101 protein-coding genes and 1 tRNA gene (1 of these 102 cut by a window edge) are annotated in these 113,989 nt (G+C 72.3%); 58 read left to right on the top strand and 44 right to left on the bottom strand.

Going from position 1 to position 113,989, the window contains the following annotated elements:
- Window positions 1-378, top strand: the final stretch of a protein-coding gene (locus AB3M83_RS06625; protein ID WP_412946218.1) for a pseudouridine synthase. It extends 564 nt beyond the left edge of the window; only the last 378 of its 942 coding nucleotides appear in the window; its start codon lies beyond the left edge, outside the window; it ends in the stop codon at window positions 376-378.
- 39 nt (window positions 379-417) lie between these two features.
- Here the strand turns inward: AB3M83_RS06625 and AB3M83_RS06620 are convergent, their stop codons facing one another.
- The 4 genes from AB3M83_RS06620 to AB3M83_RS06605 are packed head-to-tail and all read right to left on the bottom strand — an operon-like array spanning window position 418 to window position 5,613.
- Window positions 418-2,223 carry an ABC-F family ATP-binding cassette domain-containing protein gene (locus AB3M83_RS06620; RefSeq protein WP_412946216.1) on the bottom strand — a complete coding sequence of 602 codons (1,806 nt, stop codon included), beginning with the start codon at window positions 2,221-2,223 and terminating at the stop codon, window positions 418-420.
- Window positions 2,224-2,265: 42 nt separating this feature from the next.
- Window positions 2,266-3,573 (bottom strand): GNAT family N-acetyltransferase, encoded by a 1,308-nt coding sequence (locus AB3M83_RS06615; RefSeq protein WP_412946214.1) that lies wholly within the window; start codon window positions 3,571-3,573, stop codon window positions 2,266-2,268.
- A 43-nt stretch (window positions 3,574-3,616) separates the two neighbouring features.
- Window positions 3,617-4,540: a 4-(cytidine 5'-diphospho)-2-C-methyl-D-erythritol kinase gene (locus tag AB3M83_RS06610; protein WP_412946212.1), complete on the bottom strand. Its 924-nt coding sequence runs from the start codon at window positions 4,538-4,540 to the stop codon at window positions 3,617-3,619.
- A complete protein-coding gene (locus AB3M83_RS06605) occupies window positions 4,537-5,613 on the bottom strand; it encodes an aldo/keto reductase (RefSeq protein WP_412946209.1) in 1,077 nt (358 codons plus the stop codon). The genes AB3M83_RS06610 and AB3M83_RS06605 overlap by 4 nt, the downstream gene beginning before the upstream one ends.
- Window positions 5,614-5,706: 93 nt before the next feature.
- Here AB3M83_RS06605 and AB3M83_RS06600 point away from each other — a divergent pair, with 93 nt between their 5' ends.
- Window positions 5,707-7,272: a stealth family protein gene (locus AB3M83_RS06600; protein ID WP_412946207.1), complete on the top strand. Its 1,566-nt coding sequence runs from the start codon at window positions 5,707-5,709 to the stop codon at window positions 7,270-7,272.
- Here AB3M83_RS06600 and AB3M83_RS06595 read toward each other — a convergent pair.
- Window positions 7,232-8,140 (bottom strand): phosphodiesterase, encoded by a 909-nt coding sequence (locus AB3M83_RS06595; protein ID WP_412946205.1) that lies wholly within the window; start codon window positions 8,138-8,140, stop codon window positions 7,232-7,234. The two genes, AB3M83_RS06600 and AB3M83_RS06595, sit on opposite strands and share 41 nt — an antisense overlap.
- Window positions 8,141-8,304: 164 nt before the next feature.
- A complete protein-coding gene (gene rsmA / locus AB3M83_RS06590) occupies window positions 8,305-9,144 on the bottom strand; it encodes a 16S rRNA (adenine(1518)-N(6)/adenine(1519)-N(6))-dimethyltransferase RsmA (protein ID WP_412946203.1) in 840 nt (279 codons plus the stop codon).
- A 125-nt stretch (window positions 9,145-9,269) separates the two neighbouring features.
- On the opposite strand from rsmA, the gene AB3M83_RS06585 reads away from it, so the two are divergent.
- Entirely contained in the window at window positions 9,270-9,554 is a 285-nt protein-coding gene (locus AB3M83_RS06585) for a putative quinol monooxygenase (RefSeq protein ID WP_412946200.1), read from the top strand.
- A 25-nt stretch (window positions 9,555-9,579) separates the two neighbouring features.
- Here the strand turns inward: AB3M83_RS06585 and hemL are convergent, their stop codons facing one another.
- The 8 genes from hemL to hemE are packed head-to-tail and all read right to left on the bottom strand — an operon-like array spanning window position 9,580 to window position 17,893.
- Window positions 9,580-10,884 carry a glutamate-1-semialdehyde 2,1-aminomutase gene (gene hemL / locus AB3M83_RS06580; protein ID WP_412946198.1) on the bottom strand — a complete coding sequence of 435 codons (1,305 nt, stop codon included), beginning with the start codon at window positions 10,882-10,884 and terminating at the stop codon, window positions 9,580-9,582.
- Window positions 10,881-11,876 carry a porphobilinogen synthase gene (gene hemB / locus AB3M83_RS06575; RefSeq protein WP_412946195.1) on the bottom strand — a complete coding sequence of 332 codons (996 nt, stop codon included), beginning with the start codon at window positions 11,874-11,876 and terminating at the stop codon, window positions 10,881-10,883. Before hemB ends, hemL begins: the two co-directional genes overlap by 4 nt.
- Window positions 11,873-12,649 (bottom strand): uroporphyrinogen-III synthase, encoded by a 777-nt coding sequence (locus tag AB3M83_RS06570; RefSeq protein ID WP_412946193.1) that lies wholly within the window; start codon window positions 12,647-12,649, stop codon window positions 11,873-11,875. Before AB3M83_RS06570 ends, hemB begins: the two co-directional genes overlap by 4 nt.
- A complete protein-coding gene (hemC, locus tag AB3M83_RS06565; RefSeq protein WP_412946190.1) occupies window positions 12,646-13,563 on the bottom strand; it encodes a hydroxymethylbilane synthase in 918 nt (305 codons plus the stop codon). Before hemC ends, AB3M83_RS06570 begins: the two co-directional genes overlap by 4 nt.
- Window positions 13,560-14,792, bottom strand: coding sequence for a ferrochelatase (locus AB3M83_RS06560; RefSeq protein ID WP_412946188.1), 1,233 nt, complete (start codon window positions 14,790-14,792; stop codon window positions 13,560-13,562). The genes hemC and AB3M83_RS06560 overlap by 4 nt, the downstream gene beginning before the upstream one ends.
- On the bottom strand, window positions 14,789-15,475 hold the full coding sequence (gene hemQ / locus AB3M83_RS06555) for a hydrogen peroxide-dependent heme synthase (RefSeq protein ID WP_412946185.1): 687 nt from the start codon (window positions 15,473-15,475) through the stop codon (window positions 14,789-14,791). Before hemQ ends, AB3M83_RS06560 begins: the two co-directional genes overlap by 4 nt.
- Entirely contained in the window at window positions 15,465-16,829 is a 1,365-nt protein-coding gene (locus AB3M83_RS06550) for a protoporphyrinogen/coproporphyrinogen oxidase (RefSeq protein ID WP_412946182.1), read from the bottom strand. Before AB3M83_RS06550 ends, hemQ begins: the two co-directional genes overlap by 11 nt.
- Window positions 16,826-17,893: a uroporphyrinogen decarboxylase gene (gene hemE, locus AB3M83_RS06545; protein WP_412947826.1), complete on the bottom strand. Its 1,068-nt coding sequence runs from the start codon at window positions 17,891-17,893 to the stop codon at window positions 16,826-16,828. Before hemE ends, AB3M83_RS06550 begins: the two co-directional genes overlap by 4 nt.
- A 113-nt stretch (window positions 17,894-18,006) precedes the next feature.
- Here hemE and AB3M83_RS06540 point away from each other — a divergent pair, with 113 nt between their 5' ends.
- Window positions 18,007-19,281 carry a glutamyl-tRNA reductase gene (locus AB3M83_RS06540; RefSeq protein WP_412946179.1) on the top strand — a complete coding sequence of 425 codons (1,275 nt, stop codon included), beginning with the start codon at window positions 18,007-18,009 and terminating at the stop codon, window positions 19,279-19,281.
- Window positions 19,278-20,342 carry a LacI family DNA-binding transcriptional regulator gene (locus AB3M83_RS06535; protein ID WP_412946177.1) on the top strand — a complete coding sequence of 355 codons (1,065 nt, stop codon included), beginning with the start codon at window positions 19,278-19,280 and terminating at the stop codon, window positions 20,340-20,342. Before AB3M83_RS06540 ends, AB3M83_RS06535 begins: the two co-directional genes overlap by 4 nt.
- Here AB3M83_RS06535 and AB3M83_RS06530 read toward each other — a convergent pair.
- Genes AB3M83_RS06530 through AB3M83_RS06520 form a run of 3 tightly spaced genes read right to left on the bottom strand, consistent with a single transcriptional unit; the run spans window position 20,282 to window position 23,830 of the window.
- Window positions 20,282-21,205: a TatD family hydrolase gene (locus AB3M83_RS06530; protein WP_412946174.1), complete on the bottom strand. Its 924-nt coding sequence runs from the start codon at window positions 21,203-21,205 to the stop codon at window positions 20,282-20,284. The genes AB3M83_RS06535 and AB3M83_RS06530 overlap by 61 nt on opposite strands.
- Window positions 21,202-22,770 carry a methionine--tRNA ligase gene (gene metG / locus AB3M83_RS06525; RefSeq protein ID WP_412946171.1) on the bottom strand — a complete coding sequence of 523 codons (1,569 nt, stop codon included), beginning with the start codon at window positions 22,768-22,770 and terminating at the stop codon, window positions 21,202-21,204. The genes AB3M83_RS06530 and metG overlap by 4 nt, the downstream gene beginning before the upstream one ends.
- A gap of 46 nt (window positions 22,771-22,816) precedes the next feature.
- Window positions 22,817-23,830: a LacI family DNA-binding transcriptional regulator gene (locus AB3M83_RS06520; RefSeq protein ID WP_412946167.1), complete on the bottom strand. Its 1,014-nt coding sequence runs from the start codon at window positions 23,828-23,830 to the stop codon at window positions 22,817-22,819.
- 173 nt (window positions 23,831-24,003) lie between these two features.
- Here AB3M83_RS06520 and AB3M83_RS06515 point away from each other — a divergent pair, with 173 nt between their 5' ends.
- The 4 genes from AB3M83_RS06515 to AB3M83_RS06500 all read left to right on the top strand — a co-directional run bounded on the left by AB3M83_RS06515 (window position 24,004) and on the right by AB3M83_RS06500 (window position 30,022).
- Window positions 24,004-26,025, top strand: a complete 2,022-nt coding sequence (locus AB3M83_RS06515) for a beta-galactosidase (protein ID WP_412946164.1) — start codon at window positions 24,004-24,006, stop codon at window positions 26,023-26,025.
- Between the two features lie 140 nt (window positions 26,026-26,165).
- Window positions 26,166-27,413, top strand: a complete 1,248-nt coding sequence (locus AB3M83_RS06510; RefSeq protein WP_412946161.1) for a sugar ABC transporter substrate-binding protein — start codon at window positions 26,166-26,168, stop codon at window positions 27,411-27,413.
- Between the two features lie 66 nt (window positions 27,414-27,479).
- Window positions 27,480-29,087, top strand: coding sequence for an ABC transporter permease subunit (locus tag AB3M83_RS06505; RefSeq protein WP_412946158.1), 1,608 nt, complete (start codon window positions 27,480-27,482; stop codon window positions 29,085-29,087).
- Window positions 29,087-30,022, top strand: a complete 936-nt coding sequence (locus AB3M83_RS06500; protein ID WP_412946155.1) for a sugar ABC transporter permease — start codon at window positions 29,087-29,089, stop codon at window positions 30,020-30,022. Before AB3M83_RS06505 ends, AB3M83_RS06500 begins: the two co-directional genes overlap by 1 nt.
- A 37-nt stretch (window positions 30,023-30,059) precedes the next feature.
- Here the strand turns inward: AB3M83_RS06500 and rsmI are convergent, their stop codons facing one another.
- Complete coding sequence (gene rsmI, locus AB3M83_RS06495; RefSeq protein ID WP_412946152.1) at window positions 30,060-30,878, bottom strand: 16S rRNA (cytidine(1402)-2'-O)-methyltransferase; 819 nt, start codon at window positions 30,876-30,878, stop codon at window positions 30,060-30,062.
- A gap of 39 nt (window positions 30,879-30,917) precedes the next feature.
- Here rsmI and AB3M83_RS06490 point away from each other — a divergent pair, with 39 nt between their 5' ends.
- The 12 genes from AB3M83_RS06490 (at window position 30,918) to hrpA (ending at window position 53,419) form a co-directional block, all read left to right on the top strand.
- The gene (locus AB3M83_RS06490) at window positions 30,918-32,516 is read left to right on the top strand and encodes a dolichyl-phosphate-mannose--protein mannosyltransferase (protein ID WP_412946149.1); all 1,599 of its coding nucleotides are present in this window, start codon (window positions 30,918-30,920) and stop codon (window positions 32,514-32,516) included.
- Between the two features lie 172 nt (window positions 32,517-32,688).
- Window positions 32,689-33,855 carry an FHA domain-containing protein gene (locus AB3M83_RS06485; protein WP_412946146.1) on the top strand — a complete coding sequence of 389 codons (1,167 nt, stop codon included), beginning with the start codon at window positions 32,689-32,691 and terminating at the stop codon, window positions 33,853-33,855.
- Window positions 33,856-33,967: 112 nt separating this feature from the next.
- Entirely contained in the window at window positions 33,968-35,110 is a 1,143-nt protein-coding gene (locus tag AB3M83_RS06480; RefSeq protein WP_412946142.1) for a serine/threonine-protein kinase, read from the top strand.
- Between the two features lies 1 nt (window position 35,111).
- Window positions 35,112-41,105 (top strand): Ig-like domain-containing protein, encoded by a 5,994-nt coding sequence (locus AB3M83_RS06475; RefSeq protein WP_412946140.1) that lies wholly within the window; start codon window positions 35,112-35,114, stop codon window positions 41,103-41,105.
- Window positions 41,106-41,160: 55 nt separating this feature from the next.
- Window positions 41,161-42,171 carry an AAA family ATPase gene (locus tag AB3M83_RS06470; protein ID WP_412946138.1) on the top strand — a complete coding sequence of 337 codons (1,011 nt, stop codon included), beginning with the start codon at window positions 41,161-41,163 and terminating at the stop codon, window positions 42,169-42,171.
- Window positions 42,168-43,520 carry a DUF58 domain-containing protein gene (locus AB3M83_RS06465; protein ID WP_412946136.1) on the top strand — a complete coding sequence of 451 codons (1,353 nt, stop codon included), beginning with the start codon at window positions 42,168-42,170 and terminating at the stop codon, window positions 43,518-43,520. The genes AB3M83_RS06470 and AB3M83_RS06465 overlap by 4 nt, the downstream gene beginning before the upstream one ends.
- Window positions 43,517-46,009, top strand: coding sequence for a transglutaminase domain-containing protein (locus tag AB3M83_RS06460; protein WP_412946134.1), 2,493 nt, complete (start codon window positions 43,517-43,519; stop codon window positions 46,007-46,009). The genes AB3M83_RS06465 and AB3M83_RS06460 overlap by 4 nt, the downstream gene beginning before the upstream one ends.
- 96 nt (window positions 46,010-46,105) lie before the next feature.
- Window positions 46,106-47,290, top strand: coding sequence for an FHA domain-containing protein (locus tag AB3M83_RS06455; protein WP_412946131.1), 1,185 nt, complete (start codon window positions 46,106-46,108; stop codon window positions 47,288-47,290).
- Window positions 47,290-48,147, top strand: coding sequence for a PP2C family protein-serine/threonine phosphatase (locus AB3M83_RS06450; protein WP_412946128.1), 858 nt, complete (start codon window positions 47,290-47,292; stop codon window positions 48,145-48,147). Before AB3M83_RS06455 ends, AB3M83_RS06450 begins: the two co-directional genes overlap by 1 nt.
- Entirely contained in the window at window positions 48,140-48,751 is a 612-nt protein-coding gene (locus tag AB3M83_RS06445) for a hypothetical protein (RefSeq protein WP_412946125.1), read from the top strand. Before AB3M83_RS06450 ends, AB3M83_RS06445 begins: the two co-directional genes overlap by 8 nt.
- On the top strand, window positions 48,748-49,500 hold the full coding sequence (locus AB3M83_RS06440; protein WP_412946123.1) for an FHA domain-containing protein: 753 nt from the start codon (window positions 48,748-48,750) through the stop codon (window positions 49,498-49,500). Before AB3M83_RS06445 ends, AB3M83_RS06440 begins: the two co-directional genes overlap by 4 nt.
- A 37-nt stretch (window positions 49,501-49,537) precedes the next feature.
- Window positions 49,538-53,419 (top strand): ATP-dependent RNA helicase HrpA, encoded by a 3,882-nt coding sequence (gene hrpA / locus AB3M83_RS06435; protein WP_412946120.1) that lies wholly within the window; start codon window positions 49,538-49,540, stop codon window positions 53,417-53,419.
- 36 nt (window positions 53,420-53,455) lie between these two features.
- Here the strand turns inward: hrpA and AB3M83_RS06430 are convergent, their stop codons facing one another.
- The 6 genes from AB3M83_RS06430 to AB3M83_RS06405 all read right to left on the bottom strand — a co-directional run bounded on the left by AB3M83_RS06430 (window position 53,456) and on the right by AB3M83_RS06405 (window position 59,543).
- Window positions 53,456-53,587, bottom strand: a complete 132-nt coding sequence (locus tag AB3M83_RS06430; protein ID WP_412946116.1) for a hypothetical protein — start codon at window positions 53,585-53,587, stop codon at window positions 53,456-53,458.
- 1 nt (window position 53,588) lies between these two features.
- On the bottom strand, window positions 53,589-54,821 hold the full coding sequence (mmsB, locus tag AB3M83_RS06425; protein ID WP_412946114.1) for a multiple monosaccharide ABC transporter permease: 1,233 nt from the start codon (window positions 54,819-54,821) through the stop codon (window positions 53,589-53,591).
- A gap of 17 nt (window positions 54,822-54,838) precedes the next feature.
- On the bottom strand, window positions 54,839-56,368 hold the full coding sequence (gene mmsA, locus AB3M83_RS06420) for a multiple monosaccharide ABC transporter ATP-binding protein (RefSeq protein ID WP_412946111.1): 1,530 nt from the start codon (window positions 56,366-56,368) through the stop codon (window positions 54,839-54,841).
- 100 nt (window positions 56,369-56,468) lie between these two features.
- Window positions 56,469-57,590 carry a multiple monosaccharide ABC transporter substrate-binding protein gene (gene chvE, locus AB3M83_RS06415; RefSeq protein ID WP_412946109.1) on the bottom strand — a complete coding sequence of 374 codons (1,122 nt, stop codon included), beginning with the start codon at window positions 57,588-57,590 and terminating at the stop codon, window positions 56,469-56,471.
- Between the two features lie 78 nt (window positions 57,591-57,668).
- Complete coding sequence (locus AB3M83_RS06410; protein ID WP_412946106.1) at window positions 57,669-58,388, bottom strand: class II aldolase/adducin family protein; 720 nt, start codon at window positions 58,386-58,388, stop codon at window positions 57,669-57,671.
- Window positions 58,389-58,535: 147 nt separating this feature from the next.
- Window positions 58,536-59,543 carry a LacI family DNA-binding transcriptional regulator gene (locus tag AB3M83_RS06405; protein ID WP_412946104.1) on the bottom strand — a complete coding sequence of 336 codons (1,008 nt, stop codon included), beginning with the start codon at window positions 59,541-59,543 and terminating at the stop codon, window positions 58,536-58,538.
- Window positions 59,544-59,660: 117 nt separating this feature from the next.
- On the opposite strand from AB3M83_RS06405, the gene AB3M83_RS06400 reads away from it, so the two are divergent.
- From AB3M83_RS06400 to AB3M83_RS06390, 3 genes are read left to right on the top strand one after another with little or no spacing between them, the layout of a single operon-like run.
- A complete protein-coding gene (locus AB3M83_RS06400; RefSeq protein ID WP_412946102.1) occupies window positions 59,661-60,170 on the top strand; it encodes a hypothetical protein in 510 nt (169 codons plus the stop codon).
- A 19-nt stretch (window positions 60,171-60,189) separates the two neighbouring features.
- Window positions 60,190-61,149, top strand: a complete 960-nt coding sequence (locus AB3M83_RS06395; protein ID WP_412946099.1) for a quinone oxidoreductase family protein — start codon at window positions 60,190-60,192, stop codon at window positions 61,147-61,149.
- 4 nt (window positions 61,150-61,153) lie between these two features.
- On the top strand, window positions 61,154-61,432 hold the full coding sequence (locus AB3M83_RS06390; protein ID WP_412946097.1) for a hypothetical protein: 279 nt from the start codon (window positions 61,154-61,156) through the stop codon (window positions 61,430-61,432).
- Between the two features lie 6 nt (window positions 61,433-61,438).
- Here AB3M83_RS06390 and AB3M83_RS06385 read toward each other — a convergent pair whose 3' ends face one another.
- The gene (locus tag AB3M83_RS06385) at window positions 61,439-62,785 is read right to left on the bottom strand and encodes a M20/M25/M40 family metallo-hydrolase (RefSeq protein ID WP_412946094.1); all 1,347 of its coding nucleotides are present in this window, start codon (window positions 62,783-62,785) and stop codon (window positions 61,439-61,441) included.
- A 38-nt stretch (window positions 62,786-62,823) separates the two neighbouring features.
- Between AB3M83_RS06385 and AB3M83_RS06380 the strand changes: the two genes are divergently transcribed.
- The 9 genes from AB3M83_RS06380 (at window position 62,824) to AB3M83_RS06340 (ending at window position 72,332) form a co-directional block, all read left to right on the top strand.
- A complete protein-coding gene (locus tag AB3M83_RS06380) occupies window positions 62,824-63,807 on the top strand; it encodes a Gfo/Idh/MocA family protein (protein WP_412946091.1) in 984 nt (327 codons plus the stop codon).
- Between the two features lies 1 nt (window position 63,808).
- Window positions 63,809-64,678, top strand: a complete 870-nt coding sequence (locus tag AB3M83_RS06375) for an NYN domain-containing protein (protein ID WP_412946088.1) — start codon at window positions 63,809-63,811, stop codon at window positions 64,676-64,678.
- Between the two features lie 40 nt (window positions 64,679-64,718).
- The gene (locus AB3M83_RS06370) at window positions 64,719-65,900 is read left to right on the top strand and encodes an ROK family transcriptional regulator (protein ID WP_412946085.1); all 1,182 of its coding nucleotides are present in this window, start codon (window positions 64,719-64,721) and stop codon (window positions 65,898-65,900) included.
- Window positions 65,897-66,946, top strand: a complete 1,050-nt coding sequence (locus tag AB3M83_RS06365) for a substrate-binding domain-containing protein (RefSeq protein ID WP_412946082.1) — start codon at window positions 65,897-65,899, stop codon at window positions 66,944-66,946. Before AB3M83_RS06370 ends, AB3M83_RS06365 begins: the two co-directional genes overlap by 4 nt.
- A gap of 9 nt (window positions 66,947-66,955) precedes the next feature.
- Window positions 66,956-67,795: an ATP-binding cassette domain-containing protein gene (locus AB3M83_RS06360; RefSeq protein ID WP_412946080.1), complete on the top strand. Its 840-nt coding sequence runs from the start codon at window positions 66,956-66,958 to the stop codon at window positions 67,793-67,795.
- Window positions 67,792-68,979 carry a sugar ABC transporter permease gene (locus AB3M83_RS06355; RefSeq protein WP_412946078.1) on the top strand — a complete coding sequence of 396 codons (1,188 nt, stop codon included), beginning with the start codon at window positions 67,792-67,794 and terminating at the stop codon, window positions 68,977-68,979. The genes AB3M83_RS06360 and AB3M83_RS06355 overlap by 4 nt, the downstream gene beginning before the upstream one ends.
- 118 nt (window positions 68,980-69,097) lie before the next feature.
- A complete protein-coding gene (locus tag AB3M83_RS06350) occupies window positions 69,098-70,186 on the top strand; it encodes a sugar ABC transporter substrate-binding protein (RefSeq protein ID WP_412946077.1) in 1,089 nt (362 codons plus the stop codon).
- Between the two features lie 92 nt (window positions 70,187-70,278).
- A complete protein-coding gene (locus tag AB3M83_RS06345) occupies window positions 70,279-71,067 on the top strand; it encodes an ATP-binding cassette domain-containing protein (RefSeq protein WP_412946075.1) in 789 nt (262 codons plus the stop codon).
- A complete protein-coding gene (locus tag AB3M83_RS06340; RefSeq protein WP_412946073.1) occupies window positions 71,064-72,332 on the top strand; it encodes a sugar ABC transporter permease in 1,269 nt (422 codons plus the stop codon). Before AB3M83_RS06345 ends, AB3M83_RS06340 begins: the two co-directional genes overlap by 4 nt.
- Before the next feature lie 99 nt (window positions 72,333-72,431).
- On the opposite strand, the gene AB3M83_RS06335 is transcribed toward AB3M83_RS06340, so the two are convergent.
- On the bottom strand, window positions 72,432-72,812 hold the full coding sequence (locus AB3M83_RS06335; RefSeq protein ID WP_412946071.1) for a DoxX family protein: 381 nt from the start codon (window positions 72,810-72,812) through the stop codon (window positions 72,432-72,434).
- Between the two features lie 51 nt (window positions 72,813-72,863).
- Here AB3M83_RS06335 and AB3M83_RS06330 point away from each other — a divergent pair, with 51 nt between their 5' ends.
- A complete protein-coding gene (locus AB3M83_RS06330; protein WP_412946069.1) occupies window positions 72,864-73,994 on the top strand; it encodes a class I SAM-dependent methyltransferase in 1,131 nt (376 codons plus the stop codon).
- 165 nt (window positions 73,995-74,159) lie between these two features.
- On the opposite strand, the gene AB3M83_RS06325 is transcribed toward AB3M83_RS06330, so the two are convergent.
- From AB3M83_RS06325 to AB3M83_RS06315, 3 genes are read right to left on the bottom strand one after another with little or no spacing between them, the layout of a single operon-like run.
- Entirely contained in the window at window positions 74,160-74,618 is a 459-nt protein-coding gene (locus AB3M83_RS06325) for a DUF3817 domain-containing protein (RefSeq protein ID WP_412946066.1), read from the bottom strand.
- A 34-nt stretch (window positions 74,619-74,652) separates the two neighbouring features.
- The gene (locus tag AB3M83_RS06320) at window positions 74,653-75,054 is read right to left on the bottom strand and encodes a DoxX family protein (RefSeq protein ID WP_412946063.1); all 402 of its coding nucleotides are present in this window, start codon (window positions 75,052-75,054) and stop codon (window positions 74,653-74,655) included.
- Window positions 75,051-75,476 carry a MarR family winged helix-turn-helix transcriptional regulator gene (locus AB3M83_RS06315; RefSeq protein WP_412946062.1) on the bottom strand — a complete coding sequence of 142 codons (426 nt, stop codon included), beginning with the start codon at window positions 75,474-75,476 and terminating at the stop codon, window positions 75,051-75,053. The genes AB3M83_RS06320 and AB3M83_RS06315 overlap by 4 nt, the downstream gene beginning before the upstream one ends.
- Window positions 75,477-75,562: 86 nt before the next feature.
- Between AB3M83_RS06315 and AB3M83_RS06310 the strand changes: the two genes are divergently transcribed.
- The 5 genes from AB3M83_RS06310 to AB3M83_RS06290 all read left to right on the top strand — a co-directional run bounded on the left by AB3M83_RS06310 (window position 75,563) and on the right by AB3M83_RS06290 (window position 78,713).
- Window positions 75,563-75,838, top strand: coding sequence for a hypothetical protein (locus AB3M83_RS06310; protein ID WP_412946059.1), 276 nt, complete (start codon window positions 75,563-75,565; stop codon window positions 75,836-75,838).
- A 25-nt stretch (window positions 75,839-75,863) separates the two neighbouring features.
- Window positions 75,864-76,901, top strand: a complete 1,038-nt coding sequence (locus AB3M83_RS06305; protein WP_412946057.1) for an alcohol dehydrogenase catalytic domain-containing protein — start codon at window positions 75,864-75,866, stop codon at window positions 76,899-76,901.
- Window positions 76,902-76,987: 86 nt separating this feature from the next.
- A complete protein-coding gene (locus AB3M83_RS06300; RefSeq protein ID WP_412946054.1) occupies window positions 76,988-77,359 on the top strand; it encodes a VOC family protein in 372 nt (123 codons plus the stop codon).
- A 79-nt stretch (window positions 77,360-77,438) separates the two neighbouring features.
- Window positions 77,439-77,837 (top strand): DUF4260 family protein, encoded by a 399-nt coding sequence (locus AB3M83_RS06295; RefSeq protein WP_412946051.1) that lies wholly within the window; start codon window positions 77,439-77,441, stop codon window positions 77,835-77,837.
- Between the two features lie 114 nt (window positions 77,838-77,951).
- Window positions 77,952-78,713 carry an SDR family NAD(P)-dependent oxidoreductase gene (locus AB3M83_RS06290; protein ID WP_412946050.1) on the top strand — a complete coding sequence of 254 codons (762 nt, stop codon included), beginning with the start codon at window positions 77,952-77,954 and terminating at the stop codon, window positions 78,711-78,713.
- 13 nt (window positions 78,714-78,726) lie between these two features.
- Here AB3M83_RS06290 and nrdF read toward each other — a convergent pair whose 3' ends face one another.
- The 4 genes from nrdF to nrdH are packed head-to-tail and all read right to left on the bottom strand — an operon-like array spanning window position 78,727 to window position 82,548.
- Window positions 78,727-79,704, bottom strand: coding sequence for a class 1b ribonucleoside-diphosphate reductase subunit beta (gene nrdF / locus AB3M83_RS06285; RefSeq protein ID WP_412946048.1), 978 nt, complete (start codon window positions 79,702-79,704; stop codon window positions 78,727-78,729).
- A gap of 31 nt (window positions 79,705-79,735) precedes the next feature.
- Entirely contained in the window at window positions 79,736-81,868 is a 2,133-nt protein-coding gene (nrdE, locus tag AB3M83_RS06280) for a class 1b ribonucleoside-diphosphate reductase subunit alpha (RefSeq protein ID WP_412946046.1), read from the bottom strand.
- A gap of 5 nt (window positions 81,869-81,873) precedes the next feature.
- The gene (gene nrdI / locus AB3M83_RS06275) at window positions 81,874-82,311 is read right to left on the bottom strand and encodes a class Ib ribonucleoside-diphosphate reductase assembly flavoprotein NrdI (RefSeq protein WP_412946045.1); all 438 of its coding nucleotides are present in this window, start codon (window positions 82,309-82,311) and stop codon (window positions 81,874-81,876) included.
- A gap of 3 nt (window positions 82,312-82,314) precedes the next feature.
- Window positions 82,315-82,548, bottom strand: a complete 234-nt coding sequence (gene nrdH, locus AB3M83_RS06270) for a glutaredoxin-like protein NrdH (protein ID WP_283714487.1) — start codon at window positions 82,546-82,548, stop codon at window positions 82,315-82,317.
- Window positions 82,549-82,945: 397 nt separating this feature from the next.
- On the opposite strand from nrdH, the gene AB3M83_RS06265 reads away from it, so the two are divergent.
- Entirely contained in the window at window positions 82,946-84,151 is a 1,206-nt protein-coding gene (locus tag AB3M83_RS06265; protein WP_412946044.1) for an MFS transporter, read from the top strand.
- A gap of 3 nt (window positions 84,152-84,154) precedes the next feature.
- Here AB3M83_RS06265 and AB3M83_RS06260 read toward each other — a convergent pair whose 3' ends face one another.
- Complete coding sequence (locus AB3M83_RS06260) at window positions 84,155-84,559, bottom strand: pilus assembly protein CpaE (RefSeq protein ID WP_412946042.1); 405 nt, start codon at window positions 84,557-84,559, stop codon at window positions 84,155-84,157.
- A 64-nt stretch (window positions 84,560-84,623) separates the two neighbouring features.
- Here AB3M83_RS06260 and AB3M83_RS06255 point away from each other — a divergent pair, with 64 nt between their 5' ends.
- From AB3M83_RS06255 to AB3M83_RS06230, 6 genes are all read left to right on the top strand, one after another.
- Window positions 84,624-85,379 carry an alpha/beta fold hydrolase gene (locus AB3M83_RS06255; RefSeq protein ID WP_412946039.1) on the top strand — a complete coding sequence of 252 codons (756 nt, stop codon included), beginning with the start codon at window positions 84,624-84,626 and terminating at the stop codon, window positions 85,377-85,379.
- 12 nt (window positions 85,380-85,391) lie between these two features.
- Window positions 85,392-86,549 carry an acyl-CoA dehydrogenase family protein gene (locus AB3M83_RS06250; protein ID WP_412946036.1) on the top strand — a complete coding sequence of 386 codons (1,158 nt, stop codon included), beginning with the start codon at window positions 85,392-85,394 and terminating at the stop codon, window positions 86,547-86,549.
- Between the two features lie 68 nt (window positions 86,550-86,617).
- Complete coding sequence (locus AB3M83_RS06245) at window positions 86,618-87,889, top strand: DUF445 domain-containing protein (protein WP_412946034.1); 1,272 nt, start codon at window positions 86,618-86,620, stop codon at window positions 87,887-87,889.
- 14 nt (window positions 87,890-87,903) lie between these two features.
- Window positions 87,904-88,245: a gamma-glutamylcyclotransferase family protein gene (locus AB3M83_RS06240; protein ID WP_412946031.1), complete on the top strand. Its 342-nt coding sequence runs from the start codon at window positions 87,904-87,906 to the stop codon at window positions 88,243-88,245.
- Window positions 88,242-89,126: an arginase family protein gene (locus AB3M83_RS06235; RefSeq protein WP_412946029.1), complete on the top strand. Its 885-nt coding sequence runs from the start codon at window positions 88,242-88,244 to the stop codon at window positions 89,124-89,126. The genes AB3M83_RS06240 and AB3M83_RS06235 overlap by 4 nt, the downstream gene beginning before the upstream one ends.
- Window positions 89,123-89,602: a SixA phosphatase family protein gene (locus tag AB3M83_RS06230; protein ID WP_412946028.1), complete on the top strand. Its 480-nt coding sequence runs from the start codon at window positions 89,123-89,125 to the stop codon at window positions 89,600-89,602. Before AB3M83_RS06235 ends, AB3M83_RS06230 begins: the two co-directional genes overlap by 4 nt.
- Here the strand turns inward: AB3M83_RS06230 and hutI are convergent.
- Genes hutI through hutH form a run of 3 tightly spaced genes read right to left on the bottom strand, consistent with a single transcriptional unit; the run spans window position 89,595 to window position 93,987 of the window.
- Window positions 89,595-90,758: an imidazolonepropionase gene (gene hutI / locus AB3M83_RS06225; protein ID WP_412946027.1), complete on the bottom strand. Its 1,164-nt coding sequence runs from the start codon at window positions 90,756-90,758 to the stop codon at window positions 89,595-89,597. The genes AB3M83_RS06230 and hutI overlap by 8 nt on opposite strands.
- The gene (hutU, locus tag AB3M83_RS06220) at window positions 90,755-92,413 is read right to left on the bottom strand and encodes a urocanate hydratase (RefSeq protein WP_412946025.1); all 1,659 of its coding nucleotides are present in this window, start codon (window positions 92,411-92,413) and stop codon (window positions 90,755-90,757) included. Before hutU ends, hutI begins: the two co-directional genes overlap by 4 nt.
- A gap of 29 nt (window positions 92,414-92,442) precedes the next feature.
- Window positions 92,443-93,987: a histidine ammonia-lyase gene (hutH, locus tag AB3M83_RS06215; protein WP_412946024.1), complete on the bottom strand. Its 1,545-nt coding sequence runs from the start codon at window positions 93,985-93,987 to the stop codon at window positions 92,443-92,445.
- 34 nt (window positions 93,988-94,021) lie between these two features.
- Between hutH and AB3M83_RS06210 the strand changes: the two genes are divergently transcribed.
- Window positions 94,022-94,825 (top strand): IclR family transcriptional regulator, encoded by an 804-nt coding sequence (locus AB3M83_RS06210; RefSeq protein WP_412946022.1) that lies wholly within the window; start codon window positions 94,022-94,024, stop codon window positions 94,823-94,825.
- 8 nt (window positions 94,826-94,833) lie between these two features.
- On the opposite strand, the gene AB3M83_RS06205 is transcribed toward AB3M83_RS06210, so the two are convergent.
- Window positions 94,834-95,841, bottom strand: coding sequence for a LacI family DNA-binding transcriptional regulator (locus AB3M83_RS06205; RefSeq protein ID WP_412946021.1), 1,008 nt, complete (start codon window positions 95,839-95,841; stop codon window positions 94,834-94,836).
- Between the two features lie 135 nt (window positions 95,842-95,976).
- Between AB3M83_RS06205 and AB3M83_RS06200 the strand changes: the two genes are divergently transcribed.
- From AB3M83_RS06200 to AB3M83_RS06170, 7 genes are all read left to right on the top strand, one after another.
- Window positions 95,977-97,236, top strand: coding sequence for a sugar ABC transporter substrate-binding protein (locus AB3M83_RS06200; protein WP_412946019.1), 1,260 nt, complete (start codon window positions 95,977-95,979; stop codon window positions 97,234-97,236).
- A 1-nt stretch (window position 97,237) separates the two neighbouring features.
- Window positions 97,238-98,371, top strand: coding sequence for a carbohydrate ABC transporter permease (locus AB3M83_RS06195; protein ID WP_412946018.1), 1,134 nt, complete (start codon window positions 97,238-97,240; stop codon window positions 98,369-98,371).
- Complete coding sequence (locus AB3M83_RS06190; protein WP_412946016.1) at window positions 98,368-99,276, top strand: carbohydrate ABC transporter permease; 909 nt, start codon at window positions 98,368-98,370, stop codon at window positions 99,274-99,276. The genes AB3M83_RS06195 and AB3M83_RS06190 overlap by 4 nt, the downstream gene beginning before the upstream one ends.
- Window positions 99,273-101,162, top strand: a complete 1,890-nt coding sequence (locus AB3M83_RS06185) for a glycogen debranching N-terminal domain-containing protein (protein ID WP_412946014.1) — start codon at window positions 99,273-99,275, stop codon at window positions 101,160-101,162. The genes AB3M83_RS06190 and AB3M83_RS06185 overlap by 4 nt, the downstream gene beginning before the upstream one ends.
- Window positions 101,163-101,271: 109 nt before the next feature.
- Window positions 101,272-103,059 (top strand): Na+/H+ antiporter NhaA, encoded by a 1,788-nt coding sequence (gene nhaA / locus AB3M83_RS06180; RefSeq protein WP_412946012.1) that lies wholly within the window; start codon window positions 101,272-101,274, stop codon window positions 103,057-103,059.
- Window positions 103,047-104,666, top strand: coding sequence for an FAD-dependent oxidoreductase (locus AB3M83_RS06175; RefSeq protein WP_412946010.1), 1,620 nt, complete (start codon window positions 103,047-103,049; stop codon window positions 104,664-104,666). The genes nhaA and AB3M83_RS06175 overlap by 13 nt, the downstream gene beginning before the upstream one ends.
- A 10-nt stretch (window positions 104,667-104,676) precedes the next feature.
- Window positions 104,677-105,021, top strand: coding sequence for a UBP-type zinc finger domain-containing protein (locus tag AB3M83_RS06170; RefSeq protein WP_412946009.1), 345 nt, complete (start codon window positions 104,677-104,679; stop codon window positions 105,019-105,021).
- 18 nt (window positions 105,022-105,039) lie between these two features.
- Here AB3M83_RS06170 and AB3M83_RS06165 read toward each other — a convergent pair whose 3' ends face one another.
- Together AB3M83_RS06165 and AB3M83_RS06160 are read right to left on the bottom strand one after the other, a co-directional pair.
- The gene (locus AB3M83_RS06165) at window positions 105,040-105,516 is read right to left on the bottom strand and encodes a YbaK/EbsC family protein (protein ID WP_412946008.1); all 477 of its coding nucleotides are present in this window, start codon (window positions 105,514-105,516) and stop codon (window positions 105,040-105,042) included.
- A complete protein-coding gene (locus tag AB3M83_RS06160) occupies window positions 105,516-106,319 on the bottom strand; it encodes a methyltransferase domain-containing protein (RefSeq protein WP_412946007.1) in 804 nt (267 codons plus the stop codon). The genes AB3M83_RS06165 and AB3M83_RS06160 overlap by 1 nt, the downstream gene beginning before the upstream one ends.
- 109 nt (window positions 106,320-106,428) lie before the next feature.
- Between AB3M83_RS06160 and AB3M83_RS06155 the strand changes: the two genes are divergently transcribed.
- Entirely contained in the window at window positions 106,429-107,502 is a 1,074-nt protein-coding gene (locus tag AB3M83_RS06155; protein WP_412946006.1) for a Glu/Leu/Phe/Val dehydrogenase family protein, read from the top strand.
- Here the strand turns inward: AB3M83_RS06155 and AB3M83_RS06150 are convergent.
- Window positions 107,499-108,149: a TetR/AcrR family transcriptional regulator gene (locus AB3M83_RS06150; RefSeq protein ID WP_412946004.1), complete on the bottom strand. Its 651-nt coding sequence runs from the start codon at window positions 108,147-108,149 to the stop codon at window positions 107,499-107,501. The genes AB3M83_RS06155 and AB3M83_RS06150 overlap by 4 nt on opposite strands.
- 46 nt (window positions 108,150-108,195) lie before the next feature.
- Here AB3M83_RS06150 and AB3M83_RS06145 point away from each other — a divergent pair, with 46 nt between their 5' ends.
- Genes AB3M83_RS06145 through AB3M83_RS06135 form a run of 3 tightly spaced genes read left to right on the top strand, consistent with a single transcriptional unit; the run spans window position 108,196 to window position 111,262 of the window.
- Entirely contained in the window at window positions 108,196-108,870 is a 675-nt protein-coding gene (locus tag AB3M83_RS06145; protein ID WP_412946002.1) for a class II aldolase/adducin family protein, read from the top strand.
- A complete protein-coding gene (locus tag AB3M83_RS06140; protein WP_412946001.1) occupies window positions 108,867-109,703 on the top strand; it encodes an aminoglycoside phosphotransferase family protein in 837 nt (278 codons plus the stop codon). The genes AB3M83_RS06145 and AB3M83_RS06140 overlap by 4 nt, the downstream gene beginning before the upstream one ends.
- On the top strand, window positions 109,700-111,262 hold the full coding sequence (locus tag AB3M83_RS06135) for a glycerol-3-phosphate dehydrogenase/oxidase (protein WP_412946000.1): 1,563 nt from the start codon (window positions 109,700-109,702) through the stop codon (window positions 111,260-111,262). Before AB3M83_RS06140 ends, AB3M83_RS06135 begins: the two co-directional genes overlap by 4 nt.
- 154 nt (window positions 111,263-111,416) lie before the next feature.
- Here AB3M83_RS06135 and AB3M83_RS06130 read toward each other — a convergent pair whose 3' ends face one another.
- From AB3M83_RS06130 to AB3M83_RS06120, 3 genes are all read right to left on the bottom strand, one after another.
- A complete protein-coding gene (locus AB3M83_RS06130) occupies window positions 111,417-112,853 on the bottom strand; it encodes an HNH endonuclease signature motif containing protein (RefSeq protein ID WP_412945998.1) in 1,437 nt (478 codons plus the stop codon).
- A gap of 357 nt (window positions 112,854-113,210) precedes the next feature.
- A tRNA-Ala gene (locus AB3M83_RS06125) sits at window positions 113,211-113,283 on the bottom strand.
- A 53-nt stretch (window positions 113,284-113,336) separates the two neighbouring features.
- A complete protein-coding gene (locus AB3M83_RS06120; protein WP_412945997.1) occupies window positions 113,337-113,948 on the bottom strand; it encodes a hypothetical protein in 612 nt (203 codons plus the stop codon).
- Window positions 113,949-113,989: the final 41 nt, after the last annotated feature.

Genomic DNA, 113,989 nt, shown 5'->3' with positions numbered 1-113,989 from the left:
GCCGTCGTGCGGAGCCACCTCACCTCCACCCGGGGCAGCCTGCGGGCCGTCGAGGACCGGGAGCGGGAGCCGAACTCCGAAACGGTGGTCGAGCTGCTCGGGACCGGTCCGAGCGCCGGCGCCCACGCGGGCCTGCCGGTCGTGCACACGCTCCTGCGGCCGCGGACCGGTCGGATGCACCAGCTGCGGGCGCACCTCGCCTCGATCGGTCTCGGCATCCTGAACGACCGCTTCTACCCCGTGCTCGAGGACGAGTCGCCCGACGATCCGGCGCGGCCCCTCCAGCTGCTGGCCCGGGAGCTCCGGTTCACGGATCCGGTGTCGGGCGCGCCGCGCTGCTTCCGGACGACGCTCACGCTGCAGGAACGGCCGGGCTGAGGAAGACGCCGGGCGGAGGGGACGCGCCGGGCGGCCGCGTCAGGCGAGCCGCTCCCCCAGCTCGAACCACTGCTCCTCGGCGTCCGCCACCTCCGTCTGCATGGCACCGATCTTCTGCATCCGCTCGCCGAGGCCGACGTAGTCGGACTGGTCGTGGTCGGCGAGCGCGGCGCGGGCGGCGTCGATCTGCTTCGTGAGCTTCTCGATCCGCCGCTCGAGGGCGGTCAGCTCCTTCTCCGCCGCCCGACGCTCGGCGCCCGACAGCTCCGACGACGCGGCGGCGGGCGCGGCAGCCGACCCCGCCGCACCGGCGGCGCCGGTCGCCTCCGGCTGGGCCGCCCGCAGCCGCAGGTACTCGTCGACGCCGCCGGGGAGGTGACGGAGGGACCCGCCCATCACGGCGTACTGCTGATCGGTGACGCGCTCCATGAAGTAGCGGTCGTGCGACACGACGATGAGGGTGCCCGCCCAGGCGTCGAGGAGATCCTCGATCGCGGCGAGCATGTCGGTGTCGAGGTCGTTGGTGGGCTCGTCGAGGATCAGGACGTTCGGCTGGTCCAGCAGGATCAGCAGGAGCTGCAGCCGGCGCTTCTGGCCGCCGGAGAGGTGCTTCACGGGCGTCGAGAGCTGCGCGGACGAGAACCCCATGCGCTCGAGCAGCTGCCCGGGCGTGAGCTCCTGCGCCTTCGAGCCGGCGCCGAACGTGTACGTCGTGCGCAGCTGCGACACCACGACGCGCACCGGATCCTCGAGGTGCGGGTCGAGCTCGTCCATGCGCTGGCTGAGGGTGGCGACCTTCACGGTCTTGCCCTGCTTGACGCGTCCGCTCGTGGGCTGGACGGCGCCGGAGACGAGCCCGAGGAGCGTCGACTTGCCGGCGCCGTTGACGCCGAGGATGCCGGTGCGCTCGCCGGGCGCGATCCGCCACTCCACGCCGCGCAGGATCTCGCGGCCGTCGTAGGCCACCCCGGCGTCGAGCAGGTCGACGACGTCCTTGCCGAGGCGAGCGACCGCGAGCGACTGGAGCGACACCCGGTCGCGGATCTCGGGGACGTCGGCGATCAGGTCGTTGGCGGCGTCGATGCGGAACTTCGGCTTGCTCGTGCGCGCGGGAGCGCCGCGGCGGAGCCAGGCGAGCTCCTTGCGGGCCAGGTTCTGCCGGCGCGCCTCGATGGAGGCCGCCTGCCGGTCGCGCTCGACGCGCTGCAGGATGTACGCCGCGTAGCCGCCCTCGAACGGGTCGACGATGCGGTCGTGGACCTCCCACGTGGCGGTGCACACCTCGTCGAGGAACCACCGGTCGTGCGTGACCACCATCAGCGCGCCCGAGGTGGCCGACCAGCGGCGCTTCAGGTGCGCGGCGAGCCACGCGATGCCCTCCACGTCGAGGTGGTTGGTGGGCTCGTCGAGCGCGAGCACGTCCCAGTCCCCGACGAGCAGCTTCGCCAGCGCGACGCGGCGGCGCTGGCCGCCCGAGAGCGATCCGATCGCGGCATCCCAGTCGAGATCGCCGAGGAGCCCCGCCAGGACGTCGCGGACGCGCGCGTCTCCGGCCCACTCGTGCTCGGGGCCGTCGCCGACGACCGCGCGGCCGACCGTGAGGTCGTCGTCGAGCACGTCGCTCTGCTCGAGGACGCCGATCGTGACGCCGCCGCGGACGGTGACCCGGCCGGAGTCCGGCTCGCGCCGGCCGGCGAGCATCGCCATGAGGCTCGACTTGCCGTCGCCGTTGCGGCCGACGATGCCGATGCGGTCGCCTTCGTCGACGCCGAGCGAGACGCCCTCGAAGACGACCTTGGTCGGGTATTCCAGGTGCAGGGCCTCAGCCCCGAGAAGATGTGCCATCGCTCCCAGGCTACGCGGCGGCGCCCGTGCGTTCGCCCGGCGTCAGTACCAGAAGCTCAGCCGCGGGGTCGCCGTCGAGGCGAACAGCCGGGTGAGGCGGGCCGGGTCGTCGGTCTCGAGCCGGCCGGCGCGCGCGAGCGTCGCCGGGGACACCCCGCCCACGAGGATCGCCGACAGCTCGGCGATGCCGAGGCGGACGACCGGCAGCCCGACCGGCGGTTCGTCCACGGCGTCCACGCCGGGCTCGCCGCCCGCCGAGAGCACGAACACGCCGTCCGCGATGCCGAGCGCGTCGGCGACCTCGAAGACGATCGTGTCGTCGACGTCGTACCGCCGCGACGACAGCGCGGCGGGGACGTCGAGCACACGGACGTACTGGTGGTCCCGGACCGTGATCGTGGCGGCACGCTGATCGGCGATCATCCACCACAGCGGCTCGTCCACCGACAGCTCGCTCGCCGTCAGGGTGCCGATGAGATCCATCGACAGGAGGAACCGCCACAGCCCCGCGTAGGCGGCATCCGTCGCGGCGAGCAGATAGACGACGGTCGCCGACGAGGCGGCGTAGTCGTCGTCGTTCTCGGCGACGCGGTAGAGGGCGAGGCCGTCGACCTCCCCGTCCGGCGAGCGATACTGCACGACGCGCAGCTCCTCCGCCTTCTCGGCATCGGCGCGGGTCCGGAACATGCGCTCCCAGTGCCCGCCCGGCATGTCGATCTCGCCGGGGACCTCGCGGCGGACGCGCTCGTGCAGGGCCGGGGCGGCCGCGCACCCCGCCTCGCGGGTGAGGAAGTCGATGCGGCCCGGCGCCTCGGGCCCGATCCAGCGCGCGCGGCGGACGTCGATCTCCCAGGTCGCGGCGGCCGCGGCGGGCGCGAAGCCGAACCGGCCGTAGATGCCGGCCTCGCTCGCCGTCAGGACCGCCACCGGGAAGCCCAGCGATGCCGCCGTCCGCAGCTCGCCCGTCATGAGCCGGCGGAGCACTCCGCGACGCCGGTGGGTCGGCGCGACGGTGACGGAGCTGATCGCGCACGCGGGGACGACTCCGCCGGGGAGGGTGAGCTCGGCGCCCCACGACGCGAACGTCGCCACCGGCACGTCGGGGACCGGCGCACCCGGATCCGTGACGGCGATCTTCCGGCGGTAGGCGGTGTGATCGAAGAACGCCTGCCGCTGCGTGTCGTTGCGCTCCCCGTCCAGGAAGCCCCGGGAGACCGCGTCCAGCCAGCGGTCGGTGCTCTCACGGTCGCCGTCCTCGACGCGGGTGACGGCGAGGCCCTGCGCCTCGACCGCCTGGCGGAGTGCATCGTCCAGAGGCGCCGTGCGGAAGGTTTCGGTCAGATCGCTCATCCCCCCAGGCTAGAGCGGACCCCCGACGGCGCGTCAACCGCGCTCAGACGAGGTGCGCCCCCGCCACGGGACCCGAGACGGAGCGCGCGTCGTGGCCGGCGGCCAGGAGGCGGCCCGCCAGCTCCCGGCCGTGTGCCGCACCGGCCGTCAGGAACGCCACGGTGGGTCCCGAGCCCGAGACGAGGCCGCCGAGCGCGCCCTCCCGCCTGCCGAGGTCGAGCAGATCGGCGAGTCCCGGTCGCAGCGTCTGCGCCGCCAGCTGCAGGTCGTTGCGGATCGCGGCCCCCAGCTCGTCGGGGTCGCCCGAGCGCAGGGCCCGGAGCACCGCAGGCTCGACGGCCGGAACCGCGCGGACCGGTGAGATGTCCGCCTGCGCGCGCAGCCGGTCGAGCTCGCCGTAGACGGCCGGCGTCGAGAGGCCGTCGCCGCTGCCGACGATTACCCAGTCGAACCGCCCGCGGGTGAGCGCCGGTGCGAGCTCATCGCCGCGCCCGGTTCCCACGGCGGTCCCGCCGTGGAGCGCGAACGGCACGTCCGCGCCGAGTCCGGCGGCCAGCTCGTGCAGCCGGGTCGCGCCGAGGTTCGCCCGGATGAGCTCGTCGACGGCGACGAGCGCGGCCGCGGCATCCGCCGAGCCTCCGCCCATCCCGCCCGCGACGGGAACGCCCTTGTGGATCTCGAGACGGATGCCGCCCGTCCAGCCCGCCTCGTCCGCCACGAGCCGCGCCGCGCGCATGGCGAGGTTCCGCTCGTCGAGCGGCACTCCCGACACGTCGACATCGCCGCTGACGCTGATCGAGAACTCGTCGGCGTGGGCGGCCCAGACGTCCTCGAACAGCGACACGGCCTGATAGACCGAGGCGACGTCGTGGTAGCCGTCGTCACCGGCGGCGCCGACCTCGAAGTAGAGGTTCAGCTTGCCGGGGGCGCGCACGTGGACGCGCCGGCTGTGCGGGTCGACGCTCACGCGCTCGCCGACTCCGCCCAGAGGTCGACGTCGATCCCGCCGGCGAGCGCGTCGATCCGGGCCAGCTCGTCGGCATCGAGGGGCGCACTGCCGAGGGCCGCGAGGTTCTGGTCCAGCTGCGCCGTGCTCGACGCGCCGATGAGGGCGGAGCTCACGACCTCGTCGCGCAGCACCCACTGGATCGCGAGCTGCGCCAGCGACTGCCCGCGCGCGGCGGCGATGTCGTTCAGTCCGCGGAGCGTCTGCAGCGCCGTGTCGCTGAGACGGCCGCCCGGCAGCGACGAGCGCTGCTGCGACCGGTCGGCCGTGCCGTCGCCCAGGTACTTGTCGGTGAGCAGGCCCTGCGCGAGCGGCGTGAACGCGATCGCGCCCATCCCGGCGGAGCGCAGGGTGTCGGTGAGGCCGTCCTCGACCCAGCGGTTGAGGATCGAGTACGCCGGCTGATGGATGATCAGCGGGGTGCCCAGCTCCCGGGCGACGGCGACGGCCTGCTCGGTGCGCTCCGCGCTGTAGGAGGACACGCCGACGTACAGGGCCTTGCCCTGGCGCACCAGCGTGTCGAGCGCGCCGACCGTCTCCTCGATGGGGGTGAGCGTGTCCGCGCGGTGGGAGTAGAAGATGTCGACGTAGTCGAGCCCCATCCGCTGCAGCGACTGCTCGGCGCTCGCGATCAGGTACTTGCGCGATCCCTGGTTGCCGTACGGCCCCGGCCACATGTCGTAGCCCGCCTTCGACGAGACGATGATCTCGTCGCGGTAGGGGCGGAAGTCCTCCCGCATCATGCGGCCGAAGTTCGTCTCCGCCGACCCGAACGGCGGGCCGTAGTTGTTCGCGAGGTCGAAGTGCGTGATCCCCCGGTCGAAAGCGTGTCGCAGCACGGTACGCTGAGAGTCGAACGGGATGTTGTCGCCGAAGTTCCACCACAGCCCCAGCGAGATCGCGGGGAGGAACAGGCCGCTCGCACCGACCTGGCGGAACGAGCCGCCGTCGTAACGATCGGATGCCGCCTGGTACGGACGGTGGGTGTCGCCGTTGCGGGACACAGGGAAACGCTCGGCGTAGTGGGTGGTCATCCCCCCAGGCTAGCGAGCGCGGCGACCGAAACGTCTCCGAAACGAACCCGGCCTATGCTGGCCCACCCGAACGACCCACCCATAAGGAGAGATATGGCGCGACTGACCGCACTGCCGTCCGACGGCGGATCGTGGACGAGACTCCTCGAACGCGACGACATCGCCTTGCACGGCGGCGTGCTGCATCTGCGCCATGACGACATCACGCCCGAGCAGGCGCGCATCGACGACCTGCTCCTGATCGCCGATGTGCTCGACGCCGCCGGCATCCGGCACCTCCTCATCCGCTCCGCGGGCGCCCCCGGCCTCGTCGTGGATCTCGCCGACCGTGACGCCGCGCTCGCGGCGCTCGCCGCGCGGTGCGCGCGCGAGCCGCTGTACGCCAAGCCGAAGGGCGGCACGACCGTGCCCCTCGCGGAGTACCGCACGAGCTCGGACCGCCCGTCGACGCTGCGGGTGTTCCGGCCGCGGCTGGCCGGTGCGCTGCGCTACGGCGCGGGCACGGCCGTCCGGGTGGAGTTCTGGCGCTTCGGCGAGGAGCTCGTCGAGGCGCCGAACGCCAACGATCTGACGCGTCGACTCATCCCCACCGAGGACGTCGACCGTGTCACCGTGGACCGGCACGGCCGCACCTGGCAGACGCTGCGCGGCATGTTCGACCCGCACCCGGGCGAGATCACGTTCGACATCGACATGGTGTTCTCGTGGGTCGACGGCTCGTCGAGCGACTTCCAGCGTCAGCGCGCGGCTCAGCTCTCTGAGTACGTCGTCGGCGAAGGCGACGACGGCCCGGCCCGCTACCGGCACGTCGACGAGCTGCGCTATGCGCTCCGGAGCGTCAACATGTACGCCCCGTGGGTGCGGCGCATCTTCATCGCCACCGACTCCCCCGCCCCGGCGTGGCTCCTCGACCACCCCAAGGTGACCATCGTCCGGAGCGAGGAGTTCTTCGCCGACACGTCGGTGCTGCCGACCCACAACTCCCACGCGGTCGAGGCGCAGCTGCACCGCATCGACGGCCTGGCCGAGCACTTCCTGTACTCGAACGACGACATGTTCTTCGGCCGTCCCGTCTCGCCCGAGCTGTTCTTCTCCCCCGCCGGGATCTCGTCGTTCGTCGAATGCGACGTCCGCATCGGCACCGGACCGAACCGCGTGGCGCGCAGCGGCCACGACAACGCGCTGCGCCGCAACCGCGACCTCCTCGAGGAGCGCTTCGGCCGGGTGATCGTGCGCGATCTGGAGCATTCCGCCGCGCCGCTGCGCCGCAGCGTCATGTTCGAGCTCGAGGAGCAGTTCCCCGACGAGATCGCCCGGACGGCGGCATCCCGCTTCCGCTCGGCGACCGACGTCTCGGTCACGAACTGCCTGTACCACTACTACGCGATGTTCACCGGGCGCGCGATTGCGTCGACGGCGCCCGAGGTGCGGTACTTCCAGACGACGCAGGCGGCCTCGCTGCGGCGGATGGACCGGCTGTCGGAGCGTCGCGACGTCGACATGTTCTGCCTCAACGACGGCGGCGATGCCGAGGTGCCCGAGCCGGTGCGGGTGCAGGCCGTCACCGCGCTCCTCGAGCGGCTGTTCCCGGTGCGGGCCCCCTGGGAGGATCCCGCGGTCAGCGCAGTGCCGACACGGGCCGTCGAACGGCACGCGTGACGGCGACCCCCGCCCGCTCCAGCCGGCGCTGAGCCTCGTCGGGGTCGATGTACTCGAGCGTCTTCGCCGGCGTGATCGGGACGACCGAGTGGACGACCGTGTCGTCGTAGACGTGCACGAGGTTGTAGGCCTGCGCGGCATCCTGCGGCCGCGTGCCGCCGACGGGCACCGTCAGATCCTGCGCGTAGCAGGTCGATGACGCGACCGACACCGGGATGCCGGCGAACGTCGCGAACGTCGAGTAGTGCAGGTGCCCGGCGATGATGGCGCGGACATCGGTGCCGCGGAGGACGTCGGCGAGGCGGCGCTGGTCGCGCAGCTCGACGCTCGCCGCGAGCGGCAGGACACTCGGAACCGGCGGGTGGTGCATCGCCAGGATCGTTCCGAGCGGCGCGGGCGTGGCGAGGACGTCGCGCAGCCAGGCGAGCTGGGCATCGCCGATCTCGCCGTGGTGGCGACCCGGCACGCTCGAATCGAGCGTCACGACGCGCAGACCGTCGAGCTCGTCGACGCGGTCGTATGGGGCGCTCGGGTCGGCGGGCGCCTCATCGAGGAGCCGCGCGCGGAACGCGGGCCGATCGTCGTGATTGCCCATCACCCACAGCAGCCTCGCGCCGAGGCGGTCGGCGAACGGCTCGACGAGCTCCCGGAGCATGTCGTAGGCGGCCGCTTCGCCGAGGTCGACGAGGTCGCCGGTGAAGACGACGGCGTCGGGGGCGATCCCGCTCGCCTCGATCCCCGCGAGAGCCGTGGCGAGCAGGGCCGCGCCGTCGACACGGTTGAACAGCTGCGGGCCGGGGGCGCGCAGGTGCGTATCGCTGAGGTGGAGCAGGACCCGTTCGGCGGCGGGGTGTTCCGCGCGGCGCATGAGGACTTCTTCCGTCGTTCCGAGCACATCAGGTCGCGCCCGTCTGACCAGAATGTTACCGGCATGTTTCGGGACGGGGCGGTGAACGACGCGCGAACATCCGCCGAACCGTTCGGAGACGGATGCCGCATGCCCTCCTCCGCATGCGGTCGGCGCGCAGCGGCTCAGGCCGACGCGATGCGGACGAAATCCTCGATCGTCAGGTCTTCGCCACGGGCCGTGGGCGCGACGCCGGCCCGTTCGAGGACGGCGCTCGCCTCGGCCGACGACCCGCCGAGGACGCTCGAGAGCGCCTGACGCAGCATCTTGCGGCGCTGCTGGAACGCGGCGTCAACGATGGCGAACGTGCGGCGGCGTTCGTCCTCGGACCCGCGGGGCTCGGCATCCCGCTCGAACCCGACCAGCACGCTGTCGACGTTCGGAACGGGCCAGAACACCTGTCGCGAGACCGTCCCGGCGAGCCGCCACCGGCCGTACCAGGCGGCTTTCACGCTCGGAGCGCCGTAGGTCTTCGATCCGGGCGGTGCGGCGAGCCGCTCTCCCACCTCGGCCTGGACCATGACCACGCCGCGCTCGAGGCTCGGGAAGGTCTCCATGAAGTGCAGCAGCACCGGGACGCTGACGTTGTAGGGCAGGTTCGCGACGAGGACGTTCGGGTCGCCGGGGAGTTCGGTGACGCGGAGCGCGTCGTTGTCGACGACCGTGAGCGCGCCCTCGGGGACGCCGTGCGCGGCCGCGGTCGCCGGAAGGCGCTCCGCGAGCCGGTGGTCGATCTCGACGGCCGTGACCGGCGCCCCCGTCTCGAGGATCGCGAGGGTGAGCGAGCCGAGGCCGGGCCCCACCTCGACGACGCGGTCGGATGCCGTGACCTTCGCGGCCGTCACGATCTTGCGCACGGTGTTCGCGTCGACGACGAAGTTCTGGCCCAGCTTCTTGGTCGGGGTGACGTCGAGGTCGGCGGCGAGCGCGCGGATCTCGGCGGCGCCGAGCAGGGAGACAAGCATGAGGACCAGCCTAGTTGGGCGGGGTCGGGGCCACCGTCGGCGATGGCGGGCTCGCGCACCGGACGCGGCCGACCGGACGCGGCCGCGCGCCGCCCGCGGCGCCGCTGCGGCCGTAGGGTTGGCGAGTGAGCGAGATCCACCTGACCGGGCACCTGGTGTGCCGCACCTCGGACGAGGTCGCGACCGTCGCGGCGCACCTGCCCGAACACACGCGCCGCACGCGCGCCGAGGCCGGATGCCTGCACTTCGAGGTCGGTTCGACGGCCGACCCGCTGGTGTGGTCCGTCCAGGAGCGGTTCGCGGACGAGGAGTCGTTCCGGGCGCATCAGGAACGGGTCGCGGACAGCGAGTGGGGCCGGCGCACCGCGGGCATCGAGCGCCGCTACTCGGTGGCCGGCCTCACGCGCTGACGCGCTGCCGCCGGAGGAGCGGGCCTCACCCGGCCGCGGCCCGCGCCGCCGCCGGCAGGGCTGCGGCGATCCGGTCCAGGGCCGCGTCGTCGTGGGCCGCGGTCAGGAACCACGCCTCGAACGCGGACGGCGGAAGGTTGACGCCCGCCGCCAGCATCGCGTGGAAGAACCGCCCGTAGGCGGCGGCATCCTGCGTCGTCGCCGTCGCGTAGTCCGGGACTCCCCCGGCGACGCTCTCGCCGAAGAAGATGCTGAACAGGGTTCCCGCCCACTGCACGACGTGCGGGACGCCGGCCTCGGTGAGCGCAGCGGATGCCGCATCGGCGACGGCGTGCGCCGCCGCATCCAGCCGGGCGTACACCGCGTCGTCGGCGTGCGTCAGGGTCGCGAGGCCCGCCGCGACGGCCACCGGGTTCCCGGACAGCGTCCCCGCCTGGTAGACCGGACCGGTCGGGGCCAGCAGGTCCATGATCGATGCGCGACCGGCGACCGCGGCCACCGGCAGCCCGCCGCCGATGACCTTGCCGAACGTCACGAGGTCCGGGACCACGTCCTCCCCCGCGGCCGCCAGCACGCCGGCGTAGCCGGACCACGACGACCGGAACCCGGTCAGCACCTCGTCGCTGATGAGCAGCGCGCCCTCGCGGTGCGCCACCTCGGCGAGGAACGCGGTGAACCCGGGTGCCGGCGGCACGACGCCCATGTTGGCGCCGGCGGCCTCGGTGATGATCGCGGCGATCCGGCCCGGGTGCGCGGCGAACACCTCCTCGACGGCGGCGGTGTCGTTGTAGCCGATGACGAGCGTCTGCGCCGCCACGGGCGCGGGGACGCCGGCCGAACCGGGCAGCGCCAGGGTCGCGAGCCCCGACCCCGCCTGCGCGAGCAGTCCGTCGGAGTGGCCGTGGTAGTGCCCGGCGAACTTGATGAGCAGATCACGCCCGGTCGCGGCCCGCGCGAGGCGGATCGCCGTCATCGTCGCCTCGGTTCCCGTCGACACCAGCCGGATCTTCTCCGCCGCGGGGACGCGCCGGCGGATCTCCTCCGCGAGCTCGGTCTCGGCGGACGTCGGCGCACCGAACGACAGGCCGCGACGCGCAGCCGCCACGACGGCGTCGACGACGGCCGGGTGGGAGTGCCCGAGCAGCGCCGGACCCCAGCTCGCGACGAGGTCCACGTAGTCGCGGCCGTCGGCATCCGTCACGTACGCGCCCTGTGCCGACACCATGAACCGCGGCGTGCCCCCGACCGAGCCGTAGGCGCGGACGGGCGAGTCCACCCCGCCGGGGATGACCTCCTGGGCGCGGGCGAACAGGTCTGCGTTGCGGCTCATGCGAGCTCCTTCCCGTCGCGCAGCCACTGCGCGACCTCGACGGCCCAGTAGGTGAGGATGACGTCGGCGCCGGCGCGACGGATGCCGAGCAGGCTCTCGCCGATCGCGCGGTCCCGGTCGATCAGGCCGGCCGCCGCGGCGTGCTCGATCATCGCGTACTCGCCCGACACCTGGTAGGCCCAGACGGGGACGGCGGACCGGTCGGCGACGCGGTTGAGGACGTCGAGGTACGGCATGGCGGGCTTCACCATGACGACGTCGGCGCCTTCGTCGACGTCGAGGAGCGCCTCCTCGATGCCCTCGCGACTGTTGGCGGGATCCATCTGGTAGGAACGGCGATCCCCCTGCAGCGTCGACTCGACGGCGTCGCGGAACGGGCCGTAGAACGCGGACGCGTACTTCGCCGAGTAGGCGAGGATCGCGACGTGCGCGAAGCCCTCGGCGTCGAGCGCCGTCCGCACCGCCTCGACCTGGCCGTCCATCATCCCCGACAGGCCCAGCAGGTCCGCGCCGGCACGCGCCTGCGCGAGGCCCATCGCGGCGTAGCGCGGCAGCGTCGCGTCGTTGTCGACGGAGCCGTCCGCGGCCAGCACGCCGCAGTGGCCGTGATCGGTGAACTCGTCGAGGCACAGGTCGGCCTGGATCGTGAGACGCCCGGCCGCGGCGGACGCCGCCACCGCGATCGCGCGGTTCAGGATGCCGTCCGGATCGGTCGCGCCACTGCCGACGGCATCGCGCACGGCCGGGATGCCGAAGAGCATGATGCCGCCGATGCCGGCCCGCGCCGCCTCGTCGACGACGTCCGCCAGCGTCTCGATCGGGTGCTGCGACACTCCGGGCATGCTCGCGATCGGCTGCGACTCGGTGATGCCCTCCTTCACGAACACGGGGAGGACGAGCTGGGAGGGCGCGAGGTGGTGCTCGGCGGACAGGCGGCGCAGCGCCAGCGTGCCGCGCAGCCGGCGGAGGCGACGAGTGGGGAACGCGGTCATGAGGATCCTTCCGGGGAACGGGCGTCGATCTCGGCGATCAGCGCATCGATGCTCTGGGTGCGTGCCGTGTGGCCGACGGTGAAGCCCAGGCCTTCGCCGTCGCGCGTGGTGCCCGGGCCGATGGAGGCCACGAGCGTCCGTGCCGGCAGCGGCCCGACCTGGCGGCGCAGCTCGCGCCCGACGCTCAGCGACGTCAGCAGAACGACGTCGATGGCCCCCGAGCGCAGGTCGGCGACGATCTGCGGGTCGAGGTCGACGCCCACCGTGCGGTAGCCGATGCAGACGTCGACGGCGAAGCCGCGCACCTCGAGCTCGTCGCTCACAACGGCCTGGGCGAGGTCGCTGCGGACGACCAGCGAGCGCCCGGTGGTGCGCGGGTCGCGTCCCGTGCACCACTGCGTGATCATCGCGGTCGCCGAGGCCGCGCCGGACGGGACGAACTCGACCTCCCAGCCGGCGTCGGCGACCGCGCGAGCGGTGGCGCGTCCGACGGCGGCGATCCGCGTCGTGGCGGGCACGTCGACGCCGTGGGTGCGCAGCTGCTCGATGCTCGCCGCGCTGGTGACGAACAGCCACGCGTACTCCCCGGCCGCGAGCGCGGCGAACGAGCGGTCGCGCGCGACGATGTCACGGGGCGGCGCCGAGCCGATGAGGGGCGCGACCACGGGTTCCGCTCCGCGCGCCCGCAGGTCGGCGCGGACGCGCTCGCCCCACGCGCCGCTCCGCGGCACGAGCACGCGCGCGCCGCGGAGGGCGCCGGCGGCCACCGTCATCGGGAGTATCCGGCGAGGTCGGAGAGATCGGCCGCTCCGCCGGCGAGCAGCTCCGCGACGACGTCGGACGACGCGGCCGCGATGTCGATGTCGCCGGTGAGCCGGCGTTCGGCGGTGACCGAGCGGCGCCCGTCCTCGGAGTACACGGCGGCCACGAGGTCGACGGCGTCCCCGCTCGGGACGGCGTCGATCGCGACGGGCGCCGCGCAGCCCGCCTCGAGCCGGTGCAGGATCGCGCGCTCGAGGGTCGCCGCGAGCGCCGTCTCGGCGTCCTCGATGAGCGCGACCACCTCGGCGACGGCGGCGTCGCCCTCGCGGATCTCGACGGCCAGCGCACCCTGCGCGGCAGAGGTCGGCCACGGCAGCACGTCCGTGATGGCGGACTCCCGGCCGATGCGGCGCAGTCCCGCCTCGGCGAGCACGATCGCGTCGAACTCGCCCGAGGCGACCCGCCCGAGCCGACTGTCGACGTTGCCGCGGATCCCGCCGACGATCAGGTCGGGACGCCGCTGCAGCAGCTGCGCCACCCGACGCGGCGATCCGGTGCCGACCCGCGCGCCCTCGGGGAGAGTCTCGAGGGTGAGGCCGTCCCGCGCGCAGAGGACGTCGTGCTGCGATGCGCGCACGGGCACGGCGCCCACGACGATGCCGGGGAACCGCGCCGTCGGCAGGTCCTTCATCGAGTGCACGAGCAGATCGCACTCGTCGCGGAGGAGCGCGTCGCGGAGCGCGGTGGCGAAGACGCCCGTGCCGCCCATCTGGGCGAGCGGACCGCTCGTGACGTCGCCCTCGCTCGTGATGCGGACGAGTTCGACCTCGCGGCCGGATGCCGCCGCGAGCGCGTCCGCGACGTGCTGCGACTGGGTCGTGGCGAGCAGGCTCGCACGCGTGCCGAGCCGGAGCGCGGCGCTCACGGTGCCACCCCCGCGAGGGCCGGCTGGAAGCCGAGCCGCTTGTTCTCGCAGCATCCCGGACGGCAGACGTCGTACCAGGGACCGAGGTCGGTGACGGCGGGGCGCTCGGCGACGGGCGTCCCGTTCAGTCGCTCCTCGACGAGGTCGACCAGGCCGCCGACGTAGGCCGGGTGCGTCCCGGGCGTGGCGGTGCGGATGCCGACGAGTCCGAGCTCCGCCGCTGTCTCGAGCGCCTCGGTGTCGAGGTCCCACATGACCTCCATGTGGTCGCTGACGAAGCCGAGCGGCACGATGAGGACGGCCTTCCGGCCGCGGACGGGGAGGTCCTGCATGGCGTCGTTGATGTCGGGCTCGAGCCACGGCACGGACGGCGGACCGGACCGGCTCTGGAACACGAGCTGCCACGAGCTCGGGATACCGAGCTGCGTCATGATCTCCGCGGCGACGGCGGTGTGCTGGGCGACGTAGGCGCCGCCGGCACCCAGCCCGCGCTCGGGCGGGCCCGAGCGGTCGGCGTCGGAGTTCGGGATCGAGTGCGTCGAGAACAGGATCTCGACGTCGTTCTCGAGGTCGGTGATGCCTCTGCCGGCGAGCTCGGCGACCGCCCCGCGGAGGCTCTCCACGAACGGGGCGACGAAGCCCGGGTGGTCGAAGAACTGGCGCACCTTGTCGATCTGCACCGCCCGCTGCAGCCCGGTCGCCTCGACGGCGTCCGCGAGGTCCTCGCGGTACTGCCGGCACGACGAGTACGAGCTGTACGCACTCGTCGCGATCGCGAGCAGCCGCGTGCGGCCGTCCGCGTGCGCGGCCTCGACGGCATCCGTCACGTACGGCATCCAGTTGCGGTTGCCCCAGTAGACGGGCAGGTCGAGGCCCCGCGCCGAGAGCTCGGCGTCGAGCGCCGCCTTCAGCTCTCGGTTGTGCTCGTTGATGGGCGAGACCCCGCCGAAGTGCCGGTAGTGGTGCGCGACCTCCTCGAGGCGCTCGTCGGGGATGCCGCGACCCGCGGTCACGTTCCGCAGGAACGGGATGACGTCGTCCTGGCCCTCGGGCCCGCCGAAGCCGAGCAGGAGGATGCCGTCGTAGGGCGTCGGCGTCGAGACGTGCGGCTCGCCGGCGCAGGTGGCATCCGTCGCGTTGGGGACGGCGCAGCCGGCCGCGGTCACGGTTCCGGACGCGCGCGGCGGCTTCGGCCGGAAGCCGTCGGCGCCGATGTTCTGCGCGCTCACGAGAGCACCTCCGCGAGCTCGGCGAGCTCGATGCGGCGCCCAGTGTAGAACGGGACCTCTTCGCGCACGTGACGGCGCGCGTCGGTCGCTCGCAGGTCGCGCATCATGTCGACGAGACTCGTCAGCTCGTCGCTCTCGAGCGGCAGCAGCCACTCGTAGTCGCTCAGCCCGAACGTCGACACGGTGTTCGCGATGACGTCGCGGAACGCGGCGCCCTTCCGGCCGTGCTCGGCGAGCATGCGCGAGCGCTCCTCCTCGGGGAGCAGGTACCACTCGTAGCTGCGCACGAACGGGTACAGGCACAGCCAGTCGCGGGCGTGCTCGCCGCGCAGGTAGCCCGGGACGTGCCGCTTGTTGAACTCCGCGTCGCGGTGCACGCCCATGGCGCTCCACACGCTCGTGAAGGCGGCCAGCGCGCTCGTGCGCCGCAGCGCGCGGAGCGCCTTCTGCAGCGCCGCCGCGTCCTCGCCGTGGAGCCACACCATGAGGTCCGCCTCGGCGCGCATGCCGGTCACGTCGTAGAGCCCGCGCAGCGTGACGCCCGCATCGGCGAGCGAGTCGACGACCGACCCGAGCTCGGTGAGGTCGCCGGCGGTCGGTCCGGCCGTGCGGGGCCGGGGCCCGGCGAGGATCGCGAACAGGGTGTAGCCGAGGCCGGGGGCTGACGTGTCGTCAGCGGACATGGCGTGCTCCTTCGTGGGGGGTGGGGTGTGCGATGAGATCTGCGGCGAGCGCCCGCGCGTGCGGGATCACCGAGGCGAGCCCGGTTCCGGCGGCGACGGCGCCGGCGAGACGGATGCCGCGATCGGCGGCCGCCCGGGTGAGCGCGATGCGGGTGGCGGGCGGGCAGACCGCATCCGGCCACGTCACGGCGGTGAGCGACCGGACGGCCCCCGGGGACACGGCGACGCCGGTGAGGGTGCGGACGGCGCGGGCGACCGCCGCGGGCGTGTCGAGCCCGCCGGCGACGCCGTCCCGCGCGGACAGCCGGACGACCGACGTGCCGGCGGGCAGCGCCGCCGCGGCCCACTCCCACTTCGCATCGACGTGGGTGAGCGCCTTCGCGGGGGTGTCGACGTCGGGCGCGACGATGACGCCCGAGCCGACCGGTGCCGCGGCGAGGCGGGGCGCGGTGATCTCGGCGACGGTGAGTCGCACCGGGGCGGCGGGCGCGACGTCGACGCCGAGGAGGCGGGCGGCGGCGGCCGGCCCCGTCGCGACGACGACGTTCCGCGTGGGCAGCGTCTCGCCGTCGACCACGACGAGCGTGCCGCCGGCGGTGGAGCGGATCTCGCGCACGGCCGTGCCGGTGCGGATCACCGCGCCGGCACGGAGCGCCACGGCCTGCAGCTCCGCGGCGAGGCGCCAGAGGCCCCCCTCGATGCCGCGCACGGCTGAGCCGGCGCGGGTGGCCGGGGCGAGGGCGTCGACCGCCGCGGTCAGCGAGCCGCGCTCCGCGAACTCGGCCCACAGCGCCGGGTGCAGCGCGGACAGCCGCACGGACGCCGCATCCTGCGAGTACACGCTGCGGCACAGCGGCTCGACCAGCCGGGTGGTCACGGCGGCGCCATAGCGCAGGGTCGCGAGGTCGGCGAGGGACGGCTCCGCGCCGGCGACCGCGGCCAGGGACCGCTCCTGCGCGGCCCGGCGGGTACCGGCACGCCCGAGGATGCGGGCGACGTCGGGAGCGGCCGGGTCGGCGGGCAGCCCGATGAGCGCGCGGCGCGGCAGCGGCGCGCGCCGCGTGCGACCCAGCGCGCCGCGGTACGCGAGATGCGCTCCCGCGGGCTTCGGCGGGGCGAACTGCACCGGCAGGCGGGCGTCGGCGACGAGGTCGACGACCCCCGAGGTGCGGGTCGCGAACGACTCGGCCCCGAGGTCGACGTCCACGCCCGCGACGGTGCCGCGCCGCAGCATCCCGCCCGTCTCGTCGCCCGTTTCGCAGACGACGACGTCGAGGCCCGCGCGAGCCGCCTCCCACGCGATGGTGAGCCCGGCGACGCCGCCGCCGATCACCACGAGGTCGTGCGTGGTCACCGCGCCCGCCAGTCGTGGACGGTCCGCACGACCGCGGAGATCGCGTCGGGGTCGGCGTCCATCGGCACGCCGTGGCCCAGGTTGAAGACGTGCGCGCGTGCGGCGCGGCCGGCCGTGAGGATCTCGTGCACGGCGGCGGTCCGCACCGGCTCGGGCGCGTAGAGCATCGCGGGGTCCAGGTTGCCCTGGAGCGTCAGGTCGCGACCGATGCGGGCACGGGCGACGTCGAGGGGCACGCGATAGTCGACGCCCAGCGCGTCGATGTCGGCGCTCGCCATGTCCGCGAGGATCTCGCCGGTGCCGACGCCGAAGTGCACGAGCGGCAGGCGGTCGACGCCCTCGGGCAGCGGCAGCGAGCGGGCGTGCGCGAGGGCGGCGACGGATGCCGGCAGCACCGACGACCGGTAGTCGGCCGGGCTCAGCCCCCCGGCCCACGAGTCGAACAGCTGCCCGGCGCTCGCGCCCGCCTCGATCTGCAGGGCGAGGAAGCGCCCCGTCACCTCGGCGAGCCACGAGGTGAGGTCGCGCCACGCGGGCGCGTCCTCGTGGATGAGCCGGCGTGCCGCCATGTGGTCCTTGGACGGCCCGCCTTCGACGAGGTACGCGGCCAGCGTGAAGGGGGCGCCGGCGAATCCGATAAGCGGGATCGGCTCGCCGCGCTCGTCGGAGAGGTCGGCGAGCATCGCCGTCGTGCGGCCGACGGCGTCGGCCACGGCGCCGCCGCGCTCGACGACGAGCGCCGGGTCGATGGCGACGGTCGCGGCGATGTCCGCCGCCGTCCGGAGCGGCTTCGAGAACACCGGACCGCGGCCCGGCGCGATCTCGACATCGATGCCGACGAGCGCGAGCGGCACGATGATGTCGCTGAAGAAGATGGCCGCGTCGACGCCGTGGCGGCGGACCGGCTGCATCGTGATCTCGCTCGCCAGCGCGGGGTCGAGGCAGGCTTCGAGCATCGTTCCCCGCGAGCGCAGCGCGCGGTATTCCGGCAGCGACCGACCGGCCTGACGCATGAACCAGACCGGCGTGATCTCGGGGCGATCCCCGAGCAGTGCACGGACCAGACGCGACTGCGCGGTGCCGGAGGCGATGAGGGGGTGGCTGGGGCCGGGAATGATGAACTCCTCGAATCGGTTAATCGATATACTAGACCGGATCCGAGGGGGTTCTCCGCACTGTGCTCGTCTGCCTGACCGCTCATCAGCGCTCCACGCCGTTCGACTCGCTCGAGCGTCTCTCGACCGTCGGCGACGACCTCGCGACCCAGCTCTCCGACGTCCACGACTCCGTCCGAGGCGCCGTCGTCCTCGCGACCTGCAATCGCTTCGAGGCGTACTTCGACATCGCCGAGGACGCCGAGCTGGCATCGCCCATCCCGGCGATGGATGCGGCGATGGAGGCCATCGCCGATGCCGCGCAGATGCCGTACCGGTCGCTTCGCGACAACGTCGACTTCGCGCACGGCAACCAGGTCGCCCACCACCTCTTCTCGGTCGCCTCCGGTCTCGATTCGGTCGCCGTCGGCGAGGACGAGATCGCCGGCCAGGTGCGCCGCGCGCTCGAGTCCGCCCGTGAGCACGGCGTGACCACCGCGCCGCTCGAGCACCTGTTCCAGCGGGCCACCGAGACCAGCCGCACCGTGAAGAACACGACGCGGCTCGGCGAATCCGGCCGGTCGCTCGTCCGGCTCGCCGTCGACCTCGTGTCGCCGCGCATCGACGACTGGGCCCGCGCCCACGTGCTGCTGGTCGGCACCGGCCGCTACGCCGCCGCCGCACTCGCCGCCCTGCGCGCCGTCGGCGCGGAGGACATCCGCGTCCACTCCCGGTCGGGCCGGCAGCGCTTCGCGAACCGCGAGGGCCTCGTGCACGTCACGACGGAGGACTACGCCGCCGAGGCGGCGCGGGCGGACATCGTGGTGACCTGCACCGCGACCGCCGACACCTTCGCCCTCCGTGCCGCCGAGCACGCCGCCGCACGCGGGGACGGCACCCGCCCGCAGGTCATCATCGACCTGGGTCTGCCCCGCAACGTCGATCCCGACGTCGCCCTCCTGCCGGGCGTCGACCTGCTCGACCTCGAGACCATCCGCCTGCACGCGCCCGTGGACGAGGCGGTCACGGTCGGCCAGGCCCGCGAGATCGTCGCGACGGCCGCCCAGCGGCACGCCGCCGCCCGTCGCGTCCACGAGGTGGCCCCGTCGGTCGTCGACCTGCGGTCGTTCATCACCGGCGTCCTGGACGACGAGCTCACCCGCGCCCGGCGTCGAGGCGATTCCCCCGAGGTCGAGACCGCCCTCCGCCACTTCTCCGGCGTCGTCATGCACCACCTGATCGCGCGCGGCCACACGCTCGCCTCCTCGGGCTCGGGCACCGCGTGGGCCGACGCGATCCGCCTCGTCGTGCCCGAGCCGACCGGCACCGCCGCGGACGACGAGGGCGAACGGGCATGAGCCCGAGCGTCACGCTGAAGGACATCGCGCGCGCCACCGGCGTGTCGACGGCGGCCATCAGCCAGGCGCTCAACGACCGCGGCAGCCTGCGTCCCGAGACCCGCGCCCGCATCAAGGCGGTCGCCGCCGAGCTCGGGTACGTTCCCAACCGGCACGCCGCCGCGCTGCGCAGCGGCCGGACGATGACGGTCGGCTTCGTGATGGCCGACGACGAGCTGCCCCGCCGGGAGGAGCTCGAGCGCGCCCGGAAGCTGTCCTCGCTCGTCCACGCGTCCGCCGAGCACGGGTTCACCGTCACCGTGCTCACGGCGTCGAACCCCGACCTCCTCGCGGGGACCCACCTCGATGCGCTGTACGTGCCCGACGCCCGCAAGAGCCAGCCGATCCTCCGCGCGGCCATGGCCCGCGGCATCCCGATCGTCGCCGACGATCAGTTCGTCGACGGGACGCAGGGCCTCAGCATCCGCACCGGGTACGACGTCGCCGTGCGGGCGGGGCTCGACGCCCTCGTGGCGGCGGGCGCGCGGCGCATCCTGTTCCTCACCGAGGACGGGTCCCACCCGCGCGACGAGATCGGCCGCACCGCGTTCGAGGTGTGGCGCGCCGTGCACGGCCGGGGCGCCCTGATCCGGAGCGTCGATCCGACGCGTCGCAATCTCCCCCGCGTGCTCAGTGACGCCCTCGCGCAGGGCGCGGACGCCGTCTTCGCGGGAGCCGAGGACGGGCCCGACGTGTACCTGCAGCTCGAGGAGATGAAGCTCGTCATCCCGCGCGACGTCCAGCTCGTCGCGCTGTGCTCGAGTGACTGCGCGATGAACCGCCGTCTCGGGGTGACGCACGTGTGCGTGCGGCCGGACCTCGCGGCGGCCGCGATGTTCGCGACGCTGCCCGCCGCGCTCCTCGACGACGGCCCGCGCGTCGTCGACCTGCCGTGGGAGCTGGTCCCCGGAGCGACGACCCGTCCGGTGCTCGCCCCGGCGGCGCCCGCGAAGAACGCCATTCAGCCTGCGACGGCCGCCGCGGGGTCGGCCGAGTCCGGCCCCTCCTCGAACGCGCCGTAGACCTCGAGCGTGTTCTGCGCCAGCTGCGCGCACAGCTCGTCGACCTCCACGCCCAGCTCGGCGGCCATGAACCGCACCGTCACCGGGACGAGATAGGGCGCATTCGGCCGGCCGCGGTGCGGCGTCGGCGTGAGGAACGGCGCATCCGTCTCGACGAGGATGCGGTCGCGCGGCGTCACGGCCAGCGCCTCGCGCAGGTTCTGCGCGTTCTTGAACGTCACATTGCCCGCGAAGCTCAGCCAGTAGCCGCGCTCGGCGCTGTAGCGGGCCATGTCGGCGTCGCCCGAGAAGCAGTGGAAGACGGTCCGCTCCGGCGCGCCGACGCGCTCGAGCGTCTCGAGGACCGCGGTGTGCGCCTCGCGGTCGTGGATCTGCATTGCGATGCCGTGCCTCTTCGCGATCGCGATGTGCGCCTCGAAGCTCTCGAACTGCGCGGCCAGGCCGTCCTCGCCGGTCCGGAAGAAGTCGAGACCGGTCTCGCCAACCGCCCGCACCCGCGGCTGCGCCGCCAGCTCGTCGATGACGGCGATCGCCTCGCCGAGACGGCCGGCCGCGGCGTACGCGGGCGCCTCGTTCGGGTGGATGGCGACGGCGGCGAGAACCCGGGGCGAGGACGCCGCCGCCCACGCGGACCAGCGCGAGGACTCGATGTCACCGCCGGCCTGCACGACGCCGAGGACGCCGACGGATGCCGCGAGCTCCAGCTGCTCCTCGAGCGAGCGCGGCTCGTCGCCGTCCTCGATCTCGAGGTGCGCGTGGTTGTCGTAGACCGGAATGGTGAGCGCGTCGGGCGGTGCGGGCCATCGGACGTCGCGGGCGGACTGCTCGCGCTGGCGGGTGTAGGCGCTGGGGTCGGTCGTCATGCGGACTGCTCGACGCGGGGGAACAGCGGAGCGAGAGAGCTCACCTGCGTCCCGGCGGGGAGCTGACCCCACGTGCCCGCCTCGCGGAGGGGCTGCTGGTCGAGCGCACCGGGCGCGCCGAGCGCCGTCCAGAGCTTCTGCGTCGAGGTCGGCATGACCGGCGAGAGCAGCACCGCGAGGGCGCGCAGACCCTCGGCGGCCGTGTAGAGGACGGTCGAGAGCCGATCGCGGGTGGCCTCGTCCTTCGCGAGCACCCAGGGCTCGTTCTCCGTGATGTAGCCGTTGAGCTCGTCGACGATGGTCCAGATCGCGTCGATCGCCTCGTCGGGCCGGAAGGCCGTCATCGCCGCGTCGGCGGCGGCCGCGGCATCCGCCACCGTCCGCTGCACGTGCAGGTCGATCTCGGCGGCCTCCCCCGCCGGCGGCACGACCCCCTGGAAGTAGCGCTCGATCATCGCGATCGTGCGCGAGGCGAGGTTGCCGAAGCCGTTGGCGAGCTCCGCCTGGTACCGGGCGGAGAGGTCCTCCCACGAGAACGAGCCGTCCTGGCCGAACGAGATCGCCGACAGGAAGTAGAACCGGTAGGCATCCGCGCCGAAGACGTCGGTGATCTCGGTCGGCGCGATGCCGGTGAGCTTCGACTTCGACATCTTCTCGCCGCCGACCAGCAGCCAGCCGTGCGCGAAGATGCCGCGGGGCACCTCGAGCCCGGCGGCCATCAGCATCGCCGGCCAGATGACGGCGTGGAAGCGCAGGATGTCCTTGCCGACCACGTGGTACGCCGGCCAGCGGCGGTCGAACTGCTCCGGGTCGGTGCCGTAGCCGACCGCCGTCGCGTAGTTGAGCAGGGCGTCGACCCAGACGTAGATGACGTGGGTGTCGTCCCACGGCACCCGGATGCCCCAGTCGAACGCCGACCGGGAGATCGACAGGTCCTTCAGACCGCTCTTCACGAACGAGACGACCTCGTTGCGCGCCGAATCCGGCCGGACGAAGTCGGGCTGGGTCTTGTAGAGCTCGAGCAGCCGGTCCTGGAACTCGCTGAGCTTGAAGAAGTAGTTCTTCTCCTGCAGCAGCTCCAGCGGCTTCGAGTGGATGGCGCAGACCTTGAGGCCTTCGAACGGGCCGGCGCCGTCGACGATCTCCGCCTCGGGCTTGAACTCCTCGCACCCGACGCAGTACAGCGCCTCGTACTCGCCGGCGTAGATGTAGCCGCTGTCGTAGAGCGCCTGCACGAACTTCTGCACGCGCTCCTCGTGACGCGGCTGCGTGGTCCGGATGAAGTCGTCGTTGGCGACCTCGAGGGTCTCCAGCAGCGGGAACCAGGACTCCTCCACGAGCTTGTCGACCCATTCCTGCGGCGTCACGCCGTTGGCGCTCGCGGCGCGGAGCATCTTCTGGCCGTGCTCGTCGGTGCCGGTCAGCATCCAGGTGTCGTCACCGGCCTGCCGGTGCCAGCGCGCGAGGGTGTCCACCGCCACCGTCGTGTACCCGTGCCCGATGTGGGGCAGATCGCTCGGGTAGTAGATGGGGGTGGTGATGTAGAAGGAGCCGCCGGAAGTCACCCTGGAATCCTACGTGGGACGGCGGCTCCCCCGCGGCCTGTGACGGTCAGGCGCTCGCGCGCGGGACGAGCGTCGTCGGCAGCACGACGGATTCGCCCGGCCCGCCCGCGATGACGTCGAGGAGCACCTCCACCATGCGGTGGGAGATCTCGGACCAGGGCTGGCGCATGGTCGTGAGAGGCGGGTCGGTCGTGGCGGCGAGGCCGGAGTCGTCGAAGCCGGCGACCGCGACGTCCTCGGGGACCCGCCTGCCGGCCCGGCGGAGCGTCGCGATGGCGCCGACCGCCATGACATCGGATGCGGCGAACACGGCATCGATGTCGGGAGCGCGGTCGAGCAGTCGCGCCATCGCCGCGGCCCCCGCGTCGCTCGAGTACACGTCCTGCTCGACGAGGTCCGCGTCGAAGAGGTCGCCCATCTCCTCGCGGAAGCCGACGAGCCGGTACCGGCCGCCGGGGGTGTCGTCGGGTCCGGTGATGACGGCGATCCGCCGATAGCCGCCGGCGAGGAGATGACGCGTCATGGCGCGGGCGGACTCCTCCTCATCGACGGAGACGGTGGGCACGTGGGCGCGGTCGCCCAACGGCACACCGGTGCAGACGGTGGGCACCCCGGCCGAGGTGAGCGACGCGAGCAGCGGGTTGGACTCGTGGGACGAGATCAGCAGGACACCGTCGACGTGCCCGGCACGGACGTAGCGCTCGATGTTGGCGTACTGCGACGGATGCTCGGCGATCAGCAGCACGAGCGTCATGTCGCGGGCCGCCAGGGCCTCGGTCGCGCCGCGCAGCAGCAGCGCGAACGTCGGGTCCGCGAACAGCAGGTGCTGCGGCTCGGTGAGCAGGAAGGCGACGGAGTTCGCGCGCCCGGTCGCGAGTGCGCGCGCCGCGTGGCTGACGGTGTAGCCCGTCGTGCGGATGGCGTCCTCGACGGCGGCGCGGGCGTCGCCGGAGACCCATTTGCCGCCGTTGATGACGCGGGAGACGGTGCCATGCGAAACACCGGCCACCTCCGCGACGTCGCGGATGGTGGGCCGCCTGCGCTCGGGAGGGAGAACCACTCGCCGACTCTATACCGCTGCTCCCCACCCTGGGACCGGTCACAGTTCGATAACGACCTGCGGATTCCCGGATCCGCTCGTCGTAGACTTCCGGGCACCGACTGTTACCGGTCCCAGCCACCCGATCCCGCTGGCGATCCGCGCAGTGAGATCAATGAGGATGGCACGCCGACATGACGACCGCTGAGTGGCCGCGACTGGAGGGCATCGCCTACGGCGGTGACTACAACCCGGAGCAGTGGCCGCGCGAGGTCTGGGACGAGGACGTGCGCCTCATGCGCGAGGCCGGGGTCAACCTCGTGAGCATCGGCATCTTCTCGTGGGGCCTCCTCGAGGTCCGCGAGGGCGTCTTCGACTTCGGCTGGCTCGACGACGTCATCGACCTCCTGCACCGCAACGGCATCGCCGTCGACCTCGGCACGCCGACCGCGTCGCCGCCCGCCTGGTTCTTCGCGCAGTACCCGGATGCCCGCGCCGTCACGAGAGACGGTGTGGCCCTCGGCTTCGGCGCGCGGGGCATGGTGTCGCACTCCGCACCCGAGTACCGTGCCGCGATCGCGCGGATCGCCGGCGCCCTGGCGGAGCGCTACGGCGACCACCCCGCCGTCGTGCTGTGGCACATCCACAACGAGTACGGCGTCCCCGTCGGCGAGGACTACTCCTCCCATTCCGTCCGCGCATGGCGCGGCTGGCTGCAGGAGCGCTACGGCACGGTCGCCGCGCTCAACGTCGCATGGGGCACCGCGTTCTGGGGCCAGCACTACGAGGAGTGGGAGCACGTCGGCGCCCCCGCCGCCGCGCCGTCGACGATCAACCCCGCGCAGAAGCTCGACTTCGCGCGGTTCACCGACGCGCAGCTGCGCGCGTGCTTCCGCATCGAGAAGGACGCCATCCGCGCACACGCCGCGCAGCCGATCACCACGAACTTCATGGCGAACCAGCACCACGGCGTGGATCTGTGGGCCTGGGCGGACGAGGTCGACATCGTCTCGGACGACCACTACCTGTGGGCCGCCGACGCGGAGGGCGAGATCGGCCTCGCCATCGCCGCCGACCTGTCGCGGTCCGTCGGCGCCGGCAAGCCGTGGATCCTCATGGAGCACTCGACCTCGGCCGTGAACTGGCAGCCCCGCAACGTCGCGAAGCGGCCCGGCGAGATGGCCCGCAACTCGCTGTCGCATCTCGGCCGCGGCGCGGACGGCATCCTCTTCTTCCAGTGGCGGGCCGGGCGCTCGGGCGCCGAGAAGTTCCACTCCGCGATGCTCCCCCACGCCGGCCCCGACTCCCGGGTCTTCCGCGAGGTCGTCGACCTGGGCGCCAAGCTCGGCCGTCTCGGCGAGGTCCGCGGCTCCCGGGTGACGGCCGACGTGGCCGTGCTGTGGGACTTCGAGTCGTTCTGGGCGCAGGACCTCGAATGGCGCCCGTCCGAGGACGTGTCGCACGACGAGCGGATCCGTGCGTTCTACGAGCGGCTCTGGCGCGATGACATCACCGTCGACTTCGCCCTCCCCAGCCACGACCTGATCGGGTACCGCCTGGTCGTCGCCCCGGCGCAGTACCTCCTGACGGCGCGGGATGCCGCCCTGCTCACCGACTACGTCCGCGGCGGCGGCACGCTCGTGGTGTCGTTCTTCTCCGCCGTCGTCGATGAGAACGACGCCGTCCACCCGGGGGGCTTCGCCGCTCCCCTGGCCGAGGCTCTCGGTCTGCGGGTCGAGGAGCATCTGCCGCTGCGCCAGGGCGACGCCGCGGCGATCGCCCTGGGCGGGGAGCGGTACGGCGCCGACGTCTGGCAGGAGGACCTCGTCCTCACGACGGCCGAGGCCCGTGCCCGCTACGTCGGCGGTCCCGCGGACGGGCAGCCCGCCGTCACCCGCAACGCGCTGGGCGACGGCACTGCCTGGTACGTGAGCACGCGGCCGGATGCCGAGGGGCTCCGCGCCATCATGACGGAGGTGTACGCGGATGCCGGCATCACGCCCGCCGGCACGCCCGCCGGGGTCGAGACGATCCTCCGCTCCGGGGACGACGCCGATTACCTCGTCGCCATCAACCACGGAGCCGCCGAGGCTTCGCTCGAAACGTCCGGGGTCGATCTGCTGACGCAGCGCGACATCCGGGGCAAGCTGGTGCTGGCAGGGGGCGACGTCGCCGTCGTCCGTAGGCCGCATGCAGCGAAAGAAGCCGGTCGATGACCGGCCGTTCCTCGACGGGTGACCGTCGACAGCACTGAGAGAAACCGCCGAGACCGCCCGGTCTCGGCTCACACCCCGGTCGTAAGGGCGCGACCTCCTTCGAGGCCCCGCAGGATCGACCACTTCCGGAAGGAACATCCATGCGCAAGATGGGCATCGGCGTCGCTGCACTGGCGGCCGGATCCCTGCTGCTGGCGGGTTGCAGCAGCAGCACCTCCCCCACAGCTCCCGCAGAGTCCGAGGAGCCGATCGACGCCAGCGGAGTCACGCTGACGATCTGGACCGACGCGAACCGTGAACCCGCCATCGAGGCGGCGGCGGCGACGTTCGAGGAGGAGACCGGCGCGACGGTCGAGCTCGTCCAGAAGAACTTCGAGGACATCCGCAACGACTTCATCAACCAGGTCCCGACCGGCGAAGGCCCCGACATCACGGTCGGCGCGCACGACTTCCTCGGCGCGTTCGTCGCCGCGGGTGTCGTCGACACCGTCGACCTCGGCGAGTCGGCGGAGCAGCTCGAGCAGGTCGCGGTCGACGCCTTCAGCTACGACGGCCAGGTCTACGGCTTCCCGTACGCCCTCGAGTCGATCGCGCTGGTCCAGAACACCGACCTCGTCGGCGAGGACGTGCCGGCGACGTGGGACGACATGGTCGCCCAGGCCGAGGAGGGCGGCGCCGAGCGCGCGCTCGTGATCAACACCGCCGGCCAGACCGGTGACGCCTACACGATGTACGGCTTCCAGACCTCCTTCGGCGCCCCGGTGTTCGTGCAGGACGAGTCCGGCTCGTACACGACCGAGGTCGGCATGGGCGGCGAGGCGGGCACCGCGTTCGCGACGTGGCTCGGCGAGAAGGGCGAGGAGGGCACGGGCGACGTCTCGACCACGATCGACTACGACACCAACAACGAGCTGTTCGCCGCCGGAGAGGCCGCGTTCACGATCCAGGGGCCGTGGGCGGTCGAGGCGCTGACCGCGCAGGGCGCGAACATCAAGGTCAGCCCGATCCCCTCCGCGGGTGGCGAGACCGCCGCCCCGTTCGTCGGCGTGCAGGGCTTCTACGTGAGCTCGCAGAGCGAGAACGCGCTCATCGCGCAGGAGTTCCTCGTGAACTACCTCGCCACCGACGAGGCGCAGAAGGCGCTCTACGAGGCCGACCCGCGTCTGCCCGCGTGGAAGACGCTCGCCGAGGACCCCGCCATCGCCGAGGACCCGATCGTCGCCGGCTTCCTGGCCTCGGCCGCCAACGGCGTGCCGCAGCCGTCCATCCCCGAGATGGGAGCCGTCTGGGACCTCTGGAACGCCGCTCAGGTGCAGGTCATCAAGGGCGCCGACCCCGAGGAGACCTGGACCAAGATGGTCGCCGACATCGAGGCTGCGATCGGCTGATCCCCTTCCGGGCGCGGGGCGCTCCGCCCCGCGCCCGGAAACCACTTTCCTCGAGAGGGAGATGACATGACGGCTCCGCAGAGCACACTCGACGCGGACACCACCGCACCACCGCCCGAGGCGCACGGCCGCCGCTGGTCGGGACGGGGCTGGGGCTTCCTCGTGAAGCTCGCCCTGATGGCCGTGATCAACGCGGTGGGCCTCATGGGCATCATCGCGGCGTTCCAGGCCGAGTCCTGGATCGTGTTCGGCGTCGCCGTCGCGCTCCTGGTCGCCGCCGACGTCGTCTACTTCACCAAGCGGGCGCTGCCGCTCAAGTACCTGCTGCCGGGGCTGTCGTTCCTGCTCATCTTCCAGATCTTCATCTTCCTGTACACCGGCTACATCGCCTTCACGAACTACGGCTCCGGCCACGTCGGGTCGCAGGAGCAGGCCGTCGAAGCCGCCCTCGCGCAGGGTGAGCGCCGCGTCGAGGGCGCCCCGACGCTGCCGCTGGCCGTCGTCGAGCGCGGCGGCGAGCTGGGCTTCGCGGTCGTTCTCGACGGCGAGATCCGAGCCGGAACCGCCGACGAGCCGCTGGCCCCGGTCGGCGCCGCACCGGCATCCGGCGCTCCCACCGAGGTGCCGGGGTGGACCATCGTCCCGCGCAACACGATCATCGGCGACGCCGACACGCAGGCCGCCGTCGTGGATCTGCGCGTCCCCGTCTCGGACGACCCGAACGACGGCTCCATCCGCACGCGAGACGGCTCGAGCGGCGCGGTGTACCTCTCCACGATGACGTGGGATGCCGACGCGCAGACCATCTCCGACAGTGCGACAGGCCTCGTCTACACCGCCACCGAGCGCGGCGAGTTCGTCGCCGAGGACGGGACGACCCTCCCGGCCGGCTGGACCGTGCACGTCGGCTTCGACAACTTCGTCAAGCTGTTCACCAACCCCTCGCTCGTCGAGCCGCTCGCCCTCGTCACCGGATGGACGTTCGTCTGGGCGATCCTGTCCGTGGCGATCCCCTTCGCCCTGGGCCTGCTGATCGCGCTCGTCTACAACGACCCGCGCGTGCGGGGACGCAAGGTGCTGCGGACGCTGTTCATCCTCCCGTACGCGTTCCCCGCCTTCATGTCCGCGCTGCTGTTCCGCGGCATGTTCAACGCCGAGTTCGGCGTCATCAACGAGTTCTTCTTCGGCGGCACGAACATCGACTGGCTCGGTGATCCGTGGCTCGCACGCGGCGCGGTGCTGTTCGTGAACGTCTGGCTCACCTATCCGTACTACTTCCTCGTCTGCACCGGCGCCCTTCAGGCGCTGCCGCAGGACGCGCTGGAAGCGGCATCCATCGACGGCGCGGGGCGGTTCCGTCAGCTCCGCGCGATCATCCTGCCGCTCGTGCTCGTCTCGACGGCCCCGCTGCTGATCTCGTCGTTCGCGTTCAGCTTCAACAACTTCACCGTCATCTACATGTTCAACAACGGCGGACCGTCGATCCCCGGCGCCCCGTACGCGCTCGGCAACACCGACATCCTCATCTCCGCCATCTACGACATCTCCGGTGTCTCGGGCGGAGCCGCCGACTACGGCCTCGCCAGTGCGCTGTCGATCCTCGTCTTCATCGTGGTCGGAGTCATCTCCGCCCTCGCGTTCCGCCAGACCAAGAAGCTGGAGGAGTACCAGTGATGTCCGCTCCCGCCCCCACCACCGCCGCCGTCACGACCGCCGGCGCCCGCTCCGGCACGCGCGCCGCGTCGACGCCCCGCCGACCCGGGCAGCGCCGTCGCTGGCTGACCGAGGTCGGCTGGAAGTACCTGCTCGCCGTCGTCATCCTCTTCTACGCCATGTTCCCGCTGGTCTACGTCGTGTCCGCGGCCCTGAACCCGAACGGCAACCTCGCCGCGGCGAACTCGCTGTTCTCGGTGTTCAGCCTCGACAACGTCGCCGCCCTCGCGGGGACCAGCTACTGGGCCTGGTACGCCAACACCCTCATCGTCGGCGGCGCGTCGGCCATCGGCGCCGTCCTCATGGGCGCTGCGGCCGCGTACGCCTTCTCGCGCTTCCGCTTCGCGGGCCGCCGCCCGGGACTGACGGCGCTGCTCATCGTGCAGATGTTCCCGCAAGCCCTCGCCTTCGTCGCGATCTTCCTCATGCTGCTGACCCTCGGCGAGGTGTTCCCCGTCCTCGGGCTCAACTCGAAGATCGCGCTCATCTGCGTGTACCTCGGCGGCGCGCTCGGCGTGAACACGTTCCTCATGTACGGGTTCTTCAACACGATCCCCATGGAGATCGACGAGTCGGCGAAGATCGACGGCGCGACGCACGCCCAGATCTTCTGGCGGCTGATCATGCCGCTCGTGACCCCGATCCTCGCGGTCGTTGCGCTGCTCGCGTTCATCGCCGCCTTCGGCGACTACATCATCGCGAAGATCGTGCTCGTCTCGGAGGACAACTGGACGCTCGCGGTCGGGATGTTCCAGTGGGTCTCGAACCAGCTCTCCAGCAACTGGGGCCTGTTCGCGGCCGGCGCGATCCTCGCCTCAGTGCCGGTGCTCGTCCTCTTCCTGTCGCTGCAGCGCTACATCGTGGGCGGCCTGACCGCGGGCTCCGTCAAGGGCTGACCGGGGCAACCGAACTCGCCGTGGCCGTCCGCTCCGCTCAGGAACGGGCGGCCACGGCGCTTCGGTAGAGATCGCGCGAGGGCAGTCCCGTCTCGCGGGACACCTCCGCCGCGGCATCCTTCAGACGGATGCCGGAGGCCACCATGCTCAGGATCTGGGCCACCGCGTCGGCCTCCGAGACGGTGCGGACGGGTGCGCCCGCGACGACCACGACGATCTCGCCGCGGACCCCGTCCTGCGCCCACGCCGCGAGCTCGCCGAGCGGCGCGCGGACGACCTCCTCGTGCAGCTTCGTGAGCTCCCGGCAGACGGCGGCGCGGCGGTCCGCGCCGAACGCCTCCGCCATGGCGGCGAGCGTCTCGGCCAGGCGCGACGGCGCCTCGAAGAAGACCATGGTGCGCGGCTCCGACGCGAGCGCGCCGAAGACGGTGCGCCGCTCCCCCGCCTTCCGCGGCGCGAAGCCCTCGAACGTGAACCGGTCGGTCGGCAGGCCCGCGAGGGCGAGCGCCGTGATCACCGCGCTCGGGCCGGGCAGGACCGTGACGTCGACCCCCCGGGCGACGGCCTCGGCGACCACCGCGTAGCCGGGGTCGCTGACGGTCGGCATGCCGGCATCGCTGAGCAGCAGGACGTCCTCGTCCGCGGCCAGGGCGACGAGCTCGGCCGCACGCTGCTTCTCGTTGTGGTCGTGCAGCGCGATCAGCCGCGGCCGATTCGCGATGCGGAGCGCCTGCAGCAGACGCTGCGTCGTGCGGGTGTCCTCGGCCGCGACGATGGTCGCGGTGCCGAGGGCGGACGTCAGCCGGGAGGTCGCGTCGCCCAGGTTGCCGATGGGGGTCGCGGCGAGGATGAGCACCGCCTCAGCTTAGGCGGCGCCCGTCATAGGCTGGTCGCCGTGACCTCGACCGCCGACCCCCTGCTGCCGTCGCGGCCGGAGTCCCGCGCCTCCCGGTACGACGGCTGGCGTGGTCGCGTCTCGGCCGATCCGGCGCTTCGCCGCCGCCTGGCCTGGCTCGCGCCGCTGGCCGTGACGCTGCTGGGCGCGATCCTGCGGTTCTGGAACCTCGGGCATCCGCATTCGCTCGTCTTCGACGAGACGTACTACGTGAAGGATGCCTGGAGCCAGTGGTCCCTCGGCTACGCCGCCGCCTGGCCCGAGGACGCCGACGCGCGGTTCGCGGGCGGCGAGACGGACATCTTCACGACCGATCCGAGCTTCGCGGTGCACCCCCCGCTCGGCAAGTATCTGATCGGCGCCGGGATGGCGCTGTTCGGCGCGGACTCCTCCTTCGGCTGGCGGGTCGCCGTGGCCGTCGCCGGGACGCTGTCGGTGCTCCTCGTGTACGCCATCGCCCGGGAGATCTCCCGCTCGATCCCGTTCGCGACCGTCGCGGGGTTCCTGATGGCGATCGACGGACTCGCGATCGTCATGAGCCGCGTCGCGATCCTCGACATGATGCTGACCGCCCTCGTGCTGCTCGCGTTCTGGTTCGTCCTGCGCGACCGACGGACCCACCTGGACCGGCTGAGCGCCGCGATGGCGGCGCGGCGGCGGCCCGACGAGTGGGTCGCATGGGGCCCGGTGCTCTGGAACCGGCCATGGCTGCTCGCGGCCGGAGCCGCCGCCGGCGCCGCGTGCGCCGTCAAGTGGTCGGGCGCATGGATGCTCGCGGCCCTCGGCCTGTACGCCGTCGTGACCGACGCCCTCGCCCGGCGCCGGCTGGGGGTCTACTACTGGCCGCTCGACGGGGTGCGCCAGGGCGCGGTGGCGTTCCTGCTGATGATCCCGGTGAGCCTCGCCGTCTATCTGGCCTCGTGGGCAGGGTGGCTCGCCACCGACGGCGGCTACGGGCGCCACGCGGCGGACGCGTCCCCGGCATCCGGGATCCTCTCGGGGGTCCCGACGGGCCTGCAGAACCTCTGGACGTACCACGGGACGATCTACGCCGCGACCGCCGAGATCACCACGGCGCACACCTACTCCAGTCCGGCATGGCAGTGGCCGCTGCTGCTGCGCCCGACCTCGATGTACGCCGGGAACACCCCGGACGGCGTCGACGGCTGCGCGAGCGCGCGGGGGTGCCTCGAGATCCTGTACAGCATGCCCAACCCGCTGATCTGGTGGGGCGGGATCATCGCGGCGGTCTGGCTGCTGGTGCGGTTCGTCCTCGTCCGCGACGGGCGCCTCGCGATCGTGCTGGTCGGGATCGGCGCGGCCTATGCGCCGTGGCTGCTGTACCCGGAGCGCACGATCTTCCAGTTCTACACGGTCCTCATGCTGCCGTTCCTGATCCTCGCGCTGACGCTCGCCCTGCAGCAGATCGCCGGCGCCGCCCATGCCGAGCAGCTGCGCCGGAATGCGGGACAGCGCACCGTCCTCGTAATCCTCGCGGTCGTGACGCTCGTGTCCACCTTCTGGTACCCGCTGTGGTCGGCCACCCGTGTGCCGTACGAGTTCTACTGGATGCACGTCTGGCTCCCCGGCTGGGTGTGACCGCAGCGCGATGACGGCGGACATCCGCGCAGCGGAGGGCCGATCCGGGCGGAGCGCCCTCCGATCGGCGGATCTCGTCCGCTGCGCGGTCTCCGGGACGATCGCGGCGGCTGTCGCGGCGGCGCGGGAGCGTCGTCCCGGCGCCACCGCGGGAGCGACCTAGGCTGTCAGGGTGTTCCGATATCCGGCCTCCAGCGACCTGACGCGAGCGGGATACGTGATCGCGGGTGATCGCTTCGCCATCCTCGTGGCCGCCGACGTCCACGACGGTCTCATCGCCCGGCTGTGGGATGCCGCCGCCGCCGAGACGTCCGTCCTCGAGGACGTGCTGAGCGTCGTCGTCGCCGTCGGCGTCGACGCGCTCCCGGACTTCGCCGTCGCCGAGTTCGCGGGGACCTCACCCGAGACGCTGCGCGTGGCCGCGCGCGGAGCCGCGACCATCACGACGTCCGCCGGCCGGACGATCGAGGGCCGGGATGTCCGCACCTGGACCGAGACGACGATCTCCGACGCCGACGGCATCCGGCTGTCGTTCGACGGCGAGCAGGCCGCCGCGCAGTTCCTTCCGCTGGGCCTCGGCGTGATCCGTGCCGACGAGGTGTCGTGGGGGCGGCCGCCCCGCACCCCGCGTGCGGATGCCGGCGACTCCGAGAGCGCCGCCCGCACCGGCGGCGCCAAGCCGCGGCTCCGCGCGGCCGCACGGCGCGCGGCCGCGACGAGCGACGATGCTCCCGTGACCGGAGCCGGCCGCGACAACGCACCCGCGGCATCCGCCCGCCCCGCCGCACCCCGCGCGGCCGCCCCCTCGCTCGACGACATGGACGTCCTCCAGACGCTGTCCATCGACCGGAGCCTGTTCGCGAGGCCCCTGGACGAGGAGTTCGAGCTGCCCGCGTTCCTCACCGACGACGACGCGCCGGCCGCGGACCGATCCGCCGACGACGACGCCCCGGAGGACCGCACCCTGCTCGGCGGCCGGCGGGCCGCGCCCGCTCCCGCCGCCGCGATCGGTTACGTGCTGCGCGTCGATCCCGGGCGCGACCTCCCCCTCGACCGCCCGGTCGTGCTCGGTCGCGGTCCGCGACCGGCCCGGCATCCCGGGGCGCGCATCGAGACGGTGCCGTCGCCCGCGAAGGAGATCTCGGGGTCGCACCTGGAGGTCGCGCTCGACGGAGACCACCTCCTCGCCCGGGATCTCGACTCCACCAACGGAACGATCGTCCGGCCGCAGGGCAGCGAGCCGAGGCTGCTCCGCAGCGGTGCGACGCTCCGCGTCCCCCTCGGCACCGTCTTCGATCTCGGCGATGGTGTCACTGCCGTCTTCCAGGTCGGCGAGTGAGGATCAGGGATCGGATTTCCGGCGCCGCAGCGCATATGTTAGAAAACCTTCACGGAAACTCGGTGCGGTCGCGCGGGGCGACCGCAACCGTGACGGCGGGGTGAGGAGAGGCGTGTCCCACAGGCTGCCGTCGACCCCACCCGGGCTGTCCGGGTTCACCTACGTCCGTCCCCTCGGCGCGGGCGGCTTCGCCGACGTCTTCCTCTTCGAGCAGAACCTCCCCCGCCGCCCCGTCGCGGTGAAGGTCCTCCTCGAGGACATCGTCGACGACAACCTGCTCCGCATGTTCAACGCGGAGGCCGACGTCATGGCGCGGCTGAGCGCGCACCCCTCCATCCTCACGATCTACGAGGCGTCGATCTCTGCCGACGGCCGCCCCTACCTGGTCATGGAGTACTGCCCGACCTCCCTCACGAGCCGCTACCGCCGCGAGGTCATCCCGGTCGCCGAGGTCCTGCAGCTCGGCGTGAAGATCGGATCGGCACTCGAGACCGCACACCGCGCCGGCCTCCTCCATCGCGACATCAAGCCGTCCAACATCCTCATCACGACGTTCGGCTCCCCCGTGCTCTCGGACTTCGGCATCGCCGCCGCCGTCGAGGGACGTCCCGGCACGGAGGAGGTCTTCGCGATGTCCGTGCCGTGGAGCGCACCCGAGATCGTCGACGAGCGGATCTCCGGCTCCGTCGCCGCGGAGGTCTGGAGCCTCGGCGCCACCATCTACTCCCTGCTCGCGGGGCGGAGTCCCTTCGAGAAGCAGGGCAAGGGGCAGAACAGCCGCGATCAGCTCAAGAGCCGCATCCGTCGGGCCGTGTACACGCCGGTCGGTCGCGACGACGTGCCGCCCGAGCTCGACGCGGTGCTCGCCCGCTCGCTGAGCCGCGACCCGGCCGCCCGGCACGAGTCCGCCGCCGCCCTCGCGCACGAGCTGCAGCTCGTCCAGCACCAGCTCGGCATCCCCCACACCCCCCTCGAGGTCGCGGTGGACGAGTGGGCGACGGCCGGCGCTGCGGTCGACTTCACCGACGACGGCCCGCGCGGTCCGGTGCGACCCGCCGTCCCCTACGAGTCGCGCCGACCGGCACGGGCACGCGCGGCATCCGTCCGCCGCCCCGACGAGGGGACGATCCTCGCCGGCTCGGAGCCGCGCTCGGGATTGAGCCTCGGCGCGAGGATCGGGCTCGCGGTCGGCGGCGGCGTGCTGCTCGGGGGCGCCGCGGTGAGCGCCTTCCTCCTGCTGGGCGGGGCCGGCTGAGATGGCCCAGTCCCGCGACGAGCGCCGCCGCGTCCGCCCCTCGACCTGGATCGGGGCCGGCGCCGTCACGGCCGTGGTCGGCGTGGTCGCCACGCTGGCGGTCGTCTGGCCCGGGTACGACGCGCAGCAGACGCCCGTCGACGACGCGACCGTATGGGCGCTGCAGAACGGCACCGGGAGCGGGTACGCACGGGTCAACCTCGAGCTCGGCGAGGTCGACACCGTCAAGCAGGTCGAGAACGGGACGCAGCTCGCGCAGACCGCCGACCGTCTCTTCGTCTACAGCGACGGCGGCGCGCAGTTCTCCGACGTCGATCTCGCGACGCCCGCCGACCTGACCGCGGATGCCGAGGACGTCTTCTCCTCCACTCCGCCCGGCACGGTCGACATCGTCCCCGCCGGGGACCACGTCGTGTATCGGACCGAAAGCGGCGGCGTCTTCGGCGCGACCCTCTCAAGCGGCGGGGCCGCCGTGCCCATCGACCCGTACGCCGGGGTCGAGGTCGACGAGGGCGAGGAAGCGCCCCGGTTCGTCGCGTCCGCGGTCACGGTCGACGCGGACGGCACCGCCTACGCCTACTCGTCCGCCGAAGGCATCGTTCTCCGCGCCGACGCGGCGACCGGCCGGATTCTGGACCAGGACCCGGCCCGCATCTCGCCCACCGATGCGCAGCTGACCGCGGTCGACGGCCGCTGGGTGCTCTACGACGTCGACACCGGCGACATCGCCGTCACGGGCCGCGAGGAGATCGCCGCGACGACGCCGGCGGCCACCGCGCTCGTGCAGCGCGCGGCGACCGCGGGCGACGACGTCATCATCGCCGACCCCACCGGCATCACCCGCGTGCCGCTCGACGGCGGCGAGCCGGAGCGCGTGCTCGACCGCGCCGGCCTCGGCATCCCCGCCGCCCCTACCCCGCTCGGCGACGCCGTCCACGCGGCCTGGCTCGGCGACGGCACCGGTGGCGGGGCCCTGTGGTCCAGTGATGCGGCGGGAACCCTGGTCGACCTCGACTACGCCGGCGCCGACATCGGCGACGCCGTCGACCCGGCGTTCGTCGGCAACGGATCGCGGCTCGCGGTGAACGACCGGAGTTCGGGCTGGGTCTGGACCGTCCCGGACGGCGAGCTCGTCCCGTCGTCGCAGCAGTGGCAGCTCGAGCAGACCACCGAGGTGGAGCAGGAGAACGACCTCACCTCCGACCGGGTCCTCGACCCGAAGCCGCCTGTCGCCGTCGATGACGCCTTCGGGGTGCGTGCCGGCTCGGTGGCGCTCCTCCCGGTCCTGCTCAACGACCACGACCCCAACGAGGACGTCCTGAGCATCGACGTCACCTCCTTCGACGGCGTCGACCCCGACGTCGGTTCGGCGTCGCTCACCGGAGCGGAGCAGCAGGTGGCCGTCGCCGTCTCCCCCGACGCGACCGGAACGACCCGCTTCACCTATCGGGTCACCGACGGCACCGCGCGCGCGGGCCTGCTGTCGGACGAGGCGACCGTGACCCTTCGCGTCGTCCCCGCTGAGGAGAACTCCGCCCCCGAGTGGTGCGGCGTCGACGACTGCCTCGCCTCGTGGCCCACGCTGAGCGTCGTGCCCGGCGGGACGGTGTCGGCGGAGCTGCTGGAGGGGTGGGTCGATCCGGACGGCGACCCGATCTACCTCGCCGGCACGAGCGACGCACCCGCCGTCGGCACGGTGACCACGTCGCCCGAGGGCGAGCTGACCTACCAGCATCCGGACCCGAACGCGACCGAGGCGACCAGCGTCACCGTGGGCGTGGTCGTGTCGGATGCCGCCGGCGCGACGACGACCCAGCCGCTCACGATCGAGGTCACGCCCGCCCCCGAGCTGGCGGCGGAGTCGTTCGCGGTCACCGGGGTCGTCGGCGAGCCGCTGGACGTGTCGGTCGCGCCGTACGTCACCGGCGCGTCGGGGACGGTGAGCCTCAGCTCGCTCGTGACGCTCGACACCGCGCGGTCCACCGCGACGCCGAACCCCTCAGCGCTGAGCATGAAGTTCGAGGCGACCGAGCCCGGCTCCTACGTCGTGCAGTACGGCGTCCGCGACGACGTCGGCGAGGTCACCGCGACGGTCCGGGTGACCATGCGGGCGGCCGATGAGTCGGTCATCTCGACGCCGCCGCTGACCGCGTTCGTCCGCCCGAACGAGGACGCGACGATCGACGTGGCCGCGGCCGCAGCGAATCCCGCCGGTCTCGTCCTGCTGCTCGACGACATCCGGCCCGAGGGCGACCCGCGGGCCGCACTCAGCGTCGACCTCGTCGGCCAGAGCCTCCTCCGTGTCAGCGGCTCGACGGACGACGGCAAGCCGGGGCGCCTCGGCGTCGTCCGCTACCGGCTCAGCGACGGCAGCGGCGCCGGCGGCTCGGCGGCCGAGGGCGAGGTGACCGTCATCCTGCTGCCCGCCGGCAGCGCCGAGCCGCCCATCGCGGTCGATGATCTCGTCACCGTGAGGGCGGGCGCCCAGATCGACATCCCCGTCCTGGACAACGACCACGCCCCGGCGGGGGCGCTCATCACCATCGATCCGTCGTCGATCGTCGACGAGACCGGCGGCGGGCTCGCGTTCTCCTCCGGCCGGGTCCTGCGCTACCTGGCCCCGGAGCGGGCGGGCACCTACGCCCTGACGTACACGATCTACCGCCTGGGATTCCCCGAGGTCGTCGACACGGCCCGCGTCACGATCACCGTCACCGGCGACGAGGAGAACCGCGCGCCGCTTCCCCGACCGCTCGTCGGACGCGTCGTCGCCGGCCAGTCGGTGACCATCCCCCTCGACCGCTACGCCGCCGACCCCGACGGCGACGACGTGGCCCTCGACCTGCTCCCGCGCCAGCCCGAAGCCGGTTCGGCCGCCATCTCCGCCGACGGGCAGTCGATCGTGTACACGAGCCCCGAGGGGTTCAGCGGCCAGGTGCGCTTCTCGTACCAGGTCCGCGACGATCGCGGCGAGACCGGCATCGCCGACGTCCGCGTCGGCGTCATCGGCGCGCAGAGCGACCCGAGTCCGGTGACGTTCAGCGACTACGTCCAGGTGCAGGCCGGTCCCGAGAGCACCGTCGTGGTCAGACCGGCCGACAACGACATCGATCCGTTCGGCAGCGATCTCGAGCTCACCGACGTCGTCCCGAACGCCCCGGCCGGGAGCGCGGAGTACGACGCGCTCGAGGAGCGCGTCGGCTCGGTGGACGCCGGTGTCGTCACCCTGCAGGCGGGCACTGCGCTCGGAACCTTCTCGTACAGCTACACCGTGACCAACGCCACCGGCGACAGCGCGATCGGCCTCCTGGTGGTGAAGGTGGTGCGGGACCCGATCCCGGACTACCCCACGATCCGCGACACCGTCCTGACCCTCGAGACGCGCGAGGACTTCCCCACCGGGATCGATGTGCTGAGCGGCATGGTGTCGTGGAACGCAGGCGATCCGTCCCGGCTCGAGCTCCGGCTGTGGGGCGATCCCGAGGGGGTCCGCTCCGACGGCTGGAGCATCGCGGGCGCGCTGCCCGAGTCGTCGCTGCTCATCCCGTTCGAGGTGACGGGCGAGGCGTTCGACGGCACCGAGGTGAGCTCCTACGGCTTCCTGCGGGTGCCCGGCACCGCCGACGTGCGACTGACGCTGCGCGCCGGCCTCGACCCGCTGCAGGTGCGCGAGGACGAATCCGTCGATTTCGACGTGGCGGATGCCGTCGTCCTCCCCGACGGACAGACGCTCGTCCTCAACGCCGACGACGTCACGACCGGCAAGGCGCGCGAGAACGCGACCTGCCGGGTCGTGTCGGGCACGACGATCCGCTACTCCGCCGGGCGCGGCGCGCCGTGGACCGACTCGTGCGTCGTCCCCGCCCGGCTCGCGGCGCAGGACGAGGACACCTACCTGACGCTCGCCGTCGCCGTCGAGGCCGAGACGCCGCAGCCGTCGCTGCGGAGCGCCTCGCTCGGCGTCCGACCCGGCGAGACGGCGACCTACGACCTCGCGCAGACCGTCCAGTGGGCGGGAACCGCGGACTGGGACGCGCTCGAGTACGCCGTCTCGTATCGCGGCGACCAGTTCGAGGTCACGGCATCCGGCGGCACCGTCACGGTCGCCGCTGCCGACGACGCACGTCCGGGCCGGGAGGAGTCGGCCGCGATCACGCTGCCCAGTCACCCGGACGCAGCGGCGTCCAGCCTCGTCCTCACCGTCGGCCCGGCGCCGTCCACGCTGCCGCGCGGCGGGTCGGCGGTGTCGTCGTGCTCGCAGGCCGACGGCAACTCGTCCTGCACGATCGAGGTCATCGGCTCCGCCGGCGAAGTCAACCCGCTGCCGGGCACGCCGCTCCGGGTCGTCGGCGCCTCGGGCGCGGGCAACTGCCGGGGTGTCACGTTCGCTCCGGCGGGCGCCACGGCCGTGCGGGCGAGCTGGTCATCGGATGCCGAGGGCGCCGCCAAGTGCACGGGCTCCTTCACGGTGGAGGACGCTCAGGGCCGGCAGTCCAGTGGCGACCGCAACGGCTCGGTCATCCTCGACCTGCGCGGGCTTCCGGCCGATCCCACGCGGGTCGAGTGGACCGCCTTCGGCGATGATTCGGTGACCCTCCGCGTGACGTCCGCGGCCGGCTCGTACCCGGCGGTCGAGGGCTACCGCATCTCGTCGGGCGGTCGCGAGGTCGCGACCTGCCCCGCGTCGGGAGCGTGCTCGCCCATCTCGGCACCGGTCGGCGAGAAGCGCGTCTACGAGGCGCGGGCCGTCAGCTCCGTCGGAGCGTCCCGCGGCACGGTCCGCACCGAGGCATGGGCGTACCGCGCTCCGGCACGTCCGGGCGGCTCGACGTTCGATCCGGTCCCCGCGGGCAACGGCGGCGGGGTTGCGACCATCGTCGTCACGGGGCTCGACGCGACGACCGGCAGCGTCCGCCTCGAGGGCGGCGCGGGCGGCAGCGCGACGCAGTCGGTCAGCGGCGGCACGGCCACCTTCACCGGCTACCAGGTCGGGTCGAACAGCCCCACCTCGCTCACGGCGACCCCGCTCACGCAGTTCGATCTCCCTCCCATCGCCGGCGGCTCGACGGAGGGCGGCTCGCTCGAGCTGCGTGCCCACGGCATCGGTGCCCCGTCGGTCGATCTCGCGCTGACGCAGAACGAAGACGGGACCACGATCACCGCCCGCGCGACCGTCTCGCCGAACGGGCAGGGCGACGCGATCCTGGTCGGTTTCTCCGTGGGCGGTGCGGTGTGCACTCCCGGTGATCAGCGCACCTCGGCGTCCGGCGGCACCGTGGAGCGGCGGTTCGGGAACGATGTCCTGCCGCTGTGGCAGGAGGCCACGATCCGCGCTTGCGCCGTCACGGTCGACGACGAGGAGGAGTTCGGGGACGGTGCGCCGGTCTCGAAGCAGATCACGCCGGTGCGCCGCATCGGCGGTCCGGACGGAAACGCCACGTACGCCGTCGGCACCACACCCGATCGGGCCGAGCGGGGCGGCCGGGTGACTCTCACCTGGGATTCCCTCGCACCGCCCGACCTGTCGAGCTCAGAGCGCGGCTTCGATGTGCGGTACGCCAACGGCGGTGACTACGGCCGCAGCTTCGACCGGTTCTTCTCGCTCGGCGACCACCCCGGGACGATCACGGCGGCGTCCTGCAGCGTCATCTTCGGATGCGGCACCGACACCGCGATCGTGGTCGAGCCGGCGGATGCCGGAGCCCAGTATCTCGCTCGGGTGTCCTTCCCGAACCAGTGTCGCGAGGACGGCAGCGCGGACGGCAGCGTCGAGGTCTTCGCCGAACCGGGCGACTTCGGTTCCCAGGCGACATTCGCCGATTCGGCCGACACCCGAACGCACACCTTCACGGTGACGTTCACGAACCGACTCGCGTCCCTGAGTGGTGGCTCCCTCACCCACTCGCTCACGTGCGAACTCCCGCCACCGCCCGAGCCCGAGCCCGAGCCGGAGCCGGTCGACCCGACCACCGCCACCGACGCTCCCGCCGGCTGACGCCCGCCGACGACCCCACGACCGGCGCACCCGCCGGCCCTCCGAGAGGAACACGATGACCATCACCCAGGAGCAGAGCACCTGGTTCCACGAGACCTTCACCAAGCTCGTCGACAACGTCGAGCAGGTGGTCCTCGGCAAGCGGCACGTCATCGAGCTCGCGTTCACCGCGATGGTGTCCGAAGGCCACCTGCTGCTCGAGGACTTCCCCGGAACCGGCAAGACCTCGCTCGCGCGGGCGATGGGCGAGACGGTGCAGGGCACCAGCTCCCGCATCCAGTTCACGCCCGACCTGCTCCCGGGCGACGTGACCGGCATCACCGTGTACGACCAGCGCCGCGGCGAGTTCGAGTTCCACCAGGGACCCATCTTCGCGAACGTCGTGCTCGCGGACGAGATCAACCGCGCATCCCCCAAGACGCAGTCCGCGCTCCTCGAGGTGATGGAGGAAGGGCATGTCACCGTCGACGGCGTCACCCGCCCCGTCGGCATCCCGTTCCTCGTGGTCGCGACGCAGAACCCCGTCGAGCAGGCGGGAACCTACCGGCTGCCCGAAGCACAGCTCGACCGCTTCCTGATGAAGACGAGCCTCGGCTATCCCGACCACGCCGCCACCCTGCGGATCCTCGAGGGCTCCGCCACCAGCCGTCACACCGTCGACCCCGTCATCACGCCCCAGGGCGTCGTGAGCCTGGCCGACATCGCCCGCGCCGCCTACCTGAACCCGCTCGTGCTGGACTACATCGCGCGCATCGTCGAGGCGACGCGCCTCGCGCGGGAGGTGCGCCTGGGCGTCAGCGTCCGCGGTGCGCTCGCCCTCACCAAGGCGTCCCGCACCTGGGCACTCGCGCACGGACGCACCTACGTCACTCCCGACGACGTGAAAGCGCTCGCGGGCCCCGTCCTCGCGCACCGTCTGATCCTCGACCCCGAGGCGGAATTCGACGGCGTCACCGCCGAGGCCGTGGTCGGCCAGGTGCTGCTCGACGTCGTCCCGCCGAGCCAGAAGGACAGCCTCCGCAAGGATCAGCCCCGCAGAGAGCAGCCCGAGAGAGAACCTGCGTGACCTTCTCCACCGAATCGCGCCTCACGCGGACGGCAGCGTCCAGCGGGATGGCGCGCACCCGCTACGGCGGCACCGCGCGGTCGACGACCGTCCTCGCGGTGCGCGGCGTGCAATCGTGGCGGCGCGTGCGCGACGCCACGGCGAGCGCGCTGCGGTGGACGGGAGAGACCGTCACCCCCGCGGGCTGGATCGCCCTCGCCGTCGCCGTGCTGGGCCTGGGGATCGGGCTCCCACTCGGCTGGCTGGAGTTCGCCGTCGCGGGCGGCGCCGCCGTGGTGCTCCTGCTCCTCTCGGTGCCGTTCCTGTTCAGCGCCCGGGCCTACGAGGTACGGCTCCAGCTCGAGCACGACCGCGTCGTGGCGGGGACGCCGGTGGAGGGTGAGCTCGTCGTCACGAACATCGGCCATGCGGCGGCCCTGCCCGGCCGCGTCGACGTCCCGGTCGGCGACGGTCTCGTCGACGTCCACGTCCCGCTCCTCCGGCCTCAGCACGACTTCACGGAGCGGGTCGTCATCCCCACACAGCGCCGCGGAGTCGTCACCGTGGGACCGGCGAGCACCGTCCGCGGCGATCCGCTCGGCATCCTCACCCGCGAAGCGACCTGGGAGGACACCCACACCCTCTTCGTCCACCCGGTGACGACGGCGCTTCGCAGCACGGCGACGGGGTTCATCCGCGACCTCGAGGGCAGCGCGTCGCGCACGATCGTCGACGCCGACTTCTCGTTCCACGCTCTGCGCCCCTACGTGCCCGGCGACTCGCCGCGGCAGATCCACTGGAAGTCGACCGCCAAGACCGGTGACCTGATGGTGCGGCAGTACGAGGAGACCCGCCGTTCCCGCATGGTCGTCGCCCTCGCTCTGGCCGAGGGCGAGTACCGGGACGACGACGAGTTCGAGCTCGCCGTCAGCGCCGCCGCATCCGTCGGCGTGCGGGGCATCCGCGACGGTCGCGACGTCGACGTGATCGTCGGCGGCGAAGTGCCCGAGTTCGCGCGCCGGGTGGTCCGCACCGTCCGCGAGCTCACCACCGTCTCGACGCGCACCCTCCTCGACGACCTGTCCGGCGTCGAGGTCACCGAGCGGGTCAGTCCGCTCCGCGATGTCGCCTCCGTCGCGTCCGAGACGCACCCGGACGTCTCCATCGCCTTCCTCGTGTGCGGCTCGACGCTGACGCCCGCCCAGCTGCAGTCCGCCGCGCTCGCCTTCGGCTCGGGCGTCGCGGTCGCCGCGCTGGTCTGCGCACCGGATGCCGAGCCCGGGATCAGGCGGCTCGGGTCCATGACCGTCATCTCGATCGGCCTCCTCGACGACCTCCGCCAGCTCCTCGCGAAGGGGGCGCAGTCGTGAGCGACGTCAACCGGCGCGGCCTCCGCGCCGCCCGGAACGCACGGGAGCGGAATGCCCGCGTGCGGTTCCTCGGCACGCAGGCGCTGCTGCTCGACGCGCTCTTCCTGGTCGGGGCGGTCGCGACGTGGCCCGTCTATCGCAGCCCCCTGTTCGCCGTCGCCGTGCTCGCGGGCCTCGTCGCCGCGCACGTCGTCGCGGCGCTCGGCCTGCGCGGGCGCTGGTCGGGCTGGTGGGTCGCCCTCGCCGCCCTCGGCGCGTACGTCGTGCTGGGCCTGCCGGTGGCCGCCCCCGGAAGTCTCGGCTCGCCGACGACCGCCGTCCGCGCCCTCCTCGGGATCCTCACCGCCCCCGTGACCGGCTGGAAGGACATCCTGACCCTCGAGCTGCCGCTCGGCAGCTACCAGACGACGCTCGCCCCCGTCCTGTTCCTGTTCATCGCGATCCCCACCGTCGCGCTGTCCTGCGCCTGGCGGTCGGCGAGATGGTGGATGCTGTCGGTCCCGGCCGGCATGCTCCTCACCGTGTTCGGGGTCGTCTTCGGTGCCCGCTCCCTCGCCGCGCCGTTGCCGCTCGGCCCCGTCACCGTGCAGCCCGAAGCCCTCGTGGGCGCGGCCGCCCTCGTGACCGGGCTCGGCGCGATCGTCTGGCGCACCCGCCACGAGCGGCATCGCGCCCTCGAGACCGCTGTCGCCGCGAGCGGCGTGCGGACCACGGGCCGCGCCAATCGGGGGCTCGCCGGCCGCACCGCGATGGCTCTCGGCATGCTCGTCATCGCGGTCGTCGCCGCCGCCGGATGGGCGCCGTGGGCGCTCGCCGGCCAGCCCCGCGATGTCGCCCGCAGCGCCATCGACCCCGTGCTCGAGGTCGCGACGACGCTCAGCCCCCTGTCGCAGTACCGCGCGGCCTTCACCGACGACGACGCCTACTCCGACGTCCTGTTCCGCGTCGACGCTCCCGCCGGCGTCGAGCGGATCCGCCTGGCCACGCTGCCGTTCTACGACGGCCGCACGGCGCGCGCCGTCGATCCGGACACGGGCCTCGGCGACCCGGCGACGGCGTTCACGCGCGTGCCGTCGCAGATCGACACCGGGACGGACGGCACCGCGCGCGTCACGGTGACGATCGAGGACCTGCGCGGCATCTGGGTCCCCACCACCGGGCGCCTCTCCTCGCTGGCCTTCAGCGGCGCGCGGGCTGCCGACCTCGCGGACGGCTTCTTCCACAATGCGGCGACCGGGAGCGCCGTCCAGCTCGCCGAGCCGGGCTTCGCATCCGGCGACGCGTACACCCTGAGCGCCGTCGTCGATCCGGCGGCACCGGATGCGGCATCCCTCACCCCCGCGCGCAGCGGCCCCGCTCTACCGGAGGCCGTCGTCCCCGACAGCCTCCGCCAATGGGTCGAGGCGCAGGAGGCACCGGACGGCGGCGCGGGCCTCGCGCTCCTGATCGATCGGCTGCGTGCCCGCGGCTTCCTCAGTCACGCCCTCACGATCGATGAGGGTGCGCCGCCGGCGTGGCTCTCGGACCTCGGCGGCGACGACTTCCAGCCCAGCCGTGCCGGGCACTCGACGGACCGCATCGACGAGCTGTTCGGTGATCTGCTGGACCGCCAGCGCGAGTTCGGCGGCACCGACGACGCGGCCCTCGTCGCCGGCGTCGGGGATGAGGAGCAGTTCGCGGTCGCGGGCATGCTGGTCGCGGACCAGCTGGGCTTCGATGCCCGCGTGGTCGTCGGCACCCGGCTGGCGTCCGCGGAGGAGCTCCCCGCGTGCGAGGACGGTGTCTGTCGGAACGCGGAGCTCGCGGCGTGGATCGAGGTGCAGGGCGCCCGTGGCACCTGGGTGCCCCTGGACGTGACACCGCAGCACGAGGCGTTCCCCTCCCCCGACCTCGAGCAGCGGCAGGACCCGCAGAACCCGACGGAGGTCCGGAACGAGAACGCCGAACAGGTGCTGCCCGCCGACGCCGACCCGTCCGACGGCACCAAACGCGGCGACGACGTCACCGACGAGGGCGCGGACCTCGGCGCGCTGTGGGCAGCCCTGCGGATCGCCGGGATCTCGCTGCTCGGCCTGGCGATCGTGCTCGGTCCGCTGCTGCTGATCATCGCCGCGAAGGCGTTCCGGCGGAGATCGCGGCGCCGGAACGACGATCCGATCGAACGGTTCACCGGCGGGTGGCAGGAGTACGTCGACGCGGCCGTCGACCACGGCTACCCGGTCCCCCGGTCGCACACGCGTCAGGAGCTCGCCTCGCTCTACGCCGGCGAGGATGCCGGCAACGGCGCGCGACTGGCGACGTGGGCGGACCGCTCGGTCTTCGACGTCTCGCCGCCGACGGCCGGTGAGGACGCCGAGTTCTGGCGCATCGTCGATGCCGAGCGGACCCGGTTCGCGAGCGAGAAGGGCTTCTGGGCACGGATCCGCGCACGGGTCTCGTTGCGCTCGCTGGTGCGCGGCGAGCGCAGCCGCGGAAGGCGGCGCGGGTAGGGTGTCCGGGATGAAACCGTCCGAGCTCGGACAAGGCAGCACGCAGGTCGAGGAGGAATGGTGGTCGCATTGACAGGGTCGATCGGAGCTCTGGGGATGCTGAGCATCCTCCGGCCGGACGACGGTGCGCTGACGGGCGCCGCGACGATCGTCCAGCTGCTCGTCTTCGCCGCGGTCTACGTCTGGTTCGCGGTGGCGCTCACCGCCGTCTTCCGGAAGGTCGGGCAGCCGACGTGGAAGGCGTGGGTACCCGTCATCAACATGTGGACGCTCTTCGAGCTCGCCGGGATGAAGGGCTGGTGGGCCGTCGTCCAGGCCGCCGTCGGCGTCGCGGTCGCGATCATCGCGGCGATCATCGTCGCGGTGTCGGTGGCCGCCGCCTTCGAGGCCGCCTTCAGCGGCAGCGCCGGAGCCGGCGGCGCGATCATCGGCGCGACGATCGTCCCGCTCCTCCTGTGGCTCGCCTACGGTGTCTTCATCGTCATCCTGCAGGTGCGGATGCTGCGGCGGCTCAACCAGGGCTTCGGCCTCGGCGTCGGCTACACGGTCCTGGGAGTGCTCCTCCTTCCGCTGTGGGCCAGCCTCGTGGGCTGGGGCGCCGCGCAGTGGCGAGGACTCCCGCCGTCGGGCCTGCCGCCGACGCCCTTCGCCGCAGCGCCGCCGACCGCCGCGTCCGCGGCCGCGCCCGCGCCGGCTCCCGCTCCGGCCGGCCCGTCCGCGCCGATGACCGCCTTCGCCCCACCCGCTCCCGCCGGGGCACCTGCCGCGTCCGCGGCCGCCTCGCCCGCCGGGGCGCCGACCGCAGCGCCGGTGAACGGGAACCCGTGGATGCCGCCCGCGCCGGCCCCGGCTCCGGCTCGGGTCCCGGCACCCGTTCCCGTTCCCACGCCAGCCCCCTACACCGACACCGACACCGACGACGAGCTCGATGAGCACACGGTGCTGGCGGCGCACCGCCGCACCGGCGCCTCGGTCCGGCTTCCCGGCGGCGTCTCGGTCAACCTGCTCGGCGATGTCGCCGTCCTCGGCCGGAACCCGGTGGCGCCGCCCGAGGCCCCGGCGGCCCAGCGCATCCCCATCGACGACGCGACCCGCACGGTGTCGAAGACCCATGCGCTGCTGCGGCGCAAAGGCGCCCAGTGGACGATCGCCGACCTCTCGTCGACCAACGGCGTGTTCGTCGGTGCCGCGGACGCCGAGGTGGAGGTGACGGCGCCGGCCGCGGTGTCGGGCCGGTTCCTGCTCGGCGATGCAGAGCTCCACCTCGTCTCGGAGCGCTGATGGACGCTCGATCGGAGGCCATGCCCGCACGCCTCGACGTGATGAGCGGCGCTCGCACCGACCCCGGTCTGCGGCGCAAAGTCAACGAGGACTCCTTCCTCGCGAGCTACCCGGTGTTCCTCGTCGCCGACGGCATGGGCGGTCACGAAGCGGGCGACCGCGCGTCGGCCGCCGTCATCGACGTCTTCCGCGGGTTCGTGGGCCGGAGCGATGTGACGCCGGAGGAGATCGCCCAGGCCGTCTACCGCGCCCACAGCGCGGTCGCGGCGATCGCGGCCGGGACGACGCGCGGAGCCGGCTCGACCCTCACCGGCCTCGTGGCGGTCCGGCAGGACGGCGAGCAGCGCTGGCTCGTGCTGAACGTCGGAGACTCGCGGGTGTACCGGCTGCTGGCGGAGCGCCTCGAACAGCTCACGATCGATCATTCGGTGGCGCAGGAGATGGTGGATGCCGGCCGCCTGTCCCGCGACCAGATGTCGCAGTTCGAGGGGCGCAACGTCATCACCCGCGCCATGGGCGGCGAGCGCAGCCCCGCCGACTACTGGCTGCTGCCGGTCGTGACCGGCGAGCGGCTGCTCGTCTGCTCGGACGGACTCAACGGAGAGATCACCGACGAGGCGATCCGCGCCGGCCTGCTGGTCGGCGGCTCCCCCACCCACACGGCCGGATCGCTCGTGACGCAGGCGATCGCCCACGGCGGTCGCGACAACGTGACGGTCATCGTCGTGGACGTGGTCGCCGGCGGCATCCATCCCCGCCTCGAGGACACCACGGGCGGTCTCATGACCAGCGGGACGGCGACCGGCACCGTCGAAGTGGCGACGGTGCCCTCCACCCGGCGGCGTCGACATGGCTGAGCGCCCGGCGGAGCTCCCCGACGACGACGACGAGCGCACCGTCCTCGCCGCGACCCGCCGCGCGCAGCGCGCGGCGCTGATCGACAGCGTCCCCGGGTTCGGCGATGCGGCGCCGGACGGGGATGCCGACGAGCGCACGGTGCTCGCTGCGCGACGCGTCGACGGCAGACCCGAGCCGGAGCCCGATCCCGAACCCGACGCCGACCCCGACGACCGCACGGCGCTCTCGGCCCGCGGCATCCCGCCGGCCGATCTGCCCGAGGCGGACGCCGAGGCCACGCTCATCGCCGACCGCGACGTACCCGAGCACGTCGTCGCGCGGCCTCGGGCCGCCGGCGCGGGGATCGCGCACGGCCGTGCCGACACGCCGCGCAGCGCCGCCGTCCCGGGTGCGCGCCCCGAGCGGGCGGTCTACCGTCCTCGCGCGGATGCCGCGCCGCCGGTCACCCGGACGGCGATCGTCCCGCCGGTCGCCGCGGAGGCGGCCGACGCGCCCCGCCGACGTCGTGGCCGGACCGGTCTCCTCGTGGCGGTGCTGGCGGGGACAGGGGCGATCGCGGGTGGCGCGATCGCCGGGATCGTGATCCTGACCGGAGGGGGATGACCGTGACAGAGGACATCGAACAGACAGCGGAGCCGGTGCCCGCGGAACTCGCGATCGAGTTCTGCGGCGAGTGGTTCCACCCGCGGCCCGGCGAGGCGTTCTCGATCGGCCGCGACGCCGACCTCGTCATCGACACCAACCCGTACCTGCACCGGCGTCTGCTGGAGATCGAGTCCGCGCACGACATGTGGTGGCTCGCGAACACCGGCCGCTCCATCTCGGTGGCCCTCGCCACCGCCGACGGCGCCTACCAGGCGATGCTGGGTCCCGGGGCCCGGGTTCCGCTGGTCTTCCCCGAGCTCCTCGTCATGTTCACCGCCGGGTCGTACACGTACGAGTTCACCGTCCGGAACACCGCGCCGCGCTTCACCGGACGTCCCGCCGACCCGGGCGACGACGAGGCGAGCGCCGGGACGACGATCGGAGCCGTCCCCCTGACCGCCAGCCAGCGGCAGCTGCTCATCGCGCTGTGCGAGCCGATCCTGCGCGGCGGGATGATGGGCTCCAGCCAGATCCCCACCTCCGCGGCGGCGGCCGCGCGATTGGGATGGCCGCTCACGACGTTCAACCGCAAGCTCGACAACGTGTGCGACAAGTTCGACCGCGAGGGCGTGCAGGGCCTGCGCGGGGGCGCCGGGAAGCTCGCGACGAACCGCCGGGCCCGTCTCGTCGAGCACGCGATCCTCTCGCGCCTGGTCACCGCCGCGGACCTGCCGCTCCTCGACGCGCCCGCCAACGCCGAGCGCTGACGCCAGGGGGCGTGTCGCCGGGATAGCATCGAAGGCTGTGTCCTCTCCTGCCCCCGTGATCTCCTATCCGCCGGAGCTGCCCGTCAGCGCCGCGCGCGACGAGATCGCGCGCGCGCTCGCGGAGAACCAGGTGCTGATCGTCGCCGGCGCGACGGGGTCGGGCAAGACGACCCAGCTCCCCAAGATCTGCCTCGAGCTCGGCCGCACCCGGATCGCGCACACGCAGCCCCGACGCATCGCGGCGCGGTCCATCGCCGAGCGCCTCGCGCACGAGGTGCAGGTCCCCCTCGGCGGCGCCATCGGGTACAAGGTTCGCTTCACCGACGAGGTCACCGCGGACACGCAGGTGACCCTCATGACCGACGGCATCCTGCTCAACGAGATCCACCGCGACCGGCTGCTGCGCCGCTACGACACGATCATCGTCGACGAGGCGCACGAGCGGTCGCTCAACGTCGACTTCCTGCTCGGGTACCTCGCGCGCATCCTGCCGGAGCGGCCCGATCTCAAGGTCGTCATCACGTCCGCCACGATCGACCCCGAGAGCTTCGCCGCGCACTTCGCCGCGACCGCGCCCGACGGGACGCGTGTCCCGGCACCGATCATCGAGGTGTCGGGCCGCACGTACCCGGTCGAGATCCGCTACCGTCCGCACGACGAGGCTGCCGAGGACGATGTCGACGGGCTCCTCGCCGCTCTGACCGAGCTCGACCGCGAGCCCGACGGCGACGTCCTCGTCTTCCTGCCGGGCGAGGCGGAGATCCGCGACGCGACGGATGCCGTCCGCGGGAAGTACGCGAGGGATGCCCGCCCGACGGAGGTCCTCCCCCTCTACGGGCGGCTGTCCGCCGCCGAGCAGCACCGCGTCTTCGAGCGGTCCGGTGTCGCGGGCGTGCGGCGTCGCGTCATCCTCGCGACGAACGTCGCCGAGACGAGCCTCACGGTTCCCGGCATCCGCTACGTCGTCGACACCGGCACCGCCCGGATCTCGCGGTACAGCGTGCGGTCGAAGATCCAGCGGCTCCCCATCGAGGCGATCTCGCAGGCCTCCGCGCAGCAGCGCAGCGGTCGCGCGGGCCGCACCTCCCCCGGCATCGCGATCCGCCTGTACGGCGAGGACGACTTCACCGCAAGGCCCGAGTTCACCGAGCCGGAGATCCTGCGGACCTCGCTCGCGTCGGTCATCCTGCAGATGCTGTCGCTCGGGTTCGGCGACGTCACCGAGTTCCCCTTCCTCACGAAGCCCGATTCCCGCGGCGTCAAGGCGGCGGTCGAGCTCCTCACGGAGCTGCGGGCGGTCGCCGGGACGACCGGCGCGCTCACGCTCACTCCCCTCGGCCGCAAGATCTCACGCCTGCCCATCGATCCGCGGTTCGCGCGGATGCTGCTCGAAGCCGATCGGCTCGGCGTCGGTCGCGATGTCCTCGCGATCGTGTCGGGCCTGTCGATCCAGGACGTGCGCGAGCGTCCCGAGGAGCGGCGCGAGGAGGCCGACCGGCTGCACGCGCGGTTCACGGATCCGACCAGCGACTTCCTCAGCCTGCTGAACCTGTGGAATCACCTGCGCGAACAGCAGCGGGAGCTCGGGTCGAGCGCGTTCCGGCGGCTCTGCCGCGCCGAGCATCTCAACTACGTCCGCGTGCGCGAGTGGTTCGACGTCCATCGGCAGCTCAGCACCCTGTCCGGCGTGAAGAAGCAGGCGCCCGGCGCGGCCGATCCCGACGCCGTCCACCGCGCGATCCTGTCCGGTCTGCTGTCGCACATCGGCATCCTCGACACGCGCTCGGTGCAGAAGGGGGACCCGCAGAAGAAGAACGCCCGCAAGCCGCTGCCGCAGTACCGCGGCGCACGCGGCGCGACGTTCGCGATCTTCCCGGGGTCGGGTCTGCGGAAGGCCTCCCCGGATGCGGTCATGGCCGCCGAGCTCGTCGAGACGTCCCGGCTGTTCGGCCGCACGATCGCCGCGATCGACCCGGCCTGGGCCGAGGAGCTCGCCGGCGACCTCGCGTCCCGGAGCGTCAGCGACCCGCACTGGTCCAAGGACGCCGGGGCCGCCGTCGCCGCTGAGAAGGTGACGCTGTTCGGCGTCGAGATCATCCCGCGCCGCCGCGTGCAGCTCGCCCGCATCGACCGTGAGCTCGCCCGCGAGCTGTTCCTGCGCCACGCGCTCGTCGAGGCCGAATGGAACGTCGCCCACCTCGACAAGCGCCTGACCGCCTTCGAGCGGCGCAACGCCGAGCTGCGACGTCAGCTGGAGCGGATCGAGGAGCGGGAGCGCCGCCGCGACATCCTCGTCGGCGACGAAGCCGTCTACGCCTTCTACGACGCGCGGCTGCCCCGCGACGTGTTCGACGTCCGCTCGTTCGAGACGTGGTGGCGCACGGCGCAGGCGCGCACCCCCAAGCTGCTCGACATGACCGAGGCCGACCTCCTGGGCGAGTCGGCGCGCACCGACGAGCGCGACTTCCCGACGCGGTGGCGCCAGGGCGACCAGGTGCTGAGCGTCGCGTACCGGTTCGAGCCCGGCGCACCGGACGACGGCGTCAGCGTCGTCATCCCGCTGGCACTCCTGGCGCAGCTTCGCCCCGACGGGTTCGACTGGCAGGTGCCGGGCATGCGCGACGACCTCATCGCGGCGCTGCTGAAGGCGCTGCCGAAGACCATCCGGCGCCACGTGGTGCCCGCGGCCGACTGGGCCGCGAAGCTGCGGGACGAGCTGGCGGGGGCCGGCCCCGAGGATCACGACGGCCTGCCGTCGTCGTCCCTCCGCAGCGCGCTCGCGACCCGCATCCAGCGCATCGCGCATCAGCCGGTGACGGAGGCGGACTTCGACATGACGCGTGTGCCCGCCCACCTCACGGTGTCGTTCCGCGCCGTCGACACGCGCGGTCGCGCCATCGGCTCGTCGCGGGAGCTGACCCAGCTGCAGCGGCAGCTGGCAGGCAAGGCCCGCGAATCGGTCGCCCGCTCCCTCGCCCCGAGGAAGCAGCCGCAGCAGCCGGTGCCCGGAGCACCGGCACCGGGAGCACCGGCACCGGGAACCGGACCCGGCGCGCCCACCGAGCGAGCGGGGATCACCGCCTGGGACTTCGGCGACCTGCCGGAGGTCGTCGACTCCCGGGTCGCCGGCGGCGTGGTGCGGGGATACCCCGCCGTCGTCGACACGAAGGACGCCGTCGCGGTCCGGATCGAGGCGACCGCCGAGCGCGCCGCCGAGCTGACGCGCGCCGGTGTCCGCCGACTGCTGCTGCTCGCCGTCCCGTCGCCGGCGCCGTACGTCCTGGAGCATCTGACGGCCGCCGAGAAGCTCGCCCTCGCGGCATCCCCCTACCCGTCCGCGAAGGCGCTGATCGAAGACGCCCGTCTCGCCGTCGCCGATGCGGTCCTCGGGGGCGCACCGGTGCGGACCGAAGCCGCCTTCGCCGCCGCACGCGACGCCTTCTCGGCCCGCGTCGTGGACGAGCTCTTCGCGGCGGTCTCCCTCGCCGCCCGCATCCTCACGCTGCAGCGCGAGGTGGAGCGTGCCGTCCGGGGACAGAACTCCATGACCCTGCTGGCCGCGCTCGGAGACGTGAAGGGCCAGGTCGCGGCGCTCATCCACCCGGGCTTCATCTCGCGCACCGGCATCCCGCGGCTGCAGCATCTGCCCCGCTACCTGCAGGGGGCGCGCGAGCGCGTCGACGGCCTCGCGGACAATCCCGGGCGAGACCGGCAGCGGATGACCGAGTACGAGCGCGCCGCCGCCCAGTATGCGGATGCCGGCGGCGTCCTGCCGCTGCCGGAGAACGCACCGCCGCGCCTCGCGCACGTGCGGTGGCTGCTCGAGGAGTTCCGCGTGAGCCTGTTCGCGCAGCGGCTCGGCACCGCCGAGCCGGTGTCGCTGCAGCGGATCGCGAAAGCACTCGCGGGCGCGGACTGAGAGTCCGCGCCCGCGAGTGCGGTCATCGAGTGCGGCTCAGGCGAGCGCCCCGATGAGGCCGCTGGCGACCATGTAGACGCCGACGGCGCCGCCGACGATCCACATCGTGATGCGAGCCGTGGTGGGCCGGGGCTTGTCGAGCTCGTTGCTCTGCTTCTGCGCGGCCATGTCAGTGTCCGGCGCGCCGCTTGTTGTACACGTCGAAGGCGACGGCGAGCAGCAGCACGAGGCCCTTCACCGCCTGCTGCCATTCGATGCCGATGCCCATGATCGACATGCCGTTGTTCAGCACACCGATGATCAGACCACCGATGATGGCGCCGCCGATCGTGCCGACACCGCCCTGCACGGCTGCGCCGCCGATGAACGCGGCCGAGATGGCCTCGAGCTCGAACCCGTCACCGGCCTTGGGGCCGGCGAGGTTCAGGCGCGCGGTGAAGATGAGGCCCGCGAGCGCGGCCAGGAAGCCCATGTTGACGAACAGCCAGAAGTCGACGCGGCGGGTCTTGATTCCCGACAGCTCGGCGGCGTGACGGTTGCCGCCGATGGCGTAGATGTGACGGCCGAACACGGTGCGGTTCATGACGACGCCGTAGACCAGCACCAGCACGGCCAGCACGACCAGGGTGACCGGGATGCCCTTGTACGACGCGAGCGCGAACGAGAACCAGCCGATGACGAGGGCGATGAGGACGAGCTTCGCGACGAACCAGATGAGCGGGTCGACCTGCTGGTCGTACTTCGCGCGACCGCGGCGGGTGCGCACCTGCTGGACGGTCAGCGCGATGATCGCCACGGCGCCGATCGCGAGGGTGAAGATGTCGGGATCGGATTCGCCGAAGATCCCCGCCAGGAAGCCGTTGCCGAGGCCGCGGTACTCGGTCGGGAACGAGCCGATGTTCGCGTTGCCGAGCACGACGAGCGCGAGCCCGCGGAAGATCAGCATGCCCGCGAGCGTCACGATGAACGCCGGGATGCCGACATAGGCGACCCAGAAGCCCTGCCAGGCGCCCACGAGCGCGCCGATCAGCAGCGAGAGGATGATCGCGAGCCACCACGGCAGCCCCATCTTCACCGCCAGCACACCGGACACCGCGCCGATGAAGGCGGCGACGGAGCCCACCGACAGGTCGATGTGGCCGGCGATGATGACCATCACCATGCCGATCGCCAGGACGAGGATGTACCCGTTCTGGACGACGAGGTTCGACAGGTTCTGCGGACGCAGCAGGATGCCGTCGGTCAGGATCGCGAACAGCACCACCACGGCGATGAGGGCGATGAAGATGCCGTTCTTGCCGAGGTCGGACAGGACCGTGGCCAGCCAGCGCGTGAACCGGTTGTTGGCCGGGTTGATCCCCCCGCCGGAGGCGGTCTCGGGGGTGAGAGTGTCGTTGGACATGTGTGTCTCCTGCCCCGTCAGCGGGGCTTCTCCATGGTCATGAGCTTGAGGACGTGTTCAGGGGTGGCGTCGGCGATCGGCACCTCGCCGGTGATCCGCCCCTCCGAGAGGGCGTACACGCGGTCGGAGATGCCGAGCAGCTCGGGCAGCTCGGAGGAGATCACGATGATTCCCTTCCCCGCCGCCGCCAGTCGGTTGATGATCGTGTAGATCTCGTACTTCGCCCCGACGTCGATGCCGCGGGTCGGCTCGTCGAGGATCAGCACCTCCGGGTCGGAGTAGATCCACTTCGACAGGACGACCTTCTGCTGGTTGCCGCCGGAGAGCTTGCCCGTCCGGGCGAGAACGCTCGGCGCCTTGATGTTCATGCTCGTGCGGAACTCGTTGGCGACCTTGAACTCTTCGTTGTCGTCGACGAGCCCGGCCTTCTCGAGCTTCTTCAGCGCGGCCATCGAGACGTTGCGCTTGATGTCCTCGATGAGGTTCAGGCCGTACGTCTTGCGGTCCTCCGTCGCGTACGCGAGCCCGTGTCCGATGGCCTCGGAGACGGTGCGGGTGCGGATCTCCTCGCCGCGGAGGTACACCTTGCCCGAGATCCGGGAGCCGTAGCTGTGCCCGAACAGGCTCATGGCGAACTCGGTGCGCCCGGCTCCCATGAGCCCGGCGATCCCGACGATCTCGCCGGCGCGGACGGTGATGGACACGTTGTCGACGACGACGCGGGACGGATCCTGCGGGTGGTGGGCGGTCCAGTCCTCCACGCGGAGCAGCTCCTCGCCGATGTTCGGCTCGTGGTCCGGATAGCGGTGCTCGAGGTCGCGGCCCACCATGTCCTTGATGATGCGGTCCTCGGTGACGTCGGTCTTCGCGATCGTCTCGATCGTCTTGCCGTCGCGGATGACCGTGACGGTGTCGGCGACCTTCTTGATCTCGTTCAGCTTGTGGCTGATGATGATCGACGTGATCCCCTCCTCGCGGAGGCTCAGGATCAGCTCGAGCAGGTGGTCGGAGTCCTCGTCGTTGAGCGCGGCGGTCGGCTCGTCGAGGATCAGCAGCTTGACCTCCTTCGAGAGCGCCTTCGCGATCTCGACGAGCTGCTGCTTGCCGACGCCGATCTGGCTCACCTTCGCGGTCGGGTTCTCGCGCAGGCCGACGCGCTTGAGCAGCGCCGCCGCTTCGAAGTTCGTCCGGTTCCAGTCGATGAGGCCGCCGGCGCTCTTGCGCTCGTTGTTGAGGAAGATGTTCTCGGCGATGGAGAGGTAGGGGCTGAGCGCGAGCTCCTGGTGGATGATCACGATGCCCCGCGCCTCGCTGTCGCGCAGGTTCTTGAATTCGACGACGTCGCCGGCGTAGTGGATCTCCCCGTCGTAGGTGCCATGCGGGTAGACACCCGACAGCACCTTCATGAGGGTCGACTTGCCGGCGCCGTTCTCGCCGCAGATGGCGTGGATCTCGCCACGCTGCACGGCGAAGTTGACGTTCGAGAGGGCTTTCACGCCCGGGAACGTCTTGGTGATGCCGCGCATCTCGAGGATGGTCTCGGTCACGATCTCCGACTTCCTTGGGGACTTGTGGGGAGCTGGCGGGTGCGCCGGCGGCGAGGCGAGGAGCCCCGCCGCCGGCGCGGTCGGTCGGTGCGGGCCGGACTCAGAGTCCGAGCTCGTCGGCCGTCCAGTAGCCGGTGTCCACGAGCGCGGGCTCGACGTTGTCCTTGACGACCGGCACGGGCGCCAGCAGGTACGACGGAACGATCTTCACGTCGTTGTCGTACGTCTCCTCGTCGTTGACCTCGGGCTGCTCGTCCTGGAGCACCGAGACGGCCATGCCGGCCGCGACCTTCGCGAGCTCACGCGTGTCCTTGAAGATCGTCGCGTACTGCTCGCCGCTGAGGATCGCCTTGACCGAGTCGACCTCGGCGTCCTGACCGGAGATGATCGGCCAGTCCTCACCCTGGGTGTAGCCGGCGTCGGCGAGGGCGGAGATGATGCCGCGCGAGATGCCGTCGTAGGGCGAGAGCACCGCGTCGACCTGCGAGCCGTCGGAGTAGTTCGCCGTGAGGATGTCCTCCATGCGGCTCTGGGCGGTCTCGCCGTCCCAGCGCAGCGTGGCGGCCTGCTCGATCGAGGTCTGACCCGACTTCACGACGAGCGTGCCGTCGTCGACGAAGGGCTTGAGCACGTCCATCGCGCCGTTGAAGAAGAAGAACGCGTTGTTGTCGTCCAGCGACCCCGCGAACAGCTCGATGTTGAACGGGCCCTCCGGCGCGTCCGCAGCCGGGTTGCCCTCGAGGTCGGTCAGGCCGAGGCCGTTGAGGACGGACCAGGCCTGCTGGTTGCCGACCAGTTCGTTGTCGAACGTCGCGTAGTAGTCGACGTTCTCGGTGCCCTTGATGAGGCGGTCGTAGGCGATGACCGGGATCTCGGCGTCCGCGGCGTTCTGCAGCGCCTCGGTGAGGGTCGTGCCGTCGATGGATGCCACGATGAGCGCCTCGGCGCCCTTCGTGATCATGTTCTCGATCTGCGAGACCTGGGTGGGGATGTCGTCCTCGGCGTACTGCAGGTCGACCTGGTAGCCCTCCGCCTCGAGGGCCTTCTTGACGGCGTCGCCGTCCTGGATCCAGCGCTCGGAGCTCTTGGTGGGCATCGCGACGCCGATGAGGCCGCCGTCACCCTCGCCGCCGGAGCCGGCGGTGTTCCCGCTCGCGCCGCATCCGCTCAGCGCCAGCGCGCCGGCGGCGACGCCGGCGATCAGGATCTTCTTGAACTTCACTGTGTGTTCCTTTCCTCGGACATCACTGTCTTGGTGTTCGTATTCGGTTGTACGGAGGTGACCGCGCCCGTCGTCGGGCTACCGGCGGTCGTCGGTGGTCGGTGAGGTGGCGCGTCGGAATGCGTCGTGGCGCCGGTCGATGAGCTGCTGCGGCAGGCTCGGCACGCTGCCGGCCTGCTGGGCGAGGTGGGTCGTCCGCGCGACGTCCTCGAGGAGCGTGGCGGTCGCCTGTGCGGCGGGACCGCTGGTCCCCACCGTGAACGCGCCGTGGCCGGCGATGAGCACGGCGGGTGAGCGGGATTCCCCGAGGACGGCCAGGACGCTGCGCACGAGGTCGTCGTCGCCGCCGCCGATCGGCGCGACCGGAACCGGACCGCCGAACATCTCGGCGGCGGACACCGTCACGCAGGGGATCTCCTCGCCGCGCGCGGCCCAGGCGGCAGCGTAGCCGGACTGCGCGTGCACGATCGCGTTCACGTCGGGCAGCGCACGGTAGGCGGCGGCGTGGAGTGCGGCATCCGTCGACGCGGCGCGATTGCCGCCGGGCGTCGCGGAGACGACGGTGCCGTCCAGCTCGCAGAGGACCATGTTCTCGGGCGCGAGGTCGTCGCCCGGGATGCCGGCCGGTCGGATGACGAACAGATCGGCGTGCGGGACGCGCTCGGAGACCGCCCCGGCCGTCGAGACGAGGAGGCCGCGGGACACGAGGTCGGCGTGCCGGGCGGCGACCTGCGAGCGCACGCGTGCGACGGCGACCTCGGTCTTCACCCCGATCACGTACCGATCCGCGTCGTCCATCGACACCATCCGCCTGACTCCCTTGTCGTCCTGCCGTCTCGCTCCGGCTCGCGGCCGGCTCGATGTGACCGTTCACATCCGGATCGATGATGGCCCGGAGCGGGGGTGATGTCAACTCGGTCGACGACCGGCGTGTCGACCGCCCGGTCAGAACCGCGCGGCGGGTCCCGCGGACGAGCGCACGATGAGCTCGGGGACGATCGCGGCGGTGGCGTCCGTCGATCGGTCGAGCAGCAGATCGACGCACCGGCGGCCGAGTTCCGCGAAGTCCTGCCGCACCGTGGTGAGCGGCGGCCAGAAGTGCCCCGACTCGGGGATGTCGTCGAAGCCGACGATGCTCACGTCGCGGGGGCAGTCGAGACCCTCGTCGCGGACGGCGTGCAGGAGACCGAGCGCCATCTGGTCGTTCGACGAGAAGATCGCCGTGAAATCGCGGTAGCGCAGCAGCTCGCGTCCCGCGTAGTAGCCGAAGTCCGCCGTCCAGTCCCCCAGGATCGGCGCTGTCGTCGAGACGTCCCAGGCGCCCATCTCCTCGAGGAAGCCGCGCATGCGCGCCTCGGCCTCGATCCAGTCCTGCGGACCGGCCAGGTGGTAGATCGACCGGTGGCCGAGCTCGAGCAGGTGCCGTGTCGCGAGTCTCGCTCCCGCGATCTGGTCGACCGACAGGGTGTGGTCGGGGTCGACGTCCGTCGACTGCAGCGTGACGTACGGCACTCCGACGCGCTGCGCCGTCAGAGCTCGGACCACCCGTACCTGCGGCGCGATCACGACCAGCCCCTCGATCGACTGCGCGAGCAGATGTGACAGGCCGTCCGGAATCGACTGCGGGTCGGCTGCGTCGATGTTCGCCGTCGAGACCCAGTAGCCGCGCTCGCGGGCGGCGGCCTCGATCGCCGCGATCGACGACGCCGGACCGTACTGCGTCGCCGACGCCGCGAGGATCCCGATCGTGCGGGACCGACTCGTCACCAGGGCGCGAGCCGCGCGATTCGGGCTGTAGGACAGGTCGGACATGACCGCCAGCACGCGCTCCCGCGTCTCCGGCCGGATGCTGGGATGGTCGTTGAGCACCCGGGAGACGGTCTGGTGCGAGACGCCTGCCAGGCGCGCGACGTCGCGGATGCTGGGCCTTCGGCCGGTGACGTCGTCGCTCATCGCATCTCCGTATCGATGTGTACGGTCACATCGGTCGGAGCCATTATGCCCGAGAGTTCCGGAGCGCCGATGTGACACTCCCGCTCCGTCACATGGCTCACGGCCTATGCTGACGCCATGTCCGACCTGTCCCGCCACCTTCCGCTGAGTGCGCGCCCGCGCGTGGACGAGTCCGGGGTGTCCGGCGACTGGCGGACGGCGGTCGCCGACGTCGTCGCCTCGGCGGCGGCCCTCGAACCGACGAGCGCGGCGGCCGCGGCGCGGTTCCTCGCCGTCGCCGGGCTCGACCGGGAGTTCGCAGGGCTGCCCCTGGCCGAGGTGGCGACCGCCGTGCGAACCGGCTCGCGGCGCCGCATCCGCGTCCTCGCCGACGCGCTCCGTGCGCTGCTCGAGCTCGCGGGCGACCGCGCCGTGGCGATCCCGCCGGTGATCGGCGGCGCCGTCGCCCTCTACGCGTCGACGCGGATGCCGTTCGAGCGGCGCGCCGCGCTCTCCGGCACCGCGGTCCACGCGACCGACGCCGAGTGGACCTTCGGCCGCGGACCGGTGCGCGAGGCGCCGGCGCGCGAGATCCTGGACTTCGTCCTCGGCCTGAGCGACACGCCTCCGCCCGCCCCGACCCGCTGACATCCCCGAAGGACCGACCATGGCCTCCGCGATCACCTACTCCTCCCTCGGCGGCCCCGAGGTCCTCACCCTGACCGAGGTGGACGTCCTGCCGCCCGGGCCCGGCGAGGTCGCCGTGCGCATCGAGGCCGCCGGCGTGAATCCACTCGACGCGAAGCTCCGGAGCGGCATCCGGCCCTCACCGCCGATCACGTCGCCGCGGCGGATCGGTGCGGATGGCGCCGGGGTGGTCACCGCCCTCGGCGCCGACGTGGAGGGCCTCCGCGTCGGTGACGCCGTCGTCATCGCGGGCGCCTCGGGCCTGTACGCGACCGACGTCGTCGTCCCGGCCGAGACCGTCACGCCCCGACCGCCGCAGGTGTCCGCCGCCGAGGCGGCGGCACTCGGCGTGCCGGCCGGCACCGCCTACCAGGTGCTCCGCTCCCTCGGCGCCGGCGCAGCCGACACCGTGCTCGTCCATGCCGGCTCCGGGGCCGTCGGGCAGCTCGTCGTCCAGTTCGCCGTGCTGTGGGGCGCGACCGTCGTCGCCACGACCAGCGAGCGACGGGCGGGGCGGGTCGTCGCCCTCGGCGCGATCCCGGTCCGCTACGGCGCCGGCCTGGCCGACCGGGTGCGCGAGGCCGCCCCGCAGGGGGTGACCGTGGCCATCGACGCCGCCGGCACCGATGAGGCCATCGCGGCATCGCTCGAGCTGGTCGCCGACCGGGGCCGCATCGCGACGCTCGTCCGCGGGGCGGACGCGGGTGCGCTCGGCATCCGCTCCTATCTCGGCGGGAGCCCGCATCCGCTCACCCCGGCGCAGCGGGCGCTCCGCGCCGAGGCCGTGCCGATCAGCCTTCATCTCCTCGCGGCGGGCGCGCTCGACATCGAGCTCGGCCCGTCCTTCCCGCTCGCCGACGCGGCCGCGGCGCACCGAGCCATCGAGGCCGGCGCGGACGGGAAGATCGTCCTGGTCGCCGGCGAGCCGGCGGGGGCCTGACGCCGTGCACCGCCGACACGTCCTCCCCGCCCTGTGGTGGCTCTTCGGCGCCGGGGCCGCCGCGGGCGCGATCATGATCGTGATCGGCTCGTCGCGGCCGGTGTCGTTGGGGTGGTTCGCGTACCAGCCCCTCGCCGAGGAGGTCTTCGCCCCGCCGGGGATCGCGCTGATCGATCCGCTCGTACCGGTCGGTGCGGGCGTGCTGGCAGCAGGGCTGATCGGGCTGGCCTTCCTCGCCGGGCGCCGGGTGGGGATGCGCGCGCGGCGCGATGCGACCGACTGAGCCGGATCAGCCGGCGCGGACCAGCTCACGGTAGAAGTCGATCCCTCGCAGCCATACCGCCACCCTGATGCGCTCGTTGTGCGAGTGCAGCGCCTCGCGCTCCGGACGGGTGAGGGAGAACGGCGTGAACCGGTAGACATGCCGACTGATCCCGGTGAACCAGCGACTGTCGCTCGCGCCGAGCTGGATGTACGGCGTCGGGATGACGTCGTCACCCAGGGTGGCGGCCGTCGCCGCCGCGATCCGGTCCCAGGCGGCTCCCGTCCACGGCGACACCGGCGACGCCTCGGACGCCGACACGGTCTCGAGGTCGATCGCCGGGTCGGCGATGACACGGCGGATGCGGCGCAGCGCCGAGTCGACGGTGTCGCCCGGCAGCAGGCGCACGTTGACACTCGCCCGCGCAGTCGTCGCCAGGACGTTCGCGCCGGTGGCGCCGGACATCTCGGTGACGACGGCCGTCGTCCGCACGAGCGCGTTCATCTCCGGACCGAGCCGGGCGAACACGCGGGCGAGGAGGGCCCCGGTGACGCCGATGCTGCGGAGGACCGGCTTCAGCGGACCGCGGGTGTGCGGCGCGACGGTGTCGAGCATGGCGCGGACCGGGGCGACCAGGCGCGTCGGGAACGGATGCCGGTGGAGTCGCAGCACCGCCCGGGCCAGCCGTGCCGTCGCGGGGCGTGCGGGCGGAGTGGAGGCGTGACCGCCCAGCTCCCGTGCCGTGAGCCGAACGGTCATCACCCCGCGTTCCGCGACGCCGATCATCGCGGTCGGCCGCTCGACGCCGGGCAGCACGCCCTGGACCACGGCTCCGCCCTCGTCGAGGACGAGGCTCGGACGGACGCCCTCCGCGTCGAGCGCCGCGACGATGGTGCGGGCGCCGTCGCCCGCGGTCTCCTCGTTGTGGCCGAAGGCCAGGTAGACGTCGTGAGCGGGGACGAAGCCCTCCGCCAGCAGGGACTCCACGGCTTCGAGGATCGCGACGAGCGAACCCTTGTCGTCGATCGCGCCGCGGGCCGAGATCGCGGCATCCGTCCCCGTCCCGACGAGGGCGGCGCCGAAGGGGTCGTGCTCCCATTCCGCGGGGACGACGGGGACGACGTCGATGTGGGCCATCAGCACCAGGGGGTCGCCCGGGTCCTCCCCCCGCCAGCGGTACAGCAGCGAGTGGCCCGCGAGGACCTGGCGCTCCAGCGTCCGGGCGATGCCGGGATACAGCCGCTCGACGGCCTCGCGGAAGGCGACGAACCGCGTCCCGTCCACCTCCGACTCGTCGATCGAGGAGATCGTCGGGATGCGCAGCAGCTCCCGGAACCGCTCCACGGCCGGGTTCTGCGCGCGCTCGTCGTCCACGCTCCCGAGCCTAGAGTCCCGGCCGCTAGGCTCGAGACATGACGGCATTGCGATGGGGAATCCTGGCCACCGGCGGCATCGCCCACTCGTTCACGAAGGACCTCCGCATAGCGGGCAGGACGCTCAGCGCGGTCGGGTCGCGCCGAGCGGATGCCGCGGCGGAGTTCGCCCGCGAGTTCGAGATCCCGAACGTGCACGGCTCGTACGAGGACCTCGTCGCCGACCCGACGGTCGACATTATCTACATCGCGACGCCGCACACGTTCCACAGCGCCAACGCGATCCTCGCGCTCGAAGCCGGCAAGCACGTCCTCATCGAGAAGCCGCTGACCCTGGACCGCGATCAGGCCGTCGCCATCCGCAACGTCGCCGCCTCGCGCGGCCTGCTCGCGATGGAAGCCATGTGGACTCGCTACCTGCCGCACATGGTGCGCATCCGCGAGCTCCTCGACGCGGGCGCGATCGGCGAGATCCGGGCCCTGTCGGCCGACCACACCCAGAAGATCACCGCCGATCCGGCCCACCGGCTGAATGCGCTGGAGCTCGGCGGCGGCGCGCTGCTGGACCTCGGCATCTACCCGGTCTCGTTCGCGTGGGACATCCTGGGCGCCCCGAGCGAGGTCCGCGCCGTCGGCCGCCTGGGCGACACCGGCGCCGACACCGAGGCGGCGATCTCGTTCACCCATGCCTCCGGCGCCGTTTCCTCGCTGCTGACGTCCTCGCGCGCGGCGGGGCCCAATGTCGCGCAGATCATCGGCACCGAGGGCCGGATCGAGATCGACTCGGTCTGGTACACGCCCACATCCTTCCGCCTGTGCGCACCGGACGGCACCGTTCGCGAGGAGTACCGGTCCGAGATCGGCGGCCGGGGCATGCAGTTCCAGGCGCTCTACGCCGAGAAGCTCATCGCCGAGGGCCGCAGCGACAGCGACCTGCTGTCGCTCGAGGAGAGCGTCGCGATCATGGGCACACTCGACGACATCCGCGCCCAGCTCGGCGTGCACTACCCGAAGGGCCACTGACATGGCCGACCAGCCCACCGCCCGCGTCGCCGTCTACCTGGACTTCGACAACATCGTCATGAGCTGGTACGACCGCGTCCACGGGCGCAACAGCTACTCGCGCGACCGTCAGCGGATCGCCGCCGACCCCGACGAGCCCGAGATCGCGGCGCGCCTGGCCGCCGCCACGATCGACGTCGGCGCGATCATGGACTACGCCGCATCGTTCGGCACGCTCGTGCTCACCCGCGCCTACGCGGACTGGTCCTCCCCCGTGAACGCGCTGTACCGCCAGCAGCTGGTGGGACGCGCGGTCGACCTCGTGCAGCTGTTCCCCGCCGCCGCGTACGCGAAGAACGGCGCCGACATCCGCCTCGCCGTCGACACCGTCGAGGACCTGTTCCGTCTCCAGGACCTCACGCACGTCGTCATCGTCGCCGGCGACAGCGACTACGTCCCGCTCGCGCAGCGCTGCAAGCGGCTCGGCCGCTTCGTCGTCGGCGTGGGCGTCGCCGGCTCCACCGCGAAGTCGCTGGCGGCGGCGTGCGACCAGTTCGACGCGTACGACGCGCTCCCCGGCGTCGCCCTGCCCGACCCGGACCCCGAGCCGGAGACGCCGCCCGCCAGCGGCCGACGGCGCCGCAAGGCCGCCGCCGATCCGACCGCGCTGCTGCTCTCGCGAGCCCTGCGACTGGAGCGCGAGCGTGCCGACGAGGAGTGGGTGCACCTGTCGGCGCTGAAGAACCTCCTCAAGCGCATGGATTCGTCGTTCAGCGAGAAGGCCCTCGGTCACCGGTCGTTCTCGGACTTCGTGAAGGCCTACCCCGGCGTCGCCGAGCTCGACGAGTCCACCAACATCGTGCGGGTGCGGGCCGTGGAGGGCTCGGACTGATCCGCGGCCGAATGCCGCACCGCCGCGCTACAGTGTCACCGTGGCACGCCGGTCAACACCGCCCGGATCGCAGTCCTCTCTGCGCGAAGCGAATCGAGCTCGACTGCTCGATACGCTCAAGCGGCATGGGCGGCTGACGCAGATCGAGCTCGCCGGCGCCACCGGCCTCTCGCCCGCCACGGTGTCGAACATCGTCAAGGAACTGACCGCGACGGGTGTGCTGCACACGTCGTTCACCTCGCGCAGCGGTCGACGGGCGACGCTCGTCTCGCTCGCCCGCCGGGTGGGCCTCGTCGCGGGGGCGCACTTCTCGACCCGCAAGCTGCATGTCGCGATCGCGGATGCCACCCGCTCGGTCGTCGCCGAGACGTCCCTGCCGCTGGCCCCCGATCACCGCCACGACGCCGAGCTCGACCGGCTGAGCCTGCTGCTCGGCGACCTGCTCGAAGGCCTCGGCGGCTCGCTCGCCGACCTCCTCGCCGTCGGCCTCGCGATCCCGGCTCCCGTCGACCCGCGAACCTCGATCGTCTCCTCCCCCGGCCTGCTGCCCGGGTGGGAGGGCATCGACATCGCCGGCAGCCTCTCGGCCCGCATCGGCCGGCCGGTCCACGTCGACAGCGAGGCCAACCTCGGCGGCTTCGCGGAAGCGCGGGAGGGGGCCGCCCGGGGCGCCTCGTCGTCGGTGTACATCCGCGTCGGGCATTCGATCAGCGCGGGCCTGCTCGTCGACGGCGAGCTGTTCCGCGGGGTCAGCGGCCGCACCGGCCAGATCGGGCACGTCACGATCGACGAGCACGGCGAGCCGTGCCGCTGCGGCAACCGCGGCTGCCTCGAGACGGTCGCCGCCGGCCCCGCGCTGCTCGCCGGCTTCTCGGCGGACGACGGCATCCACCGCCTCCGCGACCTCGTCGCCGCGGCCGGAGACGGCGTCGCGCCCGCGCAGCGCGTCATCGCGGATGCCGGCCGGCACGTCGGGATCGCCGCCGCGAGCCTATGCAACCTCATCGATCCCGAGCGGATCGTCGTCGGCGGCGAGCTCGCGATGGCCGGAGAGATCCTCCTCGCCCCGCTCCGGCATTCGCTGGAGCGGTCCATCCTGGGCGGCGGCGTGCCGGAGGTGGTCGCGGCGTCCTTCGGCGAATGGGCCGAGACACGGGGCGCGATCGCGCTGGCCCTCGACCACGTCGCCGTCGACGCCGACCTGGTGGCGTTCACGGCATGAAGCGACTGATCGCCGCGCTCCTCGTCCTCGCGGGAGCGGGCGCCGCACTGTCGGGATGCGCGCTCCCCGACCAGGGCGCCGAGGGCATGATCGCGCTGCTGCTGCCGGACAAGAAGACCGCGCGCTACGAGACCTTCGACCGCCCCGTGTTCGAGGAGCGCATCGCCGAGCTCGGCGACTGGAGCGTGCTGTACACGAATGCGGATCAGGATGCGGCGCGGCAGCAGCAGCAGGCCGAGTCCGCCCTCGCGGCGGGCGCCGAGGTCCTGGTCCTCGACCCGGTGGACGGGCGGGCCGCGGCATCCATCCTCGCCGCCGCCACCGCCGAAGGCGTCCCCGTCATCGCCTACGACCGGATGATCGTCGGCGGCGGGACGCCGGCGTACTACGTCTCCTTCGACAACGAGCGCGTCGGCGAGCTGCAGGCCGAGGCGCTCGTCCGCGAGCTCGAGGAGCGTGGCGACGCGGACGGCGGCATCCTCATGGTCCACGGCGCCCCGACGGACAACAACGCGAGCCAGTTCCGGGACGGCGCGCGCCGGGTCGTTTCGGACGCGGGCCTGCGCATCCTCGCCCAGTACGACACTCCGGACTGGAGCCCCGACAAGGCGCAGGCCTGGGTCGCGGGTCAGATCGCGCAGTACGGCGACGAGATCGTCGGGGTGTACGCCGCCAACGACGGCACGGCCAGCGGCGCCGTCGCGGCGCTCCGCGCTGCCGCCGTGTCGCCCTTCCCCGTCGTCACCGGCCAGGACGCCGAGCTGGCGGCGCTGCAGCGCATCGTCTCCGGCGATCAGCACATGACCGTCTACAAGGCGCTGCGGCAGCAGGCGACGATCGCCGCCGACGTCGCCGTCGCGCTCACCCGCGGCGAGACGCCGGCGGGCGACACGACCGTCGACGGCGTGGCGGCCACCCTCCTCGAGCCGGTTGCTGTCACGATCGACGACATCGCCTCGACCGTCGTCGCCGACGGATTCTGGCGCATCGAGGACATCTGCACCGCCGCGTACGCGGCCGCCTGCGCCGACGCGGGACTGGACTGAGAGGACCGCGTGAGCGTCTCGCCCCGCCGATCCGGCGACCACGTCCTGTCGATGCGCGGCATCGACAAGCGGTTCGGCGCCGTGCGAGCGCTGAGCGGGGTCGACTTCTCGGTCCGCGAGGGCGAGGTCGTCGCCCTCGTCGGCGACAACGGCGCCGGCAAGTCGACCCTCGTCAAGGTGCTCGCGGGCGTCCACGGGCCGGACGGCGGCACGATCGAGCTCGACGGAGAGCTCGTCCAGATCGCCAGTCCCGCCGACGCGCAGGAGCTGGGCATCGCGACGATCTTCCAGGATCTCGCCCTGTGCGAGAACCTCGACGTCGTCGCGAACCTGTGGCTCGGGCGGGAGCTCACCGAGTCGGGTCGCCTCGACGAGGTCGAGATGGAGGAGCGCACGTGGGTGCTCCTGCGCGAGCTCGCCGCGAAGCTCCCGTCGGTCCGCGTGCCGGTCTCGACGCTCTCGGGCGGTCAGCGGCAGACGGTGGCGATCGCGCGCTCCCTCATCGGCGAGCCCCGCATCGTGATCCTGGACGAGCCGACCGCCGCGCTCGGGGTCGCCCAGACCGCCGAGGTGCTGAACCTCATCGAGCGACTCCGCGACCGCGGCCACGGGGTCGTGCTCATCAGCCACAACCTGACCGACGTCCTCGCGGTCGCCGACCGCATCGTCGTGCTGCGGCTCGGCCGGAACAACGGCGAGTTCGACGCCGAGGAGGCCACCAGCGAGGTCCTCATCGCCGCGATCACGGGTGCGCGCGACGTGAGCCGCGTCGAGGCTCCCGTCGATCCGCCGCCGCCGCCCGTCATCCCGCTCTCCGGAGCCCGCCGCCGACGGGACGGCGAGACATGACCGACGACGAGGGTCTGCTCCACCGCGCCTGGGCGCGGCTGCGCGCGGGCGACGTGGGACGACTGCCGGTCATCGCCGCCCTGCTCGTGATCGCCGGCGTCTTCCACACCCTCAATCCGGTGTTCCTGTCGAGCCGGAACCTCGCCGACCTGCTCGTGCAGTGCGCCCCGATCGGGATGATCGCGCTCGGGATCGTGCTGGTCCTCCTGATCGGCGAGATCGACCTGTCGGTGGGATCGATGTCGGGGCTGGCCGCGGCGATCCTGGCCGTCGGCGCGGTGCAGCTGAGCCTTCCGGTCCCCGTCGCCATCGCCGCGGCCCTCGCGGCCGGCTGCCTGGTCGGCGCAATCTACGGGCTGCTCCGCACCCGACTCGGCCTGCCGAGCTTCGTCGTCACACTCGCCGGGCTGCTGGGACTGCTCGGCGTGCAGCTGTGGGTGCTCGGCGACGCCGGCTCGATCAACCTCCCGTTCGATTCGGCGCTCGTCCAGTTCGCCCAGCATCTGTACCTGCCGCCCGCGGCGTCGTACGTCCTCGCCGTGGTCGGCGCCGCCGCGTACACGACGACCCTCCTGCGCCGCGCACGGCGCCGCGCCGCCGCCGATCTCGACAGCGCCGGCACGGCGTCCGTCCTCGTCCGCGGCGCGCTCCTCGGCGCCGGACTGGTCGCCGCCGCCTGGTACCTCAACCTGTCGCGCGGCGTGGGGGTCATCTTCGTCCTGTTCGTGCTGATCGTCGTCCTCATGCACTTCCTCCTCACGCGCACCCGCTGGGGTCGCTCCGTGTACGCGGTCGGGGGGTCGGTGGAGGCGGCCCGCCGCGCCGGCATCCGCGTCGACCGCGTCATGGTGTCGGTCTTCGTGCTCTGCTCGACGTTCGCAGCGGCCGGCGGCATCCTCGCCGCGGCCCGGCTGGCGGCCGCGAACCAGAGCTCGGGCGCGGCCGACACGAATCTCAACGCGATCGCCGCCGCCATCATCGGCGGCGCCTCGCTGTTCGGCGGCCGGGGGTCCGCCTTCGCCGCCCTGCTGGGGGTCATCGTCATCCAGGCCATCTCGTCGGGATTGACCCTCGTCAACCTGAGTTCGGCCGTGCAGTTCATGGTGACCGGCGTCGTCCTGGTCTTCGCGGTCGCGCTGGACGCCGTGACGCGCCGTGCGCGCGAGGTGAGAGGTCTCGGCTAGCGGCGTCCGGAGTAACGAAAGCGTTATGTTCACGTCTTGACTTCAATTTGTGAACGCATCATGCTCGTCGCAAGCGCGATGACGCGCCCGCTCGATTTTCACTGTCGAAAGGCGAACGATGAAGACCTCTCTGTCCGCAGCAGCCGCGCTCACCGGCGCAGCCGCACTCCTGCTCGTCGGCTGTTCCAGCCCCAGTCCGACACCCGGAGCATCCGAAGGCGGCGAAGCCCCCGCCGAAGCCGGACGCGCGTGCGTCATCCTCCCCGATGCCGCATCCTCTCCCCGCTGGGAGAACTTCGACCGCAAGTACCTGCAGGAGGGTCTCGAGGCCGCCGGCTTCGAGGTCGACATCCAGAACGCCCAGGGCGACACCGCCAAGTACACGACGATCGCCGACCAGCAGCTCACGCAGGGCTGCGGCGTGATGCTGCTCGTGGACTACAACGGCGCCGCCGCCGGCGTCGCCACGAAGGCGAAGAGCCAGGAGATCCCCGTGATCGCCTACGACCGACCGTTCGCGGGCGCCGACTACTACGTGTCCTTCGACAACGTGGAAGTCGGCCGTCTCGAGGGCCAGGCGGTCCTCGACGGGCTGGCGGCGGCCGACAAGGACCCGGCCTCCGCAGCCGTGTTCTACATGGGCGGCGACCCGACCGACGGCAACGCGGCGATGTTCCGCGAAGGCGCGGTCGAGGTGCTCGAGGGCGCCGGCGTGAAGCCGGTCGCCGAGCCTCCGGGGGTGTGGGACGGCGCCAAGAGCCAGACCAACTTCGAGCAGGCGCTGACCGCCAACGGCGGCGAGGTCGACGGCGTCTGGGCCGCCAACGACACCAACGCCGACGGCGTGATCAAGGTCCTCCAGGACCGTGGCATCACGGGTGTCGCGGTGTCGGGCCAGGACGCGAACCTCGAGGGCCTGCGCAACATCCTCGCCGGATGGCAGACCGCGACGGTCTACAAGCCGGTGAAGGACGAGGCCGACGCCGCCGTCGAGGTGGCGACCGCGCTCCTACAGGGCGAGAGCCCCTCGGCCGACCAGGAGCTCGAGGACGGCACGCCGTACATCGCCGTCGCTCCGCAGCTCGTCGGCCCCGACGGGGTCAAGGACGTCGTCGCCGCCGGTGACGCGTCCGCCGACGACATCTGCTCGGGTGACATCGACGGTGTCAGCCTGGCTGACAAGTGCACCGAGTTCGGCGTCGAGTGATCTGACGGGGGCGGGGATGCCGCGCATCGCGGCATCCCCGTTCCCGCTGTCCCCGCACCGAAACCGTTCTCGTCCCGGATCAGGAGAACCGCATGAGCGAACCCATCATCCAGCTGCGCCGCGTCACGAAGTCGTTCGGCCCCGTCAGCGTCCTCAAGGGCGTCGACCTCGAGGTCCACCTCGGCCAGGTCACCGCCCTCGTCGGCGACAACGGCGCCGGCAAGTCCACCCTCATCAAGGGCCTCGCGGGCGTCCAGCCGTACGACAGCGGCGAGATCCTCGTCGACGGCGACGCGCACGCGCTCCGCACCCCCCGCGAGGCGGCGTCGCTCGGCATCGAGGTCGTCTACCAGGACCTCGCCCTGTGCGACAACCTCGACATCGTCCAGAACATGTTCCTCGGCCGCGAGGAGCTCTCCGTCGGCACGTTCGACGAGGGACTCATGGAGCGCGAGGCATCCGACACGCTCCGCTCGCTGTCCGTCCGCACGGTCAAGAGCGTGCGGCAGAAGGTCTCGAGCCTGTCCGGCGGTCAGCGTCAGACCGTCGCCATCGCGCGCGCGGTGCTGAAGAAGGCGCGCGTCGTCATCCTCGACGAGCCGACCGCGGCTCTCGGCGTCGCCCAGACCGAGCAGGTCCTGAGCCTCGTCCGGCGCCTCGCCGACCAGGGCGTCGCGGTCGTGCTCATCAGCCACAACCTCGCCGACGTCTTCGAGGTCGCCGATGACATCGCGGTGCTGTACCTCGGCCAGATGGTCGCGCAGGTCAAGACCGCCGAGACCACCCGCGACGACGTCGTCGGCTACATCACCGGCACGAAGGTCCCTCCCGGCGTCGAGCTCGTCGGCACATCCACCATTCCCGTCGGAGGAGACGCATGAGCACCACCACCCGTACCGCGGCCGCACCCGATCCGGTCGTGAGCGACCTCATCGGCAGCGGCGTCGAAGGCGGCGTCGGCGACCAGATCCGCGCCTGGCTGCAGCGCGTCCGCGGCGGCGACATGGGAGCGCTGCCCGCCGTCGGCGGCCTCGTCGTCCTCGCCATCCTGTTCGGCTCGCTGAGCCCGTTCTTCCTCACGCCCATCAACTTCGCGAACCTCATGAACCAGGCGGCATCCCTCGTCGTCCTCGGCATGGCGCTCGTGTTCGTCCTGCTCCTGGGCGAGATCGACCTGTCCGCGGGAGTCACCGGCGGCGTCTCGGTCGCCGCGTTCGTCGTGCTGAACGTGCGCTACGACGTGCCCTGGCCGCTGGCACTGGCCGCCGGGTTCGCGGTCGGGCTCGCCACCGGCGCCCTCATCGGCTTCCTCGTCGCCCGGGTCGGCATCCCGTCGTTCGTCGTGACGCTGGGCCTGTTCCTCGGCTATCAGGGACTCGCGCTCCTCATCATCGGCGCGGGCGGCCTGTACCCGATCCAGGCGCCCGAGCTGATCGCGCTGCAGAACGGCCGCCTGCCGGTCTGGGGCGGGTGGGTGATGCTGCTGGTGATCCTCGGCATCTCGGCCGGGATGTCGGCGTGGGACCGTGCCCGGCGGCGGCGGGCCGGAGTCCCCAACCGGCCGCTCGCCCTCGTGCTCATCAAGCTCGGCGCCATCGCGGTGCTCGGCGGCACGGCCGTGCTCATCCTGAACCTCGACCGCTCGCAGTCGGTCAACCCGGTGCAGGGCGTTCCGATCATCGTGCCCGTCGTGCTCACGATCCTGTGGATCGGGACATTCGTGCTCGACCGCACCCGGTTCGGCCGGTACGTCTACGCGATCGGCGGCAACGCCGAGGCGGCGCGGCGGTCGGGGATCAAGGTCCGGCTGATCAAGTGGTGGTGCTTCGTCATCGCGTCGGGTCTGTCGGTCGTGTCGCTGCTGTTCGCGCAGACCCGCATCGGCTCCGTCGACGGCGCGGTGGGACGCGACATCGTCCTGTCGGGCGTGGCCGCCGCGGTCGTCGGCGGTGTGAGCCTGTTCGGCGGACGCGGGCGGCTCGTGCACGCGGCCATCGGAGCGCTCGTGATCGCCGTCATCATCAACGGCCTGGGCCTGCTGCGGATGGATGCCGGGGTGAACCTGCTGGTCACCGGTGGCGTTCTGATCCTCGCCGCCACCGTCGACGCGGTCTCGCGGCTCCGCGGCGGCAACATCCGCACCTGACGCGGCTCCGGGCGGCGGCATCCGTCGGCCGGGGTGAGCCATCCGGCACGCCGAGCGTCCACCGCGCGGCGTGCCGGATCGGCGGCGCTCAGCAGCGGTTCAGCGGCGGGTGGACCAGAGTGCCCAGGCGACGAGGACCGGCTGGAACAGCAGCCGATCCCAGCGGGCACGGTCGTCGTCCAGGCGGAATCCCTTCCGCTTGCCGAGCGCCTGCGCGATGTTGCCGGGGAAGATCGCGACGAAGAACGCGGCGAGGATCGCGCCGACCCGGCGCCGCTCCCCCGGCAGGGCGACGAGCGCGGCGCCGAGCATCATCTCGACGGCACCGGATGCCACGACCACCCCGTCCTTGTCGATCGGCAGCACCTCGGTGACGAGGTCCGGCACCTGCGCCTGGAACTCCTTCCGGGCCCAGAACAGGTGACTGAGGCCGGCGAAGACCATGGCGCCCGCAAGGACCCATCGAGCGATTGTTCTCATCATCCGAGTATGGCCCGGGGCGCGGTCGTCGCGGCCGGATAGCCTGGGAGGATGACCAGTCCCGAGCCGTTCCCGTTCGAGCGGCTCTCGCGCCGGCCCGATGTCGAGGGGGTCGGGCTGGTGGCATCCGATGCCGCGGACCGCCTCATCCTCGACGAGTCCGCCGACGCGCGGAGGGATGCCGCTCCCGGCACGGTCGTGGTGATCGGCGACGAGTACGGCGCCCTCGCCCTCGCGGCCGCGCACGACGGCGGCACGGGGATCCGCGTGCATCAGGACGGACTTGTCGGCGAGCAGGCCCTGACGGCGAATGCCGTCGAGCTCGGTCTCGCGGACCGCGTCCGCTCGGTCGGCCTGGACCGGGGCGGGCTCGCCGGGGCTCGCGTCGTGCTGCTGCGCCTCCCCCGCTCGCTCGACGCCCTCCGCGACATCGCGGGCGTCGTCGCGGCGGCCGCCGACCCCGACGTCGTCGTCTTCGCCGGCGGCCGCGTCAAGCACATGAGCGTCACGATGAACGACGTCCTCCGCACGCACTTCGCGCGCCTGGACATCTCCCACGCGCGCCAGAAGTCGCGGGTCCTCATCGCCCGGCAACCGCAGGACGGCCGCGAGCCGGTGCCCGCCGCCGGCCGGGACGGCGACCTCGAGCTGCGCGCATTCGGGGGCGCGTTCGCCGGCGCCCGCCTGGACATCGGCACGCGGATGCTGCTCGCCCAGCTGCCGGACGACCCGGCCGGCGGGACCCCCGACGACCCGCTCATCGACATGGCGTGCGGGACGGGCGCCGTCGCCGCGCATCTCGCGCTGCGGCATCCGTCCGCCGTCGTGTACGCGTCGGACCAGTCCGCCGCCGCCGTGGCGTCGGCTCGGGAGACGGCCGCGGCGAACGGGGTCGCCGACCGCGTCGTGGTCGAGCGGGACGACGCCCTCACACGCCGCCCGGACGGCAGCGCGTCGTTCATCGCGCTCAATCCGCCGTTCCACAGCGGCGCCGCCGTGTCGGATCAGCTCGCGCCGCGGCTGTTCGCCGATGCCGCCCGGGTCCTGCGCACGGGTGGCGAGCTCTGGTGCGTCTGGAACTCGGCGCTGCAGTACCGCGGGGCCCTCGAGCGACTGGTCGGCCCGACGCGTCAGGTCGCGCGCGACCGGAAGTTCACCGTCACGGTGTCCACGCGGCGCTGAGCGCTCCGCCCGGCGGCGCGTCGCGGCCTCGGCGATGCATCTGCACGACCGCCGGTGTGGGTGATGCCTGCCGGGACCGGTGAGGCGCCGCGCCGGGCACCGGTCGTGCATCCGTGCCGGCGCGCCGGACGCCTGACCCGACCGAGCGTCGCCCCGGCGGAGCGGTCAGCGTCCGGGCGGGCCGACGATCAGCAGGACGACGTACAGCGCGACGACGGCGACCACGAGCAGGGCGACGAGGAGGGCGGCGTGGCGCAGGAACCAGCGCAGCAGGCGATCGACCGGACGTCGGTCGCGCGGGTCGTCCGTCGCCTCGAGCCGCCACGCGCCGGCGAGCCGCCCGGTGCGGCGCAGCCACATCTCGGTGGGGATCGTCGCATACGGGATGACGGCGGATGCCACCGCCAGGGCGGTCGCGCCGACGCCCCATCGGTTGTTGAGTGCGACGAGGATCGCCGTCGCGCCGTAGGACAGGAAGACGAACCCGTGGATGCCACCGCCGATCGTGACCGCGACGGCCGGGCCGCCGACGGCGCGGATGACGAGGGCGGCGATGAGCAGGGTCCAGGAGCAGGCTTCGGCGAGAGCGAGGACGCGGTAGAGCGGGGCGGGAGCGCGGAACACTCCTTCAAGGTAGCTGAAGGATCTGTGCGTGCGGTCAGGGCCGCGTCGACCAGACCGCCCAGGCGATCATGACCGGCTGCAGGAACAGCCGCGCGAAGCGCCGGGCATCCGTGTCGAGGAGCGGCGCATCCCGGCCGGTCCGCCACTGGTGCACGTTGCCGGGGAGCACCGCCACGAAGAACGCGGCAACGGCCAAGCCCACGCGGCGGCGGTCGCCCGGCAGCAGCAGGAGTGCGGCGCCGAGCATGATCTCGACGACACCGGACACGACCACGATGGTGTCCTTGTCGGTGCGGAGGAGGCGCGTCGCCCAGTCCGGCACCGCGATCCGGAAGCCGCGCCGCAGCGTCGTGAGGTGGCCGATGCCGGCCGCGACGAGCACCGCGGCGAGCGCCCACCGCGTTGCGTCGCGCACCGCCTTCGCGGGTGCGCTCATTCGACGACACCCGCGCGGATGCCGTCCAGCGACTCCGCGACGCGCGGGAGCGCCCGCGCGAGGGCGCCGTCGAGCTGGGCGAGCCGGTCCTGTGCGTCGCGGAGGACGCGGGCGCCCTTCGGGGTGACGCTCAGGTCGCTCGCGGCGCCGGCCTGGGCTGTGGCATCCGCGACGAGCCCATCGTCGACGAGGGCGTGCACGGCGGCGTGCGCGGACTGCACGGTGATGTGCGAGCGGCGCGCGAGTTCGGAGAACGAGATGCCGGGTTCCGCGCCGATGTGGCCGAGCAGCGCGAACTTGCGGGTGGAGATGCCCAGGCTGCGGAGCTCGGCGGCGAGCTGCGCCTCCCACGACGCGGACACCGCGAGGAGCGCGATGACGGGACTGAAGCGCGGCGCCTCGTCGATTCCATTGTCAGCCACGGGTGAAGTCTATGAGTCCGGATGCCGCGCGGTCAGCAGCGACGCCGGGTCACGTGAACGCCGCGCGTCGCTCGTAGGCTGGAGGCGTGTACATCGGCCTCATCCGTCCCGTCGAAGAGCGCACCGCCGACGTCTCGGGCACGTCCCTCGACGAGGTCCATGCCGCGGCGACCGCTCAGGTGCCCGATGGCTTCGACCTCGTCTCCACGCCCGTCCGGATGATCAAGGGCAGCATCGCCCTCACGGCGACCGCGACCTATCAGCGGCGCGACGGGATCCGCGAGATCCGTGCCGAGGACCGCGAGGGTCTGCACGCGAAGGTGCCCGAGGGCTGGCAGCTGCTCAGCATCCGCACCGCCTGACGTCGACACCGCTTCGGAGACTGCCATGCGCGCTGTGATGATGACCGAGACACGCGGGCCGCTCGAGGTGCGGGACGTCCCCGCGCCGACGCCGCCCGACGACGGCGTGGTGGTCGAGGTCCGAGCGACCGGTCTCTGTCGCAGCGACTGGCATGCCTGGGCCGGGCACGACATCATCGCCCTCCCCCATGTCCCCGGTCACGAGTTCTCGGGGGTCGTCGCGGCTGTCGGCGCCGAGGTCGCCACCTGGGCCGTCGGCGACAGCGTCACGGTGCCGTTCGTCTACGGCTGCGGGATGTGCGCGTGGTGCGAGAGCGGCAACGCGCAGGTATGCCCCGACCAGCGGCAGCCGGGATTCACGCAGTGGGGATCGTTCGCCGAGCAGGTCGTCGTGCACGCGGCGGACACCAACCTGGTCGGCATACCCGAGGGCGTGACGTTCGACGCCGCCGCGTCGCTCGGCTGCCGCTTCGCGACCGCCTACCGCGCCCTCACCGCCCGCGCGGGCGTCGTCGCGGGAGAGTGGGTCGTCATCGTCGGGGCCGGCGGCGTGGGACTCAGCGCGGCGATGATCGCGAAGGCGCTCGGAGCCCACGTCGTCGCCGTCGACCGCACCATGGACGCGCTCGATGCGGCGCGCGCCCTGGGCGCGGATCACGTCGTCGTCGCCGATGGGCGCGGCATCCCCCCGCTCGTCCACTCCGTGACGGGCGGCGGCGCGCACGTCTCCGTCGATGCCGTCGGAAGCGAGCAGACGTGTGCGGACGCCATCCTCAGCCTGCGGCGCCGCGGCCGACACCTGCAGATCGGGCTGCTCCCGACCGACTCCGGCCTGTCACCGGTGCCGATGGCACGGGCGATCGCCTGGGAGCTGGATCTGCTCGGCAGCCACGGCATGGCGGCGGCAGACTACCCCGGGATGCTGGAGCTGATCCGTACCGGAGCGCTCCGACCGCAGGAGCTCATCGAACGCACCGTCGGGTTGCGCGACGCGGCGGAGCTCCTGCCGACCCTCGACACCGCCTCCCCCGCCGGGATCACCATCATCGACCCGCGCCGCTGACCTCCGCGACAGCGGTCACGCTGACGTCGCACGCGACGGAGAGTATGGTGCGACCCAGCACGCCGATGCGGACGAGAGGGGACGTCATGGACTGGAAGATCGAGCTCATCCACGTGCCGGTCACGGATGTGGAGCGGGCGAAGGAGTTCTACACCCGGATCGGCTTCTCCGCCGACATGGATGCCACGCCGTACGAGGGTGTCCGCTTCGTGCAGCTGACCCCGCCCGGGTCGGCCTGTTCCATCGCGATCGGCACCGGGCTCGGCAGTCGCATCGAGCCCGGGGGCCTCGACAACATCCAGGTGGTGGTCGCCGACGCCGACGCCGCGCTGGCGCAGCTGCGGGATGCGGGGGTGGCCGCAGAGGGTGTCGGTGAGCAGGAGTGGGGTCGCTTCGTCGGGTTTGCCGACCCCGACGGCAATCGCTGGACACTGCAGCAGCTGCCCGACCGTGGATGACCGCCGACGCGGGCCGGTCGACCACCACCGGCCGGAGCTCTCCCGACCGCATGATGAGCGCGGAGTGGAGACCGGTGCCATGACCCCGCATTCCTTCGAGCGTCGAGCGGTCATCGTCCAGCGCGTCGAGAACGGCGCGATCGGGGTCGCCGTGGTCGTGCTGGTCATCGCGATCGGCCAGCCGTGGTGGTGGCTCGTCGCCGCGTTCCTCCTGTTCGACATCTCCGCCGCCGGGTATGCGGGCGGCCCCCGGCTCGGCGCCCTGCTCTACAACGCCGTGCACAGCTACGTCGGGCCGGCGATCCTGGTGATCGGCTCCGCAGCACTGTCCCTGAGCGGTCACGATGTTCCCTGGCTCGCGCTCGTCGCAGCCTGCTGGACCTTCCACGTGGCGGTCGACCGGGCGCTCGGCTACGGCCTGAAGCTGCAGGACTTCGCGCACACCCACCTCGGCCGGATCGGTCGCCGCACCGCGTGAATCAGCGCGCGAACGCGAGGTCGCGCGCGTGAGCGCGTACGGCAGGGACACGGTCACACGGAGATGCGGCCGGTGCCATAGTCGAATCGACACACGCACGAGAGGGAGGAAGCCATGGCATCCGCATTGGTCACGGGAGCGTCGCGCGGCATCGGACGTGCGATCGCCCGCGCTCTCGCCGAGCGCGGCGACCGCGTGGCGGTTCACTACGGCGGCGACAGGGCCGCGGCAGAGGAGACGATCCGTTCGATGGCGGGCACCGGGCACATCGCCGTCGGCGGCGACATCAGCAACCCCGGGAGCGCGGCGGCGATCGTCCGCACCGCCGACGAGGCGCTGGACGGGGTGGACATCCTGATCAACAACGCCGCCGTCGCGCCCACCAACGGACTCCGCCACCGCGTCGACGAGACGAGCTTCGACGACTGGCAGACGGCGTGGCGGACGTTCGTCGACGTCGATCTCCTCGGCGCCGCGCAGATGACGTACCTCGTCGCTCGTCGCCTGATCGAGCGGCGCGCGCCGGGATACGTCGTCAACGTCGGATCCCGGGGCGCATACCGAGGCGAACCCGACTTTCCCGCCTACGGCGCCGCGAAGGCCGGACTCCACGCGTTCGGGCAGTCGATGGCGGTGGCCCTCGCACCCCACGGCATCGTCGTCACCTCGATCGCGCCGGGGTTCGTCAGCTCCGAGCGACAGCGTGCGACGCTCGAGGGCGCCGCCGGCACGGATCTGCGAGCTCAGAGCCCCTTCGGACGCGTCGGAACGCCGGAGGAGGTCGCCGAGGCCGTCCTCTTCCTGAGCTCTCCCGCGGCCACCTGGTCGTCTGGCGGCGTCCTCGACTTCAACGGCGCATCCTATCTGCGCTCCTGAGCCGCGAACTCTCTCAGAAGTCCCAGTCGTCGTCCTCGGTCGCGACGGCCTTGCCGATCACGTACGAGGAACCCGATCCCGAGAAGAAGTCGTGGTTCTCGTCCGCGTTGGGCGAGAGCGCCGACAGGATCGCCGGGTTCACGTTGGTGACCGTCGCGGGGAACATGGCCTCGAAGCCGAGGTTCATGAGCGCCTTGTTGGCGTTGTAGTGCAGGAACTTCTTGACGTCCTCGGTGAGTCCGATGCCGTCGTAGAGGTCCTGCGTGTACTGCACCTCGTTGTCGTAGAGCTCGTAGAGCAGCGAGAACGTGTAGTCCTTGAGCTCGTCGCGCTCGGCCTGGCCGAGCCGCTCGAGTCCGCGCTGGAACTTGTAGCCGATGTAATAACCGTGCACGGCCTCGTCACGGATGATGAGGCGGATGATGTCGGCGGTGTTCGTCAGCTTCGCCTTGCTCGACCAGTGCAGCGGCAGGTAGAAGCCCGAGTAGAACAGGAACGACTCCAGCAGGGTCGAGGCGACCTTGCGCTTCAGGGGCTCGTCGCCGCGGTAGTAGTCCATGACGATGTGAGCCTTCTTCTGAAGGTTCTCGTTCTCGGTGGACCAGCGGAAGGCGTCGTCGATCTCGGGCGTCGAGGCGAGCGTCGAGAAGATCGACGAGTAGCTCTTCGCGTGCACCGACTCCATGAAGGCGATGTTGGTGTACACCGCCTCCTCGTGCGGGGTGATGGCATCCGGGATCAGCGAGACGGCGCCGACCGTCCCCTGGATCGTGTCCAGGAGGGTCAGCCCGGTGAACACGCGCATCGTGGCGGTCCGTTCCTCGGGGGTGAGCGTCGCCCACGACTGCACGTCGTTGGACAGCGGCACCTTCTCGGGCAGCCAGAAGTTGTTCACGAGGCGGTTCCACACCTCGAGGTCCTTGTCGTCCTGAATGCGGTTCCAGTTGATCGCCTGGACCGAGCTCAGCAGCTTCAGGGGTTCGGGAGTCATGTCGTCGTTTCCTTCGTCGGTTCCTGGTCGCTCAGAGCATGCAGGAGACGCACTCCGCCATGTCGGTGCCCTCGAGGGCCATCTGACGCAGACGGATGTAGTAGATGGTCTTGATGCCCTTGCGCCACGCGTAGATCTGGGCCTTGTTGATGTCGCGGGTGGTCGCGGTGTCCTTGAAGAACAGCGTCAGCGACAGGCCCTGGTCGACGTGCTGGGTGGCAGCCGCGTAGGTGTCGATGACCTTCTCGTAGCCGATCTCGTACGCGTCTTCGTAGTACTCGAGGTTCTCGTTCGTCATGAACGGCGCCGGGTAGTAGACGCGGCCGATCTTGCCTTCCTTGCGGATCTCGATCTTCGACGCGATCGGGTGGATCGAGCTCGTCGAGTTGTTGATGTACGAGATCGAGCCGGTCGGCGGGACGGCCTGGAGGTTCTGGTTGTAGATGCCGTGCTTCTGGATCGATGCCTTCAGCTCGGCCCAGTCCTCCCGCGTCGGGATGGCGATGCCGTCGAACAGCTCCGCGACGCGCGGCGTCGCCGGCTTCCACTCCTGCTCGATGTACTTGTCGAAGAACTCTCCGGTGGCGTACGTGGAGTCCCAGAACCCGTCGAACACCTGGCTGCGCTCGATGGCGATGGTGTTGGACGCCCGCAGGGCGTGGAACAGCACCGTGTAGAAGTAGATGTTCGTGAAGTCGATGCCCTCTTCGGACCCGTAGTGGATGTGCTCGCGGGCGAGGAAACCGTGCAGGTTCATCTGGCCCAGGCCGATCGCGTGCGAGCGGTCGTTGCCGTCCTCGATGGAGCGGACCGAGCGGATGTGGCTCTGGTCGCTGACAGCGGTGAGGGCACGGATGCTCGTTTCCACGGTGCCGGCGAGGTTCCGCCCGTCCATGGCGAGGGCGATGTTCATCGACCCGAGGTTGCAGGAGATGTCCTTGCCGATCGAGTCGTACGAGAGGTCCTCGCTGAACGTCGTCGGCGTGTTGACCTGGAGGATCTCGGAGCACAGGTTCGACATGTTGATCCGGCCCTTGATCGGGTTCGCCCGGTTCACCGTGTCCTCGAACATGATGTACGGGTAGCCCGACTCGAACTGGATCTCGGCGAGGGTCTGGAAGAACTCGCGCGCGTTGATCTTCGTCTTCTTGATGCGCGCGTCGTCGACCATCTCGCGATACTTCTCGGTCACCGAGATGTCGCCGAACGGAACGCCGTAGACCTTCTCGACGTCGTACGGCGAGAACAGGTACATGTCCTCGTCGTTGCGGGCGAGCTCGAAGGTGATGTCGGGGACGACGACACCGAGGGACAGCGTCTTGATGCGGATCTTCTCGTCCGCGTTCTCGCGCTTGGTGTCGAGGAACTTCATGATGTCGGGGTGGTGCGCCGAGAGGTAGACGGCACCGGCGCCCTGACGCGCACCGAGCTGGTTGGCGTAGCTGAAGCTGTCTTCGAGCAGCTTCATGACGGGGATGATGCCGCTGGACTGGTTCTCGATCTGCTTGATCGGCGCACCCGCCTCGCGGATGTTCGACAGCAGCAGCGCCACGCCGCCGCCGCGCTTGGACAGCTGGAGGGCGGAGTTGATGCCGCGGGCGATCGACTCCATGTTGTCCTCGATGCGCAGCAGGAAGCACGAGACGAGCTCGCCGCGCTGCGCCTTGCCGGCGTTGAGGAAGGTCGGCGTGGCGGGCTGGAAGCGACCCGACAGGATCTCGTCGACGAGCTTGGTCGCGAGGCCCTGGTCCCCGTCGGCGAGCGCGAGCGCCGTCATCACGACGCGGTCCTCGAAGCGCTCGAGGTAGCGCTTGCCGTCGAACGTCTTGAGCGTGTAGCTCGTGTAGTACTTGAACGCGCCGAGGAAGGTGTCGAAGCGGAACTTCGCCGCGTATGCGCGGTCGTTGAGCGCCTGGATGAACTCGAAGGGGTACTGGTCGATGACCGCGCCCTCGTAGTACTCCTTCTCGACGAGGTAGTCGAGCTTCTCCTTGAGGGAGTGGAAGAACACCGTGTTCTGGTTCACGTGCTGCAGGAAGTACTCCCGCGCCGCACGACGGTCGGCGTCGAACTGGATCTTCCCGTCCGCGCCGTACAGGTTCAGCATCGCGTTGAGGGCGTGGTAATCCATGCCCTCGAAGCGCGCCTCCGTCTTGAAGGCCATATCCGTCACTGCAGCTTCCACCAGTCTTCCAATCCGCCGCTCACGCGGTCGACGTCCTCGGGCGTGCCGAATACTTCAATCCGATACAAGTGCGGCACAGAACACTTGCGGCTGATGATCTCTCCGGCGAGCCCGAAGGACTCGCCGAAATTGCTGTTCCCTGCGGAGATGACCCCGCGGAGCAGTCTCCGATTGCCCTCGTCGTTGAGGAACCGGATGACCTGCCTGGGTACCGCGCCCTTCTCCTCGCCGCGGCCCTGGCCTCCCCCGTACGTGGGGGTGACCAGCACGTACGGCTCGTCGACGTGGAGGAGAGGTGCGGTGGAGTGGAGCGGGATGCGGCGGGCCGGCATCCCGAGCTTCTCGATGAATCGCGCCGTGTTGCCCGACACGCTCGAGAAGTAGACGAGCAGCGGCACGTGCGTTCCGACGGCCGCGCTCATCGCTCAGACCAGGCGCGAGGCCAGCTCGTCGATCTTGTCGGGACGGAAGCCCGACCAGTGGTCCTCGTCGGTGACGACGACCGGAGCCTGCAGGTAGCCGAGCGACTTGACCCGCTCGAGCGCCGCCGGGTCCTCGGAGAGGTCCAGGACCTCGTATTCGATGCCCTTCGAATCCAGCGCGCGGTAGGTCGCGTTGCACTGCACGCACGACGGCTTCGTGTAGACGGTGATCGCCATGTCTCGATCCTTCTTCGCTCGGGAGATCTGGGTTCTTCCGGCTGGGGTGCCGCCGGGAGCTCAATACTACATATGGGTACGGACACTGGCTAGCACCACAAGGGCTAGTAGTTACATCCGTGTAGTTTTCGTACGTTCCTCCACAGGTACAACACAACTTGTCCACCATTTCATCCACAGGAACGGGGTTGATTCCGGAGTCCGAAAAGGCCGGGATGACGGGCGAGTCGACGCGCTGCGGGTGGATCTCTCCACAGATCGGACGCTACGCCGCGGTTCCGACATCCGATTCCCCGCCGCGGGGCCGACCGGGCGTGTCGCGGCGTGTCGGACCCGTCCCCGCCGCCGTCCCCGCCGCCGTGTCGCTCCGGCCGGTCGCGGCGATTACGGTGGGAGGGTGGCGGGATATCAGGAGCTTCTGCGCGTACCCGGGGTGGCGCGCATCATCGCCGCACAGCTGACCGCCCGCTTCCCGAGCGGCATGACGAGCCTCGCGATCCTGCTCCATGTCGAGCAGAGCACCGGCTCCTACGGCGCCGCGGGCCTCGTGCTGGCGGCGGCATCCGTCGGCCAGGCCATCGCCGGTCCCGTGACGAGCCGCTGGATGGGGGTCTGGGGCATGCGCCGCGTGCTCGCGCTCACGACGATCGTCTGCGCGGCGGCCGTGCTGGTGCTGGCACTCGCGCCGCTGTCGCTCGTGGGCTTCATGGTCTTCGCGTTCCTCTCCGGCATCTCCAACCCGCCGGTGCAGCCGGCCGTCCGCACGATCTATCCGAAGATCGTGAATTCCCGCCAGCTCACGCCGCTGTTCTCGCTGGACGCGAGCCTGCAGGAGATCATCTGGATCATCGCGCCGGTGGTCATCACCTTCGTGGCGACGCAGGTGGGGACCACACCCGCACTGCTCCTCATCGTCGTCATCCTGATCGGCGGCGGAGCGTGGTTCCTGTTCTCCCCCGAGGTCGGCCGCGTCCGCATCCCGCGCAGCCGCCGCGGCCTCGGCCGTGTGCTCGGCAAGCCGGTCGTGCTCCTCGGCACCGTCACCGGCTTCCTCCTCGTGGGCGCGTGTGCGGCGATCGAGGCCGGCGTCGTCGGCGCGTTCGGCCACGACGGGCTCGAAGCGGGGATCATCCTCGCGGTGTTCTCGGTCGGCAGCCTCGCCGGCGGCCTGTCGTTCGGTCACATCCCGATCGGCCGCTGGGCGATGGCACGCCGCTTCGCGATCGTCGCGGTCGGCGTCACCGCCCTCGTCGTCTCCCTCGACATCTGGTGGATGGGCGCGACGCTGTTCGTCGCCGGCATCGGCATCGCCCCCGCCCTCGCCGTCATGTTCGCCATGACCAGCGCGAGCGTGAAGTTCAGCGAGACGGCCGAGGCCTACGGCTGGATCGGCACCGGTCAGCTCATCGGCTCCGCCGCCGGATCCGCCGTGGCCGGGTTCCTCATCGACGGCGTCGGCGCGGTCGGCGCGTTCTGGGCGGCGGCGCTGTTCGCCATCGCGGGCATGCTCGTCGCGATCGTGTTCGTCCGCCACTTCCCCGATCTGCGCGGACGCGACGCGAGCCCCATCCCCGACACGGAACCCGTGCCGGTCATCACCTGACGGTCAGACGACCCGCACCAGCAGGAAGAGCACCGCCTGCCCGTAGGCGTCCGCGGGCTCGGGATGGCGGAAGCGGTGCTCCGCGCCGCCGACCTCGATCGCCACCTCGTACGTGTCGGGCAGACGCGTCAGCGCACGGAAGGCGCCGCGCAGCATCTCGCGCAGCTGCGCCTCGGACGGGAGCCACAGGGCGTCCTCCAGCGCGATCGAATCGAGGGCCCACTCCGTCGTCCCGTTGAAGGCGAGGAGATCGCCCGTCGGATAGCTGCGCGCCTCGACGGTCATGTCGCTCACCGTGTAGACGTCCGCCTCGAACTCGGGCTCGTCCAGCTGGAAGCGGTCCCCCGCTCGCGGATGCCAGATCAGGCCGGTCGCCCGCAGCTCGCGGGCCAGGTCGGTGGAGATCATCCGACCATCATCGCGCCCGCGCGGGGGCCCGGGGGCGGCATCCGTCCGACAATAGGCTGTGATCATGCCAGCCCCCGTCGCCCTTCCCCGTCTCAGCTGGGGTCTGCCGTCCGCCGAGCGGCGCGCCCTCCTCGTCCACGGACTCGGCTCCTCGGGCGCGCTCATGTGGCGGTACGCGGTGGCGCTCGCGGATGCCGGCTGGCGCGCGGACGCCGTCGACCTGCGCGGCCACGGGGCGGCGCCTCGGACGCTCGACTACACGATCGCGGCCTATGCGGCGGACCTCCTCCACAGCGGCGCGCCGGACGACGAGCCCTGGGACCTCGTGGTGGGCCATTCGCTGGGCGGCGCCGCCGCGACCGTCGCGAGCGCCGCGGCACCGGGATGGACTCGCCGTCTCGTGCTCGTCGACCCGGCGATCCACCTCGCCGACCGCGATCGCGAGACCGTCCGGGCGAGTCAGGAACGGGCGTTCGCCGACACGTCGACCGCCGGGGTCCGGGCGGAGCACCCGAACTGGCACGAGCTCGACATCGAGCTGAAGGCCGCCGCCGCCGCGCAGGCGAGCCGGTGGGGCGTCGAGCAGACCAGCATCCAGAACACCCCCTGGGACGTGCGAGGCGCCGCCGCCCGGCTCGCCGTGCCGACCCACGTCATCGCGGGCGATCCCGAGGTGTACTCCATCTTCGCCGGCGCCCTGGCGGACGAGGTGCGGGCGAACCCGCTCATCACGATGTCGGTCGTCGCCGGCACCGGCCACTCCCCGCACCGCGACGACCCCGACGCCGCGGCCGCGGCGCTCCTCGCGGCGCTCGACTAAGAGGATCGCGCCATGGCCTTCGACCCGAGCGTCCACCTGCCCGACGACCTCCTGGAGCGGATCCGGTCCCGCGCACCCCAGGTGGACGCCGACAACGTCTTCCCCGAGGCGGACCTCGCCGACCTGACCGCGGCGGGGTACCTGTCGATCCTCGTGCCCGCGGCGCTCGGCGGCGCCGGGCTGGGCCTCGCCGAGGCATCCGTCCTGCAGCAGCGCCTCGCGACGGCGGCGCCCGCCACCGCCCTCGCCGTCAACATGCACCTCGTCTGGACGGGCGTGGCGAAGGTGATGGCGGACCGGGGCGACGACGCCCTGCGCTTCGTGCAGGAGGGCGCGGTCTCGGGCGAGGTCTTCGCCTTCGGGATCAGCGAGGCGGGGAACGATCTCGTCCTCTTCGGCAGCGACACGGATGCCGCGCCTCGGGCCGACGGCTCGTACGCCTTCACCGGGACGAAGATCTTCACCTCCCTCGCCCCCGTCTGGACGCAGCTGGGCCTGCACGGACTCGACACGTCGGACCCGGCGCAGCCGCGGCTCGTGTACGCCTTCGTTCCGCGGACGGGCGCGATCGTCACCCGCGACGACTGGGACACGGTGGGGATGCGCGGAACGCAGTCGCGGACGACCGAGCTGCACGGCGCCGTTGCCCCCGCCGATCGCGTCGTGCGGCGGCTGGCCCCGGGACCGAACCCCGATCCGCTCGTGTTCGGCATCTTCAGTGTGTTCGAGCTGCTGCTCGCGTCGGTGTACACCGGCGTCGCACGCCGCGCCCTGGATCTCGCGGTGCAGACGGCGAGGACGCGGACCTCGAAGAAGACCGGTCGGGCGTACAGCCAGGACCCCGACATCCGCTGGCGGGTCGCCGACATGGCCCTCGCCTACGACGCCCTGCCCGTCCAGGTCGAGCAGCTCGCGCGGGACGTCGACGAGCGGGCCGACCACGGCGCGATGTGGTTCCCTCGGCTGAGCGCCGTCAAGCACCGCGCCGTGACGACGGCCAAGCAGGTGGTCGACGAGGCGATGCTCGTCGCGGGCGGCTCGTCGTACTTCACCCGCAACGAGCTGAGCCGGCTCTACCGGGACGTGCTCGCGGGCATGTTCCATCCCTCCGACCCCGAGTCGGTGCACAGCGCCGTCGCCACCGCCTGGCTGGGCCCGCTCGACGGCTGAGGTCCGCCGTCGACCAGCGGGCGCGGCCGTCCGGCGGCGGGCGGCGGCGCGCATGGCAGGATGGCCGAATGGCCCGACTCCCCTACGGCACGCTGAGCGCCGCCGACCAGCAGCGGCACCGCGGCCTCCGCACCATGAAGGCCGTCGCGCTCGGCGCGCTCGGGTTCATGGCGGTGGTCTTCGTCGTCGCGTTCGTCCTGCAGGATCAGGTGCCGGCCCTCGGCTACGTCCGCGCCGCGGCCGAAGGCGGCATGGTGGGTGCCCTCGCCGACTGGTTCGCCGTGACGGCGCTCTTCCGGCATCCGCTCGGGATCCCCATCCCGCACACCGCGATCATCCCGCGTCGCAAGGACGAGATCGGTCGCACGCTGGGAGAGTTCGTGGAGACGAACTTCCTCGAGGCGTCCGTCGTCCGCCAGAAGCTCGACTCGGCGTCCATCGCCCGCACCGCCGGAGTGTGGCTGCAGCAGCCCGAGCATGCGACCCGGGTCGCCGGTGAGGCGTCGGCGATGGCGACCGGCGTGCTCACCGCGCTCAGCGACGACGAGGTGCAGGACCTCATCAGCGACCTCGCCCACGAACACCTGCTCAGTCCCTCGTGGGGGCCGTCGGTGGGCGGATGGCTCGACCGCGTCGTCCAGGCGGACGCGCACCGCGGCGCCGTCGATCTGGGCGTCGACAGCATCGGGCGGTGGCTGGCCGCCAACCGCGAGGCGTTCGACGGCCTCGTCTCGCGTCGCCTGCCCTCGTGGGTGCCGTCGGTGGCCATGCGGCTCGTCGACGACACCGTCTACCACGAGGCCACGAAGTTCGTCGAGGCCGTGCAGCGCGACCCCGACCATCCCGCACGTCGCGCGCTCGACCAGTACCTCAGCCGTCTCGCCGAGAACCTGCAGCACGACGACGAGACCATCGCCCGCCTCGAAGGCGCCAAGAGCGCCGTGTTCGACAGTCCCCGGGTGCGGGCGCTCGCCGCCGACGCGTGGAACACCGCCAAGTCGGGCCTGCTGCGCGCCCTCGCCGACGAGGACAGCGGCCTGCGGCGACGCGTGGCGGCCGCGCTCAGCGACCTCGGCGAGCGCCTCGCGACCGACACGGCCCTGCAGGGTCGCGTCGACGGTCGGATCGCGGATGCCGCCGTGTTCCTCGTCGACCGGTACCGCCACGACATCGCCTCGATCATCACCGACACGGTCGAGCGCTGGGATGCCGACGAGACAAGTCAGAAGATCGAGCTCATGGTCGGTCGCGACCTGCAGTACATCCGACTCAACGGCACGATCGTCGGCGCGCTGGCCGGTCTCGCCATCTTCACCGTCGCGCACGCCCTGCTCCCCTGACTAGCCTGTGGAGCATGACGGCTCCTCGGCTCGAGCGCCTGTTCGTGTACGGCGCCCTCCGTCAGCGCGACCTGCAGCTCGACACGTTCGGGCGGATCGTCGAGAGCGAGCCCGGCATCCTGCCCGGCTACACCGCGAGCGTCCAGGGCATCGCGGACGGCCGGTTCACGGATGCCGGCGGCCCCGTCGTCCAGCCGGTGCTGCGGCGCACCGGCGACCCGCTCGACAAGGTCCCCGGCGAGGTCCTGCGGCTCGAGCTGATCGAGCTCGAGGCCGCCGACGAGGTGCAGATGGCGACGTTCCGCCGCACGCGCGTGCGGCTCTCGGATGGAAAGGACGCGTGGGTGTACCTGTGACTCCTCCCCTTCATGACGATCCCCGCTGGCCCCGCGCCGGCGACTGGCCGGCTCCCGAGGGCGCCGTCGACGCGGTGCTGCTCGGCCTGCCCGCGTTCCGCACCTCGCTGTCCCCGACGGGCGCACACGCGACCCCCGCCGCCATCCGCGAGGCCCTGCGCCGGTTCAGCTCGACGGTGCTGCTGCCCGAGCCGACCGATCTCGCCGAGGTTCTCCGGATCGCGGATGCCGGCGACGTCGACGATCCCGACGGACCCGACGGCGAGGCCCGCGTCCAGCACCGGGTCGCGGAGCTGCGCCGTGACGCGGGGCTCGTCGTCGCGCTCGGCGGCGACAACTCGATCACGTACGGGGCGGCACGCGGCGCCGCGGCGACGGGGCTCGTCACCGTCGATGCGCACCTCGACCTGCGCGACGGCGTGTCCAACGGTTCGCCGGTGCGGCGGCTCGTCGAGGGCGGACTCGACCCGCGGTGCATCGTCCAGATCGGCATCGCCGACTTCGCGAACTCCGCCGTCTACGCGCGCCGCGCGGCCGCGCTCGGCATCACGGTCATCCCGCTCGACGAGGTGCGGCGGCGGGGCGCCGACGACGTCATGATCCAGGCGATGACGATCGCCGGCGCCGCCGGCGAGGTGCACCTCGACATCGACGTGGACGTCTGCGACCGCGCCGTCGCGCCGGGATGCCCGGCATCCCTCCCCGGCGGCCTGCAGGCGTGGGAGCTGCGCGCCCTGGTGCGGGCTGCGACGACGGACCGGCGCGTCGTCAGTGCCGACATCGTCGAGGTGGATGCCACGGCGGACACCCCGGACGGACGCACCGTCCGGCTCGCGGCCCTCTGCGTCCTCGAGCTGCTCGCGGGACGGGCGCTCGCGTGATCACGCTGGCGATCGCGCGGCATGCGAAGAGCGAGGCGCCCCGTGCCGGGCTCGACGACCACGACCGCCCGCTGACCGAGCGCGGCCGCCGCGACGCGGCCGCCATGGCGGCGCGACTCGCCGATCGCGGCTTCCGTCCCGCGCGGGTCGTCTCCTCCACGGCGCTGCGGGCGCGTACGACGGCGGAGCACTTCGCGGCCGCCCTCGATACGCCCCTCGAGCTGGACGGCGACCTCTACGGCGCCCCGGCGACGCGGCTGCTGGCAGCCGCCGCGGCGAGCGGGCTCCGGGCTGTCCTGGTCGTCGCGCACGATCCCGGGATGACGGTGCTCGCGGACCGGCTCTCGGGCGGCGGGATCGGCCACATGCCGACCTGCGCCGTCGCGACGTTCGTCTGGGACACCGACGACTGGGACGTCGGGACGGCCATCGACCCGGTCGACTGGGCGGTCGAGACGCCCGGCGACCTCAGCTGAGCCGTCGACCCCCGGCGTACACCGCATGCACGAGCGGGACGCCGGGACGGTACGCGAGGTGGCGGCGCGACGGCGCCGTCAGGACCACGAGGTCGGCGCGCATGCCGGGGGCCAGGGCGCCGACGTCGTCCCGTCGCAGGGCGCGCGCACCGCCGGCGGTCGCGGCCCAGACCGCCTCGCCGACGGTCATCCCCATCTCGCGGACGGCCAGGGCGATCATGAGCGGCATCGAGCTCGTGAAGCTCGATCCCGGATTGCAGTCGCTCGCGAGGGCGACGGTGGCCCCCGCATCGAGCAGCCGTCGTGCGTCGGGATACGGCTGCCGGGTCGAGAACTCGACGCCCGGCAGCAGCGTCGCGACCGTGTCGGATGCCGCCAGTGCGGCGACGTCGTCGTCGGTCAGGTGCGTGCAGTGGTCGACGGATGCCGCCCCCAGCCGGACCGCCAGCCGGACGCCGGGACCGGCGCCGAGCTGATTGCCGTGGACGCGGATGCCCAGGCCGGCATCCGTCCCCGCCCGGAGGATGCGCTCGCCCTCCGCCGCCGTGAACGCGCCCTCCTCGCAGAAGACGTCCACCCAGCGCGCGTGCGGGGCGACGGCGGTGAGCATGGCCCCGCAGACGAGGTCGACGTACGCGTCCCGATCGCCCGCGAACTCGGCGGGGACGACGTGCGCGCCGAGGAACGTCACCTCGTCCGTCACCTCGCGGGCGAGCCGGGCGAGGCGCTCCTCCCCGGCGACGGTCAGGTCGTATCCCGTCTTCACCTCGAAGGTCGTGGTCCCCGAGGCGTGCAGCTCGGCCACCAGCTGCGCCAGGCGGCTCCGCAGCCCGCCGTCGGACGCCGCCCGCGTGGCGGCGACGGTCCGGCGGATGCCGCCTGCGGCATACGCCGCGCCGGTCATCCGGGCCTCGAACTCGTCGGCCCGGTCGCCGGCGAAGACGAGGTGCGTGTGACTGTCGACGAAACCCGGGACCACAGCCCGCCCGCCGAGGTCGAGCGACGCGTCGGCCGCCGGGGCGTCTGCCGCGGCTCCGGTCCAGGCGATCCGTCCGTCCTCGACGACGAGCGCCGCATCGGCGATCGTCGCGGTCGGATCCGCGGCATCCGCGTTCGTCGTCAGCTCGCCGATACCGGTGAGGAGCGTGGCGGTCATGCGTCGCCCAGCATGGGAACGGCCAGGCCGCGTTCCCGCGCGACCTCCTTCGCCCGGTCGTACCCGGCGTCGACGTGCCGCATGACGCCGCTGCCGGGGTCGTTGACGAGGACGCGGGCGAGTTTCTCCGCCGCCAGCGGCGAGCCGTCGGCGACGGTGACCTGTCCGGCGTGGATGGAGCGTCCGATGCCGACGCCGCCGCCGTGATGGAGTGACACCCAGGAGGCGCCGGACGCCGTGTTGAGCAGGGCGTTGAGCAGCGGCCAGTCCGCGATCGCGTCCGATCCGTCCGCCATCGCCTCCGTCTCGCGGTAGGGGCTGGCGACCGAACCGGCGTCGAGGTGATCGCGGCCGATGACGATGGGACCGGCGAGCTCGCCCGAGGCGACCATCTCGTTGAACCGGAGACCCGCCCGGTGGCGCTCCTGATAGCCGAGCCAGCAGATGCGGGCCGGCAGCCCCTCGACCGGGACTCTGTCGGCGGCCTTCTCGAGCCATCGGTGGAGTGCGGTGTCGTGCGGGAAGAGCTCGGCGACGGCGCGGTCGGTCTTCGCGATGTCCTCGGGGTCCCCCGAGAGAGCGACCCAGCGGAAGGGCCCCTTCCCCTCGGCGAACAGCGGGCGGATGTAGGCCGGCACGAATCCCGGGATGTCGAAGGCGCGCTCGCACCCGCCGAGCTGGGCCTCGCGACGGATCGAGTTGCCGTAGTCGAAGACGGCGGCGCCGGCGTCGTGGAAGCCGACCATCGCGTCGACGTGCCGGGCCATCGACGCCCGTGCACGCTCGGTGAAGCCGGCCGGATCGGCCGCGGCCTCCTCCTTCCACCGCTCGAACGGGACCTCCTCGGGGAGGTAGGCCAGCGGATCGTGCGCACTGGTCTGGTCGGTCACGATGTCGATCGCGGTGCCGCGGGCGAGGAGCGCGGGGAACACGGTCGCGGCGTTGCCGACGACGCCGACGGACAGCGCCTCGCCGGCGTCCTTCGCCGCGAGAGCGCGAGCCACCGCCTCGTCGAGATCGGCGGTGTACGCGTCGAGGTAGCCGTGCTCGACGCGCCGCCGCAGCCGCGACTCGTCGACGTCGACGACGAGGACGGCGCCGCCGTTCATCGTGACGGCCAGCGGCTGCGCACCTCCCATGCCGCCCGCGCCGCCGGTGAGGGTGAGGGTGCCGGCGAGGCTCTCGCCGCCGCGCGAGCGCGCGACCGCGGCGAAGGTCTCGTACGTGCCCTGCAGGATGCCCTGCGTGCCGATGTAGATCCACGAGCCCGCGGTCATCTGGCCGTACATCGTGAGGCCGAGGTGCTCCAGGCGCCGGAACTCGGGCCACGTCGCCCAGTCGCCGACGAGGTTCGAGTTCGCGATCAGCACGCGAGGGGCCCACTCGTGCGTGCGGAAGACGCCGACGGGCTTTCCGGACTGGACGAGCAGGGTCTCGTCGGGTTCGAGCTCGTCGAGCGTCCGGACGATGGCGTCGTAGGCGTCCCAGCTGCGGGCGGCGCGGCCGGTGCCGCCGTAGACGACGAGATCCTCGGGATGCTCGGCGACATCCGGGTCGAGGTTGTTCATCAGCATGCGCTTGGCGGCCTCGGCCCCCCAGCTCTTGGCGGTGCGCTCGGGGCCGCGCGGTGCGCGGACGGTGCGGGGTGTCGACATGGCGTCCTCCTCGACGACGGGGTCTCTGGCTACGGGGTCGCGGCCGCGATCGCGGCCACCTCGCCGGCGATCACGAGCCCGGTCACGGCCTCCAGATCGGGCGAGAGGTACCGGTCCGGGCCCGGCCCGGCGACGACCGTCCGGACGAGGGCGCGGACGGCACCGGTCACGGCGGCGGGTTCGAGCGGGGCGCGCAGGTCGAGGGCGCGGCATCCGGTCACGATCTCGATGGCGAGCACCCGCGCGAGACCGTCGATCGCCCGGCGCAGCTTGCGGCCGGCCGCCCAGCCCATCGAGACGTGGTCCTCCTGCATGGCGGACGACGGGATGGAGTCGACGGATGCCGGCACGGCGAGCCGCTTGAGCTCCGAGACGATGCCGGCGGCGGCGTACTGCGCGATCATGAGTCCGCTGTCGACGCCGACCTCGTCGGCCAGGAACGGCGGCAGCCCGTTGCTGCGGCTCGGGTCGAGCGCACGGTCGGTGCGGCGCTCCGAGACGGATGCCACGTCCGCGGTCGCGATCGCGAGGAAGTCCAGCACGGCGGCGACCGGCGCCCCGTGGAAGTTCCCGTTGGACTCGACCCGACCGTCCGGGGTGACGACCGGGTTGTCGACCGTCGCCGCGAGCTCCCGCTCCGCGATGGTGCGCGCGTGGTCGAGGGTGTCGCGGGCCGCCCCGTGCACCTGCGGCGAGCAGCGCAGCGAGTAGGCGTCCTGCACCCGCGTGCAGACGGCCGGGTCGCGGTGGCTCGCGACGAGCGGCGATCCGGCCAGGGCTCGCCGCAGGTTCGCGGCCGACACGGCCTGCCCGGCCTGCGGGCGGAGCGCCATGAGGTCCGCGGCGAACACGGCATCCGTCCCGAGCTGGCTCTCGACCGAGATGGCGGCGGCGAGATCGGCGGTCGTCAGCAGCATCTCGAGGTCGGCGAGCGCGAGGGCCAGCATCCCGAGCATGCCGTCGGTGCCGTTGATGAGGGCGAGTCCCTCCTTCTCCTCGAGGACGAGCGGCGGGATGCCGGCGGCTGCCAGCGCCTGGGCCGCGGGCGCCGATGAGCCGTCGGCCGTCCGCACCTCGCCTTCGCCGAGGGCGGCGAGCGCGATGTGCGACAGCGGCGCGAGGTCGCCCGAGCAGCCGAGGGAGCCGTACTCCCGGACCACGGGGACGATGCCGGCATTGAGCATCGCGGCGTACGTCTGGACCACGACGGGGCGGACGCCCGTCCGTCCCGACGCGAGCGTCTGCAGCCGCAGCACCTGCAGCGCGCGGACGACCTCGCGCTCGACCTCGGCGCCGGTGCCGGCGGCGTGCGACCGGATGAGACTCGCCTGCAGCTGCCGCCGGCGCTCCGGCGCGATGAACGTGGTGGCGAGGGCGCCGAAGCCGGTCGAGATGCCGTAGTGCGGCGCGGGGTCGTCGGCGAGCCGCTCGATGAGCGCCCGCGTCTCAGCCACCCGGGCGAGGGCGGCGGCGCTGATCTCGACGGGCGCGTCGTCCCGGGCGACGGCGACGACCTGCTCGGGGCGCAGCGGCGCGTCGCCGATCGGGACGGGAGTGGGGACGGATGCCAGCATGCCCCCATCACACCGCGGGAGGTGTCGCCGGGCCATGCACCCCTGGCATCCTGTGTCTGTGATCCCAGACAGTTCGCCCGCACGTCCCCAGGTCCCGGCAGCGGACCAGACGCTCCGGATCCTGGCGTTCCTCGCCCGGCAGCGCGGCCCCGTCGGTGCGCAGACGATCGCGACGCAGCTCGGCATCCCGCGCTCGAGCGTCTACCACCTGCTGGCCGCGATGGCCGCGCACGGCTTCGTCGTGCACCTCGAGGGCGAGCGCCGCTGGGGCCTCGGCACGGCCGCCTTCGAACTGGCCGGCGGCTATGCCCGCCAGGAGCCGCTCGCCCGGATCGGTCGCCCGCTCGTGGCGCAGCTCGCGGACCGCGCATCGGAGAGCGCGCACCTCGCGGTGATGACGGGCCGCGACGTCCTGTACATCGTCGAGGAGCGGGCGCGTCGCCGCCCGGCGCTCGTCACGGATGTCGGCGTGCGGCTGCCGGCCCACCTCACCGCGACCGGCCGGGCGATGCTCGCCGCCCTCCCCCGCGAGCAGGTCCGGGCGCTGTTCCCGGACGCCACCGCCCTGGCCGCCGATCGCACGGGCCGTGGACCCACCCGGCCGGCCGAGCTGCGCGAGCTCCTGCGCGAAGTCCGCGCCCGGGGTTTCGCGACGGAGGACGGCGAGGTCACGCTCGGCCTGCGCTCGGTCGGCGTCGCGGTGCGCGACCACGCCGGCTGGCCCGCCGCCGCCATCGCCGTCACCTGGCCGGCGGACGCCGCCGTCGACGTCAACGGGCTGACCGCGCTCGCGACCGATGCCGCCGCCACCCTCGCGGCCCGCATCGGCGGACGCTGACGGTCCGCTCAGCGCACGACGAGGCGGGGCTCCACGAGCACGTGCGCCTCGCCCGGCGTCGGCGTGCGCCGTTCGATGCGGGGGCCGCCGGCCATCAGCAGGTCGAGGGTCCCCGCGGCGACGAGCTCGGGCAGCTGCTCGACGCTCGAGATCCCGAGCGCCTCGGCTGCGGGCGTGTTGTCGAACCCGACGATCGCGAGGTCCGGGCGGTGCCCGGCGACGGCCGCGACGTGCGCGCCGACGGCGAGGGTGTCGCTTGCACAGACGACGGCGTCCACGGCGCGCGCCGACAGCAGCTCCGCGACCCGGTCGCGGGCCTCGGACACCGTCTCCTCGGCGACCAGGCGCAGCTCGGCCGGCGCGCCCGCCGCCGCCATCGCCTCGCGCCAGCCCCGCTCGCGGTCGTCTCCCGTGGCCGAACCGGCGGGCCAGCCGAGGAAGGCGACCCGCGGTCCCCGGTTCAGCGCGTGCGCGGTCGCCGCGCGGGTTCCCGTCGCGCCGTCGACGTCCACCCACAGGTAGGTCGGGTCGTCGACGTCGTCCGCACCCCACGGTCGTCCGAACGAGACGAACGGCACGGCGCGCTGCGTCAGCCAGTCGATGCGCCGGTCGCCGTATGCGGTGCCGGTGATCACGACGGCGTCCACGTCGCCGCCGTCGACGAGGTCTGCCATGCGGCGGATCTCCTCGTCGTGGTCGGATGCCGCGTAGACGAGGACGCGCAGGCCGCGTTCGCCGGCGTGCTCCGTGAGCGCGTGGACGAACCGGTCGAGGACGACGCCCGAGATGCCGCCCGCGTACGGGTCGAGGTGGATGCCGATGGTCGCGCTGCGGCGGGTGCGGAGCCGCCGCGCCGACGCGTGCGGGGCGTAGCCCATCCGGTCGATGGCCTGCTGCACCCGATCGCGCGTCTCGGCGCGCACGATCGCGGGCGTGTTGAGCACGTTGCTGACGGTCTGGCGTGAGACGCCGGCGGCCCGCGCGACGTCCTGGATCGTGACCGACGTGTCACGCATGGCCCACCTCCTCCCCCTTGACAGCGGCGCGACCACCCTCTTACGTTGGGCATCATTCCACAATTTGATCGTTCAAATCCGCCGGAGCACCACGGCGGCGGAGCGATCCGGCTCGGTATCGAAGGAGATACGGATATGGCGCACAGCACCCGACGACTCGTGGCGATCGGAGCCCTCGGGCTCGCCGCCAGCCTGACCCTCGCCGGCTGCGGCGGCGGACAGGGCTTCGACGACGAACCCGCGGAGCCCGGCGCGACGGGCGACCTCACGTCGTCCGACGACCCGCTCACGATCATGATCGGCTCGTCCGGCGACGCCGAGACGACGGCGGTGACCGAGGCGGTCGCCGCGTGGTCGGCCGACTCCGGTGTCGAGGCGGAGGTGATCCCCGCCACCGATCTCACCCAGCAGCTCTCGCAGGGCTTCGCCGGCGGCTCGCCGCCCGACCTGTTCTACCTCGCGACGGAGCAGCTGGCCGGCTACGCCGGCAACGGCTCCCTCGTCGCGTACGGCGACATGCTCGAGAACAGGGACGACTTCTACCCGTCCCTCGTCGAGAACTTCACCTTCGAGGACGAGTTCTACTGCGCCCCGAAGGACTTCTCGACGCTGCAGCTCATCATCAACCGCGGCCTGTGGGAGGACGCGGGCCTGACGGATGCCGACATCCCGACCGACTGGGAATCCCTCGCGGCCGCCGCGGAGAAGCTCACCACGGGCGACACGACCGGTCTCGTCTTCAGTGGCGAGTACCAGCGGATCGGCGTCTTCATGGCACAGGCGGGCGGGCGGCTGGTGTCAGAGGACGGGACCGAGGCCGTCGCCGACAGTCCGGAGAACGCCGAGGCGCTGAGCTACGTCCAGGAGCAGCTGGCGGGCGGCACCTTCGCCACGGCGGCCGACGTCGGCGCCGGGTGGGGTGGCGAGGCGTTCGGCAAGCAGCTGGGCGCCATGACCATCGAGGGGAACTGGATCACGGGCGCCCTGGGCGACTTCCCCGACGTCGAGCCGCTCGTCGTCGAGCTGCCCGAGGGCCCCGCCGGCCAGGGCACCCTGCAGTTCACGAACTGCTGGGGCATGGCTGCGGACAGCCCGAACCAGGAGGCGGCGCTCGACCTCGTTGAGTACCTCACCACCGCCGAGCAGCAGCTCGCCTTCTCGGACGCGTTCGGCCCGATGCCGTCCGTCCAGTCCGCCGCCGACCAGTGGACGAGCGACAACCCCGACCTCGAGGCCTTCCTCGCCGGAGCCGACTACGCCCAGGGCGTCCCGACCAACGACGGCGTGTCGGACGTGTTCGCCGATTTCAACGCACAGATCCCGTCGCTGAAGGACGGCGACCCGGCGGCCATCCTGCAGACGGTGCAGTCGAACCTCGAGGCGATCGTCGGCTGACATGACCGCGCCCGTCTCCACCGACCGGGCATCCCGAACGCGCCCTCGCCGCGACGACCGCACCGGTGGCCTCCGTCGCGGCGAGGGGGCCGCCGGGTGGCTGTTCGTCGCCCCCGTCGTCGTCATCCTCGGCGTGTTCCTGTTCCTGCCCGTGCTCATGGCGCTGTGGGTCAGCTTCTCGGACTGGAGCGGCCGCGGCAGTCCGCTGTCGTCGGACGTCGCCTTCATCGGCTTCGACAACTACGCCGAGCTCACGAGCGGCCAGGGGCTCCGCAGTCGCGACTTCGGCACGGCGCTGCGCAACAACGCGTGGTACGTCGTGCTCGTGGTCCCGCTGCAGACCGCGCTGTCGCTAGCGCTCGCCGTGTTCGTCAGCCGGCGGATGCTGCGTGCCCGCGGCTTCTTCCGCACGGCGTTCTACTTCCCGTCGGTCACGAGCTCCGTCGCGATCACGGTGCTGTGGATCTTCCTCTTCTCGGCGTCCGGCCCCGTCAACGCCCTCATCGCCGCGATCACCGGCGGAGAGGGCCCGAACTGGTTCGCCGATCCGCGCGGCATCGTGCACCTCGGGCTCGGCGCCGTCGGCGTCGACGCCGCCCCCGCCGGCCTCGCGGAGCCGGGGTTCCTCGGCATCTCGGGCTGGGAGTGGCTCGCCGGCCCGTCCGTCGCCATGACCGCCCTGATCCTGATGGCCGTCTTCACGACGAGCGGAACCTTCATGCTGCTGTTCATCGCGGCGCTGCAGAACGTCGGCTACGAGCTCACCGAGGCCGGGATGATGGACGGCGCGAGCGGCTGGCAGCGCTTCTGGCGCATCACCCTCCCGCAGCTGCGGCCGACACTGTTCACCGTGATCACCCTGGGCCTCATCGGCTGCTGGCAGGTGTTCGACCAGATCTACACGGGCACCGACGGCGGACCGGCGAAGACGACGGTCACGCCCGCGTACCTGTCGTACACGTCGGCGTTCGGCAACCAGGACTGGGGCACCGGAGCCGCGATCGCCTTCATCCTCTTCGTCATCATCATCGCCTTCACGCTCCTCCAGCGCTGGCTGCTGCGCGAGCGGCCCGTCTCGCGCCGCCGCATCCGCCGGTACCAGACGCGCGCCCAGAAGAACGGGGACACCGCATGAGCGATCGCACGCTCGCCCGCGCCGCCACGCTCACCGAGCGGCCCCTCGACGCGCCGCCCGGCCGACGGCGGGTGACGCGCTCCCCCGTCGTCGGCCAGGTCCTGCTCTACGCGATGCTCGCCCTGCTCACGATCGTGTACGTCTATCCCTTCCTCGTGCAGGTGGCGACGTCGTTCAAGAGCGAGCAGGAGGCGGCATCCGACCCCATCTCGCTGCTGCCCCAGACGGTCACGTTCGCCGCCTACGAGCGCCTCTTCCTCAACAGCGACTTCCCGCTGTGGTTCGCGAACTCGGCGATCGTGACGATCCTCGTGACCTTCGGCCGGGTGTTCTTCGTCTCCCTCGCGGGCTACGCCCTCGCCCGGCTGCACTTCCGCGGCCGGGGCGTGATCTTCGCCCTCGTCATCGCGGTCATGGCGGTGCCCTCGGTCGTGCTCCTGATCCCCCGCTTCCTCGTGCTCAACCAGCTCGGCATGTACGACTCCTACGCGGGGATGGTGCTGCCGCTGCTCGTCGACGCGGCGGGCGTGTTCATCATGAAGAACTTCTTCGAGTCGATCCCCCCATCGGTCGAGGAGCAGGCGCGCATCGACGGGGCGGGGACCTTCCGCGTCTTCTGGTCCGTCGTCCTGCCGATGGCGCGACCGGCGCTCGTCACGATCGTGATCCTGTCGTTCCAGGGATCATGGAACGAGCTGACGCACTTCATCGTGTCGGTGCAGTCACCCGAGCTGACGACCCTCACGAAGGGCGTGGCGAGTCTCTCGTCGGGTCAGCTCAGTCAGGGGACGCAGTACCCGCTCAAGCTCGCCGCCGCAGCGCTCATGACGATCCCCGTCGCCGCCGTCTTCTTCATCTTCCAGAAGCGGATCATGAACACCTCCGAAGGAGCAGTCAAGGGATGACCCACGGCCTCCAGCCCTTCCTGTCCGACGCGGTCGTCGCACTCCGCGCCCCCACCCAGGTGTGGTCGGGGCGGGGCGGCGACCTGGGCGGCCAGCCCATCCACGGCGTCTTCCACGGCGACACCCGCTTCATCCGCGCGACGCGGCTCCGGTACGGCGCGGATGCCGCGGACGCGGCGCCCGAGACGATCGCGGTGTCGGTGGTGTCGGCATCCGAGGTCCGGTTCGAGGCCCTGCTGCGGGCGGTGGACGACCGCTCGCCCGACCCGAAGGTCCGGCTGACCCGGGTCCGGCGGGTCGCGGACGGCCGGCTGGGCGAGGACCTCGTCGTCCGGTCGCACCTCGACGAGCCGGTGTCCCTCCTGCTGAGCCTCGCGATCGAAGCGGACGCGACGCCGCTGCAGGAGGTCAAGGCCGGCGTCCCGGTGGCCGCGCCGACGGAGCGCAGGATCTCGGATGGGACGGCGGTGGTCTCGGCGGGGGGCGCGACCATGCGCGTCCACGCGGCGGGCGCCGAGATCGCCGACACGAGCGGCGTCGTCACCGTCACGTGGAGGCTGGAATGCCCGCCGCGGGGCACCGCGACGGCGAGCTGGACCGCCGAGTTCGACGACCCGTCGCTCGTCGTCCGCGGCACGGACCGCCGGGTCGGCTGGAGCGCGGGGGTGATCGAGGTCGCGGACCGCCGGCTGCAGCGCTGGCTCGCGCATGCGCTCGACGACCTCGAGGCGCTGCGACTCACCCTGCCCGACTCGCCCGACGAGTTCTTCGCCGCCGGCGCGCCCTGGTTCTTCACCCTCTTCGGCCGCGACTCGCTGTGGACGGCGCGGATGCTGCTCCCCGTCGATCCGGGCATGGCGGCATCCACACTTCGGGTCCTCGCCCGCCTGCAGGGCACGACGACCGATCCCACGACGGCGGAGCAGCCCGGCAAGATCGCGCACGAGCTGCGCGCCGGCACGCTGGCGATGCCGGGCGAGGCCATCACCCTCCCCCCGCTGTACTACGGCACCGTCGACGCGACGCCGCTGTGGGTCACGCTGCTCACCGAGGCGCATGCCCACGGGATGCCCGAGGACGAGACGCGGGCGCTGCTGCCCGCCCTCCGAGCCGCGCTGGAGTGGATCGTGACGAGCGCCGGTGCGGACGGCTTCCTCGACTACGTGGACGAGACCGGGCACGGGCTCTCGAACCAGGGCTGGAAGGACTCCGGCGACTCGATCCAGTGGCGCGACGGCACGCTCGCGGCAGGGCCGATCGCACTGTCGGAGGTGCAGGGCTACGCGTTCGAGGCCGTCCGGAGCGCCGCCGACCTGCTCGACACGCTGGGCGAGGCGGGCGGCGACGCCCTCCGCGCCTGGGCCGACGGCCTGCGCCGGCGCTTCCGGGAGCGGTTCTGGGTCGAGACGCCGGAAGGCCGCTACCCCGCGATCGCGCTCGACCGCGACGGCCGTGCCGTCGACACCCTGACCTCCAACGCGGGCCACCTGATCGGCACCGGCATCCTCGATCCGGAGGAGGAGGCGGGCGTCGCCGACCTGCTCACCGGTGCGTCGATGTCCTCGGGCTTCGGCCTGCGCACGATGTCGACGGCTGCCGGCGGATACTGGCCGCTCAGCTACCACGGCGGCAGCGTGTGGGCGCACGACACCGCTATCGTCGCCCACGGCATGGCGCGGGCGGGGCTGCACCGCCAGGCATCCGTCCTGGTCGAGGGGATGCTCGCCGCCGCGGAGGCGTTCGCGTACCGCATGCCGGAGCTGCACGCCGGCGACGCCGCGGGCGACGTCGTCGCGCCGGCGCCGTATCCCGCCGCCTGCCGGCCGCAGGCCTGGTCGGCGGCGGCAGCGGTCGTCTGCGCCCACATCGCGAGATCTCCCGGCTGACGCCTCTGGACGGTTCTCCCGCGGGGGTGGAGACTGACACCCGGCATGAGTGCTCGGAGGACGGATGACACGACGGCGACTCGCATCGATCGCGGATCACATCAGCACTATGGGCCGGACCCGCATCGGAGCGCTGCTGCTCCTGCTCTCCACCGCCGCGGCGATCGTGTGGGCGAACGTCTCCGCCGGCACGTACTCCGGATTCTGGGAGACGCACCTCACCGTCGGCGTCGGTGACCTGCAGCTCGACTTCACCCTGCACGCGCTCGTCAACGACGCGCTCATGGCGATCTTCTTCTTCACGGTCGGGCTCGAGGTGCGCCGCGAGTTCGCGATCGGCGAGCTGACCAGCTGGTCCCGCGCCGTGGTCCCGGTGGTCGCGGCCGTCGCGGGACTCGCCCTGCCCGCCCTCCTCTTCGTCCTCGTCGCCGCGCCGTCCGGGCACGCGGCGGCATGGGGCGTGGTCATCTCGACGGACACCGCGTTCCTCGTCGGCGCACTGGCCCTCATCGGTCCGCGTGGATCCGGCCGCCTCCGGGTCTTCCTGCTGGCCCTCGCCGTCGTCGACGACATCGGCGCGCTCAGCATCATCGCGCTCGTGTACACCGAGGACTTCACCCCGATGCCGCTGCTCATCGCGGCGGTGGGGCTCGTCGCCATCTACCTCGTGCGGTACCTGCGGGGCGGCCGCGGGCCCATCTACGCGACCCTGGCCGTCGTGGTGTGGCTCGCGTTCCTCGCCTCGGGGGTGCACCCGACGCTCGCGGGCGTCGCGATCGCGCTGCTGGTCCCGGTGTACCGCCCCGACCGGCGCGACGTCGAACACGCCCTGGAACTCGCCCGCACGTTCCGGCAGTCCCCCAGCACCGAGTACGCCCGCGCCGCCGCGAACAGCCTGCGCGAATCGATCTCCATCAACGAGCGGCTGCAGAGCGCCTACGCGCCGTACGTCGCCTACGTCATCCTGCCGCTGTTCGCCCTGGCGAACGCCGGCGTCGCCCTCAGCCCCGAGATCCTCGCCGCGGCCGCGCAGTCGCCGCTCACCTGGGGGATCGTCGTCGGCCTCGTGGCCGGCAAGATGCTCGGCATCTGGGGGTCCACCGGCATCCTCCGCGCCCTCCGCATCGGCGAGTTCGGCCCCGGGCTCGGCCTCGACCGCATCGCCGGCGGCTCCGCCCTCGCGGGGATCGGGTTCACGATCTCGCTCTTCATCATCGACCTCGCCATCGACGACCCGGGCGCGCAGAACGAGGCGCGGGTGGGGGTGCTGGGAGCCTCCGTGCTCGCCTTCGCGCTCGGAGCGGTCCTGTTCCGCATCTCGGATGCCCGGAGCACCGACGACGAGGTGGGCCAGACGCTCGTTCGTCCCGTCGACCCCGACCGCGACCACATCTACGGCCCCGAGGACGCGCGCTACACCATCGTCGAGTACGGCGACTTCCAGTGCGGGTTCTGCCTGAAGGCGTCCGGGTCGATCCAGGAGGTCATGGCGGAGGTGGGGCCCGACCTCCGGTACGTCTGGCGGCACGCGCCGCTCACGCAGCAGCATCCCAACGCCCTCGCCGGAGCGGAAGCCTCCGAGGCCGCCGCGCGACAGGGCCGGTTCTTCGAGTTCGAGCGGGGACTGTTCGCCGATCAGGACAACCAGCTCCCCTCCGACATCGTGCGTCTCGCCGAGAGGCTCGGGCTCGATGTGCCGCGGTTCGAGCGCGACCTCGTCTCGCCGGGCGTGGCGACCCGCGTGCGCGACGACATGTTCGACGCGGAGGCGATGGACATCACCTCGGTGCCCACGTTCTTCATCAACGGCCGCCGGCACACCGGGCCGTACGACGCGCGATCGCTGATCCGCGCCCTGCAGACCGACACGGAAGGCGCCCCCACATGGACGCGGTGATGACCCCCACCTTCACGGACGGGCACTGGGCGCGGCTCGTCGCCGCGGGCACACCCGAGGACGTCGAACCCGGCGACTACGTGTTCCGCAGCGGCCAGGGCGGGTACGACCTGATCGCGGTCGAGTCCGGCGAGATCGAGATCGTCCGCGACGCGCTGCGCTGGATCGGCGAAGCCGTCATCACCACGGTCGGGGCCGGCGAGTTCGCCGGCGAGCTCGGCATCCTCAACGGGCAGAGCGCGTTCCTCTCGGCTCGCGTGACGAAGGCCGGCCGCGTGCACCGCGTCACCCGTGACGGCCTCCGCGAGCTGATGAGCGAGGACGACGAGCTCTGCGACATCATCCTGCACGCGCTGTGGGCGCGCCGGGAGTCGCTGCGCACCGGTCCCGCCGCCATGACGCTGAAGTTCGTGGGGACGACCGAGTCGAGCGACTTCCTCGCGCTCCGCCGCTTCGCGGAGCGGATCGACCTCGTCCACGCGGCGATCGCGCTGCCGCCCGGCGACATCGAGGTGCTGAACACGCACGGCCTCACCCGCGACGACCTGCCGGTCGCGTTCATCCAGGGCGAGCCGATCCCCCGGGCGACACCCGGCGTCATCGCCGAGCACCTCGGCCTGAGCTACCAGTCGCAGGCCGACGAGGTCGTCGACCTGGTCGTCGTCGGAGGCGGCCCGGCGGGTCTCGCCGCCGCGATCTACGGTGCGTCGGAGGGACTCAGCACGGTCCTGCTGGATGCCGTCGCCCCGGGCGGCCAGGCGGCGTCGACGTCGCGCATCGAGAACTTCCTGGGCTTTCCGTTCGGGGTGAGCGGCGGGGACCTCATCGGGCAGGCCGTGCTGCAGGCGCTGAAGTTCGGCGTCCGCGTGTACGCGCCGTGCGAAGCGGTGGGGCTGACCCAGGTGGGACCCGATCTGCTGGACGTCGCCCTGTCGGACGGGCGCATCATCCGCGCACGCAGCGCCATCGTGACCTCCGGCGCCGCCTATCGGCGCCTCGACCTGGAGCGGTGGGAGGACTTCGAGCGCTCCGGCGTCTACTACGCCGCGACGCCGCTCGAGCTCCGCCAGGTGCAGGGGAAGCCCGTCGTCGTGGTCGGCGGGGCGAACTCGGCGGGCCAGGCGGCGCTCTACCTCGCCGCGCACGGGTCGCCGGTGCACCTGGTCGTCCGCGGCGACGACCTGCGCGCGCGGATGTCGAGCTATCTCGCCGACCGGCTCGCCGAGGACCCGCGCGTGCGCGTGCACACCGGGTCCCACATCGTCGGTCTGGACGGCGACTCGACACTCGAGTCGGTCCGGATCGACAGCGCGGGCGACGTCGACGCCCGCGGGCTCTTCTGCTTCATCGGCGCCGACCCCGCCACGTCGTGGCTGCCTGCGATCGACCGCGACCCCGAGGGCTTCGTCCGCACCGGCACCGACGTCGCCGTGCAGTCCGTCGCGTCCTGGCAGACGCTCGGCCGCGAGCCGCTCCCGTTCGAGACCTCCGCGCCGCGCGTGTTCGCCGCGGGCGATGTGCGACGCGGCTCGATGAAGCGCGTCGCCGCGGCGGTCGGCGAGGGATCGAGCGCCGTGGCATCCGTCCATCGCGCCCTGGCGTTCTGAGGAGGACAGCATGACCCCTGACATCGATCCCGCGGTGGCGCCGTCGGGCACGGGATGCGCCGAGTGCGACGCGGCCGGCGGCTTCTGGGTGCACCTGCGCCGCTGCGCCGCGTGCGGGCACATCGGGTGCTGCGACACGTCGCCCGGGCAGCACGCGACGGCCCATTACCGGCAGACGGGTCACCGGTTCATCCGGTCGTTCGAGCCGGGTGAGGACTGGTACTGGGACTACGTCGACGGCGCGGTCGTCGACGGCCCGCCGCTCGCGCCGCCCGCGAGCAGGCCCGAGGACCAGCCGTCTCCCGGTCCGGTCGGCCGGGTGCCCGAGAACTGGCGCCGGCTCATCCACCGGTGAGGGCGATCACCCGCCCGCTCAGTCGACCGCGACGACCGTTCCGCCGGTGAGCCGGACGAGCTCGTCGAACGTCATCGGGAAGACGGTGTGCGGCGTCCCGCCGGCCGCCCAGATCTCGGGGTACGTCGCGAGGTGCTCGTCGACGAGGGTCTGCAGCGGCGCCGGGTGGCCGGTGGGCGCGACCCCGCCGATGGCCTGGCCGGTGGCATCCCGAACCTGCTCGGCGCTCGCACGCGAGATCGTGCCGCGGCCGATCCGGGCGGCGAGCGCCGCGGTGTCGACGCGGTGAGCACCGCTCGTCATCACGAGCAGCGGCGTGCCGTCGCACTGGAAGACGAGGCTGTTGGCGATGGCGCCCACCTCGACGCCGAGCGCCTGCGCGGCGAGGACCGCGGTCGAGGCGGCGTCGGGCAGCACGACGATCTCGCCCCGGATGCCGGCGGCGCGGAGGGCGTCCGCCACCACGCGGCTGCGGGGAGGGAGCGAGTCCGCCATCAGCCCCGTGCCAGGATCTCGCCGTGCGGCATGAGGAACCAGCCGTCGGGTGCCTCGGCCCACTCGCGCCAGCCCGCGGAGATGCGCTCCAGCGTCGCGCGGTCGGCGACACCCTGCTCGAGGGCGTGATCGGCGTAGGAGGAGTGCAGCGCGCGGTCCGCCCACGAGCCGCCCCACCAGGCGCGCTGCTCGTCGGTCTCGAAGAGCCACGTCGACGCACTCACCGTGATGTCGGTGAAACCCGCCTCGCGGGCCCACTGCTTGAGGCGCCGACCGGCCGCCGGCTCGCCGGCATTGTTACGCCCCACCCGCAGCAGGACGTCGAGCCACTCGTCGAGGGCCGGGATGTGCGGATGGATGATCGCGCCGGCGTAGTCGACCTCCCGCGCCGCGACGAGCCCGTCCGGGCCGGCGACGCGGCGGAACTCCCGCAGCGCGTCGACGGGACGCCCCAGGTGCTGCAGCAGCTGGTGCGTGTGGACGATGTCGAACTCGCCGTCGGCGGCGTCCAGGGCGTACGCGTCGGCGGTCCGGAAGCTGACGTTGTGCACGCCTTCTCCGAGCGCGTGGGCCTGCGCCTGCGCGATGACCTGGTCGGACGAATCGACGCCGACGACGTGCCCGGGATCGAGTCGCCGGGCCAGATCGGTCGTGATGGTGCCCGGCCCGCAGCCGATGTCGAGCAGCGACAGCCCCGGCGCGAGGTGCGGCAGCAGGTAGCCGACCGAGTTCTCCGCCGTCCGCCAGGTGTGCGCCCGCAGGACGCTCTCGTGGTGGCCGTGGGAGTAGCGCTCGGTTCTCATGGCGTCAGCCTAGGCGGACGGCGCAGACCGAGGCACAATGATGACGGATGCCACAACGAGGCGGCATCCGTACCGCAGCGCCCACAAGGCCCGTCGACGAAGGAACGCGATGACGCACTCCCTGCCCCTCCCTGATTTCACCCACGAGCGCGTGGAGGTGATGAGGGGACGCCGCAGCGGTCTCGTCATCACCGTCGCGCTCCACTCGTCGGCGCTCGGCCCCGCCTTGGGCGGCGCGCGACTGTGGCGCTATCCGCACTGGTCCGACGGGACCGGCGACGCCCTGCGCCTGTCGGCGGCGATGACGCTGAAGAACGCGACGGCGGGATTGGATGCCGGTGGCGGCAAGGCCGTCCTCGCGCTCGGCAAGGACGAGACGCTCGACGCCGACCGTCGCCGAGCCGCGTTCCTCGACCTCGGCGACGCGGTCGACCGCTTCGACGGCCGGTACCGGACGGCGGAGGACGTCGGATCCACGACCGAGGACATGCTCGTCGTCAGCGAGCGCACGCCGCACGTGGTCGGCCTGCCCGACTCGGTCGGCGGTTCCGGGGAGCCCGCAGGGCCCACGAGCCGCGGAGTCTATGCGGCTCTGCGGGCAACCCTCGAGCGCATCACCGGCTCGCCCGAGATGACCGGGCGTCGCGTCACGATCTCGGGGCTCGGCCAGGTGGGCAGTCGCCTCGCCGTGCGCCTGTCGACGGAGGGCGCCGTCCTGACGGTCACCGATGTGAACCCGGCGAAGCAGGGCCTCGCGATCGACCTCGGAGCGACGTGGGTCGAGCCGGGGACGGAGCACCTGGTCCCGGCGGACGTCTTCGTCCCGGCGGGCATCGGCGGCATCCTCACCGACGAGGTCATCGACGCCCTCGCGGCGAGAGCCGTCTGCGGTCCGGCGAACAATCCTCTGGCCGACCGGTCCGGCGCAGACCGCCTCGCGGGGCGCGGCATCCTCTACGCGCCCGATTTCGTCGCGAACGCGGGAGGCGTCATCTACCTCGACGCCGAGGCGCGACACCCGGGTCACCGGGACGAGATCGCCGCGCGCCTGGACGGCATCGGCGACACGGTGCGCCGGCTGTTCGACGCCGCCGCCGCGCGCGGTGTCACGCCCCTCGACGCCGCGGAGGCCTTCGCGGCGGAGCGGCTGGCCGGCGGCGCACGCGAGCCGATGCCGGTCTAGGCGGGGGCGTCGAACGAGGCGCGCAGCATCCGCTGCAACTCGGCGAGCATCATCGGACGCTCCGGTTCGGGCGCGGCGAACGCCTCGTGGAGGACGGCGTCGGATGCCGTGAACGCGACCCGCGCGACGCTCGCCGCCTGCGCGGCGGCCATCCCGTCGAGAAGGCCCACGATCTCGAGGAGCACCTGGATCTTCTCGGCCATGCGCTGCTTGTGCGCGCGCCGGGCGGCCGTCGCCTCGGCGGAGGCCGGCGCCGCGGCGCCGAGGCGACGGGCGAGCTCTTCGTCCCGGTAGATCTCCGCGACGGCGGATATGACGCGTCCGACGGGATCCGGGCCGTCGGGCGCCGCGCGCATCTCGTCGATCACGACGTCGAGGAGGTCCTCGAGGCGGCCGTGGTAGCGCGCGACGATGGCGCGGGTGATCGCGTCGCGGTCGGGCAGGTACTGGTACAGCGCACCGACGCTGACGCCGGCCTCCGCGGCGACGCGGGGCAGGCTGATCGCCTCGACGCCTTCGCGTCGGACGAGGTCCTCTGCGGCGCGGATGGCGCGCGAGACCTTGTCGCGCGACCGACTCTGGGTCGGCGTGCGGCGCAGCGACAGCCGGGACCAGTCGGTCGCCTCGGGTTCGGAATGCTCGTCCATAGAATCAAACTTGACTTTGGTTAGCTCGGACCGCAACGCTAGCACCATGACGCCGCCCTCCGCCGCTGCTCCCCTGCGGGAGGCCGTCGCCGCCGCATCCCGATCGCTCGCCGCCCATGGCCTGGTCATCGGGACGGCCGGCAACGTCAGTGCCCGGTCCGGGGACGTCGTCGCCGTGACCGCGACCGGGATCGTCCTCGCCGAGGCGACCGCCGCCGACGTGACCGTCGTCGATCTCGACGGCACCGTGGTCGAGGGGGACTACGCTCCGACGTCCGAGCTCGCCTTGCACCTCGGCATCCTGCGCGACGCGTCGCCCGAGCGGGTGGGCGCCGTCGTCCATACGCACGCGCCGGCAGCGACCGCCCTGTCGCTCGTGCTCGACGAGCTCCCGGTGATCCACTACCAGCAGCTGCTGCTGGGCGGGTCGCTGCGGGTGGCCCCGTTCGCCGCCTTCGGCACCGCCGCCCTCGCCGACGCGGTCGGGCTGGCTCTGGAGGGCCGGCTCGCCGCCCTCATGGCCAATCACGGGGCGGTCGCGCTCGGCGCGACCCTGCAGGACGCGGTCGACAACGCGCTGCTGGTCGAATGGCTGGCCGATCTGTACTGCCGCGCGAGCACGGCGGGTGAGCCGCGCTCCCTCGACGCCGCGCAGCAGCGGGAGGTCGTCGCGCACGCGGCGCGTCTCGACTACGGCAGCCCGAAGCGGGTGTCGGCGTGACCGCGCGGCTCGGCGACCTGGTCGCCCACGGGCGGTCGGCCGACGTGTTCGAACTGACGCGCGGCCGGGTGGGCAAGAAGTACCACGACTCCTGGTCGGATGCCGCGATCGACCGCGAGGTCGCCGACGCGCAGACGGCGTACGACCTCGCGCTGACGCCGATCCGCTGCCACGGCCGTGTCCGCATCGACGACGCGAGGGTCGTCGCCTTCGACCGCCTCGACGGCGTGGCCCTGACGACCGTCGCCGAGCGCAACGTCTTCCGGATGCCGCGGGTCGCGCGGGCGCTCGCCGCGGAGCACGCGCGCATCCACCGCGCGCGCACCGACGCGTTCCCCGACGTGCGCGTGATCGCGGCCGATCAGGTGCACACGGCGGCACTCGCGGGCCTCTCGCCGGTGGAGAAGACGCTCCTGCTCGACCACCTGGCATCCCTGCCCGCCGGTGACCGTCCGCTGCACCTGGACTACCACCCCCTCAACGTGTTCCAGCACGGCGGCGGCTACGCCACCATCGACTGGCAGTCCACCGCGATCGGCGATCCCGCCGCCGACGTGGCGATGACGCGGCTGCTGTTCACCGAGGCGGAGCTCTTCCCGGGAGCCTCGGCCGTCCAGCGCGCGGTGTACGGCGCAGCCCGGTCCACGATGGGCCGGCTGTACCTGCGCGAGTATCAGTCGATCACCGGCATGGCCGATGACGCCGTCGACCGGTGGATGACCGCCGCGCGGGTGCTGCGACTCGGAATGCTGGACATCCCGAGCGAGCGCGAGGGGCTGCTCGCGGGCATCCGAGACGGCCTTCGGCGGATGGTCGACGAGGGCACCGGATGACCACCACGATCCGACGCGATCCGCTGACGGATGCCGGCGTGGTCGACGTCCTCATCGTGGGCGGCGGCATCACGGGCGCCGCCATCGCGTATGAGGCGGCGAGCCGGGGCCTGTCGGTGCTCCTGGTGGAGAAGTCGGACTTCGGCGCGGCGACCTCCGCTGCGACCGGGAAGCTCATCCACGGCGGACTGCGCTACCTGAAGAATCTCGAGGTCGGCCTGGTCCGGGAGTCGCTGGCCGAGCGCCGGACGCTGTCGCGGATCGCGCCGGGGCTGGTCGCGCCGATCGCGATGGTGCTGCCCGATCCGGGGCTCGTGGAGCGCGCCGGGCTGCTGGCGTACGACGCGCTCTCGTTCGATCGGAACCGGGTCCGCGCCTCACACCGGATCCCACGCCACCGGTCGCTGTCGCGATCCGAGCTGGCCGAGCGGGGACTCGGACATCTGGACAGCGGCATCCTGTTCTCGGACGCGATGATGCTGTCCCCGGAGCGGCTGACGCTGGCCTTCCTGCGGTCGGCGGTGGCGCACGGTGCCCGCGTGGCGAATTATGTGCGGGCGGATGAGGTCCTTGTGCGACGCGGCCAGGTCGTCGGCGCGCGGGTGACCGATCTCGTGTCGGGCGCGGAGACGGATGTCCGCGCGCAGGTGACGGTGAATGCGAGCGGCCCGTGGGCGCACGAGGTCCTGGCGGCGCAGGCGGGGACAGCGGCTGCGGCCGCCGCGGCGCCTCGCGTGAGGTCGGAGGGCATCTATCTGGTGACGAAGCCGCTGACGGAGACGATGGTGCTGACGGTGACGTCGGGCGGGCACTTCAGTTTCGCGCCGTGGCGCGGTCGGACGCTGATCGGCCCCACCGAGACGCCGTACTTTGGTGGCGTGGACGAGTGGCGGCTGACCGGAGCGGCGATCGACCGGTTCCTGGCCGACGTCAACGCGACGGGGAGCCTGCCGGTCGAGGTGACCCGCTCGGATGTCGTGGCCGCCTACGGCGGGCTGCGTCCGCTCGCGGCGGGGGCGGGGCCTGACACGTATCGCGCGTCGCGCGCGTCGGAGCTGACCGATCACGCGGGGCACGGTCTGCACGGGCTCGTTTCGGCCACCGGCGGCAAGTACACGACGGCGCGGTCGTTCGCCGAGAAGGTCGTCGCGGTCCTGGGCGCGAAGATCGGACGCATCGTCGCGTCGAGCCGCACCGCGCACGTTCCGCTGGATGCGGCCGACATCGCCGACACGTCGCGTGCGACGCTGATCGAGAAGATGTACGGGACGGATGCCGGGGTGCTCCGCGGGTTGACGCTGGCCGATCCGCGCCTCGCGGAATCCGCGACGGACGATGGCGAGATCCTGGCGCAGGTCGCGTTCGCCGCACGCCACGAGGCGGTCGTGCATCTGACGGACATCCTCATGAACCGGACCGGCATCGGCCGCCGCGGTCATCCGGGCGACGATGTGCTCACCGCGGCCGCGGATGTCGCGGCGACAGAGCTCGGCTGGACGCCGGAGCGATGCGCCGAGGAGATCGAGGCCGCGCGTTCAGCGGTCAGCCTGCCGGCCTGACGAGCCGGTGTCATTGCCGGCCCCGGAGTTCATCCGCCCCGGTGATCACGTCGTCCACACCGATGAGCAGCTCACCGCGCGGCCGGTGACGGATCGCACGGGGACCCCGCGGCCTCAGAACTCTTGCCGCGCCACGGCGGGTCAAGACGGCGGATCAGAACGGTGGGGTGTCGGTGCGGTCGGTGGTGTCGGGCCCGGTGGCAGGTGTGAAGGCGACGGCGGGGGTGGGTGCGTCTTCGCGGTAGGTCCTGCCGGCGGGTGAGGTCCATTCCAGGACGCCACCCTGGAGTTGTCGGACCCGCCAGGCGGTGAACTGCTTCATGGAATGGTGCCGTTGACACAGGTGGGCGAGGTTTCGGAGTTCGGTTCTGCCGCCGAGGGCGTGGTCGTGGGTGTGGTCGATCTCGCAGCGGATCGCGGGCACCCGGCAGCCGGGGAACCGGCAGTGCTGGTCCCTCGCCTGCAGGTACCGGCGCATCGGCAGCGGAACCCGGTACGAGTCGACGGCGACGGTGGTGCCGGTGACCGGGTCGGTGAACATCCGCTCCCAGATCCCGACCGATCCGGCGAGGGTCCGGGCGGTTGCCGCGTCGATGGGTGATCGTCCCATCAGGTCCACGGGTGCCTGACCGGTGCCGTCGAGGCAGGAGGCGGGCAGCACGATCTGGACGCGGGCGCGGATCGCGCCGAGCGGACCCGCGCTGGTGTCGATCGTGTCGTCGAGGGCGGGTGTCCCGGCGAGCAGCAGGTCGGCGAACACGTCGGCCCGGACCTGGTCGATCGGGCGCTTGTCAGTTGCCACCACGTCCACGGCGTCCGCGGCGTTCGTCGTGCCGTCGCCGAGTGCACTGCCTGTCGCACCGTCACCGTTCCCGAAAGCGCCGGTTCCTCCCCGCTCGGCCGCGCGGCGGTCGGCAGCTGTCGCTGCCCGTTCGGTGCGGGTGTCGACGATCGCGCGAGCCTGCTGCGTCAACCGGTCGTGGATGCCCTCCGCGATCACCGTGGGGAGCGTCGCGATCAGGTCCGACATCCCGTCACGCCCGGGCATCAACCTCACACACCGCTTGGCGGCCGCTTCCTCGTGCCGTTCCGTGAAGGAGCGCGGATGCAGCCGTTGCGCGAGGATCTCGAGCTCCGCGCGCACCCGGTTCGGGGTGTCCTGTTCGCAGCGGCTGATCGCGGCGGCCTCGAACTCGGGTCGCAGCTCGACGGGCACGACGCCGCCGGTGTCCACGATGACCAGCACGTGACCGCGGGTGATCCGCCCCGCCTCCCACGCGCCCAGCGCAGCGGGGTAGCCTTCCACGATGGTGCGGGCCTCGTCGATCCGGCGCTGCACGGTCCGGTCGGTGGTGCGCATGACCCCACCGACCTCCGCCGCGATCGACCGCAGCGCCATGTCGTGCACTCGCACCCGAGACCCACTGCCGACCGCCTGCTCCTCGGCGAGCTGACCGGCCCGAGCGAGGACCCGCAGCTCGCGGATCTGAGCCGCCGCCACCTCGCGGCTCACGGCCTCGACGTCCGCGACGATCCCCGCCAACGACGCGACATACGCGCCGGGCGAAGCGGGTCCGGACGGGGTGCTCATACCCCCATTCTGGTGAGGGCCTCCGACATCCCACCGGCCGATCCGACAGTTATCCACACCCCGAGACGGACGTCGCCGAGGCCGCCACATGTGGAGACAGACTGTGGCTCAGAACGCCGCAGGCGCCTGCGACCGGCGCCCGCGACTGGTGCAGTCCCACGACCCCCGACGCACGTCGCCGAGACCGCCACCTGCGGGGACAAACCGCGGTTCAGGCCGCCGCACGTGCACACGAAGCAGACAGACCGACACCCCTGCAGACACCCGCCGCCGAGCCCGTCACCGGTGCAGACCGACCGAAACCGAACACCTCCGGAAACGCGAGAATGCCCCCGACCGGCGGGGGCATTCTCGTCGTGGACCTGAGGGGATTCGAACCCCTGACCTCTTCATTGCGAACGAAGCGCGCTACCAACTGCGCCACAGGCCCAAGAGCCTCAACATTACCATGACCGGAAGGTCGGGCATGCACAGGGGCGGGCGTCACTCCCCCACGGCGCGACGCTCCAGCAGCCGGCGGACGTGCGCTTCGATGTGCGCATCGTCGACGGGGCCGGCGAACGCGACCTCGGCGGCGCGCGTGCGGCGAGCGGTGTCGATCGACGGCGGTGCGACCTGTGCGGCACGCTCGCGGATGGCCTCGTCGACGCCCGCACGGCGGAGCGCCTCCTGCGCCGCGGCGCCGTCCAGGACGGCGGCGGCGCGGGAGCCGGCGGATGCCGTGAGCGGCCGCGGCAGCCGGCGGGGCGTCCACTCGGCCCGGTCCGACGCGAGCTCGACGTCCTGCAGGTCGCCTGCGACGCGGACGACGGGTTCGACGACCGCGCGGGATGCCGCGCGTCGCGCGACGGCGTCCATGCGGCCCAGCATCCCGAGGCTCGCGACGAACAGCACGGCTGCGGCGACGACGATCGTCCAGCTGCCGGTCGTGACCGCCAGCACACCGCCGTATCCGGCGGCGAGGACGGATGCCGCACCGAGCATGGTCGCCGCCAGCCGGACCCGGCGGCGTGCGCGCGCACGACGCAGGGCGGGCGCGGCCTTGGCGGCGGCGGCCTCGGCGAGCGCACGCTCGCGGGCCGGTGGCGTATACACAACTGACCCAGCCGACGCGGGCGGGGCCCGGGAGATATGGG

The sequence above is a fragment of the Microbacterium pasadenense genome, from assembly GCF_047246565.1.
GTDB lineage: Bacteria > Actinomycetota > Actinomycetes > Actinomycetales > Microbacteriaceae > Microbacterium.
The sequence above is the reverse complement of the archived record's forward strand: the minus strand, read 5'-3'. Positions and strand labels throughout refer to the sequence as shown.

Coding starts and splice junctions, on each gene's coding strand:
- AB3M83_RS06620 (WP_412946216.1), bottom strand. CDS start 2,223: ATGGCACATCTTCTCGGGGCTGAGGCCCTGCACCTGGAATACCCGACC.
- AB3M83_RS06615 (WP_412946214.1), bottom strand. CDS start 3,573: ATGAGCGATCTGACCGAAACCTTCCGCACGGCGCCTCTGGACGATGCA.
- AB3M83_RS06605 (WP_412946209.1), bottom strand. CDS start 5,613: ATGACCACCCACTACGCCGAGCGTTTCCCTGTGTCCCGCAACGGCGAC.
- AB3M83_RS06600 (WP_412946207.1), top strand. CDS start 5,707: ATGGCGCGACTGACCGCACTGCCGTCCGACGGCGGATCGTGGACGAGA.
- AB3M83_RS06595 (WP_412946205.1), bottom strand. CDS start 8,140: ATGCGCCGCGCGGAACACCCCGCCGCCGAACGGGTCCTGCTCCACCTC.
- rsmA (WP_412946203.1), bottom strand. CDS start 9,144: ATGCTTGTCTCCCTGCTCGGCGCCGCCGAGATCCGCGCGCTCGCCGCC.
- hemL (WP_412946198.1), bottom strand. CDS start 10,884: ATGAGCCGCAACGCAGACCTGTTCGCCCGCGCCCAGGAGGTCATCCCC.
- hemB (WP_412946195.1), bottom strand. CDS start 11,876: ATGACCGCGTTCCCCACTCGTCGCCTCCGCCGGCTGCGCGGCACGCTG.
- AB3M83_RS06570 (WP_412946193.1), bottom strand. CDS start 12,649: ATGACGGTGGCCGCCGGCGCCCTCCGCGGCGCGCGCGTGCTCGTGCCG.
- hemQ (WP_412946185.1), bottom strand. CDS start 15,475: ATGTCCGCTGACGACACGTCAGCCCCCGGCCTCGGCTACACCCTGTTC.
- AB3M83_RS06535 (WP_412946177.1), top strand. CDS start 19,278: ATGAGCCCGAGCGTCACGCTGAAGGACATCGCGCGCGCCACCGGCGTG.
- AB3M83_RS06530 (WP_412946174.1), bottom strand. CDS start 21,205: ATGACGACCGACCCCAGCGCCTACACCCGCCAGCGCGAGCAGTCCGCC.
- AB3M83_RS06515 (WP_412946164.1), top strand. CDS start 24,004: ATGACGACCGCTGAGTGGCCGCGACTGGAGGGCATCGCCTACGGCGGT.
- AB3M83_RS06510 (WP_412946161.1), top strand. CDS start 26,166: ATGCGCAAGATGGGCATCGGCGTCGCTGCACTGGCGGCCGGATCCCTG.
- AB3M83_RS06505 (WP_412946158.1), top strand. CDS start 27,480: ATGACGGCTCCGCAGAGCACACTCGACGCGGACACCACCGCACCACCG.
- AB3M83_RS06500 (WP_412946155.1), top strand. CDS start 29,087: ATGTCCGCTCCCGCCCCCACCACCGCCGCCGTCACGACCGCCGGCGCC.
- AB3M83_RS06475 (WP_412946140.1), top strand. CDS start 35,112: ATGGCCCAGTCCCGCGACGAGCGCCGCCGCGTCCGCCCCTCGACCTGG.
- AB3M83_RS06470 (WP_412946138.1), top strand. CDS start 41,161: ATGACCATCACCCAGGAGCAGAGCACCTGGTTCCACGAGACCTTCACC.
- AB3M83_RS06455 (WP_412946131.1), top strand. CDS start 46,106: ATGCTGAGCATCCTCCGGCCGGACGACGGTGCGCTGACGGGCGCCGCG.
- AB3M83_RS06450 (WP_412946128.1), top strand. CDS start 47,290: ATGGACGCTCGATCGGAGGCCATGCCCGCACGCCTCGACGTGATGAGC.
- AB3M83_RS06445 (WP_412946125.1), top strand. CDS start 48,140: ATGGCTGAGCGCCCGGCGGAGCTCCCCGACGACGACGACGAGCGCACC.
- AB3M83_RS06440 (WP_412946123.1), top strand. CDS start 48,748: ATGACCGTGACAGAGGACATCGAACAGACAGCGGAGCCGGTGCCCGCG.
- AB3M83_RS06430 (WP_412946116.1), bottom strand. CDS start 53,587: ATGGCCGCGCAGAAGCAGAGCAACGAGCTCGACAAGCCCCGGCCCACC.
- mmsB (WP_412946114.1), bottom strand. CDS start 54,821: ATGTCCAACGACACTCTCACCCCCGAGACCGCCTCCGGCGGGGGGATC.
- AB3M83_RS06410 (WP_412946106.1), bottom strand. CDS start 58,388: ATGGACGACGCGGATCGGTACGTGATCGGGGTGAAGACCGAGGTCGCC.
- AB3M83_RS06405 (WP_412946104.1), bottom strand. CDS start 59,543: ATGAGCGACGACGTCACCGGCCGAAGGCCCAGCATCCGCGACGTCGCG.
- AB3M83_RS06400 (WP_412946102.1), top strand. CDS start 59,661: ATGTCCGACCTGTCCCGCCACCTTCCGCTGAGTGCGCGCCCGCGCGTG.
- AB3M83_RS06395 (WP_412946099.1), top strand. CDS start 60,190: ATGGCCTCCGCGATCACCTACTCCTCCCTCGGCGGCCCCGAGGTCCTC.
- AB3M83_RS06380 (WP_412946091.1), top strand. CDS start 62,824: ATGACGGCATTGCGATGGGGAATCCTGGCCACCGGCGGCATCGCCCAC.
- AB3M83_RS06375 (WP_412946088.1), top strand. CDS start 63,809: ATGGCCGACCAGCCCACCGCCCGCGTCGCCGTCTACCTGGACTTCGAC.
- AB3M83_RS06365 (WP_412946082.1), top strand. CDS start 65,897: ATGAAGCGACTGATCGCCGCGCTCCTCGTCCTCGCGGGAGCGGGCGCC.
- AB3M83_RS06355 (WP_412946078.1), top strand. CDS start 67,792: ATGACCGACGACGAGGGTCTGCTCCACCGCGCCTGGGCGCGGCTGCGC.
- AB3M83_RS06350 (WP_412946077.1), top strand. CDS start 69,098: ATGAAGACCTCTCTGTCCGCAGCAGCCGCGCTCACCGGCGCAGCCGCA.
- AB3M83_RS06345 (WP_412946075.1), top strand. CDS start 70,279: ATGAGCGAACCCATCATCCAGCTGCGCCGCGTCACGAAGTCGTTCGGC.
- AB3M83_RS06340 (WP_412946073.1), top strand. CDS start 71,064: ATGAGCACCACCACCCGTACCGCGGCCGCACCCGATCCGGTCGTGAGC.
- AB3M83_RS06335 (WP_412946071.1), bottom strand. CDS start 72,812: ATGAGAACAATCGCTCGATGGGTCCTTGCGGGCGCCATGGTCTTCGCC.
- AB3M83_RS06330 (WP_412946069.1), top strand. CDS start 72,864: ATGACCAGTCCCGAGCCGTTCCCGTTCGAGCGGCTCTCGCGCCGGCCC.
- AB3M83_RS06320 (WP_412946063.1), bottom strand. CDS start 75,054: ATGAGCGCACCCGCGAAGGCGGTGCGCGACGCAACGCGGTGGGCGCTC.
- AB3M83_RS06305 (WP_412946057.1), top strand. CDS start 75,864: ATGCGCGCTGTGATGATGACCGAGACACGCGGGCCGCTCGAGGTGCGG.
- AB3M83_RS06300 (WP_412946054.1), top strand. CDS start 76,988: ATGGACTGGAAGATCGAGCTCATCCACGTGCCGGTCACGGATGTGGAG.
- AB3M83_RS06295 (WP_412946051.1), top strand. CDS start 77,439: ATGACCCCGCATTCCTTCGAGCGTCGAGCGGTCATCGTCCAGCGCGTC.
- AB3M83_RS06290 (WP_412946050.1), top strand. CDS start 77,952: ATGGCATCCGCATTGGTCACGGGAGCGTCGCGCGGCATCGGACGTGCG.
- nrdF (WP_412946048.1), bottom strand. CDS start 79,704: ATGACTCCCGAACCCCTGAAGCTGCTGAGCTCGGTCCAGGCGATCAAC.
- nrdE (WP_412946046.1), bottom strand. CDS start 81,868: ATGGCCTTCAAGACGGAGGCGCGCTTCGAGGGCATGGATTACCACGCC.
- nrdI (WP_412946045.1), bottom strand. CDS start 82,311: ATGAGCGCGGCCGTCGGAACGCACGTGCCGCTGCTCGTCTACTTCTCG.
- nrdH (WP_283714487.1), bottom strand. CDS start 82,548: ATGGCGATCACCGTCTACACGAAGCCGTCGTGCGTGCAGTGCAACGCG.
- AB3M83_RS06260 (WP_412946042.1), bottom strand. CDS start 84,559: ATGATCTCCACCGACCTGGCCCGCGAGCTGCGGGCGACCGGCCTGATC.
- AB3M83_RS06255 (WP_412946039.1), top strand. CDS start 84,624: ATGCCAGCCCCCGTCGCCCTTCCCCGTCTCAGCTGGGGTCTGCCGTCC.
- AB3M83_RS06250 (WP_412946036.1), top strand. CDS start 85,392: ATGGCCTTCGACCCGAGCGTCCACCTGCCCGACGACCTCCTGGAGCGG.
- AB3M83_RS06245 (WP_412946034.1), top strand. CDS start 86,618: ATGGCCCGACTCCCCTACGGCACGCTGAGCGCCGCCGACCAGCAGCGG.
- AB3M83_RS06240 (WP_412946031.1), top strand. CDS start 87,904: ATGACGGCTCCTCGGCTCGAGCGCCTGTTCGTGTACGGCGCCCTCCGT.
- hutI (WP_412946027.1), bottom strand. CDS start 90,758: ATGACCGCCACGCTCCTCACCGGTATCGGCGAGCTGACGACGAACGCG.
- hutU (WP_412946025.1), bottom strand. CDS start 92,413: ATGTCGACACCCCGCACCGTCCGCGCACCGCGCGGCCCCGAGCGCACC.
- hutH (WP_412946024.1), bottom strand. CDS start 93,987: ATGCTGGCATCCGTCCCCACTCCCGTCCCGATCGGCGACGCGCCGCTG.
- AB3M83_RS06210 (WP_412946022.1), top strand. CDS start 94,022: ATGCACCCCTGGCATCCTGTGTCTGTGATCCCAGACAGTTCGCCCGCA.
- AB3M83_RS06205 (WP_412946021.1), bottom strand. CDS start 95,841: ATGCGTGACACGTCGGTCACGATCCAGGACGTCGCGCGGGCCGCCGGC.
- AB3M83_RS06200 (WP_412946019.1), top strand. CDS start 95,977: ATGGCGCACAGCACCCGACGACTCGTGGCGATCGGAGCCCTCGGGCTC.
- AB3M83_RS06195 (WP_412946018.1), top strand. CDS start 97,238: ATGACCGCGCCCGTCTCCACCGACCGGGCATCCCGAACGCGCCCTCGC.
- AB3M83_RS06190 (WP_412946016.1), top strand. CDS start 98,368: ATGAGCGATCGCACGCTCGCCCGCGCCGCCACGCTCACCGAGCGGCCC.
- AB3M83_RS06185 (WP_412946014.1), top strand. CDS start 99,273: ATGACCCACGGCCTCCAGCCCTTCCTGTCCGACGCGGTCGTCGCACTC.
- nhaA (WP_412946012.1), top strand. CDS start 101,272: ATGGGCCGGACCCGCATCGGAGCGCTGCTGCTCCTGCTCTCCACCGCC.
- AB3M83_RS06175 (WP_412946010.1), top strand. CDS start 103,047: ATGGACGCGGTGATGACCCCCACCTTCACGGACGGGCACTGGGCGCGG.
- AB3M83_RS06170 (WP_412946009.1), top strand. CDS start 104,677: ATGACCCCTGACATCGATCCCGCGGTGGCGCCGTCGGGCACGGGATGC.
- AB3M83_RS06165 (WP_412946008.1), bottom strand. CDS start 105,516: ATGGCGGACTCGCTCCCTCCCCGCAGCCGCGTGGTGGCGGACGCCCTC.
- AB3M83_RS06160 (WP_412946007.1), bottom strand. CDS start 106,319: ATGAGAACCGAGCGCTACTCCCACGGCCACCACGAGAGCGTCCTGCGG.
- AB3M83_RS06155 (WP_412946006.1), top strand. CDS start 106,429: ATGACGCACTCCCTGCCCCTCCCTGATTTCACCCACGAGCGCGTGGAG.
- AB3M83_RS06150 (WP_412946004.1), bottom strand. CDS start 108,149: ATGGACGAGCATTCCGAACCCGAGGCGACCGACTGGTCCCGGCTGTCG.
- AB3M83_RS06145 (WP_412946002.1), top strand. CDS start 108,196: ATGACGCCGCCCTCCGCCGCTGCTCCCCTGCGGGAGGCCGTCGCCGCC.
- AB3M83_RS06135 (WP_412946000.1), top strand. CDS start 109,700: ATGACCACCACGATCCGACGCGATCCGCTGACGGATGCCGGCGTGGTC.
- AB3M83_RS06130 (WP_412945998.1), bottom strand. CDS start 112,853: ATGAGCACCCCGTCCGGACCCGCTTCGCCCGGCGCGTATGTCGCGTCG.